The organism is Streptomyces sp. NPDC002742 (assembly GCF_042888885.1).
GTDB lineage: Bacteria > Actinomycetota > Actinomycetes > Streptomycetales > Streptomycetaceae > Streptomyces.
On sequence record NZ_JBIAQF010000001.1, the window covers coordinates 522,549 to 620,277 of the forward strand.

General features: G+C 69.8%; 83 protein-coding genes and 3 pseudogenes (1 of these 86 running past the window's edge). 42 read left to right on the forward strand and 44 right to left on the reverse strand.

Going from position 1 to position 97,729, the window contains the following annotated elements:
- Positions 1-624 carry the final stretch of a WD40 repeat domain-containing protein gene (locus ACFYW8_RS02290; protein ID WP_389066262.1) on the forward strand. It extends 1,011 nt beyond the left edge of the window, so only the last 624 of its 1,635 coding nucleotides appear in the window; its start codon lies off the left edge, out of view; the stop codon is at positions 622-624.
- A 110-nt stretch (positions 625-734) separates the two neighbouring features.
- On the opposite strand, the gene ACFYW8_RS02295 is transcribed toward ACFYW8_RS02290, so the two are convergent.
- Positions 735-1,394 carry a TetR/AcrR family transcriptional regulator gene (locus ACFYW8_RS02295; RefSeq protein WP_389066268.1) on the reverse strand — a complete coding sequence of 220 codons (660 nt, stop codon included), beginning with the start codon at positions 1,392-1,394 and terminating at the stop codon, positions 735-737.
- A 160-nt stretch (positions 1,395-1,554) separates the two neighbouring features.
- Here ACFYW8_RS02295 and ACFYW8_RS02300 point away from each other — a divergent pair, with 160 nt between their 5' ends.
- On the forward strand, positions 1,555-2,007 hold the full coding sequence (locus ACFYW8_RS02300) for an iron chaperone (RefSeq protein WP_389066273.1): 453 nt from the start codon (positions 1,555-1,557) through the stop codon (positions 2,005-2,007).
- A 325-nt stretch (positions 2,008-2,332) separates the two neighbouring features.
- Here the strand turns inward: ACFYW8_RS02300 and ACFYW8_RS02305 are convergent, their stop codons facing one another.
- A complete protein-coding gene (locus ACFYW8_RS02305; RefSeq protein WP_389066277.1) occupies positions 2,333-3,751 on the reverse strand; it encodes a DEAD/DEAH box helicase in 1,419 nt (472 codons plus the stop codon).
- Positions 3,752-4,095: 344 nt separating this feature from the next.
- Between ACFYW8_RS02305 and ACFYW8_RS02310 the strand changes: the two genes are divergently transcribed.
- Positions 4,096-5,754, forward strand: a complete 1,659-nt coding sequence (locus tag ACFYW8_RS02310; protein WP_389066281.1) for a sigma-70 family RNA polymerase sigma factor — start codon at positions 4,096-4,098, stop codon at positions 5,752-5,754.
- A 143-nt stretch (positions 5,755-5,897) separates the two neighbouring features.
- Here the strand turns inward: ACFYW8_RS02310 and ACFYW8_RS02315 are convergent, their stop codons facing one another.
- Positions 5,898-6,494 (reverse strand): TetR family transcriptional regulator, encoded by a 597-nt coding sequence (locus ACFYW8_RS02315; protein ID WP_389066284.1) that lies wholly within the window; start codon positions 6,492-6,494, stop codon positions 5,898-5,900.
- Positions 6,495-6,736: 242 nt separating this feature from the next.
- Here ACFYW8_RS02315 and ACFYW8_RS02320 point away from each other — a divergent pair, with 242 nt between their 5' ends.
- Positions 6,737-7,345, forward strand: coding sequence for an ATP-binding protein (locus ACFYW8_RS02320; RefSeq protein ID WP_365877380.1), 609 nt, complete (start codon positions 6,737-6,739; stop codon positions 7,343-7,345).
- Positions 7,346-7,595: 250 nt separating this feature from the next.
- On the opposite strand, the gene ACFYW8_RS02325 is transcribed toward ACFYW8_RS02320, so the two are convergent.
- Positions 7,596-8,411, reverse strand: coding sequence for an alpha/beta fold hydrolase (locus ACFYW8_RS02325; protein ID WP_389066291.1), 816 nt, complete (start codon positions 8,409-8,411; stop codon positions 7,596-7,598).
- Positions 8,412-8,674: 263 nt separating this feature from the next.
- Positions 8,675-9,640: an MHYT domain-containing protein gene (locus ACFYW8_RS02330; RefSeq protein ID WP_389066295.1), complete on the reverse strand. Its 966-nt coding sequence runs from the start codon at positions 9,638-9,640 to the stop codon at positions 8,675-8,677.
- Positions 9,641-9,957: 317 nt separating this feature from the next.
- Between ACFYW8_RS02330 and msrA the strand changes: the two genes are divergently transcribed.
- Positions 9,958-10,470, forward strand: a complete 513-nt coding sequence (msrA, locus tag ACFYW8_RS02335) for a peptide-methionine (S)-S-oxide reductase MsrA (RefSeq protein ID WP_389066299.1) — start codon at positions 9,958-9,960, stop codon at positions 10,468-10,470.
- A 180-nt stretch (positions 10,471-10,650) separates the two neighbouring features.
- Here msrA and ACFYW8_RS02340 read toward each other — a convergent pair whose 3' ends face one another.
- Positions 10,651-12,087: an MFS transporter gene (locus tag ACFYW8_RS02340; RefSeq protein ID WP_389066302.1), complete on the reverse strand. Its 1,437-nt coding sequence runs from the start codon at positions 12,085-12,087 to the stop codon at positions 10,651-10,653.
- A 171-nt stretch (positions 12,088-12,258) separates the two neighbouring features.
- On the opposite strand from ACFYW8_RS02340, the gene ACFYW8_RS02345 reads away from it, so the two are divergent.
- Entirely contained in the window at positions 12,259-13,269 is a 1,011-nt protein-coding gene (locus ACFYW8_RS02345) for an Lrp/AsnC family transcriptional regulator (RefSeq protein ID WP_389066306.1), read from the forward strand.
- Between the two features lie 135 nt (positions 13,270-13,404).
- On the opposite strand, the gene ACFYW8_RS02350 is transcribed toward ACFYW8_RS02345, so the two are convergent.
- Together ACFYW8_RS02350 and ACFYW8_RS02355 are read right to left on the reverse strand one after the other, a co-directional pair.
- Entirely contained in the window at positions 13,405-13,836 is a 432-nt protein-coding gene (locus ACFYW8_RS02350) for an SRPBCC family protein (RefSeq protein WP_389066310.1), read from the reverse strand.
- 53 nt (positions 13,837-13,889) lie between these two features.
- Positions 13,890-14,900: an aldo/keto reductase gene (locus ACFYW8_RS02355; RefSeq protein ID WP_389066315.1), complete on the reverse strand. Its 1,011-nt coding sequence runs from the start codon at positions 14,898-14,900 to the stop codon at positions 13,890-13,892.
- A gap of 139 nt (positions 14,901-15,039) precedes the next feature.
- Between ACFYW8_RS02355 and ACFYW8_RS02360 the strand changes: the two genes are divergently transcribed.
- Positions 15,040-15,939, forward strand: coding sequence for a LysR substrate-binding domain-containing protein (locus ACFYW8_RS02360; RefSeq protein ID WP_389066319.1), 900 nt, complete (start codon positions 15,040-15,042; stop codon positions 15,937-15,939).
- A 58-nt stretch (positions 15,940-15,997) separates the two neighbouring features.
- Here the strand turns inward: ACFYW8_RS02360 and ACFYW8_RS02365 are convergent, their stop codons facing one another.
- Positions 15,998-16,363: a nuclear transport factor 2 family protein gene (locus ACFYW8_RS02365; protein WP_365877362.1), complete on the reverse strand. Its 366-nt coding sequence runs from the start codon at positions 16,361-16,363 to the stop codon at positions 15,998-16,000.
- A gap of 255 nt (positions 16,364-16,618) precedes the next feature.
- On the opposite strand from ACFYW8_RS02365, the gene ACFYW8_RS02370 reads away from it, so the two are divergent.
- Positions 16,619-16,930 carry a WhiB family transcriptional regulator gene (locus ACFYW8_RS02370; RefSeq protein WP_355843212.1) on the forward strand — a complete coding sequence of 104 codons (312 nt, stop codon included), beginning with the start codon at positions 16,619-16,621 and terminating at the stop codon, positions 16,928-16,930.
- 264 nt (positions 16,931-17,194) lie between these two features.
- Entirely contained in the window at positions 17,195-17,374 is a 180-nt protein-coding gene (locus tag ACFYW8_RS02375) for a GNAT family N-acetyltransferase (RefSeq protein ID WP_389066325.1), read from the forward strand.
- Between the two features lie 95 nt (positions 17,375-17,469).
- On the opposite strand, the gene ACFYW8_RS02380 is transcribed toward ACFYW8_RS02375, so the two are convergent.
- Positions 17,470-17,637 carry a hypothetical protein gene (locus tag ACFYW8_RS02380; protein ID WP_389066328.1) on the reverse strand — a complete coding sequence of 56 codons (168 nt, stop codon included), beginning with the start codon at positions 17,635-17,637 and terminating at the stop codon, positions 17,470-17,472.
- Positions 17,638-18,021: 384 nt separating this feature from the next.
- Between ACFYW8_RS02380 and ACFYW8_RS02385 the strand changes: the two genes are divergently transcribed.
- From ACFYW8_RS02385 to ACFYW8_RS02395, 3 genes are all read left to right on the forward strand, one after another.
- Positions 18,022-19,608, forward strand: a complete 1,587-nt coding sequence (locus ACFYW8_RS02385) for a peptidoglycan-binding protein (protein WP_389066332.1) — start codon at positions 18,022-18,024, stop codon at positions 19,606-19,608.
- An 834-nt stretch (positions 19,609-20,442) separates the two neighbouring features.
- Entirely contained in the window at positions 20,443-22,365 is a 1,923-nt protein-coding gene (locus tag ACFYW8_RS02390) for a glycoside hydrolase family 5 protein (RefSeq protein WP_389066336.1), read from the forward strand.
- Positions 22,366-22,655: 290 nt separating this feature from the next.
- Positions 22,656-23,090 carry an ankyrin repeat domain-containing protein gene (locus ACFYW8_RS02395; protein ID WP_389066339.1) on the forward strand — a complete coding sequence of 145 codons (435 nt, stop codon included), beginning with the start codon at positions 22,656-22,658 and terminating at the stop codon, positions 23,088-23,090.
- 255 nt (positions 23,091-23,345) lie between these two features.
- On the opposite strand, the gene ACFYW8_RS02400 is transcribed toward ACFYW8_RS02395, so the two are convergent.
- The 3 genes from ACFYW8_RS02400 to ACFYW8_RS02410 form a co-directional block, all read right to left on the reverse strand.
- A complete protein-coding gene (locus ACFYW8_RS02400) occupies positions 23,346-23,945 on the reverse strand; it encodes a 1,4-alpha-glucan branching protein (protein ID WP_365877352.1) in 600 nt (199 codons plus the stop codon).
- A 197-nt stretch (positions 23,946-24,142) separates the two neighbouring features.
- Entirely contained in the window at positions 24,143-24,817 is a 675-nt protein-coding gene (locus ACFYW8_RS02405; protein ID WP_389066345.1) for an alpha/beta fold hydrolase, read from the reverse strand.
- Positions 24,818-25,167: 350 nt separating this feature from the next.
- The gene (locus ACFYW8_RS02410) at positions 25,168-26,715 is read right to left on the reverse strand and encodes an FUSC family protein (protein WP_389066349.1); all 1,548 of its coding nucleotides are present in this window, start codon (positions 26,713-26,715) and stop codon (positions 25,168-25,170) included.
- A gap of 172 nt (positions 26,716-26,887) precedes the next feature.
- Here ACFYW8_RS02410 and ACFYW8_RS02415 point away from each other — a divergent pair, with 172 nt between their 5' ends.
- From ACFYW8_RS02415 to ACFYW8_RS02430, 4 genes are all read left to right on the forward strand, one after another.
- Positions 26,888-27,391: a MarR family transcriptional regulator gene (locus ACFYW8_RS02415; protein ID WP_365877346.1), complete on the forward strand. Its 504-nt coding sequence runs from the start codon at positions 26,888-26,890 to the stop codon at positions 27,389-27,391.
- Positions 27,392-27,402: 11 nt separating this feature from the next.
- The gene (locus ACFYW8_RS02420) at positions 27,403-28,719 is read left to right on the forward strand and encodes an alpha-amylase family glycosyl hydrolase (RefSeq protein WP_389066353.1); all 1,317 of its coding nucleotides are present in this window, start codon (positions 27,403-27,405) and stop codon (positions 28,717-28,719) included.
- Between the two features lie 529 nt (positions 28,720-29,248).
- Positions 29,249-29,479: a DUF397 domain-containing protein gene (locus tag ACFYW8_RS02425; protein WP_365877342.1), complete on the forward strand. Its 231-nt coding sequence runs from the start codon at positions 29,249-29,251 to the stop codon at positions 29,477-29,479.
- 78 nt (positions 29,480-29,557) lie between these two features.
- Entirely contained in the window at positions 29,558-30,361 is an 804-nt protein-coding gene (locus ACFYW8_RS02430; protein ID WP_365877340.1) for an SAM-dependent methyltransferase, read from the forward strand.
- 54 nt (positions 30,362-30,415) lie between these two features.
- Here ACFYW8_RS02430 and ACFYW8_RS02435 read toward each other — a convergent pair whose 3' ends face one another.
- Positions 30,416-30,817, reverse strand: coding sequence for a nuclear transport factor 2 family protein (locus ACFYW8_RS02435; RefSeq protein ID WP_389066361.1), 402 nt, complete (start codon positions 30,815-30,817; stop codon positions 30,416-30,418).
- Positions 30,818-31,010: 193 nt separating this feature from the next.
- On the opposite strand from ACFYW8_RS02435, the gene ACFYW8_RS02440 reads away from it, so the two are divergent.
- Both ACFYW8_RS02440 and ACFYW8_RS02445 read left to right on the forward strand, forming a co-directional pair.
- Positions 31,011-31,613 (forward strand): helix-turn-helix domain-containing protein, encoded by a 603-nt coding sequence (locus tag ACFYW8_RS02440; protein WP_365877336.1) that lies wholly within the window; start codon positions 31,011-31,013, stop codon positions 31,611-31,613.
- Positions 31,614-31,895: 282 nt separating this feature from the next.
- Positions 31,896-32,990, forward strand: coding sequence for a patatin-like phospholipase family protein (locus tag ACFYW8_RS02445; protein ID WP_389066367.1), 1,095 nt, complete (start codon positions 31,896-31,898; stop codon positions 32,988-32,990).
- Positions 32,991-33,416: 426 nt separating this feature from the next.
- On the opposite strand, the gene ACFYW8_RS02450 is transcribed toward ACFYW8_RS02445, so the two are convergent.
- A complete protein-coding gene (locus ACFYW8_RS02450) occupies positions 33,417-33,767 on the reverse strand; it encodes a hypothetical protein (RefSeq protein WP_389066370.1) in 351 nt (116 codons plus the stop codon).
- 579 nt (positions 33,768-34,346) lie between these two features.
- On the opposite strand from ACFYW8_RS02450, the gene ACFYW8_RS02455 reads away from it, so the two are divergent.
- The 3 genes from ACFYW8_RS02455 to ACFYW8_RS02465 all read left to right on the forward strand — a co-directional run bounded on the left by ACFYW8_RS02455 (position 34,347) and on the right by ACFYW8_RS02465 (position 37,248).
- The gene (locus tag ACFYW8_RS02455) at positions 34,347-35,090 is read left to right on the forward strand and encodes a methyltransferase domain-containing protein (protein WP_365877330.1); all 744 of its coding nucleotides are present in this window, start codon (positions 34,347-34,349) and stop codon (positions 35,088-35,090) included.
- Positions 35,091-35,285: 195 nt separating this feature from the next.
- Positions 35,286-36,083 (forward strand): hypothetical protein, encoded by a 798-nt coding sequence (locus ACFYW8_RS02460; protein ID WP_389066377.1) that lies wholly within the window; start codon positions 35,286-35,288, stop codon positions 36,081-36,083.
- Positions 36,084-36,432: 349 nt separating this feature from the next.
- Positions 36,433-37,248: a spermidine synthase gene (locus ACFYW8_RS02465; RefSeq protein ID WP_389066381.1), complete on the forward strand. Its 816-nt coding sequence runs from the start codon at positions 36,433-36,435 to the stop codon at positions 37,246-37,248.
- A 269-nt stretch (positions 37,249-37,517) separates the two neighbouring features.
- Here the strand turns inward: ACFYW8_RS02465 and ACFYW8_RS02470 are convergent, their stop codons facing one another.
- The gene (locus ACFYW8_RS02470; RefSeq protein ID WP_389066385.1) at positions 37,518-38,429 is read right to left on the reverse strand and encodes an oxidoreductase; all 912 of its coding nucleotides are present in this window, start codon (positions 38,427-38,429) and stop codon (positions 37,518-37,520) included.
- A 396-nt stretch (positions 38,430-38,825) separates the two neighbouring features.
- Between ACFYW8_RS02470 and ACFYW8_RS02475 the strand changes: the two are divergent.
- Positions 38,826-39,132, forward strand: a pseudogene (locus ACFYW8_RS02475) (DUF6745 domain-containing protein); the annotation flags it as partial.
- A 191-nt stretch (positions 39,133-39,323) separates the two neighbouring features.
- Here the strand turns inward: ACFYW8_RS02475 and ACFYW8_RS02480 are convergent.
- Complete coding sequence (locus ACFYW8_RS02480; RefSeq protein WP_365877322.1) at positions 39,324-40,124, reverse strand: class I SAM-dependent methyltransferase; 801 nt, start codon at positions 40,122-40,124, stop codon at positions 39,324-39,326.
- Positions 40,125-40,501: 377 nt separating this feature from the next.
- Between ACFYW8_RS02480 and ACFYW8_RS02485 the strand changes: the two genes are divergently transcribed.
- Together ACFYW8_RS02485 and ACFYW8_RS02490 are read left to right on the forward strand one after the other, a co-directional pair.
- Positions 40,502-41,773: a phosphatase PAP2 family protein gene (locus ACFYW8_RS02485; protein WP_389066616.1), complete on the forward strand. Its 1,272-nt coding sequence runs from the start codon at positions 40,502-40,504 to the stop codon at positions 41,771-41,773.
- A 260-nt stretch (positions 41,774-42,033) separates the two neighbouring features.
- On the forward strand, positions 42,034-42,858 hold the full coding sequence (locus ACFYW8_RS02490) for an SDR family oxidoreductase (RefSeq protein ID WP_365877320.1): 825 nt from the start codon (positions 42,034-42,036) through the stop codon (positions 42,856-42,858).
- Positions 42,859-43,018: 160 nt separating this feature from the next.
- Here the strand turns inward: ACFYW8_RS02490 and ACFYW8_RS02495 are convergent, their stop codons facing one another.
- Positions 43,019-43,369, reverse strand: a complete 351-nt coding sequence (locus ACFYW8_RS02495; protein ID WP_389066394.1) for a PRC-barrel domain-containing protein — start codon at positions 43,367-43,369, stop codon at positions 43,019-43,021.
- A gap of 300 nt (positions 43,370-43,669) precedes the next feature.
- Between ACFYW8_RS02495 and ACFYW8_RS02500 the strand changes: the two genes are divergently transcribed.
- Positions 43,670-44,671, forward strand: coding sequence for a hypothetical protein (locus ACFYW8_RS02500; RefSeq protein ID WP_389066398.1), 1,002 nt, complete (start codon positions 43,670-43,672; stop codon positions 44,669-44,671).
- 46 nt (positions 44,672-44,717) lie between these two features.
- Here the strand turns inward: ACFYW8_RS02500 and ACFYW8_RS02505 are convergent, their stop codons facing one another.
- The 3 genes from ACFYW8_RS02505 to ACFYW8_RS02515 all read right to left on the reverse strand — a co-directional run bounded on the left by ACFYW8_RS02505 (position 44,718) and on the right by ACFYW8_RS02515 (position 48,274).
- A complete protein-coding gene (locus ACFYW8_RS02505) occupies positions 44,718-45,473 on the reverse strand; it encodes a tetratricopeptide repeat protein (protein ID WP_389066402.1) in 756 nt (251 codons plus the stop codon).
- 636 nt (positions 45,474-46,109) lie between these two features.
- Positions 46,110-46,901 carry a polysaccharide deacetylase family protein gene (locus ACFYW8_RS02510; protein WP_389066406.1) on the reverse strand — a complete coding sequence of 264 codons (792 nt, stop codon included), beginning with the start codon at positions 46,899-46,901 and terminating at the stop codon, positions 46,110-46,112.
- Positions 46,898-48,274 carry a glycosyltransferase gene (locus ACFYW8_RS02515; RefSeq protein ID WP_389066411.1) on the reverse strand — a complete coding sequence of 459 codons (1,377 nt, stop codon included), beginning with the start codon at positions 48,272-48,274 and terminating at the stop codon, positions 46,898-46,900. The genes ACFYW8_RS02510 and ACFYW8_RS02515 overlap by 4 nt, the downstream gene beginning before the upstream one ends.
- A 139-nt stretch (positions 48,275-48,413) precedes the next feature.
- Here ACFYW8_RS02515 and ACFYW8_RS02520 point away from each other — a divergent pair, with 139 nt between their 5' ends.
- Together ACFYW8_RS02520 and ACFYW8_RS02525 are read left to right on the forward strand one after the other, a co-directional pair.
- The gene (locus ACFYW8_RS02520; RefSeq protein ID WP_365877308.1) at positions 48,414-48,839 is read left to right on the forward strand and encodes a BlaI/MecI/CopY family transcriptional regulator; all 426 of its coding nucleotides are present in this window, start codon (positions 48,414-48,416) and stop codon (positions 48,837-48,839) included.
- A 4-nt stretch (positions 48,840-48,843) separates the two neighbouring features.
- On the forward strand, positions 48,844-49,812 hold the full coding sequence (locus tag ACFYW8_RS02525; RefSeq protein ID WP_389066416.1) for a M48 family metalloprotease: 969 nt from the start codon (positions 48,844-48,846) through the stop codon (positions 49,810-49,812).
- 176 nt (positions 49,813-49,988) lie between these two features.
- Here the strand turns inward: ACFYW8_RS02525 and ACFYW8_RS02530 are convergent.
- Positions 49,989-50,066: pseudogene (locus ACFYW8_RS02530) on the reverse strand (DNA-binding response regulator); the annotation flags it as partial.
- 712 nt (positions 50,067-50,778) lie between these two features.
- On the opposite strand from ACFYW8_RS02530, the gene ACFYW8_RS02535 reads away from it, so the two are divergent.
- From ACFYW8_RS02535 to ACFYW8_RS02555, 5 genes are all read left to right on the forward strand, one after another.
- Positions 50,779-51,795 carry a GlxA family transcriptional regulator gene (locus tag ACFYW8_RS02535; RefSeq protein ID WP_365877302.1) on the forward strand — a complete coding sequence of 339 codons (1,017 nt, stop codon included), beginning with the start codon at positions 50,779-50,781 and terminating at the stop codon, positions 51,793-51,795.
- Positions 51,792-53,690, forward strand: a complete 1,899-nt coding sequence (locus ACFYW8_RS02540; protein ID WP_389066420.1) for a thiamine pyrophosphate-binding protein — start codon at positions 51,792-51,794, stop codon at positions 53,688-53,690. The genes ACFYW8_RS02535 and ACFYW8_RS02540 overlap by 4 nt, the downstream gene beginning before the upstream one ends.
- Positions 53,662-54,315, forward strand: a complete 654-nt coding sequence (locus ACFYW8_RS02545; RefSeq protein ID WP_389066423.1) for an SRPBCC family protein — start codon at positions 53,662-53,664, stop codon at positions 54,313-54,315. The genes ACFYW8_RS02540 and ACFYW8_RS02545 overlap by 29 nt, the downstream gene beginning before the upstream one ends.
- Positions 54,312-55,337: a 3-oxoacyl-[acyl-carrier-protein] synthase III C-terminal domain-containing protein gene (locus ACFYW8_RS02550; protein ID WP_365877296.1), complete on the forward strand. Its 1,026-nt coding sequence runs from the start codon at positions 54,312-54,314 to the stop codon at positions 55,335-55,337. The genes ACFYW8_RS02545 and ACFYW8_RS02550 overlap by 4 nt, the downstream gene beginning before the upstream one ends.
- A 379-nt stretch (positions 55,338-55,716) precedes the next feature.
- Positions 55,717-56,931, forward strand: a complete 1,215-nt coding sequence (locus tag ACFYW8_RS02555; protein ID WP_389066430.1) for an MFS transporter — start codon at positions 55,717-55,719, stop codon at positions 56,929-56,931.
- 124 nt (positions 56,932-57,055) lie between these two features.
- Here the strand turns inward: ACFYW8_RS02555 and ACFYW8_RS02560 are convergent, their stop codons facing one another.
- Together ACFYW8_RS02560 and ACFYW8_RS02565 are read right to left on the reverse strand one after the other, a co-directional pair.
- The gene (locus ACFYW8_RS02560; RefSeq protein WP_389066433.1) at positions 57,056-58,327 is read right to left on the reverse strand and encodes a Rieske 2Fe-2S domain-containing protein; all 1,272 of its coding nucleotides are present in this window, start codon (positions 58,325-58,327) and stop codon (positions 57,056-57,058) included.
- Between the two features lie 654 nt (positions 58,328-58,981).
- Complete coding sequence (locus ACFYW8_RS02565) at positions 58,982-59,803, reverse strand: SAM-dependent methyltransferase (RefSeq protein ID WP_365877290.1); 822 nt, start codon at positions 59,801-59,803, stop codon at positions 58,982-58,984.
- A gap of 246 nt (positions 59,804-60,049) precedes the next feature.
- On the opposite strand from ACFYW8_RS02565, the gene ACFYW8_RS02570 reads away from it, so the two are divergent.
- Together ACFYW8_RS02570 and ACFYW8_RS02575 are read left to right on the forward strand one after the other, a co-directional pair.
- The gene (locus ACFYW8_RS02570; RefSeq protein WP_389066440.1) at positions 60,050-60,499 is read left to right on the forward strand and encodes an NUDIX domain-containing protein; all 450 of its coding nucleotides are present in this window, start codon (positions 60,050-60,052) and stop codon (positions 60,497-60,499) included.
- Positions 60,500-60,562: 63 nt separating this feature from the next.
- Positions 60,563-61,105 (forward strand): GNAT family N-acetyltransferase, encoded by a 543-nt coding sequence (locus ACFYW8_RS02575; protein ID WP_389066444.1) that lies wholly within the window; start codon positions 60,563-60,565, stop codon positions 61,103-61,105.
- An 8-nt stretch (positions 61,106-61,113) separates the two neighbouring features.
- Here ACFYW8_RS02575 and ACFYW8_RS02580 read toward each other — a convergent pair whose 3' ends face one another.
- Together ACFYW8_RS02580 and ACFYW8_RS02585 are read right to left on the reverse strand one after the other, a co-directional pair.
- A complete protein-coding gene (locus tag ACFYW8_RS02580) occupies positions 61,114-62,703 on the reverse strand; it encodes an alpha/beta fold hydrolase (protein WP_389066448.1) in 1,590 nt (529 codons plus the stop codon).
- Positions 62,700-64,052, reverse strand: a complete 1,353-nt coding sequence (locus tag ACFYW8_RS02585; protein ID WP_389066451.1) for an alpha/beta hydrolase — start codon at positions 64,050-64,052, stop codon at positions 62,700-62,702. The genes ACFYW8_RS02580 and ACFYW8_RS02585 overlap by 4 nt, the downstream gene beginning before the upstream one ends.
- A gap of 925 nt (positions 64,053-64,977) precedes the next feature.
- Here ACFYW8_RS02585 and ACFYW8_RS02590 point away from each other — a divergent pair.
- On the forward strand, positions 64,978-68,178 hold the full coding sequence (locus ACFYW8_RS02590) for a TIM-barrel domain-containing protein (RefSeq protein ID WP_389066456.1): 3,201 nt from the start codon (positions 64,978-64,980) through the stop codon (positions 68,176-68,178).
- A 129-nt stretch (positions 68,179-68,307) separates the two neighbouring features.
- On the opposite strand, the gene thpR is transcribed toward ACFYW8_RS02590, so the two are convergent.
- Both thpR and ACFYW8_RS02600 read right to left on the reverse strand, forming a co-directional pair.
- A complete protein-coding gene (gene thpR, locus ACFYW8_RS02595; RefSeq protein WP_389066621.1) occupies positions 68,308-68,916 on the reverse strand; it encodes an RNA 2',3'-cyclic phosphodiesterase in 609 nt (202 codons plus the stop codon).
- Positions 68,917-68,945: 29 nt separating this feature from the next.
- Positions 68,946-69,641 (reverse strand): VWA domain-containing protein, encoded by a 696-nt coding sequence (locus ACFYW8_RS02600; protein WP_389066624.1) that lies wholly within the window; start codon positions 69,639-69,641, stop codon positions 68,946-68,948.
- Between the two features lie 340 nt (positions 69,642-69,981).
- Between ACFYW8_RS02600 and ACFYW8_RS02605 the strand changes: the two genes are divergently transcribed.
- Positions 69,982-70,335 (forward strand): VOC family protein, encoded by a 354-nt coding sequence (locus tag ACFYW8_RS02605; RefSeq protein ID WP_389066458.1) that lies wholly within the window; start codon positions 69,982-69,984, stop codon positions 70,333-70,335.
- Between the two features lie 122 nt (positions 70,336-70,457).
- Here the strand turns inward: ACFYW8_RS02605 and ACFYW8_RS02610 are convergent, their stop codons facing one another.
- Entirely contained in the window at positions 70,458-71,681 is a 1,224-nt protein-coding gene (locus ACFYW8_RS02610) for a saccharopine dehydrogenase C-terminal domain-containing protein (protein ID WP_365877273.1), read from the reverse strand.
- Positions 71,682-71,810: 129 nt separating this feature from the next.
- Between ACFYW8_RS02610 and ACFYW8_RS02615 the strand changes: the two genes are divergently transcribed.
- Positions 71,811-72,554 carry a TetR/AcrR family transcriptional regulator C-terminal domain-containing protein gene (locus ACFYW8_RS02615; RefSeq protein WP_365877271.1) on the forward strand — a complete coding sequence of 248 codons (744 nt, stop codon included), beginning with the start codon at positions 71,811-71,813 and terminating at the stop codon, positions 72,552-72,554.
- Positions 72,555-72,678: 124 nt separating this feature from the next.
- Here ACFYW8_RS02615 and ACFYW8_RS02620 read toward each other — a convergent pair whose 3' ends face one another.
- Both ACFYW8_RS02620 and ACFYW8_RS02625 read right to left on the reverse strand, forming a co-directional pair.
- Positions 72,679-73,563 (reverse strand): NAD-dependent protein deacetylase, encoded by an 885-nt coding sequence (locus tag ACFYW8_RS02620; RefSeq protein WP_389066466.1) that lies wholly within the window; start codon positions 73,561-73,563, stop codon positions 72,679-72,681.
- Between the two features lie 334 nt (positions 73,564-73,897).
- Positions 73,898-76,675, reverse strand: coding sequence for a lectin (locus ACFYW8_RS02625; protein WP_389066469.1), 2,778 nt, complete (start codon positions 76,673-76,675; stop codon positions 73,898-73,900).
- Positions 76,676-77,239: 564 nt separating this feature from the next.
- On the opposite strand from ACFYW8_RS02625, the gene ACFYW8_RS02630 reads away from it, so the two are divergent.
- On the forward strand, positions 77,240-77,755 hold the full coding sequence (locus ACFYW8_RS02630) for a hypothetical protein (RefSeq protein WP_389066471.1): 516 nt from the start codon (positions 77,240-77,242) through the stop codon (positions 77,753-77,755).
- A gap of 251 nt (positions 77,756-78,006) precedes the next feature.
- Here the strand turns inward: ACFYW8_RS02630 and ACFYW8_RS02635 are convergent.
- The 5 genes and pseudogenes from ACFYW8_RS02635 to ACFYW8_RS02655 all read right to left on the reverse strand — a co-directional run.
- A pseudogene (locus tag ACFYW8_RS02635) lies at positions 78,007-78,285 on the reverse strand (hypothetical protein); the annotation flags it as partial.
- Entirely contained in the window at positions 78,236-79,915 is a 1,680-nt protein-coding gene (locus ACFYW8_RS02640; protein WP_389066475.1) for an LCP family protein, read from the reverse strand. The pseudogene ACFYW8_RS02635 and the gene ACFYW8_RS02640, both read right to left, overlap by 50 nt.
- A 330-nt stretch (positions 79,916-80,245) precedes the next feature.
- Positions 80,246-81,529, reverse strand: coding sequence for an RNA polymerase sigma factor (locus ACFYW8_RS02645; protein WP_389066479.1), 1,284 nt, complete (start codon positions 81,527-81,529; stop codon positions 80,246-80,248).
- Complete coding sequence (locus tag ACFYW8_RS02650; protein WP_365877257.1) at positions 81,526-81,888, reverse strand: YciI family protein; 363 nt, start codon at positions 81,886-81,888, stop codon at positions 81,526-81,528. Before ACFYW8_RS02650 ends, ACFYW8_RS02645 begins: the two co-directional genes overlap by 4 nt.
- A 441-nt stretch (positions 81,889-82,329) precedes the next feature.
- Positions 82,330-82,764, reverse strand: a complete 435-nt coding sequence (locus ACFYW8_RS02655) for a peptidoglycan-binding protein (RefSeq protein ID WP_389066485.1) — start codon at positions 82,762-82,764, stop codon at positions 82,330-82,332.
- A 352-nt stretch (positions 82,765-83,116) separates the two neighbouring features.
- Between ACFYW8_RS02655 and ACFYW8_RS02660 the strand changes: the two genes are divergently transcribed.
- Positions 83,117-83,872, forward strand: coding sequence for a helix-turn-helix domain-containing protein (locus ACFYW8_RS02660; protein ID WP_389066488.1), 756 nt, complete (start codon positions 83,117-83,119; stop codon positions 83,870-83,872).
- Positions 83,873-84,022: 150 nt separating this feature from the next.
- Here ACFYW8_RS02660 and ACFYW8_RS02665 read toward each other — a convergent pair whose 3' ends face one another.
- Together ACFYW8_RS02665 and ACFYW8_RS02670 are read right to left on the reverse strand one after the other, a co-directional pair.
- Positions 84,023-84,820 (reverse strand): maleylpyruvate isomerase family mycothiol-dependent enzyme, encoded by a 798-nt coding sequence (locus ACFYW8_RS02665; protein WP_389066492.1) that lies wholly within the window; start codon positions 84,818-84,820, stop codon positions 84,023-84,025.
- 69 nt (positions 84,821-84,889) lie between these two features.
- Entirely contained in the window at positions 84,890-86,398 is a 1,509-nt protein-coding gene (locus ACFYW8_RS02670) for an MFS transporter (protein ID WP_365877489.1), read from the reverse strand.
- A 167-nt stretch (positions 86,399-86,565) separates the two neighbouring features.
- Here ACFYW8_RS02670 and ACFYW8_RS02675 point away from each other — a divergent pair, with 167 nt between their 5' ends.
- Positions 86,566-86,973 carry a MarR family transcriptional regulator gene (locus ACFYW8_RS02675; protein WP_365877487.1) on the forward strand — a complete coding sequence of 136 codons (408 nt, stop codon included), beginning with the start codon at positions 86,566-86,568 and terminating at the stop codon, positions 86,971-86,973.
- Positions 86,974-87,251: 278 nt separating this feature from the next.
- On the opposite strand, the gene ACFYW8_RS02680 is transcribed toward ACFYW8_RS02675, so the two are convergent.
- Both ACFYW8_RS02680 and ACFYW8_RS02685 read right to left on the reverse strand, forming a co-directional pair.
- Positions 87,252-88,988: an MOSC domain-containing protein gene (locus tag ACFYW8_RS02680; protein ID WP_389066498.1), complete on the reverse strand. Its 1,737-nt coding sequence runs from the start codon at positions 88,986-88,988 to the stop codon at positions 87,252-87,254.
- Between the two features lie 100 nt (positions 88,989-89,088).
- The gene (locus ACFYW8_RS02685; protein ID WP_389066501.1) at positions 89,089-89,214 is read right to left on the reverse strand and encodes a hypothetical protein; all 126 of its coding nucleotides are present in this window, start codon (positions 89,212-89,214) and stop codon (positions 89,089-89,091) included.
- A 154-nt stretch (positions 89,215-89,368) separates the two neighbouring features.
- On the opposite strand from ACFYW8_RS02685, the gene ltaE reads away from it, so the two are divergent.
- Positions 89,369-90,496, forward strand: a complete 1,128-nt coding sequence (gene ltaE, locus ACFYW8_RS02690; protein WP_389066506.1) for a low-specificity L-threonine aldolase — start codon at positions 89,369-89,371, stop codon at positions 90,494-90,496.
- A gap of 174 nt (positions 90,497-90,670) precedes the next feature.
- Here the strand turns inward: ltaE and ACFYW8_RS02695 are convergent, their stop codons facing one another.
- From ACFYW8_RS02695 to ACFYW8_RS02710, 4 genes are all read right to left on the reverse strand, one after another.
- The gene (locus ACFYW8_RS02695) at positions 90,671-92,149 is read right to left on the reverse strand and encodes a glutamate--cysteine ligase (protein ID WP_389066510.1); all 1,479 of its coding nucleotides are present in this window, start codon (positions 92,147-92,149) and stop codon (positions 90,671-90,673) included.
- Positions 92,150-92,642: 493 nt separating this feature from the next.
- The gene (locus tag ACFYW8_RS02700) at positions 92,643-94,592 is read right to left on the reverse strand and encodes an SMI1/KNR4 family protein (protein ID WP_389066516.1); all 1,950 of its coding nucleotides are present in this window, start codon (positions 94,590-94,592) and stop codon (positions 92,643-92,645) included.
- The gene (locus tag ACFYW8_RS02705; protein ID WP_389066519.1) at positions 94,589-94,948 is read right to left on the reverse strand and encodes an SDR family NAD(P)-dependent oxidoreductase; all 360 of its coding nucleotides are present in this window, start codon (positions 94,946-94,948) and stop codon (positions 94,589-94,591) included. The genes ACFYW8_RS02700 and ACFYW8_RS02705 overlap by 4 nt, the downstream gene beginning before the upstream one ends.
- A gap of 406 nt (positions 94,949-95,354) precedes the next feature.
- Positions 95,355-96,728 (reverse strand): beta-1,3-glucanase family protein, encoded by a 1,374-nt coding sequence (locus ACFYW8_RS02710; RefSeq protein WP_389066524.1) that lies wholly within the window; start codon positions 96,726-96,728, stop codon positions 95,355-95,357.
- A 520-nt stretch (positions 96,729-97,248) separates the two neighbouring features.
- Here ACFYW8_RS02710 and ACFYW8_RS02715 point away from each other — a divergent pair.
- Positions 97,249-97,729 (forward strand): glycoside hydrolase family 19 protein (locus tag ACFYW8_RS02715; protein ID WP_389066527.1); only part of this gene is annotated, 481 nt, incomplete at its 3' end.

Here is a 97,729-nt window from a genome sequence, read left to right on the forward strand (position 1 = left end):
GCGTGGGACCCGGTCGACGGCGAGGAGCGGATCCCGTTCGAAGCCGGCCATGTGACGGGTTCCGTGTACGGACCCGACGACATGTGGCTCGCCTACGACGCGGCCACCGGCGATCTCGTCAACCCGTTCACCGGCGAACGCCTGCCGACGAAGCCTCTGGCACGGCAGGTGGGGCATCTGGCCCTCGCCGCCGACGGGTCGGTCCTCGCCATGGGGAACGCGCGCGGTCAACTCGGGCTCTGGGACCCGCGTACCGGCCGCCGGATCGCGGAGCTGCCAGACCACCGGCACGCGGTCAACCGGCTCGGCATGGCCGCGGACGGCTCCTGGATCGCGATCGGTGACGTGTACGGCATCAGGGTCCTGGAACTCCCCAGCGGGGACGAGCGATTCACGCTGCCGCAGAGAGGCACCGACTTCGTCACCACCGATGACTGGCTGGCCGTGCCCGACTTCGGACGGGTGCAGATCCGGTCCATCCGCACGGGCGACCTGCTGCGCACGCTCGAAGTCCACACGGACAACGTTCTCGAGTGCCACATGTCGCCCGACCGGAGGTACCTGCTGACGATGGACCGTGAAGGCACCCTCATCGTGTGGGACGCGGCCACCGTCGTCGCCTGACTTCGCGCGCGGGTGTGCGTCTGGGGGGCTGTGGGTCTGTCGCGGTCCGACTGGGGAGCCCGTCCCCACAGTCGGACCGGACAGGTCCTGTTCGTCGAGGTGCGCCAGGATCAGGTCGGGGTCCCTGGCGGTGCCCCGGCCCGCGCCGTCGCGGACTCGGAGGACAGGTCCGGCCGGGTCTGGCCGGTGGTTCCGTAGGCGGCCATGAACATGTCCAGGAGGCCGTCGATCACGTCCTCGTCGATGGGGCGGGTCGACAGCAGGCTGCGGTAGTACAGGGCGCCGCACAGCACCTCGGCGGCGAATTCCAGGTTCACCTCCGCGGCCAGTTCGCCGGTGCGCTGGGCGCGGGTGATCCGGTCGAGGGTGCTCTGCTCGACAGTGGCGAGGAAGCGTTCGTGCAGCGTCGCACGCAGCCCGGCATCCCCCTGAGCCTCGGCGATGACCGCGCGGTAGACGGGGCCGATCGGCGGGCTGGACAGGGCGAGACCCGAACGGAGGAACTGCTCGCGCAGATCCTCGCGGATGTGGCCCGTGTCGCGGTAGTCCAGGTCGCTGGTCCACACGCGACTGAGCGCGTCGAGCAGCAGCGCCGCCTTCGAGGGCCAGCGCCGGTAGATCGTGTGCTTTCCGACCCCGGCCCGGCGGCCGACGGCCTCGATGCTCAGGCCCGCGTACCCGACCTCCGCGGCCAGGTCGAGGGTCGCCTGCAGCAGCTCGTCGGTGCGCGGGGCGCCTCGGCGCCGTGGCGTGGCGGGCGGTTCGGTCATGAGGCCAGTTTATCGGCACGTGTCGTGCCGTTGACAACGCCGGGGTCGGGCGGAATATTCTTCCTCATCGGCACGACCCGTGCCGATGATGGAAATGTGGCGCGTCGCCATCCGCGGGCCCAAGATTCCGCGCATCGGATCCTCAAGGGAGAGCTCTGTCATGAGCGGTACGGAAACCGGCAAGCACGAGGGATTCACGGCCGAGGAGCGGGCCGCGATGAAGGACCATGCCCAGGAGCTGAAGAAGGAGGCCCGCCGCGGCTCGCGCGCGGAGAAGGCGGCCGAGGCGGAGCGGGACGTACTCGCGAAGATCGCCGAGATGCGGGACTCCGACCGGATCATGGCCGAGCGCGTCCATGCCGTCGTCACGGCCGGTGCTCCGATCCTCGCGCCGAAACTCTGGTACGGCATGCCCGCCTACGCGCTGGACGGGAAGGTCGTCTGCTTCTTCCAGAGCGCGGAGAAGTTCAAGGCGCGGTACGCGACGCTGGGGTTCAGTGATGCGGCGAAGCTGGACGAGGGCGCGATGTGGGCCACCGCGTTCGCCCTGACCGAGCTGACGGCCGAGGTGGAGGCGCGCATCGGCGCGCTCGTGAAGCAGGCGGTGAGCTGAGCCGGACGCCGCACACCGGATCGCGTCATGGCGTCATAGGGCAGGGCGCGCTCCGGTCCCTGGCGGTCCCCCGGACAGGCTCTCCCCGGGGGACCGCCAGACCCTGCCTTCGTTGGCCGGGCCTGGCCGACTTCGTCGACCAGGATCGGGAGGGGTGACGCGCACCGCGCCGATGACCGGAGCGACCGAACGAAGGGCCCGGGGTGCCATGCCCCGGGTCCTTGCGTACGACTTCGCGCTTCGTCACACCTGGGCGGCCGCCTCGGGGATGCCGCACGCGAGCGCCGCGGAACCCGACATGGGCCGAGGACGGTTCCGTCCGACGTCAGCGGCTCTTGCGTACCCGGGCCGCCGCACGGGCCTCGGCGGCCTTGCGGGCGTCCGCGGTCTTGCGCGACTCCTTGGCGGCGCGTCCCGGACGGGTGCCGATACCGCGGAAGGGCGCGTTGCCGGTGCTGGTCTTCGGCTCGGTCGGCGGGCGCTTGGCCCCGGTGATGGCGCTCAGCGCCGCCTCGCCCGAGCGCACCTGGGTGACGGTCGGCCGGATGCCGGCCTCGGACATCAGCCGGTTCACATCGCGCCGCTGATTGGGGGTGACCAGGGTGACCACGCTCCCGGACTCCCCGGCGCGCGCCGTACGCCCGCCCCGGTGCAGATAGTCCTTGGCGTCGGCGGGAGGATCGACGTTGACGACGAGGTCGAGCGAGTCGATGTGAATGCCCCGGGCGGCGACGTTGGTGGCCACCAGCACGTTGATCTCGTCGTTCTTGAACTGGGCGAGCGTGTGCATCCGCTGCGGCTGAGACTTCCCGCTGTGCAGGGCGGAGGCACGAATGCCGCTGGCCCGCAGATGACGGGTGAACTGGTCCACACCGGCCTTGGTGTCCAGGAACATCAGCACCCGGCCGTCCCGGGCGGCGATCTCGGTCGCCGTCGCGTACTTGTCGGCGCCGTGAATGTTCAGCACGTGGTGTTCCATCGTCGTCACCGAACCGGCCACCCGGTCGACCGAGGCGAGAACCGGGTCGTGAAGGTACGACTGCACGAGCTGGTCGACGTTGTGATCGAGCGTGGCCGAGAAGAGCAGCCGCTGGCCGTCGGCCGGGATCTGGCCGAGGAGTTCCGAGACCTGCGGCAGGAAGCCCAGGTCGCACATCTGGTCCGCCTCGTCCAGCACCGTGATCCGCACGTGGTTCAGAACGCAGTCCCGGCGTGACACCAGGTCGGTCAGCCGCCCCGGCGTCGCGATGAGCACCTCGACGCCGGTCCGCAGCAGAGCCTGCTGCCGGTTGATCGACAGGCCCCCCACCACCGTCGCCAGTCGCACGTTCAAGGTCTGCGCGTACGGTTCCAGCGCGTCGCTCACCTGCTGCGCGAGCTCCCGGGTCGGTACCAGGACCAGCGCCAGCGGTCGCTTGGACTCAGCTCGGCGGCCTGCCGTCCGGGCGAGCAGGGCCAGTCCGAAGGCCAGTGTCTTGCCGGAACCGGTCCGTGCCCGGCCGAGGACGTCGTGCCCGGCCAGCGCGTTGGGCAGCGTCGCGGCCTGGATGGGGAACGGCTCCGTCACCCCGAGGCCGGTCATCTTGTTCACCAGTACCGGCGGCAGGCCGAGCCCGTCGAACGACACGGCCGGAGGCAGACCCGTGGCAGGGGCCGGTGGTGCCGACACGTCGCCCTCCGCCGCTGACGTCGGCTGGTGCTCGCCAGCATCGGAGAGTCCAGGGGCCGGCGGCTTCGCGTTCATGGGGAACCTTCCTCAGTCTGACGCCCGGAACGCCCCGGGGCCCGTACCTCTTGGCACGGGCCCCGGCGACTTCGAAGCGTGCCCCCATTTTACCAGCGGGCACGCGGGCGCCCGTCGGTCCGGTGGCCGGCGCCCGCGGGGCCGGTGGCCGGGACGGGGAGGTCCGAGGGCCGGCACGGGCGGGTCCGGAGACGGACCCCTATGTGACCTGCTTCCTTGCGATCGGCGGGCAGGTGTGGCCAGTCTCTCCGCAACGAGTCTCCGAAGAACTGTTATCCGAGGTTCCGCGGGCGGTCTCCCAGGCAACGGCAGCATCGTTCGGAGTCGAGGACAGGGAAGTTTTCATGAGGAGACAGCACGCGGTGGAGCCGGCGGCACTGGTGACTGCCGCCCGAGCGGGCGACTCGGCGGCTCAGGAGGCCCTGGTCAGCGCGTTTCTCCCCTTGGTCTACAACATAGTCGGGCGTGCTCTGAACGGCTCCGTCGATGTCGACGACGTCGTGCAGAACACCATGCTCCGCGCCTTGGACGGCCTGGACGGCCTGCGCACGCCGGCGAGCTTCCGCTCCTGGCTCGTGGCGATCGCGATGAACCAGGTCCGGGCGCACTGGCGGGACCGGCGGTTCGCTCCGGGCGCCGTGGAGGAGGCGGAGGAACTCGCGGACCCCGGCGCCGACTTCGTGGACCTGACCATGGCGCGGCTCCAGCTTTCCGGCCAGCGTCGGGAGACCGCGCTGGCGACCCGCTGGCTCGAACCCGACGATCGTGGCGTGCTCTCTCTGTGGTGGCTGGAATGCGCCGGCGAACTGACCCGGACCGAGGTCGCCGAGGCCCTGGAACTGTCGCCTCAGCACACCGCGGTCCAAGTGCAGCGGATGAAGGCGCAGTTGGAGACGGCCCGCGTGGTGGTACGTGCCCTCGACGCGCGCCCGCCGTGCACGGAACTGCGTGGTGTCCTCGCCTCCTGGGACGGCCGGCCCTCGGCGCTGTGGCGCAAGCGAATAGCCCGGCACGCCCGCGACTGTGTCCGCTGCTCGGGCCTGTGGAGTGGACTGGTGCCCGCGGAGGGGCTGCTGGCCGGCCTGTCGCTGATCGCCGTGTCACCGGGACTGGTCGCGGCACTGCGGACCGCCCCCGGCGGGATGGCCGCCGCGGGCTCGGCAGCACGGACCGCGGTCGTCGCGGGCCATGCCGAAGACGCCCCGGCGGCGGCCGGGCATCGTGCTCCCCGCGGCAGAGCGGCCTCGCGCGGCGAGGCCCGTCGGCGCCGACGCTTCCGGCGTCGCGCCCTGGGAGGCGTGCTCATGGCGGTCAGCGTCGCGGGCGGCGGCCTCTGGTACCTCGGTACGGGGCCCGGAACGCGAACCGACGGGGCAGCCCCCTCGCGCACCGCGGGCGACCCGGTCATGGACCTCTCGGCACCCGGCGCCACCGGCACGTCAAGGCCGGTCACGGCATCGGCATCCGCGTCTCCGTCCTCGTCGGCGTCCGCGACGCGGACGGCCAAGGCGAGAGCCACCAAGGCCCCCCGCCCTGCCGAGGCGAGCGCGTCGGCCGCCGCATCCTCGGCGCCGCCGACCCGACGGGTGTCCGGCGCGCCCCAGGCGCAGTCGGCCCCCACGGCCACCGTGGCGCAGGTGGTGACGCTGGTGAACAAGGAGCGGGCGGCCGCCGGCTGCGGGCCTCTCACCGAGGACGCCCAGCTGGAGGACGCGGCCCGGGGCCACTCCGACGACATGGCCGCCCGCGCCTTCTTCGACCACACCAACCCCGACGGCGCCGGCCCGGGTGAGCGCATCACGGCCGCGGGCTACCGCTGGTCGACGTACGGCGAGAACATCGCCATGGGCCAGCAGACCCCACAGGCGGTGATGGACTCCTGGATGAACAGCCCGGGGCACCGCGCGAACATACTCAACTGTTCGTTCAAGAACATAGGGGTGGGTGTGCACAAGGGGTCGGGCGGCCCGTGGTGGACACAGGATTTCGGGGCGAAGCTGTGATTCCGGGTGGTTCATCCCGAGCGGGAAAGCCGCTGGTCACAGTGCTGCCGAAAAGTCTCAGGTCCAGGTATGCCCTCAGGTCCAGGTATGCCTCAGGTCCGGACATGCCTCACGGCCGGACGTGCCTCGGGTGCGGACACGCATCAGATGACGTGCCAGCCGGGTTCGAGGCGGTCGAGGAGAGCGCGGAAGGCCGCGTCGGCCCGGTCCCGGTCGCCCTCGGCAAGGGAAGCGACGAGCAGACCGAAGGTCGCGTCGACCAGGAGTGTCGCCTCGGTGCGGGCTCGGGCCTCGGTCATTCCGAGGCTGCGGAAGGCTGAGGTGAGAAGGCCGGTCCACTCGGTCAGCACATCGCGCATGACGGGCCCGTACCGATCGGAGTGGAGCAGGCTGGCGGTCATGATCTCGAGATAGAGGGGGAGCGCGGGTCGCAGGTCGGAGGCGCTGAACTGCTGCCAGACCCCCTCCATGAAGCGGCGGACGCCCGCCGGGTCCCGGGGGGACTCCGCCGCTTCGAGGACGCCCCGGGCTCGCATGAGTGGTCGCCGCTCGTCCAGGGCCAGCGCCTCGGCGACCATGCCTTCCTTGGTCCCGAAGTAGTACAGGAGCATGCGGTCGCTGGTGCCCAGCGCTCGGGCGAGAGGGCGCAGGGACAGATCGGCCAGGCCGTTGCGAATCAGGTACGCGCGGACCCGGTCGATCAGGTCGCGTCGTCTGGCCTGGTCGGGCGGCCGTGGCATGAGGGCTCCCCAGGGTGGCTGCGGTGTGGCTACGGGGTGGTGACGTGACACCGAACACGTCTCATATGTCTTGATAGGTACCCTTGGAAACGATATTTACCGTAACAAGTGCTACATGTATATTTGTTATCGTGACGGGCGTTACGCCAACGCGTGACCTGGCAGACGTTCGGACCGGTCGTCGACGGGTCCGCGCCGCTCCGGCCGTCCGGTCGCCAGCAGTGCAGAAGGGACTGATTCCCATGGCCCCGGGGGCCATCGACCTCCCGGCGATATCTCGCCGGGGGCGCTTTGCCCGGCTCTGCCGTCGGCCTGAGGGATCGGGGCGCGAGGACGCCGCGAAACGAGCTCAGGAGGAGGACGGGTCCGCCGAGGCCGCACCCACCTCGTGGCTCGCCCGCAACCGGGCACTCTGGTCGCGGGCGCTGCAACCCATCCGGCCGTTCGACGCGCCTCGCGCCCGTGTCACCCCCTGGGACGCCTCCTGGCCCCTGTCGCGGGAGCTGACGTCGGCCCGCCGGGCCCGCCGCCTGGTGACGGCGCAACTGGACGAGTGGAGCCTGGAAGACCTGGCCGACACCGCCGAGCTCCTGGTCAGCGAGCTGGTCACGAACGCCCTGTGCCATACGCGCGGCCCGCTGCGGCTCAACCTGTGCGTGCGTGGCGACCGCTTGCTGTGCGAGGTCGAGGACACGGAGCCGGCCTGCCCCGTGCGTCGCGAGGCCGACGCCGACGCGGAGGGCGGACGCGGTACCGAACTGCTCGACCTGCTCGCCGAAAGCTGGGGCAGCACGTGTACGCCCACCGGCAAGACCATGTGGTTCGAAATGCCGACACGGACTCCGTCGTAAGACCTGCCGCCTCCTTCGTGGTACCTGCCGCGCCCCTCCTGCTGTCATCCGCTCCGGCTCCGTCGCCCGAGGATCCCCCCGCCGCGCGGCGCGGACCACCATCCGGGACGCTCTGCCGCCCAAGTCGAGACGACGACGCGACGACAGGACGCGACGACAGGTATCCCCGTACGACGTCGAGGGGCGCCGAAGTCGACGACCATTTCTGTGGCCCCGCTCCGGCGAGCCCGGCGACGACCGGTCGGAGTGCTCAGGTACGTGGGGCCACCCGTTCGGCGAGGAAGTCGAGCAGTGCGGCATTGAAACGGGCCGGCTGTTCCGCACCGGGGAGGTGACCGGCTCCGTCGACGACGGTCAGGACCGCGTGCGGGACTAGTTCACGGATCGTCTCGGCGTCGGAGACCGGCGTGTACACGTCGTCGGCACCGACGACGATCAGCACGGGAGACCGTACGGCGCCGAGGGTGTCCCGATAGTCGGGACGTTCGGCCCGGCCGCGCAGGGCCGCCGCGGCACCGCGGGGGTCAGTGGCGCGCATCATGCGGAGGACGTGCTCTGCGACCTCCGGCATCGCGGTGACGTTGTAGTCGGCGAGCATCTTGCCGATGACCTCGTCGGCGTAGCCGCCCATGCCCTCCGTCAGGAGACGGTCGGCCAGTCGGTTGCGGAAGGCCTTGCCCTCCTCCGTCTCGGCCGGCGCGGAGGTGTCCGAGAGGACGAGGGCACTCACCCGGTGGGCATGGCCGCGCTGAAGTTCCATCGCGATCTGGCCGCCCATCGAGACGCCGCCCACCACCGCCTGCTCGATTCCCAGGTGATCGAGGAGCCCGACGAGGTCGTCGGCGAAGTCGGCGAGATACACGGTGCCGGCCTCCACCCCGCTTTCACCGTAGCCGCGGAGGTCCGGGGTGATGACACGGTGTCCGGCGGCGGCGAGCGCCTCGACCTGAGGGGCCCACAGGGTCCGGTTGAAGGGATGCCCGTGGATCAGAAGGACGGGCAGTCCGGCCGACGGGCCGGTGTCGTCGTAATGGAGCGTCGTGCCACGCAAGGCTATGGAAGTCATGCCCGGCACCCTAGCCTCAAGATCATCCCGAGGGGCCGGACTGCGTCACGGGTGCGCCACTACAGGGATCCGGTTCCGCCGTACTGTCTGTCAGGCACGTCAGGCGGACAGGCACGTCAGGCGGACGGGCGCGTCAGGCGGACGGGCACGTCAGGCACGCCAGGCCGGGCGCCGATCCGAAACCGTCCCCAGATGTGGCGATGGCCCGGCGGGAGCGCGAGGTCGAACGCGCCGGCCGGGCCATCGATTCACGACTGGCGGGACTACTCCGCCTCGTAGCGGGGCCCGTAGGAGTCACCGGCTCCCGCGCCGCTGTAGTTGGCGGCGCGTACATCGTCGGCCGGCTGCTGGGGTGCTGACGACCAACTGTCGGCCGACCGGCCACCGGGTGCCACCGGCGCCGGAGGATTCTCGACGCCCGGCACGCGCACCGGTATCCGGTTCCCGCGCGCCACCACCCTGGACTGTCCCTGGGGCGACTTGCTCCAGTCGCCGTCCCCGAGGATCAGGACCGGGTCGAACATGACGATGGCCGCGGCGAGGATCAGGAAGATGATCGGGCCCAGGAGCATGGGCAGCAGGAGCGAGGTGCCCTCACGCCCGCCGACGGCCTGTTGCATGTTGTTGTGGAGATGGACGCTCACGGCGGCCATGCCCGTGTAATGCATGCCGGTGACGGCCAGGCCCATGACGAGGCTGGCGCCGAGGGTGCGGAGGAAGCCCTGCACGGAGACGGCGGCCCACAGCGCGGCGGTCGCCGCGACGAGGGCGATGACCACGGACAGCGTCACGGTGAACGCGTTGTAGCCGAGGTCTCCGTTGAGTTGCATCGCGAACATGCCGAGGTAGTGCATCATCGCGACGCCGAGGCCGGTGATGCTGCCGCCCACGGTGAGGGCGGTCCGCGTGGCACCGCGGTGCCCGACGATGAACACGCCCGCTGAGACCACCACGATCGCAACGACCAGACTGAGCACGGTCAAGGGGACGTCGTAGGTTATGGGCGTCTCCGCCACGGAAAAGCCGGTCATGGCGATGAAGTGCATCGTCCAGATGCCGCAGCCGAGAGCGCTGGCTCCCAGCGCCAGCCAGCCCAGCCTCCAGCCGGGCTCGTGGTGCACCGTCCGCACCACACAGCGCAGCCCCAACGCCGAGCCCACACAGGCCATGACGTAGGCGGCCACCGGTGTGACCAGCCCGTAGCTGAAGCCGTCGATCGTGCCGTTCATCCGCTCCCTAACGCTTTTCTGCTGACATAGCAAGGACATTGAGCCCTTTTCTCGGTAGCGATAGCAAATTCTCAAGCCGATGTTGATTGAAACTTGCAAGATTGTTATCGGTGACGTGCGGGGTGTCCGTCCCGGCCGGCCGGGACGGGGTTCGAGCTCTCTCGCATCCCAGGGGCCGGACCGGGAATTTCGACGGGCCCGTCGGGCCTTGTGCAGTTCGGTGCCACGTGGCTGCGACGGTGGGGGAGACGGACCGCCGGGAGCGTGCGGCGGCGCCTGTGCGAGTCCGACGAAGACGAGGAAGAAGGGTGCGTGCGATGAGCCGGAACGAGGAGAAGGCGCTGCTGGCGGGCGGCTGCTTCTGGGGCGTGCAGGATCTGATCAGGACGTTCCCGGGCGTGCTGGACACGCGGGTGGGATACAGCGGTGGCGACGTGGCCAATGCGACGTACCGCAACCATGGGACGCATGCCGAGGCGATCGAGATCACGTTCGATCCCACGAAGACCGACTACCGGACGATCCTGGAGTACTTCTTCCAGATCCATGACCCGTCGACGAAGAACCGGCAGGGCAACGACATCGGTCTCAGCTACCGGTCCGCCATCTTCTATGTCGACGACGAGCAGAAGCGTGTCGCCGAGGAGACGATCGCGGATGTCGACGCCTCCGGGCTGTGGCCGGGGAAGGTCGTGACCGAGGTGGCGCCGGCCGGTCCCTTCTGGGAGGCGGAGCCGGAACACCAGGACTACCTGCAGCGCTACCCCGACGGCTACACCTGCCACTTCGTACGTCCGAACTGGCGCCTGCCGAGGCGCGCGCAGGCCTGAGCCGGGCCTGCCCCTGCGGGCCGCGCCGCCGATGTCGGCCGGGCCGTTCCCACGCTGTGGTGGCCCGGCCGTCCTCGACGGTTCCCCGCTGTCCTAGACGGTTCCCTGCTGTCCTCGATGGTTCCCTGCTCCCGGCTGTCCCGCCGTCCGCGGCCGACGGCGGTCAGCGGCCGACGGCGGTCAGCGGGCGGTGGGGCGTGCGGTCATGATCCGGGCGGCCACCGCCGTTGCGGCCAGGATCACAGCGGTGGCCCCCAGCGCGTGCTGGGCCGCGCCGCGCGCGTCGCCCGCGGCACCCAGATAGATGCCGCCGATGACCGCGACACCGAGCGTGCCGCCGAGTTGCTGTACGGCGTTGAGCAGACCTGCTGCCGAGCCGGTCTCCTGCGGGCCGACCCCGTCGAGCGCCGTACCGAAGAACGGCGGGGTGAACAGGCCGGTGCCCAGTCCGGCGACGGCGAGCGCGACGGGCAGCGCGGCCGGATAGTGGCCGGGGTCCGCACCGCGGTACGCGAGGACGGTGGCCGCCAGGCCGATCGCGAGGACGGCGATACCGGTGTGCATGACGCTCGTCCCGTATCGCGTGACCAGACGCGCGCCGGCCGCCCAGGAGCCGATCGCGAGACCGGCGGACCACGGCAGCAGGGTGAGTCCCGCGGTGAGCGGGCCGTCGTGGAGGCCGAGTTCGAGATGCAGGACGACGGTGATCATGACGCCGTTCATCACGGCGAAGAACAGGGTCGACGTGGCCAGCGCGGCGGGAAACTCCCGGCCGCGCAGCAGGGCCGGCTCGATCAGTGGGACGCGCCCGCGACGGCCGGCGCGGCGCTGCTGGACGACGAACACGCCCAGAACCACGGCTCCCGCGGCGGCGACGGCCCACCTCGTGGGCCCGGGGCTGCTGCCTGAGGCGAGCGGGCATACGACCAGAGCGGTACCGAGCATGGCGAGGACGGTCCCGGCCGGGTCGAGGCGGGGCCGTGTCGGCGCGCGGTCCTCGGTCAGGTATCGGGACGCGGCCAGGACCGCGGCGGCCGGCGGGAGATTGACGAGGAAGACCGCGCGCCACGAGGAGCCGAACAGGTCGGCATGGGTCAGGACGCCACCGAGAACCGGGCCGAGGACCGCGGACAGGCCCATGACCGGACCGATCATGCCGAGAGCCCGGGTGAGTTCGTCGCCCTTGTACATGGCGCGGATCAGCCCGAATGTCTGCGGGATGATCGCGGCCGCCGCCGCACCCTGTACGGCACGCAGGGCGATCAGTGTCGCCGCCCCCGGCGCGAGCGCGCAGGCCAGGGACGTGGCGGCGAACATCGTGACCCCGATGCGGAAGACCCGCCTGCGGCCGACGATGTCGCCGAGCCGGGCGCCGGTCAGCAGGCCGAGGGCGAACGCGAGGGTGTAGGCGGCGCTGAACCACGGGATCGTGCCCCGTGCTCCGCCGAGGTCGGCATGGATGACGGGGCCGGCGACCTGGACGATCGTGGCGTCGAGGAGGTTCATCGCCTCAGCGGTCAGTACCGCGGCGAGGGCGAGCTCGTGACGGCCGGAGTCGGGCGCGGCGAGGGCGGCGGACCGGCCGGGGCCGGCGGTGTGGTTCCTGGTGCGGGACATGGGTCTCCCCCCGGAGACTGCGCGGGTGTGTCGGTGGTGGCCGGGCCGCGGGCGAGGCGGTCGCCGCAAGGTGGGCGGCCGATGCCACCGTGCCGTCCGGACCTCGCGCAGTTCCATTTCCACAGTCGTCTTCGGCGATTACTTCCATCGTGGTGGGCTAATTTGATGGATGTGTTCGTACTGGATGAGCTGGACCGGGGTTTGATCCACGCCCTGCACGTTGACGCACGGGCGCCGTTCACCCTTGTCGCCGATGTCCTCGGCTCCTCGACGCAGACGGTGGTCCGCCGTTACCGTCGGCTGTACGCGCGGGCCGGGCTGCGCGTGGTCGCCCTGCCCACGCCGCGCAGTTCCGGCACGCACCAGTGGTTCGTACGGCTGACCGCCGCGACGCGCAGCGCGCACGACATCGCGGTGGCGCTCGCCCGACGCCCCGACACGTCCTGGGTACGACTGACCTCCGGAGGCACGGAGATCGTCGCGATCATCCACACCGCGCCCGCGGGTCCGGACGCGCACACGTTGCTGCTGCGTGACATCCCCCGGACCGCCGGGATCACCGCCGTGTCCGCGCACTACCTGCTGCACACCTACCTGGGCGGGCCGACAGCGTGGCGCGGCCGGGTCGACGCCCTGGACGCGCACCAGGAGGCGCGGCTGCGCTCCGCGACCGGCACGGCGCAGACGCCGAACGGCGAAGGCGCCTCCGGCCCCGCAGTCTCCGACAGCCCCGCGCACCTCCTGACGGACGCGGACCGTCTGCTGTTGTCCGCACTGCGTGAGGACGCGCGCCTCAGTTACGCGGAACTGGCCACCGCCACCGGTACCACCGCGTCCACCGCCGCCCGTCGGCTGGCCGAACTGCGGGCACTCGGCGCGCTGTTCTTCGACGTCGACATCGATCCGACGCTGCTGGGCGTGACGGTGTCCGCGCTGCTGTGGATGCAGGTGGCTCCCGCACACCTGGACACGGTGGCGACAGCGCTGGCCCGACATGACGAACTCGCGGTGGTCGCGGCTACGACCGGCCCGACGAACCTCGTCGCCCACGCGCTGTGCCGCGACGCTGAGGCCCTGCACCACTATCTGACGCGGCGGGTGGCATGGGACGCCGTCACGCGGATCGAGACGGCGCCGGTACTGCGCACCTACAAGGCGGCGGCGACGCTGCGCGCGGGCTGACCCCGTCCGCCGGAACGATGGGCGGACCGATGCACGTAGACGCCTGCCCGGGTCCGGCCCCGACCCGGACCCGGCCTGGATCCGAAACCGGACCCGACCCGGAACCGGAACCGGAACTGGACCCGGACCCTAGATCTAGATCGAGGCGGGCGACGGGGTGAGGGTGTCGAGCAGCGCCGTCAGGCCCTGCGTGTAGATGCCGTGGAACAAGGTGATGGCATCGTCGTCGCTGATGCCGTCGGGCGTGAAGGTGCCGGACCATTCCACACGGGCCGTGTCCTGGCGGGTCGTCTCGTGCACGCTGAGAGTGGAGCGGTAGCCGGTGACGGGAAACGGGGCCCGCAGGATCGAGTAGCTGTACGTACGGGCCTCGTTGTCGAACCCTTCGAGCCGCTCGACGATCACCTCGCCCTCCTCGTTCACGAGACGGCGCAGGCGTCCGCCGTCGCTCAGTTCGCTGGTGGGAATGTAGGGGAGCCAGTCGGGCAGCGAGTCGAAGCCGCCGATGAGCTGCCAGACGCGGTCGGGTGAAACGGCGATGTCGATGGATGCGGTGGTCGTGGCCACGGGATCTCCTGGGAGTGTGCGGGGTGACGAGGGCCGGGCGGCGGGGACGGGGGTCAGGCGGCGGGGACGGGGGCGTCGCGCGCTATCAGCCGCTCGTCCCGCAGGTCGGTCCAGAACGCCGCCGGGATCCGCTCGCCGAGTGCGGTGACGTCCTCGGCGATGCGACTGGGCCTGGTGGCGCCGGGGATCGCGGCAGCCGTCGCCGGATGGGCGAGGGAGAACTGCAGCGCGGCGGACTTGATACCGACTCCGTGCCGCTGGGCGACGGCCTTGATCCGCTCCACCCTGTCGACGATGTGCGCGGGCGCCTTCTGGTACTCGAAGTGGGTACCTCCGGCGAGGATGCCCGAGCTGTACGGGCCGCCGACCACGATGTCGACGTCCTGGGCGGCGGCGGCCGGCAGCAACCGCTGCAGGGCCCGGTCGTGGTCGAGAAGCGTGTAGCGGCCCGCGAGGAGGAACGCGTCGGGCTTCGGCTCGTCCAGGTCCAGGGTGAGCTCCAGGGGCTCCACGCGGTTGACGCCGAGGCCCCAGGCCTTGATCACCCCTTCCTCGCGCAGCCTCTGCAGCACTCGGAAGGCGCCGGTGCGCGCGCTCTCGAAGGAGGCCAGCCACTCGTCGCCGTAGAAGTCCTGCGCGACATCGTGCACCCACACGATGTCGAGGCGGTCCGTCCGCAGGCGCTCGAGGCTGTCCTCGATGGAGCGCAGGGTGGCATCGGCGGTGTAGTCGTTGACCATCCTGTTCGGGCGGCCGTGTTCGAACAGGCCACCCTTCTCGCCGAGGTCCCGGGCGGTCGGGTCCTCGATCTCGTCGAGGACGACGCGACCGACCTTCGTGCTGAGCACGAACTCCTCGCGCGGGTGGCGTGCCAGTACGTCGCCGAGCCGGATCTCGGACAGGCCGGCGCCGTAGAAGGGCGCGGTGTCGAAGTAGCGGATGCCCTGGTTCCAGGCGGCCTCGACGGTGGCCGCCGCCTCCTCGTCGGGGATGGCGCGGAACATGTTGCCCAGCGGTGCCGTGCCGAAGCCGAGCGTGCCGGGCAGGAGGGACTTGATACTCATGGAAGATCCTCAGGAAGGTGGTTCGGACGGATACATCACCGAATGCGCGATCCGTCGGGCTTGCCTGTCCGAGGCTAGGATCCCTACATGAGACTGTCCAAGACTTGCTCGGACATAGTTGAGTCCTCCGAGGTCCTACATGCTTGACCTGCGTCAACTTCGCTATTTCGTCGCCGTCGCCGAGGCCGAGCACGTCGGACGCGCCGCCGAGCGGCTGCACATCTCCCAGTCACCCCTCAGCCGGCAGATCGCCCAGCTCGAGAAGAACCTCGGGCTCACCCTCTTCGAACGCAGTCAGCAACGCATCCGGCTGACTTCCGACGGCAGGGTATTCCTGACCGAGGCGCAGGCCCTGCTGCGCCACGCCGACCGGCTGGAGAACCTCGGCCGGCGGCTCGGCCGAGGCGAGGAGGGCGGTCTGTGCATCGGGTACGTGGCCGATGCCATGCACACGGGTGTCCTCCCCTCGGCCCTGCGCACCCTGCGCGATCAGCGCCCAGGAATCCACGTGGCGCTGTACGACCAGGAGTCGGCCGAGCAGTTCGAGGGCCTGCGCCAGCGCAGCCTGGACATCGCGTTGGTGCGCACGCCGCCGCCCGAGAACGACCCGGACCTGGACGCGGCGGCGCTGCTGCGGGACCCGCTGCTGCTCGCGCTGCCCGAGAAGCATCCCCTCGCCGTGGCAGCGGAGTTGACGCCCGACGTCCTGGACGGGCAGCCCTGGATCGCGGTGGGCGACGCCCAGGATCCGGCATGGCGTGACACGTTCGTCGCGTCGTGTGTCGCATCCGGCTTCACGCCGGACATCCGCCTCGACGCGGCCGACCCCCTCACCGCGCTGGGCCTGGTCGCCTCCGGTCTTGGCCTCGCGCTCATTCAGAAGAGCATGGTGCGCGGCACGTCCGAAGGCGTCGCGGTACGTGAACTGCCCTGGTACGAAGGGTCCGTTCAGCTGTGGGCGGCCTGGCATCGAGTCGACCTGCGGCCCGTGGTGGCCGCGTTCCGTGAAACGGTGCTCGCGGACCGGGCCGCGACGTAAGGGGAGACGGCGGCCGGCGTACAGAAACAGAAGGTTCGGCAGGCCGCCACCGACGACCTCAGAGGTAGTCGTTCTGCTTGAGCTCGATCACCCAGGCACGGCGTTCGCGGATCTTCCCGTCGCGCATGCGGAACACCTCGGCCATCGACATGCGCATCATCTCTCCCGTGTCACGCCTAACCGTTCCGGTGAGTTCGGCCATGACCACGTCGTCCTCCTCGACCATGCGCACGACCTCCAGCTGGGGAGGCGGGACGAAGCCGGGGCCCTCGATGGCGGCGTCGTACGCCTCCTTTCCGGTCAGATGGAAGCCGCCGAAAACCGTCCACTCGATGTCATCGGTCAGGCAGCTGAGGATCTGTGCGTGATCGTTCTTGCGGAAGCCGTCCAGATAGCTCTCGACGGTCTGCTTGTTCCGGGACATGGCTCCTGCTCTCCGGTACGGGGAAGGGGGATGGGACGACTGCATCGCTCTCCGGGGGCCCTGAACCGGACCGTAAGCCGTTGAGGTACCTCCATAGCGCTGCTGCGTGCGGGAGGCAAGCGGCGCTCACTCGAAGGTGTGGTCTGTACGGCAGATAGAGTGACGGTCCTCGAAAGGCGTAGTGTCATATGCCTGTTGCCCAGGGCAGGCGGGCAACTCGCAGGCGGGGGCCAGGGGAGAGGACGGCATCACGAGATGACGAGCACCGACTGGAGCGACCGAGGATTGTGCCGTACGGCCGATCCTGACGACCTGTTCGTCGAGGGCGCCGCGCAGAACCGGGCCAAGATACTGTGCATCGGCTGCCCCGTACTCACCGAGTGCCTCGCCTATGCGCTGGACCACCGCATCGAGCACGGCGTATGGGGAGGCATGACCGAGCGCGAGCGCCGGGCCCTGCTGCGCCGCCGTCCGACGGTCACCTCCTGGCTGCATCTCCTCGAAACGGCACGCGTGGAACACGAGCGCACACACGACGCCACGGCTGTCGCACACCGGGCGAGCTGACCTTCCCGCACGTCCGCGCGCACGAGGCTCCGGCAAGTGCGGTCGCAGGACGGGTTTTTCGTGCCCCCGAGCCCGCTTTCCCGCGCCCCGGCCGGGCGGGTTCGGCGGACAGTGGACTCCCTCGCGTGGCCGGGTCCGGTTCAGTGAGCGGGCCCGATGACGTGAGAACCCGTCCTGCGACCGCACCGGGGGATCGCGCCCTGTCGGCCCGCTGAGCAGGGAAATCCGGTGGCTCCGGGTTGGATGTACCCGTAGCATTCGATCATGATCGAAGACGCCGGGAACGCCCCCGCCCTCGCGATCCTCGCCAAATCCGGCTTCGTGCACGAGGGCGTCAGTCGCGCCGCCTGTCTCCATCGCGGCCGACGCCACGACCTCGCCGTGTTCTCACTGCTGCGCCCCGAATGGGAGGCGCTGAACCGCCCGCGCGCCTGGGACGCCTGACCGGACAGGGAACGCCTGACCGGACAGGGTACGCGTATCCACTCCCGGCCCGACGGGACCACCACCCAGCCGGCCGGCGCGACACATCCGTAGCGTCAGGTGGACACGCTCTGGCTGTCCCGGTGCGAGGTGTTCACCGGCCTCAGGGACCATGCGGACCAGTGCGCGATCGCGATGGCCGCACGAGTCGGCGCTTCGACGTCGCCGTGAATGAAGCGGATAAAACTCTCAAAGGCTGCCAGGTGCGTGTCTTTACCGGCCACCGGCAGCAGTGAAATTCAGCCAGTTATGTGGTGCGACATTGTGCGCAGGGGCGTGAACTGTCACCGTCATGCGCGGAATGAATAGCCCGATCATGACTTTCGATGACCTCAACTCCGTTGCCATGTACGGGTGTTGACCCTCAAATCCGCCGACACGGCCAAAATGCCAATTTCTCCGCCATTTACCGGCTCCAGGCCTGGTGCGGGCGTGTGCCGAGCGGGCGACCCCTTCCATGAACGACAAATAAGAGCAATGCGCTCTTTCGTGCCGGTCAACCGGCCGACGGATATGCGCAGATCCATCGAAGGAGATGTTTCGCAGTCATGATGAAGAGTTCATTTCCTGTCCACGCTGACAGAACACGCATACGGCACGGCGGCGGCATGAGCGCGAGACCGGGGTGGAGGGTCCGGATCGGCGTCTTCGCCGCCACGACGGCGCTTCTCTCGGCGGGTACCCTGCTCGGTGCCAACCCGGCGTCGGCGGCGCCCGCCGCGATCAGACTGACCTCCTCGTCCTGCCCCGGTGTGATCCTGCGGGGCCAGGTGAGCGGCTGCGTCACGGAGCTGCAGAACCTGCTCAACGCCCACGGTGCCGGTCTGGTGGTTGACGGCAATTTCGGGGCGAACACGCTCTACGCGGTGCGCGAGTACCAGGCCTCCGTCGCGATCGCCGTGGACGGGGAGGTGGGCCCCCAGACCAAGAGCAAGCTGTACGCGACCGGGGGTTCGGCGCCCGCGCCGATCAGTCTCACGTCCTCGTCGTGCCCGGCGAACATCGTCCAGGGCGACAAGGGCGGATGCGTCACCGAACTGCAGCGGCTGCTTCGCCACTTCGGTTACGCGATCGACGTGGACGGCGATTTCGGGCCGGCGACGGACACCGCGGTCCGCAACTTCCAGTCCACGCACGGCCTGTCGGTCGACGGCCAGGTCGGCACGAACACCAAGAGGGAGCTCTACAACACCGACGAGTCGCCGTCGACGGCTCTGGACCTGCGATCGGCGTCGTGTCCGTCGAACATCGTGGAGGGGCAGAGCGGCGGTTGCGTCGCGACGCTGCAGGCCCTGCTCAACGGCAAGGGCCAACACCTGGACGTAGACGGCCAGTTCGGGCCCCTGACGCTGACGGCCGTGAAGTCGTTCCAGTCCGCGGCGGGTCTTTCCGTCGACGGCGAGGTCGGCCCGAACACCAAGACCGCCCTGTACTCGAACATCAGCACCGGCGGCGGCAGCGGCGCGCCGGCGCCGATCAATCTGAACTCCAGCTCGTGCCCGAGCAACATCGTGAAGGGCCAGAAGAGCGGCTGCGTCACCGAGCTGCAGAGCCTGCTCAACCACCACGGGGCCGATCTCGCCGTCGACGGCGACTTCGGGTCGATGACCGACAGCGCGGTGCGGGACTTCCAGGCCGAGAAGGGCCTGTCGGTCGACGGCCAGGTGGGCCCGAACACCAAGGCCGCCCTGTACGGCGCGGTCACCCCGCCGTCGTCGCCCCCGCCCGGCGGTGGGTACAGCAAGATCCTCGATGTGGCCGCGGCCGAGGTCGGCACGGTCGAGGGCAGCGCCCGGGCGAACAGCTACGGTTCGGCCGTGGGTCTGTCGCTGTCCACGAACAACTACGCCTGGTGCGCGACCTTCGTGAGCTGGGTGGCCAAGCAGACGGGCGCCACCTCCTACCGCAACACCTACGTCTCGGGTTGGGTCAACCAGGCCCGGGCCGGCAACTACCACCTCTCGGTGACGACCAACCCGCAGCCGGGCGACATCGTGGCCTTCGACTGGGACGGTGGCAACAACTACACCGGCGGCCATGAGCACATAGGCATCGTGAGGACGGTGAGCGGCGGTTCCAGCTTCACCACCGTCGAGGGCAACACGGGCAACCCCAACGGCGGTTCGGACGGCGTCTACGTCAAGACCCGCGGCAAGAACAGCGGATACGACGTGCTGTTCATCCGAGTCCGCTGACCGGTTCACCGGCCTGTCCCTGATCGGTTGCCCAGCTGAGAACGTTCGTCCAGCCGTCTCGTCGCGCGGCCGGAGTCCGGTCCGTGATGCCGGGTCCGTGATGCCGGGCCCGTGATGCCGGGCCCGTGATGTCTGGTCCGTGATGCCGGGTCCGTGGTGCCGGGTCCCGCCGTGAGACGGGCCTCGTCGGCGAGGCGGCAGGCCGTGATCCACCCGGTACCACCGGCTGGATCACGGCCTGCGGGCCTTCGCTGTGTCCGGAGGACGGGCCGCCCGGTCGGGCCGTGGCCGGCACCGGCCCGGGTGCCGACTCGGCGGACAGGAACACCGGTGTCACCGAGACCGGCGGGGCGACCACTCCTCCGTCGCGTTCCACCGGTACGGGTGTGCCGAACACGGTGGCCGCGAAGAGCGCGCCGTCGGACATGCCGACCTGCGGATGAGCGGGCGACCCCCCTTCCGCTCGGCCTGCCGACCACGGGCGGACTCGCCTTGCGTGCCGAGTGCCACGCCTGACCGGAACCGTCGCCGGGGCTCGGACTTCCCGCTAGGCTCGGGTCCATACCTGTGTTCGGCGGGAAGGGTGAAGCGCCCGTGGCGTAGCCGACGTTCCGGCCGCGAGCGCCTCGTTCATCGAGAACCTGTTCAAAGGGCGGCAGCGGCACGGTGCCCCGTCCGTCGAGGCGGTATCCGGGCTTTCGCGAACCGGCGGCCGCCGTGCGAACGGGAGTCGACTCGGCCCGCCACGCCGGAACGCACCCGTCGGCACCGCTGCCCGGGTGCCGACCGGCAGACACTCGCGGCCGTGTATCAACACCTACCCACAGAGGTCCGATGCCCACCCTCAGATTTGGCAAGTACCTGACATTGGCGGCCGCGGCGCTTCTGCTGCTGGCCACGGCCCGCGGGGCGGTCGCCGCCACCGCGGATCCTGTGGCCGGTGCGACGGCGGCTTCGGCCGCCGCCTCGGCGACCGGGACGTGGCAAGCGCCGTTGTCCACCCGCGGGCGGTACATCGTGGACGCCAACGGAAACCGATTCCGTCTGAAGTCGGCCAACTGGGACGGAGCGCAGGGCTCCTGGACGGGCAGCGGCAGCATCGACGACCCGGCCAACCACCACGCAGGCCAGGACTCCTACGGCATCCCCCTCGGCCTGGACCGCGCCTCCCTGCCCCAACTGCTCGGCGACTTCCACCGGCTGGGTATCAACAGTATCCGCCTGCCGTTCTCCAACGAGATGATCCGTACGACGACGCCGGTGCCGGACGTCGCCGTCACGGCCAATCCGGGGCTGCGGGGCAAGACACCGCTGCAGGTCTACGACGCCGTGGTCGCCGCCCTCACCCAGGACGGGTTCGCGGTCATCCTGAACAACCACACCAACACCTCTCGGTGGTGCTGCGGAGTCGACGGCAACGAACGCTGGAACAGCGGGCAGTCGACCCAGCAGTGGGCCGACGACTGGGTCTTCATGGCCCGCCGCTACGCCGGTGATCCGGGGGTGGTGGGCGCCGACCTGTACAACGAAGTACGCCGTGACGTACTGGACGACCCCAACTGGGGCCTGGGTGACGCCCACGACTGGTACGCGGCCGCCCAGCTCGCCGGGGACCGCATCCTGTCCGAGGCCAATCCGAACCTCCTCATCGTCATCGAGGGGATCAACTGGACCGGTCTGCCGGTCGACGGGCTGCCGCACGGCCGTCCCACCCTCACCCCCGCGCGCCTGCTCTCGCACACCCTCGTCGCCGCCCACAAGCTGGTGTACTCCGCCCACTTCTACGGATACACCGGTCCCAACCACAGCGGCGCCACCGGGATCGGTGAAACCCACGACGCCCGCTACCAGGACCTCACGCGCGACCAGCTCCACCAAGTCCTCGACGACGAGGCCTTCTTCGTCTCCTCGGAGGAGAACCAGCACTTCACCGCGCCCGTGTGGATCAGCGAGTTCGGCATCGGAGCCGGTGAGACGAACGCGGCGGCCCGTACCTGGTTCGGCAACATCACCGACTACTTCGCCGACCACGACGCGGACTTCGCCTACTGGCCGCTCGTCAGCTGGGAGGGCCACGACGACTGGTCCCTGCTGCGTTACGACACCTCGGGCAACCGGTACGGCATCCTCGATCAGTCCGACTGGCGCGGGAGCGCATGGAACCGGCTCATGACCGCCCCGACCCGCACCGGATCCGTCGCGGCGGTACCCAGCTGGCACATGCTCGCCACCGATCACGGCGACTATGTGCAGTCGCTCCGGGTGCGGGCGGGCGGCGACTGGAACTCGGGTGCGACCAAGGCCGTTTGCCCCGACGGGCAGCGACTGGTCGGGCTCGGTCACAGCGGCGTCCGCGCGCTGTGCACCGACGTCTCCACGGGTGACCTGCGCTCCGCGGGCGATACCCAGACTGCCGTCACCGACGAGCGCTACGTTCCCGCGGGCGGCGACTGGGCCTCCGGGTACACCAAGTTGCAGTGTCCGACGGGGAACTTCCTCATCGGCTACAGCCGTCGCGGCGGCCGGACGTCGGCGGGCCTGTGTGTTCCGGCCGGTCCCGTGTTGGCGGGCGCCGGGCGAACCGTGTGGTTCGACCGTTCCGACAACCGGCCCGCGAACGCGGCCGGCGGCGACTTCGCGAACGGCGACTACAAGGGCCAGTGCGCCGATGACGAGTACGCCGCCGGGATCGCCTTCACGACCCGCCTGGGCGCCGCCCAGGGCCCAGCCGCCCTCCTGTGCCGCAAGCTGAACTGATCATTGCTCGTCCGGCATCGACGCGGTCCGCACACAGGGCGAAAGGGTGCCCAGGACGTGCCGGGCCGTGAGTGCGTACGGCCGTCCGAAAGCCCTCGCCGCCGGGGACCCGGCTGACCAGACACCCCGCACACAGGTCATCCGGGCACCGGCGGCGGGGACGCCCGATTCCACACGCACCATGGTCACGGGCGCTGTCCTTGCGGCCGACCACCAAGCCGCGCGTCGCCACCACCGACGAGTGGATATGGCTCGCCTCGGCGTCTACCACGTCGCTAGCCTCACCACTCATGAACCAGCGCAAGCGGAAGAAGCTCTCCCGTCATCTCTTCGCGGCAACCGTGACAGGTGACGCCACTCGCGTGAAAATGGCTCTACGGGCCGGAGCCGACCCGGAGCGGGGAGACGGCGAGGGCACTACGCCTCTCTACGCGGCATCCGTGAACGGGGAAGCGGAGATAGCCCGCCTTCTCCTGGCGGCCGGCGCCTGCCCCGACACCGAGAGCGGTGGACTCGGTTCGGAGGGCACTCCGTTGTGCGCTGCCGCATGCTGGGGGCACACCGAAACCGTGCGCGAACTGTTGGAACACGGCGCAGACCCGAGCCTTCGTGAAGATCACGGTACGGGCCGGTCCCCCCTGGAGTGGGCGAACAGCGGCCCGCACGCCGAAACGGCCGAACTCCTCACCGCGGCGCGAGGTACCCCGCGCGGGGGAACGACGTAGATCACCGTTCCTCATCAGGACGCCACTCAGCTCGGTGGTTGTCGACACGAGTGTGACGGGATCGGGGTGAGGGCCCGAGACCGGGCAGGGATTCGGGCCCTCACGTGCCGCGCATCCGTCGGGGGCGTTTGCGCGATGACCTCTTCAACGAGCTTCGTGCCCGGGGGATACGATCCGCCCCTCGACGACGGTCGAACGCGTCAGTGGCGGCCATGTGAGGCACCCACCCCTGAACCTTCGGCCATGACGGGACAACTACCTCGTCCGTGCGGCTTCCTGCCGCGGCGCGAGGTCCGCGAGTACTCCCCGAACGGCCGTTCCGTCAGGCCAGACCCACCCGGCGACGAGGCGCCCGTACGACTTCGGTGTGACCTCCTCCGGCCGCAGGACGCGATTGACCTGAACATCGAGGGTGTCGTCAGGGCCACCACCGTGCACGGTGACGGTCGGGTCAGGGGTGTCGCTCCTGCGCTGCTGCTGCGGCACCGTCTCGCCGCGCATGAGCGCGCGCAACTGGGCCATGACCACCGGGTCGTGGACGCCGTCGTAGATCCACCGGGTGCCGAGCACCCCGTGCTCGGAGGTCCCGATCAAGGCCGCCTCGGGGACACCTTCCAGCACCGCGCCGCGGTAGCCCATCGGCACCAGATACGCCACCGGCTCTTGGGCGGCGGCGGCCACCACGACCATGAACTCGATCCCGACCGAGCCCTCGGGATCGTCCAGCCGGAACCCGCCGGACCTGACCAGCTCCGGCGCCTCCGCGCCACCCACGTACCAACTCTGCTTCGGCAGCCAGCCGGTGAGCAGTTCCAGTTTGGTGGGCGTCATGGTGGTGTGGTGGATGGTGGCCATGCGAGCTCCCTCACGCGTAGGTCCGGCCCGTCCCGCGACGGGATGTGATCGAACCTATAGGAAGCCGCCGCGCTTCCCGAGCGACAACAACTGGCCTACTGGGCCCGCCTGTTGTCCCGCCGAGCAGCACGAGGCCGCCGGCAGCCACGATCACGGGCCCTGTGGCGTCGAAGGGTATCGGCGGTCGAGGACGAGTTTCACGGCAGCCGCTCGACCAGCCGGTCGACGAGCGGGGTCGGGTGTGACAGCGCGGCCAGATGCCCACCGGGAATGGTCTCGGCCTCGATCCCGAGTCGGTCGTGGGCCACTCGGCGCTGGAAGTCCGCAGGGAAGAACCGGTCCTCGGCCCCGGCGAGCACACGCGTGGGCACGTCGGGCCATCGTTCGATGTCGCAGGGCTGGCCGAAGGCGATGTCGGCCTCGGGCCGCTCGTGATCCGCACCTCCGGCCGCGACGGCCGCCGGTACGTCGTGCAGGAAGTAGGTGTCCAGGTCGAATTCGGCGCCGTATCCGCCCGCTTCGGCCGCGGCGAGGCGGGCCGGCTCCGATCCGGTGTTGCCCCACCACTGTCCGGGCGTCTCGCCCGGCAGCGGCACCATCGCATTGACGAGCACCAGCAGTCCTACGGGAACCCGGGCGCAGACCATCGGCGCGGTGAAGCCGCCCATCGACTGGGCCACCAGCACGACGTCGTCGTGATCGCCGATCGCCGCGACCACGGCGTCCGTGTACTCGGGCAGCCCTGATGACTCGTCGGCGCCGGGCAGATCGACCGCGAGCGCCTCCTGCCCCCTGGCCTGCAACTCGGACACCACCCGATGCCAGTACCAGGCCGCACCCCCGGCCCCAGGAACCAAGACAAACACGCTCATCCTCGCCTCCGTCCGTTTCACCCTCACGACGTACAGACCGCCGACAGCGACGAAACTCATCGGTCGCGGTGACGACCTGGCACCGTCATCGGTCGGTACTCCAGTCGAACGGCAGGGCTTCGTCGACCACCGGCCCGTTTGCGTGTCACCGCTGCTCGGCGGCGCACGAGTCTGTCTGCCCCGGCCGTCTGCCGGTCCGACCGCCGTCCGCCAGTCGCCAGTCGCCGTCCGCCGTCCGTCAGCCGTCAGCCGTCAGCCGCCTGGCGGTCCGGCCGTCAGCCGTCAGTCGCCGTCCGCCAGCCGTCGGCCCGGATGGCGCGGTCCGTCCTGCGGCTGGACCGCTGTGCTCCTCACCGTTCAGTTGACCCCGGCTTTGGCCGTGCCGGCCGTGGGTGCGGCGGACAGGCCAACAGCGCGCCGAGCACGCATAGTTGGCTGTCGATCGAGTCGAGGGCGGCGAGGGCCGATCGATGCGGAGGTGTCGCTGCCCCAGTTGTTCGCACCTGTTCCGGCGGCCCCGCTTCCGTCGCGGTGGGCGGTGCCGCGCGGCGGCCGATCGCCCGGCGCAGGGTGAGTGCGTGCGCCGCGACGTGAGTACGCCGTCGGAGGACGAGCGGGTCGGTCGTGAGCGCGTCCGGTGCCTCTTCGACGGCGTCGGCGAGGTCGTCGACGGGATCACCGCAGCGCCGCAGCGCCGTCACGGACCGGAGCGCGAAGTGGTCCGGGTGCCGCCGAGCTGACAGTGCCCGGGGTGTGGGCACAGCGGCCAGGATCCGCATCGGAGCCGTTCCGACTCCCAACTGCTCGACGCGGTAGGCGAATCGAGCCTGCGCCAGGCGTACGGCCGGGCCGTCGCGCCAGTCGGCCTCCAGCAACTCGCCCAGCCCCGACAGCGCCGCCGCGGTGCGGGCCCGTATCACCGCCTCGGTGCGGACGGGCAGAATCAGCCAGGAGGCCGCCAGGCCGAGGACCGCACCGACCGCGATGCCCGCCAGCCGGGTGTGCAGGAGGTCTCCGGGGCTCTGCCCGAACCAGTCGTAGAGCAACGAGAGTACGGCGGTGACGCAGCCCGCCCAGTAGGCGTAGCTGAGTTCACGCAACCATGTGGCCGCGGCCAGCACGACGAAGATCACCACGACGGCGGTGTCCGACCGTGGTCCGAACTGTCCGGAGACAGCGGTGGCAGCCACCGTGCCGACGGCCGCGCCGAGCGTGCGCCAGGCCCCTTTGACCAGCACGTCGCCCCGGCCGCGCGCACCGCTGCACACCAGGAACGCCGTGAGCACCACCCATGCCCAGTGGTCCGGCCACAGATTCCGGCCGATCGCGAACGCGGCGGTCAACGCCGCCGCCATCTGCACGGCCATCCGGGTGCTTGCGGGCAGCCGGCGGCGCGGGGCGTGCGACGCCGTGGTCACCTTCGCGGAGGGCGGCCGCGGTACGAGACCGGTGAGCTGTGCCGTCCACGTCACCACGGTTCCCCAGACGACCGCGGCCAGGGCCGTCACCGCCGCCCAGGCCGTGTGCCCCTGCCCGCTCATCGGCACCGTCCCGGCGGGCACCACCAGGACCGCTGTCAGCGGCAGAACGACGAGCGTGCCGGCCCGGGTGGCGCGCGCTCCGAACCGGCGCACCCAGATCGTTCCCGCGACTCCCACGACGAACGCCGTGTCACCCGCAAGGGGGTGTTGCTGGATCAAGGTGCTCAGCTCCATGCCCGCCGCTGCCGCGCAGGGCAGCACGACGCAGGCCGACAGCCGATCGGCACGGTCGAAGAGCCGTTGCACGCGACCGAGCGCCGAGGCGATCACCACCGCTCGCACCACGCTGTCCACGCGCAGCCCCGCCTCGTGCTCGACGAGCAGCGCCCAGCCGTACGTGCCCAGCACGGTGGCCATGGTCACGGCCGTCGCACGCAGGTGCGTCCCTCTCGGATCGAAATGCAGCGCACGATGCGTCGACCTCGGAAAGCTACGCAAGACGTAGGACAAACGCCAAGGAAAACCCCTACAGAGAGCCATCTGGAGATTCACCCTCCAGTCATATCGTAAGTGATACCTTACCAATGTGATGGGAGAGCGAACAAAACACGAGGACGCGGAACGATCCGAGTCCGGGCGGCGGGACGGTCGGCCGTCCGCCGAGATCCGGCAGGGCGTCGTCCGGCTCGCCCGCAGATTGAGCGCGGAGCGCCCCGCCGACGGGCTCAGCCTCAACAAGAGCAGCGTCCTCGGCCACCTGCGGCGCAACGGACCCATGTCGGCCGGTGCGCTCGCCGCCGCCGACCATCAGCAGCCGCAGTCCCTGACGCGGGTGTTCGCCGACCTCGAACAGGAAGGCCTGATCAGCCGCACACGCGACACGCACGACGGACGGCAGCGCGTGGTGCAACTGACCGAAGCGGGCCGGGAGGCCCTCGCCCGTGACATGGCGCAGCGCGACGCATGGCTGGACATCGCTCTCGTCGACCTCACCGAGACGGAGCGTCAGGTCCTGCTGCTCGCCGCCCGCCTGATGAACCGCCTCGCCGACTCGTCGGCCACGGTGCCCGGCTCCACGAACCGACCCCACTGACGGAGGCTCCCGTGTCCTGGCCCGACCACGCCATCTGGTGGCACGTCCACCCCTTGAGTTTCCTTGGCGCGGAGCCGACAGCACTGCCCGCCGGTGCACCCGCGCGGCATCGCCTGCCGGTCCTCGTCGACTGGCTGGACCATCTGGTCGGGCTCGGCTGCAACGGCCTCGCCCTGGGGCCGGTCTTCGCGTCCGAGACCCACGGTTACGACACGACCGACCACTTCCGCATCGATCCCCGCCTGGGTACCGAGCAGGATCTGCGCGAACTGGTCGACCGTGCCGCGTCGCGCGGGGTCCGCGTCCTGCTCGACGGCGTCTTCAACCATGTCGGCAGATCCTTCACCCCCTTCGCCGATGTGGCGCGGCGCGGCACCGCCTCTCCGTACGCGGACTGGTTCGTCCCCGAGGGCGACGACTTCCGCGTCTTCGAGGGGCACCGTCATCTCGTCGCCCTGAACCACGGGTCTCCCGCGGTCGCCGAGCATGTCGTCGAGGTCCTGGACCACTGGCTGGAACGGGGCATCGCAGGCTGGCGGCTGGACGCCGCCTACGCGGTTCCCCGTCCCTTCTGGCGCGCTGTCACCGACCGGGTCAGGTCCCGCCACCCCGGTGTGTGGTTCAGCGGTGAGGTGATCCATGGCGACTACGCGGCGTACGTGATCGAGGGCGGACTGGACACCGTGACGCAGTACGAGCTGTGGAAGGCGGTCTGGAGCTCGCTCAACGACAGCAACCCGCACGAACTGGCCTGGGCGCTCGAACGCCACAACTCCATGATCGACACCTTTGCGCCACAGACGTTCGTCGGCAACCACGACGTCACTCGCGTCGCCAGCCGACTGGAGGAGCCCCGTCACCTGGCGCACGCGCTCACCGTGCTGTTCACCGTCGGGGGGACGCCGTCCGTCTACGCGGGAGACGAGCGTGGCCGGCAGGGCGTCAAGGAGGACCGCGCGGGCGGGGACGACGCCGTCCGCCCCGCGTTTCCCCTCTCCCCGTCGGATCTCGGCCCCGACGGGCTGGCCGTCCAGCGGCTTCATCAGACCCTGGTCGGCATACGTCGCCGCCACCCCTGGCTCGTACGTGCCCGGACCCGGATCCACTCCCTCGACAACACCGTCCTCAGCTACACCCTGGCCGCGCCCGACGCCGGCTCCACCCTCGCGGTCGCCCTCAACTTCGGCCCGGCTCCGGCCACAGCCGGTGTTCCGGCCGCGTCATGGGCACGAGTCGCGGGTGACGCCTCCGTCGATTCCGGCACGGGTTCCGTTTCGCTTCCACCGATGGGCTGGTTCATCGCCACGACATCGGGCAGCCGCAATTGACCATCGGCCGCCGTGCCCTCGATTCTCCGGACGTCGACCGGGACATGGACCAAGGATGGCGTACGCGGGCAGAGCCGTGGCGGGGAGTTCCGGTTGCCCGCGCTCCGGGGATCACCAGGCCTGTCCGTGAAGGGAGGGGCATGGCAGACTGCTCGGCGTCCAAGGGGTCGATGAGGCGTGAGACGTGAGCGCACCGCGGTCCGTTCCGACCGTTCCTCCCGTTCTTCGCGTTCCTCCCGTTCTTCGAGTGCCGGGTCGCGCGGTTCGGCCGCACCCGGAAGCCTCGGGCCTGTCACTCCCCTCCACCTGCCGATCCGGGTTTCGCGGACGTCGTCGGCACGGACACCCTCATCAGTGGCCGGCACGGCGTGAACCGCGAGAACTGCGAGAGCTGAGTGAACTGCGTGAACTGCGAGAACTGCGAGGAAGCCGCCCTGTACCGCGAGGTGTTCGACCGGATCCGTGCCCAAGCCGTGCCCGAACGACCTACCAGGAAGTCCCTGGGAGACGTCCGCAAGGAGGCAGAACGATGAAGCATGCCATGAACGCCGCCAACGAGCTGGGACCCCATGGGTGGCGCAAGCCCTGGAGCGCCGGCAGCAACGGCAGCTGCGTCGAAATGAAGAAGCTCGGCGGCGGCACCGTGGCGGTCAGGCAGTCGACGGACCCCGACGGTCCGGCCCTGATCTGTGCCTCCTCGGTCGTCGCCGAGTTCGTCGGCGCCGCCAAGGAAGGCCGCGCCGACTTCCTCATCACCTGACACTTGCCGCCCTGACGACGGTGTCCGGCCACAACCGAATCAACTCCTATGATCACGCCGTAGCGGCGGAGGGCTGAAGTGACAGACGCGGGAACAGGTGCCGGCCACATCAACACCGGCAAACCCCAGTCGGCGCGCATGTATGACTACTTCCTCGACGGCCAGGACAACTATCCCGCCGACTGGAAGGCTGCCGAACAGGTCATATCCTTCTTCCCCGCTGTCAAGGAAATGGCACGGACCAACCGGGACTTCATGCATCGTGCCGCCCGGCTGCTGGCACGGCGGGGCATCCGCCAGTTCCTCGACATCGGCACCGGGATTCCGACCGCGCCGAACCTCCACCAGATCGTGCAGGCCGTCACCCCCGCCGCCCGCGTGGCGTACGTCGACAACGACCCGATCGTCCTCAGGCACGCGGAAGCACTTCTGCACAGCACCCCGCAGGGACGTACCGCCTTCATCCAGGCCAACGTGCAGGAACCGGAGAAGATCCTGGCCGAGGCCAGAGACACCTTCGACTTCGATCAGCCGATCGCACTGTCCATGGTGGCCTTGCTGCACTTGGTGGGGGACGAGGACAACCCCTACGGCCTCGTGGCGGAACTCCTCGACTCCCTGGCCCCGGGAAGCCACTTGGCGCTCTCCCACGCGACGGGGGACTTCCACCCTCAAGCCTGGGCGCGAGTCGTCGAGGTCTACCGCAAGGGGGGAACAACGGCGCAAGTCCGGTCGCGCAGTGAATTCGCCAGGTTCTTCACGGGACTTGAGCTCCTCGACCCCGGCATCGAACTCGCCGCGCGCTGGCACCCCGAGGGAGAGCATCAGCACACCGAAGGTGAACAGATCCCCCTGTACGTGGGCGTCGCACGGAAGCCGTAGAGGGCGCGTCACGGTGGTGTTGCTCGACGCCTCGACGCCTCGACGGTCAAGGCATCAAGGCATCAAGGGCGTGCGGCGTGGCGATACCTTGCGATGGCTGATCCGCCAGCCGTCAGCAGTGAGTACGACAGTGTCCTGGTAGGCGACGGAACCGCACGAGCCGTCCGCCTTGATGCCCAAGCCCTTGGACCGGACCTGTACCCGGCCGTCAGCTGATGTCGTGACGACGACGTTGGTGACGTGATGCGCGACGGGGTTGGCGGAGCCCAGCGCCGATGCCGCGTCGCGGATGGCGGCCACCCCGAACAGTGGCTCCTGCCCGAAGTCGGTGAGGTCGTAGACGACATCCGAAGTGAACAACTCGTCGAACCGGTCGAGGCGGCCGTCGTCGACAACGTGGCCGTGCAGGGAGAGCAGTTCGGTGATGGCCAAGCGATCTTCAAGAGTGAGTGACACACGCGTCCTCTCCTGCCCGGCGCCGAGGCCGAGCCGAGCCCCATCCTGCCATTCACACGGCCCACAACAGGCGCCGGGAGTGACCAGCCGGTGGCTGGCCGACGGACGGTGCGGGTAAAGTGGACGCTTGGTATTCGGTTACCGAGGACCCATGAAGGCAGGACCGACAAGACCGATGCGGGAGCGAGCGAGCGTGCTCAGCGAGCCAGAGCCGGAGGCCCCGGTGGTCAGCCGATCCGCCCAGGCCGCCGCGACGCGGCGGCAGATCGTCGAGACGGCTCAGCGACTGTTCGCCGGCCGTGGCTACCAGGCGACCTCGTTGCAGGCCATCGCGAACGAAATGGGCCTCACCAAGGCCGCGGTCTATTACCACTTCCGAACCAAGGCGCAGATCCTCCAGGCCTCACTCGATCCGGCGGTGGAGGAAATGACCGTACTTCTGGACGAGTTGGCGGGCATGGCGTCACGCCAGGAGAAGCTGGACGCGTACGCGGTCGGCTGGGTCGACTTCCTGGTGCGCAACCGTGAACTCGGAACGATGCTCCTGCACGACCCCGAGATTCGGGCCGCCAGCGTCTACGCCGAGAACGACGGGCGAAGGCGCCGAGTGCTGCGGGTGCTGTTCGGCACCTCGCCCACGCCCGCGGAACGCATGGCCTATGTGATGTGCGTGTGGATGCTGGAAGGGCTCGGCGAGCTGTCCGACCTCTCGGACGACGACCTGAGGGCCACTCTTCTCCTGACCGTCCGCGGTCTCCTCGCCGCTCCGGGCGCCGCGGGGGCCCACGAGGCGTGAGCCGGCAAGTGTGCTGGCCGGTGACGCGGGCGTGAGCCGACGACGGTGATGGCCGGTGACCGGTGACGGCTGCGGCAGAGGTAGGGGCTTCGGGCCCACTCCACCGCTGGGCACCCTCTGCGGTCGTCGGGGCCTGCTCCTCCTCGGTGTGGCGCATATTTCACTAGCCATCGGCTGGCGAGTGGCTTTTCGTTGGTAAAGTAATGGCCGGACGCGTGAGATCGAGAAGCGGAGGGTGATGGTGGTCGTACTGGACACAGGGCCGTCATCAGCGGCGAAGTGATGATCCGGGGTGGGTGGCAGACGTCCGAGCCGCGCCGCCCCCACCCCCTGTGCGCGGACAACACCCCCGAGCAGTCTCCTGGAGCCCTGACCACGATGACGACGATCGCCACGACCCCTGCCGCGACGCCCGAGCCCGAGCAGCCGCACCCGGTCTGGCGCGTACTCACCGAGCGCGCGCGGGTCGGCAGCCGCCCCGGCGCTCGTACCGACGGGCACCGCGTCGCCCTGGCCATCGAGGGAGGCGGGATGCGCGGCATCATCGCCGGCGGGATGGCCCTGGCGCTCCACGAACTCGGCCTGACCAACAGCTTCGACGCCGTCTACGGCGCCTCCGCCGGTGCGGCCTCCGGCGCGTGGCTGCTGAGTACGAGCCCGCAGTCGCTGCGCTTCTGGGCGGTTCCCAAGTACGCCAGAACACTGATCCGGCGCTCGAACCCGCTGCGCGGGCGGCCGCTCGTGGACCTCCAGGCCTTCTACGAGGTGCTCTACCGCTACGGCGACCAGGACTGCGCACCGATGGACTTCGCCTCGATCCTCGCCAGCGACGTCGAGTACCATCCGCTGGCCACGGACGCCGAGACCGGGGAATCCACCGACCTGCGGCCCTTCATAGGCGACGCCGCGGAGCTGCGCCTCGCGCTGCGGGCCAGTGCCGCCCTGCCGCTCCTGGCGGGCGACCCGGTGACGCTGCGCGGGCGCCGGTTCTACGACGCGGGCGTCTCCGAATCCGTGCCGTACCGGACCGCGCTGGCTCAGGGCGCGACCCATGTCATGGTGCTGCGGTCGCGGCGCGCGATCGACGTCGCGCGCCCGTCGCGCTCCGCGCCGCTCATCGCCAGGACGGTGCTGCGCCGTGAACCCGTGGCCTTGCGCCAGGTGTTCCTCGACCGCGAAGTACGCCTGGCCGAAGACGACGCGTGTCTGACCGGCCACTCGGCCATCGTCTCGATCCGCCCCGCCTCCGACTCACCGCCGGTCGGCCGTCTGGCTCGCGAGGGCGACCTCCTCGAAACCGCCCTGGAAGCCGGGCGAGCCGCCGTGCACGACGCCTATGGCCACCTGTTCGGCGCGCGAACGCCCAGCGGCCACTGACCGAAACGCGGGCCTCCGCCGGGCGGAGTGGTGGCGTAGAGCAAACCGCTTACATCCAGCCGGTGTTCGAGGGTGGCATGGAGGTTGAGGGCGTGACGCGGAGCGCGCAGGGTACCCACGGATCGACGCCGGGCCGCAGCGTGCGCAAACCGGTGGGGTCGACCCGCTGTGGTGCAAAGGTCTGACCGGGGCTGCGCGGAGCGCGCAGCCCCGTAGTCGCCGGTCGTTGAAAGCCGTCAGCGTTCGCCCAAGTCGATGAAGCGACTTGCCCATGACCGGAACCGATCGTCGTGCTCTTTGCGCGCAGTCCAGAGCGCGTCCAGATCCTCCGGTGGCCCGAGCCCGAACTTCTGGTCCAGCCAGATGAGGTACTCACGGTGGCCCTCGCTGTACTCCTCGGCGTCCGACGGGTCAAGAAGCCAGTTGTCACCCCTCCGCCACAGGCTCACTGTCGACGGCGAGAAGCCGGAACAGCTCCGTAAGGCTTCGCGCGACCACGCGGAGGTCCCCTTCATCGCCGACGAGGACGACGGGCAATGCGGCGAGGTCGGCCCGATCGTCGCAACGCCACAAGGCGTAGTGGGAGCCGGTGTGGCCGGCCTGCGCGAAGGGGATGAACCGGCTGAGGAACTCGGGATGTTCCGACCAGGTGTCGAGAGCGGCGTCCCCACCGTATTCACACAGCTCGAAGCCCGCTGAGTAGTGGACCGGACCGATCCGGTCCTCGAACTCCTTGAGCAGGTTCAGTTCCGGGACGGGCGAGTACGCCTCGCGCATGCGGCCTCCATGCCTGATGGGTCACCCGCCGCATTGGCGGACGTCTCGCACGGTCGGCGATGCTATCGGCACGCGCCGACAGCCGAGTGCGCCGACAGTGACCGCGCGCTCGTGGCTGCGGCGACCACGATCATGGCCACGACCACACCACGGCCACTGCCGTCGGTGTCGGTGTCGGCGCCGGTGCCGATGGGGCGTCACCGAGCCAAGGCTCCCGCTCGGGGTCCATGTGCCGTCCGCCGAGCTTGTCGCACGGCGATCTGCGGTGCGACAGGAACGGTCGAGGCAGGGCGGCAGGGCAGGCGCGCTTGTCTGATATTATTGATCTTGAGCTGATCGGCGGAGGTCACGCCGGTTCGCGATGCGTTGGTGGTCCAAGGAAAGACGTCCCGCTTCCTGCGGGGAGATGCAGGTGCAAGGCCTGCCCAGCGCTCTGTGAAGACCCTGTCCCGTGATTCGCGGGGCGGGGTTCTTTGCTGTGCAGCCCCGGCAACAGGCTGAGGACTACGAGCAATTGGCCGAGTCCGGAGGTACGCGGAGCGGGATCCGGCGTGGCCGCTCTTTCGCATACTTATAGGCATGGCCATCTATGACACGCTCGGCACGACGTACGGCCGGACCCGGCAGCCGGACCCGCGGATCGCGGCGCAGATTCACGCCGCGCTCGGGGACGCCGCGGATGTGGTGAATGTAGGAGCGGGCACCGGTTCCTACGAGCCACCGCAGACGGTTCTCGCCGTCGAGCCCAGCCAGATCATGATCGCCCAACGTCCGCGCCGCTCCGCGCCCGCGGTGCGTGCCGTCGCCGAACATCTTCCGCTGCGCGACAACGCTGCCGACGCCGTCATGGCGCTGCTGACCGTCCATCACTGGACCGACCTGGCGGCCGGCATCGCCGAACTCCGCCGGGTCGCGCGCCGCCGCATCGTGATCCTGACCTGGGACCAGCAGATCCTCCGCGAGAAGTTCTGGCTCGTGCGCGAATACCTCCCCCAGGCCGCAGCCTTCGACGACAGCCGAGCCATCCCGATCGAACGGCTGGCCACACTGCTGGGCGGGGCTCACCAGGAGCCAGTCCATGTCCCGCACGACTGCACGGACGGGTTCGGCGCAGCGTACTGGCGCCGCCCGCACGCCTATCTCGATCCACAGGTGCGCGCCGGGATCTCCATGTTCGCCCAGGCCGGGGAGGACGCCCTCGCTCCCGGCCTGGCAACGCTGACCGACGACCTCGCGACCGGCCACTGGAACCATCGGCACGCTGATCTGCTCGCGTTCGACACGATCGACGTCGGCTATCGACTCTTGGTGACAGACGTTTGACCCGCGCCAGAAGCCGGGCGAGGAGTGGTGGGCCTACCGAGCGCGCGGTATGGGCCGCAAGTCGCATCTGACGCGCGCCGTCCGGGATATCTGGGGAGGCCGGTCGCCGCGCTCACGGCATCCCCTGTCCGTCCGGTCCGTCCCGCCGCTGCCTCGACCCGAGCGGTGTCAGACCTCCGTGCAATGCTGCGGCACATGTCTCTCGCTGATCTGACTCTTGACCAGTGGCGGTCGTTCGACCTGCCGGCTGCGCGTCGTGTCGCCCAGGAAGCCGCCGAGCTCGTGGGTGGTCGTGTGACCGCTGTCGAGACGGTCGAGCACCTGGGCGCCCCGCTGCATCGCGTCCAAGTCGAGCGGGGTGCCCAGGAATTCGCTCTGATACCGGGCGGTGCGGTGGCACTCGGATTCGACCTCGACTCCTGGCGGCCGACGCCGGAGCAGACCGCCGACTACGCGGAGAGCCTGGAGCAGGGTTTCGGGTTCGGTCCCGATCTGCGGTCCCACCTCGCGCAGATGCTCAGCCCCCGTCGAAGCGTCACCCTGGCCACGGTGTTGATGGCCGTGGAGGGCGAGAACCTGAGCGAGTCGCCCGCGGACATGCCGGCCGTGCTCGCGGCTCGCGGCTTGCGGATGCCCAGCTCCGACGAGTGGGAACACGCCTGCGGGGCCGGCGCGACCACCCTGTTCCGGTGGGGTGACGAGTGCCCCCTGGACCGCATCCCCTACGGGGACAGCTCTGGGCCGCAGAACCAGCTGAACGCCTTCGGCCTGCGCATCGCGTACGACACGTACAGCACGGAGCTGACGAGCGACGTCACCTCGGTCCACGGGGGCGACGGCGGCGAGTCGGTGTGCGGCGGCTACGGGCGCATGCTGTCGTGGCTGCCTCTGGCCACCGCCAACCGCAACCCTTACCTGGTCGAGTTCGTGTACGGCCCGGACGGCGCGGACCTCTGCGAGGATTTCACCACCCGCCCCGTGTTGACGCTCTGAGCGCGCGTCAGCCGTACGGGATGGGCGAACTCATGGACCATATGCACCAGGACATCAGCGAGGCCGCCCCGCACTCCTGACTCGGCAGTGCGCAGGGGCAGGCGGCCGTGCTGTCGATCTTGCAGATGGCAGGCCGGATCCGAGGGATGTCCGGACTCGATCCGGTGGCGTCCGGCCGTTCGAGCACCACGTCAGAGGCGCTCCGTGTGAAGATCCTCCAAAGCGTCGGGCCCGAGCCGGACGGTGCGGTGGCTGCGTGTTCCGCACCTTGACCCGGCCGGGGCAGTCGGCGCTGATGACTGTCCCTCGACCCGCGATGGTGGGACGAGGTTGGGGAGAAGGGCATCGGATGAGCGCACGTTTCGAGGAGATCGACTGGCGGCCGACGGCCATGGGCGACATCAGCCTGCGTCGTCGGCGCGATCCGCTGTCGGGCGAGGACGTGTACGAGGTGAAGCTCGGTGACGAGTACCTGATGTCGAGTCTCTTCACCACGGGCGAGGTCGAACTGGCCCGGCTCGGCCTGGCGGAGCTGTCCGAGGGCCCGCTCGACGTCGTCGTGGGCGGACTCGGTCTCGGGTACACGGCCAGGACGGCGCTGGACGATCCGCGAGTGCGCTCGCTCATCGTCGTCGACACCCTGGCCGAAGTGATCGACTGGCACCGGCGCGGGCTTGTGCCGCTGGGCACGGGACTGGCGTCGGACCCCCGATGCCGCCTCGTGCGCGGGGACTTCTTCGCGATGACGGCTGGGAGCGTGGCGGACAGACCGTCGTCCGCCGTCGGTGCGGGGGCGGATGCTTCGGAGCCGACGGGGGACAAGGCTGCCGACGGCGCTGGTGCGGCGCCGGGCGGTCTGGACCCCGAGAATCCTGGCCGCCGTTTCCACGCGATCCTGCTGGACGTCGACCATTCGCCGCGTCACGTGCTGCACCCCGACCATGCCGTGCTCTACACACGGGCCGGTCTGGAGGCTCTGGCCGAGCTGCTGTATCCCGGCGGCGTGTTCGCGCTGTGGTCGAACGACCCGCCGGACAAGGAGTTCAGCTCGGTGCTCGCGGAAGTCTTCGCGGAGACCGCCGCGCACGTGGTGGATTTCGACAACCCGCTTCAAGGGGGGACCGCGGCCAACACCGTCTACGTCGCCCGAAGGCGCGATGGCTGACAGCGCCAGGGCGGGATTGCGGCCACGCTGAACAGGACGGGGGGCCGGCCTTCGGCCGCGTCGGGCACGCCGAGCGGCGCTCCTGCCGCCGCCACGAGACCTTGAGTCATGGCCGTCCACGCGGACTCGCAGCGCGGCCGCGTCCCGGACTCGCCGGGCGAAGGCATCAGCTGCGCCCGCCCCACCGATACCGCGTGAGCCGTGTACCCAAGCCGCCGGATCACCGAACCGGGCGAACGGGACGACCGTGGCCGGCTCCCGTGGCCGCCTCAGACTCCACTTTCGTGGAGTGGCTGGAGGCGGGCCAGGTCGTCCTGCGAGAGCCGCAGCCCACCGGCGGCGACGTTCTCGATCAGGTGGTCGGGGTCGCGCGTGCCGGGGATGGCCAGCACATGTGGGCCACGGTGCAGTGTCCACGCCAGCCGGACCTGCGCGGGCGTCGCGCCGTGTGCGCGCGCGACGGCGAGCAGTTCGTCGTGGTGGGTGTCGCTTGCACTCGCCTCGCGCCGGTCGCCTGAGATCGCGAAGTACGGTACGAACGCGATGCCTTGCTCGCCGCAGCTGTCCAGCAAGCCGTTGTCATCCGCGAGTCGGTGGTCGAGTCCGTACCGGTTCTGCACGCAGACCACCGGCGCGATGGCCTGGGCTTCGGCTAGGTGCTCGGGCTTGACGTCGGAGATGCCCAGATGGCGGATGAGGCCGGCGTCGCGCAACTCGGCCAGGGCGCCGAAGTGTTCGGCGATGGAGTCCTGGTTCATCCTGCGGAGGTTGACGACATCGAGATGGTCGCGGCCGAGTTGGCGGAGGTTCTCCTCGACCTGCCCGCGCAGTTGCGCGGGCGTCGCCGGGGCCAGCCACTCACCCGATGGGCTCCGTCCCGGTCCGACCTTGGTGACGATCACCAGGTCATCGGGGTACGGGGCGAGCGCCCGGTTGATCAGCTCGTTGGCGGAGCGTAACGGGGAGAAGTAGAACGCGGCGGTGTCCATGTGGTTCACGCCGAGCTCGACCGCGCGGCGCAGCACCCTGACCGCGAGGTCGCGGTCGGTCGGGGCGCCATCGGCGCTATCGCCCATACCGTTCCCCGTCAGGCGCATCGTGCCGAAGCCGAGACGATCGACTTCCCGGTCACCGAGCTTCCAGGTGCCCGCGGCCGACGCGGTGGTCGTCTCCGAGATCAAGATTGAGGCCTTCCCTGCGATTTTTGAGCGTTCGTAAGGGTGTTGTGATCCTCGGCATGGGCGGGCGACGCTGACCGTCACCGACAAGGGCTACCGCAGTTCGCCGCCTCCGCCGACCTCGGAGTATGGGGTCGTCGGCACGACGAAATGAAGACATGGGCCGAGGGGGAAGAGTCACACGCAGTACTGGAACGCGTCGGCGTCGTGCCGCGTTGGAAGATATGTGAACGCCGTCGGCCTGAGCCTGCGGCCCCGGCCACGGCGCTCCGCCCGCCACCGCGCGACGGGGCCGCCCCGCGCGGAGGAGCGCCGTCGACGTGTCGGTGTGAGTCGACGACCGCTCGCGTCCGTCGACCGAGATGACGGACTCGCCGGTGCGGCAGGGCAGGCCCGCCGATCCGCGGTGAGGAGAACGCCGAACTGCGCCGCGTGATGCTGGAGTACTACGGCTACGACCGTTACCTGGACGAGTCGGGGGCGGTTCCCGTCCACCGTGACGAGACGGGAGTGCTGTGGCGGGTCGAACTGATCGGGGACGAGGACGTGGTGATGGTGGAGGTCGTCAATTCCACACCGGAGCCCGACGGCACGAGCCGTACGTACTGGCTGCGCGTCCCGCCGACGACCCGTACGGCCCGTGAGGGAGTGGCGTGGACGTTCGGGCCCCGTGGCTGAGACGTACGAGCCGTCTCGGCAGACGTGAGGACGACCGACGGCCTCCCACGATCCTGTCGTGGGGAGAAGTCCCTGCGCATCCACGGCACGTATGTCCGGGACCAGGTCACCGGCCGCCGGGTGGGGGAGTCTGTCCTCGGACCCGGTTTCGTGGTCGCCGCGACGTGCGCGTCGCGGCGCGCAACCGGCCGTTCGGCGATGCCGGTCGCTGTCCACGGCTCAGGGGCGCTGCCCCCAGGCCATCATGAGGCCGGGCCCGAGCTCGGCGAGCCGGGGTGAGTCCAGGTAGGCGAGTGCGTCGTCGATCGTGGCGGAGTCCACACGTCCGGATTCCTCCAGGGCGGGCCGCATCCGGATCCACGTCTCGGACCAGAATCGAGCCAGCGGACCACCCGCGACCAGTGGCGGGCAGAAGAGCTCGCCGGCGACGTTCTGGAGGCCTTCCTCTCTCAGGAAGTGCGGATATGCCGGGACGCCCGACGTGTCGGTGCCGATGGTCGACCGCAGTGCCTGCCACATGGCGTCCATGGTCCGCCGGTAGGACGACGAGGTGTCCAGGGCGTTCGGCACCTCCACGGCATCGCCGAGCACCAGCCAGCCGCCCGGGTTCAGCCAGCGCGCGAGACGCGAGACGAGCCGACGACGTTCGGGCAGGTGCATGAGAACGAACCTGGCATGAATCAGGTCGAAGGCGCCCAGGTCCAGGCTCTCGTCCCTCAGATCGGCGGTGACCACCCGCACCCGCGGCCCCGCGAGGTCGTCCAGGCCGCCGGTGTCCCGGTCCAGTGCGACCACCTCGGCGGCGCCCGCCTCCTCCAGCAGCCAGCGGACCACGGTCCCGGTTCCGGCCCCCACTTCCAGGCAGCGGTTGCCCGGCCCTGCGGACAGAGCGCGCAGACGACCTGTGGTGACAGGGTCGTAGACCAGCGCCGCCGCGTCGATGCGCTCGGCTTCCTGCGGGTGCTCCGGCTCGAACAGGTCCTGTCCGTAGTGGCCGCCGGAGGCTGGAGATCCGGTCATGATCGGACCTCCAGCCACGGTCCTCCTGTACCGCTCCTGCCTGTCCGCGCCACGTAAACTCCTCAGCATTGAAGATCGGGTTACGCCAGAGTGACAGCTTTCGGGCCGCACGGCAGATCCTTGATCACAGGATCGGCTTACCTTTGCACCGCCTGTGACCCTTGAAACCCGCCCGTAACGCTCATAGCATGATCGAACTCACGACGATTGCCCTGATCGTCCGTCCTTCACTAGAAGAACACGCCGTCTAGCGCGAAGGGTGAGCCACTTGACCAACATCTAACAAATCGGCCAAATAGTTGATATCTATAGCATCGCGAGTGTTTTCGCGAATAAACAATAGAATTGCGTTGGTTGCGCGACGTCAACCGCTGGCGATGCTCTGGGTCGCGGCGGGTGTCGTGACCTTCGCGTTCCTCGTCACGATGGAGATCGTCGCGCGCCACTACGGCCTGCCCGGGCCGATGACCAACCAGGCGCGCGAGGTGGTATTCGGCCCCGCCTCGGGTCCGCTGTTGTACGCCGGCCTGGCGTTGATGATGGTGGTGCTCACCTGGCGGCAACGCGCCATCGCCGTGGGTGTGGCGATCGGTATCGACGTCGTCTTCCTGCTGGTGCGGTGGGCGGTCGATGCCAGACTGACCTTCGGCAACGGCGCGCTGTGGGTGATTCTGGCCTATGCGTTCATCGCCGTCACGCGTCGCACCGGCCAGGAACGTGTCCTGCTGCTGAAGGGTGTCGGGCTGGGCCTGCTCCTGGTGGCCGGCCACAAGACGGGCGACACCTGGCTGCTCATCACGTCGAAGACCCGCCCGGCCGTCCTCGACGCGTATGTGGCGACAGCCGATCACGCGCTGGGCAACCCGTCATGGGTGGCAGGCCGGATCGTCGCGGCGACCGGCCCGATAGGCATGCACGCTCTCCATCTGGTCTACGGTCAGCTTCCGCTGGCGGCGGCCGTCTTCGCGCTGTACCAGCTGCGGAACGTGGCGGTCGAGCGCCGATTCCCGGGTCACCATCTGGTACGCACCTTTCTGGCCATCGGCTTGCTCGGGCCCGTCATCTATATGATCTTCCCGGTGGCCGGACCGGTCTTCGCCTACGGTGCCGAGGGCGGGCAGTGGGCGGCGGCCAACCTGTGGCCGCACACGCCGCCACCGATCCATGCCCCACACAAGATGCTGTTCGACCAGGTCACCCCTCGCAACTGCATGCCCAGTCTGCACACGGCCTGGGCCACCACGCTCTTCATCCATACCCGACAGGCCTCACGGCCTCTGCGGTTCGCGGGGATGTTCTGGCTGGTCGGCACACTCACCGCAACCCTGGGCTTCGGCTACCACTACGGCGCGGATCTCGTCGCCGGCGTGGTGTTCGCGCTCACGGTCGAGGCGGCGATGCGCTCGTTCGACCGCGGCTGGGACCGGTCGGGAATCCGGCTGGTCGGCTACGGTGCCACTGTTTTCCTCGTACTCCTGGTGTCGTACCGCTACCTGCCGTTGGAGATGGCCAGACATCCCTGGGCGTTCGGACCGAGCCTTCTTCTGGCGATGTCCACGGTGGTGTACGGCTACGTACGGACCACCAAGCAGTGGAATCCGGAGGCGGCGCCGGTGCAGCAACCGGAACCGCAACTCGTACAGGTGTGACCGGCGCCCGCCCACAACCCGTCGGGCGGCCTGGCCATACCGGCGGGAGTCGCCTTCGGTGCGCCTTGGACCGGCCCCCCGGAGGTCTTCTGGGCGGCGGGCGGAGGCTGGGGCCGGTCCCGGGGCCGGAGCCGGTGCCGGGCCGCGCCAGGGAAGCCCGGAGTTGCCTTGGAGCCCACTCGAAGGTGTTGGGTGGTGGAAGAGGCATCGCGCCGCGACGTGGTGACCGAGTGGACGACGGGTTTCATGAGGAGCACTCCATGACACAGAAGATCTGGTTCATCACCGGCGCCTCGCGCGGCTTCGGGCGTGAATGGGCGATCGCCGCACTGGAACGAGGCGACTCGGTGGCCGCCACGGCGCGTGACCTGTCCACCTTGGGGGATCTTCGCGAGACCTACGGAGAGCGGCTGCTGCCCCTGCAGCTCGACGTCACGGACCGCGACGCCGACTTCGCCGCCGTACGGCTGGCGCACGAACGGTTCGGACGGCTCGACGTTGTCGTCAACAACGCGGGCTACGGCCACTTCGGGATGGTCGAGGAACTCACCGAGGCGGAGGCCCGCGCGCAGCTGGAGACCAACCTGTTCGGGGCGCTGTGGGTCACTCAGGCGGCACTGCCGTTCCTGCGTGAACAGGGCAGCGGCCACATTCTGCAGGTTTCCTCCATCGGAGGTATCAGCGCTTTCCCGCTGGTCGGCATCTACCACGCCTCGAAATGGGCGCTCGAAGGAATGAGCCAGGCGTTGGCACAGGAGGTGGCGCCCTTCGGTATCAAGGTCACCCTGATCGAGCCCGGCGGGTTCGCCACCGACTGGGCCGGATCCTCGTCGAGCACATCCCAGCAGTTGCCCGCGTACGCCGACTTCCACAAGGAAGTACAGGAACAGCGGCGCAAGCGCGTCGGTACCCCGGGTGACCCGCGAGCGTCGGCCGCGGCGGTGCTGGAGATCGTGGACGCCGACGAGCCGCCCCTGCGCTGTTTCTTCGGGTCGGCGCCGCTGGGTATCGCCAAGGCCGACTACGAGCAGCGTCTGGCGTCATGGGAGAAGTGGCAGCCGGTGGCGGAGTTGGCCCAGGGCTGAGCGGCGGCCGGCCTCGGCCCTGAGCGAAGGACCGGGCCCTGTCCAGGACACGCGAAGGGGCGGCCGACGGGAGTGTCCGCGGTTGCCCCACCGGCCGCCCGTCAAGTTGCCCCACCGGCCGCCCGTCGGGTCGCCCCGCCGACCGCCCGGTGCCGGGAGGTCAGGCGCGGTGGCTCTGGTAGTAGCCGCCGACCTGCTGGTGGTAGTCGGCGTCGCCGACGTGCTTGGCACTGTCGAACGAGGGCGACTCCCTGACCTGTTCCTGGGTGAGCGCGACGTAGATCTTCCGCTCGGCCCGGTCGACCCTCTTCACGGTGCCGGCGGGCAGCAGGACATGCCTGCCGAAGATCCACACGCCGAGGTCGACGACGAGGAACGACGAGCCGACGTCGTCCGCGTGCTTGTCGACCTTCCCGATGGCGCCGTCGGTGGCCTCGACCTTGTACCCGATCAGATCGGTGCCCACGATGTGCCCGGAGGCCGGGTGGTAGCCCCAGATGTCGTCACTCATGACCGGCTCCCTCATCGAAATTCCGCGCTCTTCCTCGGCGGAACCGGGGAATCGCGCAGGCGTCATCCAGATTAGACGGCCCATTCGCGGAACGTCGCTCGCCTCGCCTTCCGGAAGTCGCCGTCACGCATTCGCGCCGAGGGAATTCGAAACCCGTATTCCCCGCCGCACGCCTCGGCGGAGGAACGGCAGGGCTCGGCATGGGCTCGCCATGGGCTCGGCAGGGACTCCGGTGACGAAGTCCCTGCCGAGGGATCCATGAGGAGCGTGCGCCGATCGGTGCCGGGTACGGTTCGCGCTGTGAGCGCGGACGTGGACGTGGAGGGGTGGGAGTCGGGGCACCAGGTCGCCTACGGCTGCGGGGCGTGGGAGCGGGCCTGTCACCAGGCACGCCTGCTGGTCGCCTGGCACGAGGAGTGCGATCGCGGCTTCGGCGCGCCGGTACCCCGGCGGTTCTACGCGGATCCCGGTCCGCGGGTGAAATGGCCGTGGGGGGCCGCCAGACACACCACGGTGGGCCTGCTGCTGTGGCGGACCGCCTTCGAGGCCGGGGTCCTCGTCGACGAGGTCGTCCTGGCCGACGCCCTGCGCCACTGCGTCCAGGGGGCCGACGCGTTGGACGCGGGTCCGCTGCCCGACGGTGCCCACGGAGCCGGCATCGGAGTCGGCAGCGCCGCGTCGGTGGCCGGGATCGGGCACGTACTGCGGGCCCATGCCGAGGCCGACCCTCCGCGGGCGCGCCCCAGCGGGGTGCGCCTGACACTCGGCTACCGTGTCAGGGAGTTGCGGGCGACGCCCGACTGGGAGCTCGGCGACTGGCCCGCGGCCCTTGCCCTGGCTCGGCAGGCCATGGGGCGGGCGGACGATCTGCGGGAGCAGGGCACATGGCAGCCCACCGACCAGGAACGTTCTGTCGCCGCACGGATCTGCCGGGACTTGGAACCACCGCCCGGCACGAGCGGCGCCCTCGGGCGCCCGGCAACGAGTTGGCTGGAGCGGGCATCGCGTCTGGCCGAGACCGCCGCCGTCCTGTCCAGCACGGCCGACGCACTGCCGAGGGATGCCCGGGGCAGCGCGGGCCCGCTGGCCCAGGTCCTCGGTGGCACGGCCGACGCGTGCGCCAGGTTGGCGGTCAGCACCGAGGAGATCGGTCGCCTGTGGGCGGCGGAGCCGCACGAACCCGCGGACCCGGCTTCCTGGGAACCGTCCCACGTACCGGGCGCACTGGTGACCCAGACCGAGGAGACGGAACACCTGGTGCGTGCGGTCGCCGTCTTCTCGTGGGTGCTGGTGTGCAGTTGATCGGTCGGAGAACGTCCAACGGGAGCTTCAGCAGGAAACGGGAGCTTCAGTAGAAGTCGTCACGGCGCTGTGCCGGGTTGACGGCATCACGCCGCTGCTGCTGCAGGCGGGCCGTCCTGACCGCGGTTATCTCCCTCAGGTGCGCCTGACTCTGGAGCATCATCATCGAGCCCAGTGAGTGGCGCTCGGTCCTCGGGTTGTCCACACAGGACTGGTACATCACAGCGGCTCGTTCGCTGTCCTGGTAGAGGGTGCGGTAGACCTCCGCCGCACGGTACTGGCCGTAGGGGTGGTTGCGTGCGGCCGCCGCCAGGAATTGCTCCAGGGCATGTTCTGCCGGGGCCCGGGTGAGAGGCAGCAGCCGCTCCAGGTACAGGTCGCCCAGGGCGAGCATCGCTTCGGGTTCGCCCAGTTCGGCCGAGGCGTGATACCAGCGGGCTGCCTCGTCCAACGACTGCACGATGCCCGCCTGGGGGCAACCCTGGTGGTAGAGCGAGGCGAGGTAGTAGGCCGCTCGCGGCGAGCCGCTGCTGCGCCGCAGCCGCGGTACCGCGCTCGCATACCGTCCCTGCGCGTAGTCGATGTGACCCAGCAGCTCGATCGCGGCACTGTGCCCGGTGGACGCCGCGGCTTCCAGGAAGTAGACGTCCGCACCGTGGTGCTGCGCGGTGTTCCAGCAGTGCAGGCCGATCTGGTAGTACTCCTCGGCGCTGGTCGGCTCGTGGCCGTCCACGGTGAAGTTGGTCCCCTGCCACTGCACCACGTCGCTGCCTTTCGCGTCTTGGCCTGCCTCGGCGGGCACGTGCCGCTCGTTCCTCCACAGCCTCGCGAGGAGGCCCGATCGGCGTCGAGGGTCACGCCAGTTGTTCCCGTACGTCGTCCCGGTGTCTCGGGGCCTCAACAGATGGTATGGCTTGTCTGTCGACACAATCGTAGGCTCGGTCCCCGGAAAGCCCAGTCGTCGTGCGACGCCGAACGCCACCGTGGCCCGTTTCCAGTGGCCGCGGCGGCGAGGCGACGGACACCGGCCGTCGCGGGGTCCGCTCCCCACGATCCCGTCCGGGGCGCCCGCAAAGTCCCCGCGTGCCAGCGGGTTTACAGCCTCGTAGCACTTCGCTCGTGCGCCACTGAGCACCGGGTTCACCGCGAGTGGAACACGCCGTCGGACCCGGTGCCGGCTGGCCGAAGACGCGCGGGTACCGAAGATCTACGTCGCGCTCGACAGGCCCGTGACGCAGGACTCCCACGCGCTCTTCGCCCAACCCCGGTGCCCCGCCGACGAGCCGGGCTCGGGTCCGGGGCGCCGGGCTTGGACCCGACCGGCCGGGCCTGGGGTCCGACCGGCCCGGGCATTCGGACAGGAGACGACGGGGTCATCGCCTACCGGGGACCAAGGTGACCTTTCGCAGGCCTCATCCGGGGACTTCGTGCGTCCGCGTCACAGGACTTCGTGTCGCGTCGCGGACGCGTACCGGTCGTCCGGGCCGGGGCCGGGGGATCCGTGGTCGCGGAGTGGACCGACCTCGTACCCTCGCTCCTCGCAGGTGTCGAGAACGCGGGGCAGAGCGCCCAGGGCGGACCGCCAGGCGCCGGGTGCGGAGGTGCAGTCCGAGTCGTGGAGCAATATGGTGCCTCCGCCGTACAGGTCGGTGACCACGGTGCGGTGGACCGACTCCGGTGTGGCCTTGGCGGTCCAGTCCTCGCCCCAGCAGGTCCACAGCACGGGCGTGAGTCCGAGTCGGCGGGCCGCCATATGGGCCGATCCCGACATGACGCCGTACGGGGGCCGGAAGAGCGTGGGCCGCCTGCCCGTGATCTCGGCGACGGTGTCGCGTGCGCGGGCGAGATCGGCGTAGGTCGCGCGTGGGCCGCGCAGCAGCAACGGGCGGTGCAACCAGCCGTGAACCCCGATCTCGTGGCCTGCCGCGGCGATCTCGCGGACCAGCTCCGGGGAGCGGTGTGCCTCGCTTCCGAGGAGGAAGAAGGTGGCCCGCACGCGCCGCACGGCGAGGAGTCGCAGGAACGACGGCGTCGACTTGGGGTCCGGTCCGTCGTCGAAGGTGAGAGCGACGTGATCCGCGCGCCCCTTCCCCGCGAGGCGTGGCATCACGCGGTTGCGCAAAGGACCGAAGGTGGAGACGACCGGAGCGCAGTGGGCGGTGGCCAGAACGGCCGGCAAGGCTGTCGCGGCGGCTGTGAGCAGGGATGTCCCGCTGAACGGTCTCGTCATGGCCGGTGCCCTTCCGGGCCGTGGCCGGAGACGAGGTCCAGGTCGAGACCATGGCTCAGTGTGTGCATCAGGGTGGTGCCCTCAAAGCTCGTGGCGACCCCGGTGGCGACGGCGCACGCCCACACGGCGCAGGCCACCGCGGTCGTGGCGGTGAGCCGTCGGGCCCGGGTGCGTCGCCGGGGGGCGGGTGGCGCGACGACGGGCGGCTGCCCGGAGCAAAGAACGCGGGCTATCTCCGCCGCCGGGCCACGGTCCGGGGAATCCGCGAACAACGCGAGCCCCTCCGTGCGCTGACGCAGGCCGAGCGGCCCGTCGACCAGGTCGTCGAGGACGCTCTTGAGCTGGGCCGGGTCGCGTATCCAGACCGCCACGCCGGCCTCGTCCAGGGCGTCGGCGTTGGTCAGGCCATGGCCGGGTATGCAGCCGTGGCTGGCCACGGGCAGCCCCGCGGAGAACGCCTCAAGGGTGGTCAGGCCGCCCGCGTTCTGGACGAGGACGTCGGCCGCGTGCATCAGGGCGGGCATGTCGTCGACCCAGCCGTGGACGTGCTCGATGCCGTCGGCTCGCAACTGTGCGGCCAGTGCTTCGTTACGGCCGCACACCACGACCGGGACGACGGCGCGGCAGTCGCGCAGCTCCTGGGCGACCTGCCGGACGGGACCGACGCCCCACGATCCGGCCACCAGCAGAGCCAGCGGGGCCGTGGCCGGCAGTCCGAACCTCGTCCGCGCCAGGCCGCGCCGCTCCGCGTCGCAGGGGTGGAACCGAGGATCGGCCAAGGGCCCGCAGACCCGCACGTCCTGTGCTCCCGCCGCCCGCGCCTGGGCGGCGGGTATGGCGTGGGCGGCGAGATGGACGTCCACGCCGGCCGCCACCCACAGGGGGTGCACGGAGAAGTCGGTCAGGTAGGTGAGGACGGGGATGCGCAGGCGTCCGTCGAGCCGAAGGTTCCCCAGGACGCGACTCGCTCCCGGGTAGGTGGAGACGACGGCGCCGGTGTCCGGGTGCAGGGCCTTCAGGAGGCGGTTCTCGGCGGACCTCAGCAGGGCGCGCGCGCCGCGGCCACCGCCTCCCGCGCGTTCGGTGCTGGAGTAGATCTTCTGGTAGAGCCAGGGCGCACGGACGAGCATCAAGTGGTAGGCGTCCCTGGCGGCCCGGCCGAGACGAGCGGGCAGAAGGTCCAGCAGGTCGAACCGGTCGACGACGAGTCCGTCCGACGTGAGGCGGCGCTCGAGCTCGGTGGCGGCACCGTCGTGCCCGGCGCCCACACTCGCCGAGATGACCGCGACGCGGCCCGGGCGTGCCGCCGCCACCCAGGTCGGCGGCACACCCGTGACCGCTGGTGCCGGGTGTGTTCGTCCGCGTTTGGCCATGGGCTTTCCTCTGCATAGTGGGAGGCCGCACAACTACAAGATGTAGTAGATCGTGGTTGGGACGGGAGCATACCTCCTACATCTAGTAGGAGGTCGCCGGGTATTCTTACTTGACGGCGCAGCGACGGAAGGGTGAACGGTGAACGACCTCAAGGGCGGGGGAGTCAATGGCTCGTCCGGCAGGCGCGCCCGCGGGGAACTCGAGGGTTCCGTGCTCGCCGCGCTCTGGTCGGCCGAGGGTCCGTTGACCGCCCGTCAGGTGCTTCAGCGGCTACCGGGCGGCCTGGCCTACACGACGGTCCTGACGATCCTGTCCCGGCTGTACGACAAGGGCATGCTCGTCCGGCACCGAGAGGGCCGCGGATACGCCTACGGTCCGGTTCGCGACGAGGCGTCGCACACGGCACAGCGCATGAGATCGCTGCTGGAAGAGGGCTCCGACCGAGAGGCGGTGCTGAGCCGCTTCGTCTCCGAACTGTCCGAACAGGACGAGCAGTTGCTGCACGATCTGCTGTCCGCCCACGAGGGTCACCACGGTGCCGGCACCGGAGACGGCAGGAAGTGAACCGGTGCTGATCAGCGTCTACGTTCCGCTCGTCGTCACAGCCGTACTGACCGTGCTCGCGCCACGGGTGGCCCACCTGCTCGCTCCTCGTCCCGCGGTCTGGGCCCTGGCCTGCGCGGCCTTGGTGACAACGGTCGGCTGGATGGGATCGATGGCCCTGCTCGCGTTCACCGCGGTCGCGCAGATCCCGCAGGTGGCCGCCGAGGGACGCTGGTCCGTACCCGCGCTGCGTGCCGAGGACCCGGTCCACCTGACCGTCGCGGTGGTCAGCGCCCTCATCCTGACGGGTGAAGTCGTCTCCCTGGGGCTGGCGCTGATACGGCGCACTCGCCACATCTTGTGGGCGCGGCGCGAGTGCGCCTGCATGCCCCACGAGAACGAGTTGTCCGTCATCGACGACGACAGGCCGCAGGCGTTCGCCCTCCCCGGTTCGCCCGGCCGGATCGTCGTCTCCCGTGGAATGCTCCAGTGCCTCGCCTCGGACGAACGTGAGGCACTGCTCGCACACGAAAGGGCCCATCTGCGCCACCGTCACCACCACTTCCAGACCCTGTGGCAGCTCACGGCCGCCGCCAACCCGATGTTGCGGCCACTCGCCGACGCCGGCGGCTTCGCCCTGGAACGCTGGGCCGACGAGGACGCGGCGGCCGTGGTCGGCGACCGCGGTGTGGTGGCACGGGCGGTGGGACGCGCGGCGCTCGCGTCCACCTCCCGCGCGACGACCACCGGGGCGCTCGCCGCCACCGGCGGTGCCGTTCCCCAGCGGGTGCGGGCCCTGCTGGCGCCGCCCCCGCCCCGCCGCGTGCTCCCCATCGCCGCCGGAGCCCTGCTGCTGCTCATGTGCTGTGCCGGTCTGGCCAATGCCGCGGCCGACAGTGACGACATGCTCGACGACGCCCAACGTGCGCAGTGCGCGGTGTCCGTGTCGCACTCGGGCGGACCGCGGTGTGAATGTCCCGGACACCGGCCGTAGTAGATCCCTTCGTCCTGCGTCCGCCCGTCCCTCGTCCAGGTCCCCGCATGGGGTTCGAGCCGGGATCCGTGGCTCCGCGGCGTGGTGATGCCCGGCAGCCGGAGCGCGGTGCCGGCCGAGGCATCGGCGAGCCGACGGCGCAGGCCCGCCATCGTGACGTCGAGGGTCTTCGTGGAGCCGAACCAGTTCTCGTCCCAGACCTCGGACTTGAGCGTCTCGCGGGACACGGCCTCTCCCACGTGCTGGGCCGGCACGACCGGCAGCTCGAACTCCTTTGGTCGCAGGGCGACTTCGCCGTCGAGGAGCAGGCAGTGGTGAGGACCATGCCGCGCAACTGACGCCGTGTCGCGCCGCGGACGGTGGCGATGGCGAACGTGTGGCGCCGTTCCGCCGGACCGAGGGCCGGCACGAGTCCGCCCGCCCCGGCTGCGAGGAGCGCGGCGAAGGCCGGCTCGATACGGGTGAGTCCGGCCAGGTCCACGGAGGTGAGGCTGGTTCCGACGGTGCCGCGGGTCTGGGTGAGGTTGCTGACGCCGGCGCCGGTGCCCAACTTCCTTTGCGGATCGGCAGCGACGGTCCTCTGACCGGTGCCGCCGGTGTCGCTCAGGAACGCGCAGACCGCGGCACTGCCGGTGGCCCCGGCCAGGTTGGAGGCGGGCGGGCCGGTCGCGTCAGCACGCTCCGGCCGTGCGACAACGTGAGCAGCGTCAGCCGCCACAGCGGCAGCGCCGGACCCAGCCGCAGCGGGGCGGGGCAGAGGAACGTGCAGTACGACACGGAGCTGCCCGGCGCCCGCGAGGCCTGACGAGCCGGCGGCCTGTGAGTTGTCTCACCCACCGCGGTCGGCTCGCGCGAGCAAACGGCCTGGCCAGCGGGCTCTCCCGCCCATACGGCGAAGGCCCGTTGGCCGGATGCGTCAGTAATCTGTCATTGCGGTCGGTGTGATGATCGATACAGGCTGTGACCGTGGCAGAGCGACGTGTTGTTGTGGTGGTGTACGCGGGCGCCATGGCGCTGGACATCACCGGACCGATTGAAGTGTTCGATGTCGCCAACCGGCTCCTTGCCCCGGCGGCCACCCCCTATCGGATCGACCTGGTCTCCGCCGACGCGCCACTGGTGCGTACGAGTTCAGGAGTGTGCGTCGGGGCCTTGCCGCTGGAGGCGGGGAACGGCCCCGTCGACACCCTTCTCGTGCCAGGTGGATGGAGTGTCGGAGAGGCGCTTCGGGACCGGGCGCTGGTGTCGTGGATCGGCGCGGCGGCGGCCCGGTCCCGCAGGGTCGCCTCCGTGTGCGGCGGATCTTTTCTGCTGGCCGAGGCGGGCCTTCTGGACGGCAGACGTGCCACCACGCACTGGGCGTACACCGAGGCGATGGCCTGCCGCTATCCGGCCGTGACGGTGGACGCCGAGCCGATCTTCGTCTGGGACGGCCCCTTCGTGACCTCGGCGGGCGTGTCGACCGGTATCGACATGGCGCTGGCCCTGGTGGAGGCCGATCACGGTGCGGCACTCGCGCTGGAGACGGCACGGTTTCTGGTGCTCTTCCTCAAGCGGCACGGAGGGCAGTCCCAGTTCAGCGCGATGCTCGACGCCCAGCTGGCCGACGATCCGCCGATCCGGACCGCGCAGGAGTGGATTCTGGAGAACCTGCACAACCCGTTACCCGTGGCCGAGATGGCCCAGCGCGCGAACATGAGCCTGCGCAATTTCGCCCGGGTCTTCAGGCGAGAGGTGGGCACGACCCCAGGCCAGTACGTCCAACGCACGCGGATCGCCCGCGCGCGGGAGCTGCTGGAGACCACTGATCTGTCGATCGGTCAAATAGCGGGCCGCTGCGGTTTCGGCGCTCCCGAGACCTTCTTCCGTTCCTTCGGACGAACCCTGGGACTCACCCCGAAGGAGTACCGGCACCGCTTTCAGGTCATCACGCCGTCCGGCCTCGTCGACCGGCGCCACGAGACGCACAGGAGCCACGCATGACCACTACCTCGGACGAACCCGAGGCAGGGACGGTACGCCTGGTCGACCATGTGGCCGGCGAACTCGCCAGGGCCGGTGTCACCCACGTGTTCGGCGTCGGCGGCGCGAACATCGAGGACCTCTATGACGCCGTTCACCGTGGCGGCACCGTCCGCGGCGTCGTCGCCAAACACGAGTTCTCGGCCGTCACGATGGCCGACGGCTACGCCCGGACCACCGGGCGTCTCGGCGTCGTCGCCGCCACCTCGGGCGGCGGTGCGATGAACCTGGTGCCGGGACTGGCGGAGGCGTACGCCTCCCGGGTGCCCGTGCTGGCCCTGGTCGGCCAGCCGCCGACCGGCCAGGACGGCAGGGGAGCGTTCCAGGACACCAGCGGCAAGGGGGATTCCTTCGACGCCCGGGAGGTCTTCGGGCCGATCTCCAGGTTCTGCGCCCGGGTCGAGGACGCGGACTCGCTCATGGAGCTGCTGCCGCGGGCGCTGGCGGCGGCACAGGCCGATCCGCGCGGGCCGGCGGTGCTGTTGCTCCCCAAGGACGTACAGCAGGCACGGATCCGGCTGCCCGGCCGCGCCCCGGCACCGGGCGAGCCGACGTCGCCACCGGCACCGGCATCGGATGGGCCGGCATCGGCACCGGATGGGCGGACATCGGCACCGGGCGGGCCGATACCGGCGCCCGCACACGAGTCGCCGAAACCGGAGTGGGCGGAACCGTCGATACCAGCTTCGGCGGAATCGACGGCACGGCTCGACGGCGCCGCTCTCGCAAACGTGTCGGACATCCTTCGTCGGGCGGACAGGATCCTCGTCATCGCCGGCGAGGGCGTCGCCGCCGCGGACGCGCGGACGGAGCTCGCCGAACTGGCCCGGAACCTCGGGGCATGGGTTGCGGTCACCCCGGACGCCAAGGACGTGTTCGACAACCGCGATCCCCGGTTCGCGGGCGTGGCCGGGGTGATGGGCCACGCCAACGTCGAGGACTGTCTGCGGCGGGCCGACGTATGCCTGCTCGTCGGCACCCGGTTGCCGCTCCTGGCGCGCGGCGGCCTCGAGCGGGCGCTGGCCGCCACCGAGGTCGTATGCCTGGACCCCGAACGGCCCTTCGTGTCCGCCGCGGCGCTGGGCGGGCACCTGCGGGACGCGCTGCGCGCGGTGACCGCTCGGCTTCCGAAACGCCCGCACGACTGCCCCGAGCATGCCGGTCCCCTTCCCACCGTCATGGCGGGCCCGGCCTCCTCGACCGCCCGGGAGCGAACCGTCCCCTACCCCCAGGCCGTCGCCGCGGTGGCGGCGGCGCTCCCTCAGGACGCGCACGTCTTCGTGGACGCCGGCAACGCGGGCGCCGCCGCGATCCATCTCCTCCCGGCACCCCGCCACGGCCGTTTCGTGGTGGCGCTCGGTATGGGGGGCATGGGCTACACCTTCGGTGCCGGCATCGGCGCCGCCCTCGCCACCGGGCGACGGACCTACGTACTCGCCGGTGACGGTTCCTTCTTCATGCACGGGATGGAAGTGCACACCGCCGTGGAGTACGCCGCACCCGTGACCTTCGTCATCTTCAACAACAACGCCCACGCCATGTGCGCGATGCGCGAGGAGTTCCTCCAGGGCGGCGTCCGCGTCGACGACCTGTTCGGCCGGACGGACATCGCCGCCGGGGTGGCCGCCGCCTTCCCGTCCCTCGACGTCACCGGTGCGGAGAACGCGACGCAGTTGCGCGACGCGCTGCTGCGAGGCAACACGGGCATCGGCCCGGCATTCGTCGCGCTGGACTGCGATCCACAGGAGGTCCCTCCGTTCGTCCCCTTCCAGCCTTTCACCGAAGCCACCGGCAGCCCCCGAAACGCCGACAGCAAGGAGAATTCAGATGAGCGACGAGTCGTCCACGTTGGCTGACATCCCCGGCCTGATGAGGATCGAGAACCCCGGCAGGGACGAGCTGACCGCCCACTGCATGGAGCTCACCCACGCCGTCTACCCCCATCACCAGGTCTACGGGCAGTACTGCACCATCCACGAGTACGTCGACTGCCCCCCGGAACTGGCCTACGACTACCTGCGCCAAGGCCACCACCTGGAGGAGTGGACCTGCAGCCTGCGGGACTTCACCCCCTCCGGAACACCCGGGCTGTGGGTCGGCCACGACCGGCTAGAGGACGACACCACGATCTACTGCGAGGTGGTCGCCAACCCCGAGGCGATGACCGTGGACTACCACTGCTCCTGGGACCAGGGCGACAAGCTGTGGATGATCTACCTGATGCGCGTCGTACCGGCCCGCCGGGTGCTCGACAAGCCGGGCTCGGTGATCACCTGGACCAACTGCCGCCATCCCTATTACGACAACAACCCGCACCCCGGCCTGGCTCCCCGCCCGGACCGGCCCTGGGTGGGCGACTACTGGGACCTCTTCTACGCGGGGCACACCGTGGAGATGAACAACCTCAAGGCGATCCTGGAACACCGCCACCGCAACGGACTTCCGGTCAGCGTGGCTCCGACGAGGGCGGTGGCACAGTGACCACGGTCAGCCTCACCGACGTCGCGAGCTACCTTCCCGGCGAACCGGTTCCCGCGGAGTTCTACACCGACTACCCCGGAGCGGAGGACAAGCTCCGCGGCCACCCCATGTTCAAGGTCCCCCCGGCACGGCACCACGTGGCCGCCGACGAGACCAACGCGGACATGGTCGAGCGCGCGGTGCAGCCCCTGATCGAACGGCACGGCAGGGACGCGATCCGGGGCGTCGACGTGCTTCTGGTGCACAGCCAGCTCCCGGACCTGCCGTTCGTCGGCGCCGGCACCGAGGTGGCACGCCGACTGGGGCTGAACCCGGAGTGGCTCATCGATGTGGCCAACGCCGGCTGCGCTTCCTTCGTGTACATGTTGAAGCTGGCCCGGCAGATCCTCAGTACCACCGACGCGAAGACCGCCCTGATCTGCAACGCGCAGAGCGCCGCGGGGCAGTGTTTCACCCAGTCCGAGGTGCGAAGGCTCGCGCAGGCCGCGATCCCGGGTGACGGCTGCGGCGTGGGATGGGTGACGACATCCGCCGGCGCCCCGGTGCTCGACGTCGAGACCCGGCACATCGGCGACTACGCCGGGGACATGACCGTGGCCCTCGACGACGGGCGCAAGTACTGGGAGCCGGGGACGTCACAGTTGCGGATCGGATTCACCGACGCCAGCGTCGCCAAGGTCCTGGCACGCGGCAACCGCCTCGTTCCCGAGGTGATCACGGACCTCTGCCGACGGCTCGGCGTGGCGACCGGCGACATCGACGTCCTCGTCACCAACCAGCCGAACCGCACCTTCCTGCGGAACTGGCGGGAGGCGCTGCAACTGCCCGCCGAGCGGCACCTGAACACTTTCGACCAGTACGGGAACCTCTTCGGAGCGGCGATCCCGGTCACCCTGGACCACGCGATCCGCTCGGGTCGGGTGAAGGACGGTGACCTGGTGGTACTGGGGGGATTCGCGCACGCCGGCGACTTCGCCGGCGGCGCCGCAGTCCGCTGGCACGGCGGGCGGGGCGAGTCCTGAACGAGGGCGCCCTCGGGTCTGAACGAGGCGCGCGCGGGGGCGAACTTTCACGGCGTGGGTAGGAGAGCGGGTCGCCTTCGTCCAGCGAAGCGTCGCACCCGCCGAGGACGGTGGCGTAGCCACAGCGGCTATCCTTCTCACCGGCCGGGGCCGACCGCCACAGCCTGGGGGAGGGTCCGCCCGATGCAGCGAGCAAGCCGCGGGTCGATCTTGGAATGTACGACCCTTCGGCATTGCTGCACTCGCCATGGGCGCGCCCTGTCCCGGGGGTGCTCCGGGAGAGGGTGCTCGGCACGACCGGACACGAGAACCGCCAACGATCTCGGTCCTGTCCGTTCCCTGCCCCTGGCCCGCTGTCTTCGAAAGGTTTTCCCGCACCATGCCCTTGGCTCTGCTGGCCCTGGCGGTCGTCGCGTTCGGTATCGGCACGACGGAGTTCGCCACGATGGGGCTGCTGCCCCAGATCGCGCACGGGATCGGCGTGTCCGTGCCGCACGCCGGCAACGTCGTATCCGCCTACGCGCTCGGTGTCGTCGTCGGCGCGCCGTTGCTGACAGGCATCGGTGCGCGTGTCCCGCACAAGCGCCTCCTGCTGCTCCTGACCGGGCTGTTCGTGGTCGGCAACATAGCGTCCGCGTTCGCCCCCGACTTCGGCACGCTCTTCGCAGCACGCTTCCTGGCAGGTCTGCCGCACGGCGCCCTGTTCGGCGTGGGCGCCGTCGTCGCCTCACGACTGGTCGCCCCGGAGAGAGCGGCACGTGCCGTATCGAAGATGTTCCTCGGTCTCACCATCGCCAACATCGTCGGTGTTCCGGCCTGCACGGCCCTCGGGCAGCAGCTGGGCTGGCGGTCCGCCTACGGCGCCGTCGCTGTCCTCGGCCTCGTCGCCCTGGCCGGAGTGGCAGCCTTCGTCCCGCACCAGCCTCGCGGGCAGCAGTCAGGCATCCGGCACGAACTGCGGGCCATGGGCAACAAGCAGGTCGCCATAGGCCTGGCCACGGCCGTCATCGGGTTCGGCGGATTCTTCGCCGTCTACAGCTATCTCGTGCCCATGCTCACGCACCTGACCGGAATCGCCGACACCTCGACCACCTGGGTCCTCGCGCTCTACGGCGTAGGCATGACGCTCGGAACCCTGCTCGCCGGACCGCTCACGGACCGCGCACTGCGCCCGACGATGTACTGGGGGCTCGTCCTGCTCGCCGCGGCGCTCACGACCTTCTACTTCACCGTCCACAGCACCGTGCCCGCCCTGGTCACGATCACGTTCATCGGTGCGATGGGATCCCTCATCACCACGCCGGTCCAGATGCTCCTCATGGCCAAGGCGAAGAACGCCCCGACGATGGCGGCGGCCTCCAACCACTCCGCCTTCAACCTGGCCAACGCCGGTGGAGCCTGGCTCGGCGGCCTGGTCATCTCGGCGGGCTGGGGCTGGGCCTCCCCCGACCTGGTCGGCGCGGCTCTCGCCCTGGCCGGTCTCGGCCTCGCCTTCACGGGCGGCCTCATGGAACGGGGGCACCGACGCTCCGAAGTGATCGTGCAGGCATCGCCCGCGGTCGAACCGGCGACGCGAGTCGGCACGGCGGACTGACGCGTCTTCCCCCGGCCGCCCTTCGACAGGGCGCTGGGACGGCTCGGACGAGGGCGCTGGGACGGCTCGGACGACGGGCCGGCGGGCCGTCCGGCGGGACTGCTCGGGCGAAAGGCCGACGGGCCTACTCGGACCTGATGACACCTTCCGTGGACGGGCCGGCGGACCGCATCGGCCCGGCGTGGTCCGTGACACCGACGTGTTGCGGCGGGGCGGTGAACCCGCAGGGCGCGCATCCGGATGCCCGCTCCGGGCTCAGCGGCACGCCATTGCCACGCAGCACGTCGCGGAGGTCCAGGATGAGCGGGAACACCTCGTGGTTGCGGTCCTCGCCCTGTTCGTCCCAGGCGCGCTGTTCGGCCTCGACCGCCGTGCGGTCCTGGGTGAAGACCCGCTCGGTGAAGCGGCGGATGAGCGGCCAGGCGAGGTGCAGCGCCCCGGGAACCGGCGGTTTCGCGATCGTCAGCAGACCGTAGGCGTGGTTGACGCGCTGCTCCGCGTCCTCCGGTACGTATGCGGCCCAGAGGGAGAACACCGGGAGGTCGGTGCCTTCCGGGACGTCCCGCAGGGTCTGGTACGGATACTCGGTGCGGATGGTGATGACGTCGGGCCTGTCCCGCCCGCCGATCCCCTCCGCGGACAGCAGGCCCGCGCCCCGGTCCTTGCGCCCTCCGGCGGGGACGAAGAGGTACCGGGCCTCGACGTGACGCGGGCCCGTCTCGTAACCGAGCAGCTCGGGCCGGATCCTGCCGAGCACGCTTCGGTGCAGGAACTGGTGGTTCATGTCGAGCAGGTTCTCGTGCATGAAGGAGTAGTGGCACCGCACCGTCCGGGAGAACGTCATGGTGCGATGGGCGGCCGAATGGTATTCGGGCAGCAACGGGAACGGCGCCGTCGCGGCCAGAGCCGGGTCTCCGGGAAACACGAACACCAGACCGTAGGCTTCTCGGACCGGGTAGGAACGTACCCCGCGCGGCGGGCGCACGCAGCCCTTGGGCAGGTAGGGGATCTGCGAGATGCGGCCGTCGCCGCGGTAGGCCCAGGCGTGGTAGCAGCAGCGCAGAATGTCGCCCTCCACCACACCCATGCTCAGTGGTACCTGACGGTGCGCGCAGCGGTCCTCCAACGCGTGGACCGTGCCGCTGCGCCCCCGGTACAGCGCGATCCGCTCGCCGGCGAACACGGCCGCGAACGTCCGGTTGCGCCGTACGCTCCGGGAGGTCGCCACCGGATACCAGTGGTCCGGGGAGATACCGGTCCGCCGCAGATCGGGTACCGGACCGGGCAGGTCACCGAGGCGGCCGTCCAGGCGATGGGGCGGATACGCCAGTGGGCCGGTCGCGGACGACGGGTCCTGCCGGTCTGTTCCGGAGCGGTCGGGTCGGGCCTCGGTCATGGCTGGGGTCCTTTGCGCTCGCGCGGGAGGTCGTGTCGTGCGGTCGGGGATACCGCCCACCCGGTTCACGGTGTCCCGCAACGGCTCCGACGCCACTGCCGGCGGCCGACGCCGACGCGGGTGACCCGCCGCCGACGCAGGGGCTCCACCTCCCTACGGTCGCCGGGGGCACCCCGGTCGTCAACCGCAGAGGCGCGTTGGTGGGGCCTCGGCCCGGCCCGCGCCGAGGCGGCCGGGTCCCGATGCCCCTCGTGAGATTGCCGTCGAGCCGTCGCCCCTCATGAGAGTCAGGCAATGCCGACTCCGGCCCCGGCCACCGGTGCGGACGGCATGGCTCGCTGGGCCGCTTCTCGTCTTTTCAGCATCGGTCCCGGTCACGGCAGTCCGTACGGCCCGGAGCGAGGGCTCGGCGGTGCCACCCGGCACCCGCGCCGTTCCACGCCGTTCCACATGTGCGGGCCGTCGGCGTTCATGCGACCGCTGCGGAGCATGCTGCTCCAGCATGTTGTCGCACCGCACGACATCCAGTACGAGGTGTTCGGTCCGGACCTGTGGCAGGCGGACCTCGACCGAGGTCGCGCCGTGTCGGCCGCGGCCCGGTCGATCAGGAACCCGCCCGCCTGCCCGGACGGACCGACGGGCGGGACTGATCGGTCACGGTTTGCGGGCCACTCCGCCGTAGCAGCCGGCCTCGGCGTCGGTGATGTCGGCCAGCGGCTGGTCCGGCTCCGGGTGCCAGCGATGCGTTACGGCCAGCCCCGGCGGCAGCAGGTCCAACCCGTCGAAGAAGCGGGCGATTCGAGTCCTGGACCGCAGCTGGATCGGGATGCGGGCACGGACGTACACGTCCTGGGTACGGGCCATGCCCACCGGGTCGAAGTCGGTGGTGCCGTGGCTGAGCGTCAGGAAGCTGCCGGACGGGAGCGCGTCGACGAGTTCCCGCACTATCTCGTACGCGCCGTGCTCGTCGGGCACGAAATGCATCAGGGCACACAGGCTCAGCGCGATCGGCTGGTCGAAGTCGAACGTCGTCCGGGTCTCGTCGGACTCGAGGATGGCCTTCGGTTCTCGCACGTCCGCCTGCACGTAGGCCACCCGGCCCTCGGGGGTACCTTGCAGCAGTGCCCGCGCGTGAGCCAGCACGATCGGATCGTTGTCGGCGTAGACCACCCGGCACTCCGGGGCCTGCGCCTGCGCGATCTGGTGCAGGTTGGGCTCGGTCGGCACGCCGGTGCCGATGTCGAGGAACTGCCGCACTCCGTGATCGCGGGCCAGCACGCGCACGGTCCGGTGCATGAACAGCCGGTTGGCGCGGGCGATGGTGCGGGCGTTCGGGGTGTGGCCGAGTACCTGCTCAGCCGCCTCGGCGTCCACCGGGTAGTGGTCCTTGCCGCCCAGGTAGTAGTCGTACATGCGGGCAGGGTGCGGCTTGCTGGTGTCGATGGGCGCCGGCCCTCGAGCTGACTCGGGTAACAACGTGTTCTCCTCGCTTGTGCATGACGGCCCTTGGCCCTGGATCCACAGCGGTTGTCGAGCCAGGAGAATACAGGTCGGCTTCGAACACGGGGACCTTTGGTTGCCGACTGGAGCTTCGCAGGGCGACTCCGCGAGCGTCAGGGCTCATTTCTCTGCACTGCGGACGCGTTGCACAGCAGGATGGCACTCGTTCCGAAGCTTGTTCAGCCCACCCGGCCCAGGCCGGCACCACGCACGGGAGGCAACATGGCCGACACCAGCCGCGGGTACGTCAGGGACCGGCGCGGATGCCGCCATTGGGGCCCGCACGGTGCCGCGGGGCTGCTCCTGCGCCAGGACGGCCGGTTCCTGCTCCAGCGCCGCTCCTGGAGAGTCCATCATCGCCGCACCTGGAGCATTCCGGGCGGAGCGTTGAAAGCCGGTGAAAGCCCGTGGGACGGCGCCCGGCGGGAGTTCGCGGAGGAACTCGGCGTCGTTCCGGCACTGCGTCACGTCCGCACTGTCGTGGACGACCACGGCGGTTGGGCCTACCACACCCTCGTCATGGACGTCATGGAGCCGTTCTCCCCGCACCGTGGCGACGGCGAGGGCGTCGCCTACCGGTGGTGCACCTCTGCCGAGACCGACTCGCTTCCCCTCCACCCCGGATTCGCCGCCACATGGCCGCAGTTGCTGAGGGACTTGGACGCGGTCTGACCGGGTGGAGCAATCGGCCCAGGTATCCTGCCTGGTCCTGAACAGGCCAGAGAGGTCCGCACCATGAACAGCAGCATGTCGTCCTTTCCCGAGCGGATCGAGCTCTCGGGGGAGGGGCTCGTCCTCCGAGACTGGACCGAGGCGGACCTGACGGCGATGCCGGATCTGTTCGACCACCCCGACATCGCGTACTGGACACCGCTCGTCTCACCGTTCGACGAGGCGGCCGCCCGCGCACGCCTGGAGCGGGACCGGCAGTTGCGGGCGCAGGGCACGGTCATGCTCCTCGCCATCACTGTCGACGGCGGCGCACCGCTCGGAGAGGTCATGCTGCGGCGCGCCCCTGAGGGCACGGAGCTCGGCTATGCGGTCGGCCCGGCGCACCGCGGCCAGGGGCTCGCCGCGCGGGCGGTCCGGGTGATGGCCAACTATGCCTTCGAGCAGCTGGGAGCGAGCCAGGTGATCCTGGAGCTGGAGGCCGAGAACGCCGCCAGCGTCGGCGTGGCCACCAAGGCGGGATTCGGACTGCTCGACGTGCCGCTGATCACAGGTGAGGAGAAGGGGCGGCCTTACGCCCTGCAGACGTGGGGTCTGAACCGCCCCTGATCCCACTCCTACGATCCGGTGTCGAACTCGGGCGGCCGCAGACCTGCCAGGCATCCCGTGTTCGGCGCGGTCGGGCGGTTGAAGAACGAGGTGGTGATCGCCTGGGCACACGGCGACTCGGCGAAGGCGACATGGGCGACGTACGGGACCGTGATCGTGGTGGACCGGCTCAACGTACGAGCCACGTAAGCACCGTTGCTCGGCGCGGTCTGGGCGTCGAACCCGCCTGACATGACGAGGGTCGGGATGTCGCTCCGCGTCACCTCGCGCACCGAGCGCGGTGCCGCCGGGACGTCCCAGGCGCGGCAGTCCGCGTGGAGGAAGGGGAGTTGGGGGGCGTTGGCGAGCACCGAGCGGGGGAACGTGGGGAACGCGCGCCGGCCGCCCCGGATCACATCGGCCTCGCTCTCGAACGGTGTCCATTCGCGGCAGAACACGCCGTAGGCGAGCCCGTGCGCGATCCTGCCCATGGCCTGGGGGCTGAGCTTGCCTCCCGCCCACTGCTCGGCGATGCGCTGCGGGTTGCCGTGGGCCAGCTCGTCGATGGACCGGGGCACTCCGGCCGCCACGTGGGTGGCGGAGGTCAGCCAGTTCACCAGGACTCCGCCGTCCAGTACGACCTTCACCGGGGCCGGTTGACCCGGCACGGTGACGGTGGTGGTGAGCGGTCGGGCTTCGAGCCGGCGGACGAGGCGTTCGAAGGTGTCCGACAGGTTCGGATAGCGGTTGTTGCAGGCGGGCTGCTCGGCGCAGGCCTCGAACAGGCCGTCGAAGCCCTGCCGCGCGGCGCTCCAGGTCACGGCCCCGCCTGCCAGGGACGGCGGCAGGACGCCGTCGATGCCGACCGACCGGATGCCCTTGGGATGGTCACGCATGTACTGGAGAGCCAGGTCGGTGCCGTAGGAGATGCCGAACACGTTCCACTGCTTGATGCCCAGCGCGACGCGCAGGTCGGCGTAGTCGGTGGCGCTCTCGATGCTGTCGTACGCGCTGATGTCGCCGCGGCTCGCCGACCGCTCCCGGCAGGCCCGCGTCGCCGCGACGTGCAGGCGACCGGTGGACGGCGCACCGTAGACGAGGCCGACGGCGCGTGCGTTGAACTCGTCGACGTTGGGACAGGTGAGCACCGGGTCGGCCGAGTAGGTCCCGCGCTGGGACATGAAGATCACGTCCCGGTCGCGGTTCAGGCCTCCGTCGATCGCCAGCTGGGCCTCGGAGACCGCGTCGTCGCCGGGGCCGCCGGCGAACCACACGATCGGATCGCGCGCCGGTCTGCTCGTGGCCGCCGATACGATCGCGACTCCGAGGGTGATCTTCCGTCCCTTGTGGCGTGAACGGTTCTCGGGCACGGTGAGCGTCCCGCAGCGGGCCCCTTCGAGAGCGGGGACCGGGTCCGCCGTCCGCGGGCAGGCGCCCGGCACGAAGCGGGCGTCGCCGACCGTCCGGGCGACCGAGCCCAGCGGCGCTGCGGCGGCACCCTCGGCCCGCGCGGGTGTCACGGCGAGACCGACGGCGAGGACTCCGGCCGTCGCTCCGGCCAGTGCGCCCGGGAACCGTCGCAGGCCGCGTCGGGGGTGGGGCGGGTGGATGGACATCATGAGTTCTCCGGATCGGGGGTGATGGTGAACGGCTTGGGCGCGAGTCCCGCCACGCAGGCGGTGTCGGGCGAGGCCGGACGGATGAGGAAAGAGGTCAGGACGCTTGCCGCGCAGGGCGACTGGGGGACCACCCAGTGGCCGATGCCGGGAATCCGCACGGCGGTCGAGCGGGGCAGGGTACGGCCCGTGTAGGGCCCCCAGCGGGCTCCGGTCTTCGCGTCGAACGTCCCGGAGAGGATGAGCGTCGGCACGTTGCTGACGGTCGCGATCCTCTGGACGGGGGTGCGGTCCGGGACATCCCAGACGCGGCACACGTCGTGCTCGAAGGGCAGCTGGGGTGCCTGTGCCAGGACCGGGTCGGGCCACCCGGGGAACGCCCTGCGCCCCGCCTTCAGCAGGTCGGACGGCGAATATCCCGGTACCCACTCGCTGCACGCCACCGACTGCGTCAGACCGTGCGCGAACTCGCCGATGACGGGATTCGCGCCGGCGGCGCGGGCCTGCGCGAAACGATCGGGGTGTCCGTGGGCGAGTTCGTCGAGGGCCGCGGGGACGTCGACGGCCGGGACGGCGTTGGCGACCAGCAGGTTCACCAGCGCGCCCCCGTCGAGGACGACCTTCACCGGGTCTCCGCCGCCCGGCGGCGGCGCTGTCACCGCCAGGGGGTGCGCCTCCAGCCGCCGTACCTGCTGGGTCAGCGTGCGCGGGAGATCGGGGTAACGGCCCTTGCAGCGCGGCTGGGCCGCGCACGCCGCGAAGATCGCGCCGATTCCTTCCCGGGCGCTGTCCCAGGTCCACGGCAGACTCACGATCTGCGGAGGTACGACGGAGTCGATCGCCACCGAACGAATCCCCTGGGGGTGACGCCGAAGGAAGGTGAGGGCCAGGTCGGTGCCGTAGGAGTACCCGTAGACGTCCCACCGGCGGATGCCCAGCGCTGTACGCAGATCGGCGAAGTCGGCGGCGTTCTCAGTGGTGTTGTAGGCACCCAGCTCGACTCCGTCGGCCGCCAGACGGTCTCTGCACTCCTTCGTCGCGCGCACCAGGAGGCGTCCGGTCGACGGCGCGTCGTAGCGCAGCCCCACGGCATCCGCGTAGAACCGGTCGATCTCCGGGCAGGCGAGGTTCGGCCGCGCATGCAGCGTTCCGCGCTGGGCCATGACGACGAGGTCGCGGTCCCGGTTCACACCGGCGCCGATCAGGAAGGGAATCTCCTCGATCGCGTCGCCTCCGGGACCCCCGGTCATGAACACCACCGGGTCCTTCGCCGGTGTCGCCGACGCGGCCGGAATGACGGCAACCGTCAGCCGGATGGTCCGCCCTCCCCGGTGGGCGCGGTTCTCGGGCACCGACAGAACACCGCATCGCCCGGGGACCGGCTCGGGCGTCCGTGGGCACGGGCCGGGCACGAACCGTGCCGCAGGCCCCGGCCGGGGGCCGGCGCCGAGTGCCGGCACGGCACCGCTCGGTGCCGTGCCGGCCGCGCCCAGGAAGGCCAGAGAGGCCGCGGCGATCGCCGTCGTGGTGCGCGCGCGCCGGGGCCGCCGTCGTGCGTACCGGTGGAGCGCCCACTTTCGTACGGTCCTGCCGCTCCCGCGAGCGGACGGCAGGCAGCCCGAACCGATGCCCTGTTCCGTCATGTGATCCCGCTCTCTGACGACCCCGGCACTCTCGACCGGGACGACGTCGCGTGGCTCGGCCCGCCACCGCGTGGCCGGGGCGGGCACTGCGTACGCCAGCCTCGGTCGGCGGGGAGACGTCCACCACTCGTGGGCTCCACTTGGGGCCTCGGCGTCACCCCGACGCCGGTCACCCCGCGGTGCCTCGCGGTCCCCGGGCCGCTCTCGCCCTCGGCCTCAAGACGCGCGGTCATCCCGGGCTTGAGCCCGAGGCGCTGAGCGGACGGCGTCCTGCTCCGTCCTGCTCGTACGGCACGGTGCGATGAAGGTCGTAGCGTGATTTCGCGGCCGGGAACTCCGTGGTCGGCCATATGGACACCGGGAGAGTGCACATGCTCTGATGCCAGGTGCTGATCTCTGTGGGCGGGGTCCGAGGCGGGTTTCATCCTGTACGCCGCGCTCCCGGAGAAGGCCGCAGTCCGAAGATTGCCCGCCAGAGGGAAGCCCGACTCCGTGTCTCAACCGGCATACGGGGAACGGTTCCCCGCAGCAAGCAGAACGGATGTTGCGCATGACGACTCGTCCGAAGAGGCGACGGCTGAGATCCTTACGGCAGCGGGCAAGCGTCGCCGTTGCCCTCGCCGTGGCTGCCGCCATGACATTGACAGGCGCTGACTCGGCGTCAGCCGGTGGTGCGCACGGCCCTCGAATCCCGACCTTGTCATCGGGGGACGCGCGCTTCGAGATCCTCTCGCCCACGTTGATCCGCACCGAATACGCGGGCGACCGGAAGTTCACCGACGAACCGACGTTCAACGCCGTCGGCCGCGAGGGGTTCGAGCCGGCCGCGTACAGTGCCGACACGTCCAACGGCTGGCTCACCATACGGACGAGCGCGATGAGCCTGCGCTACAAGACCGACTCCGGGCCGTTCAACGCGCAGAACCTCTCGGTGCAGTCGGCGGCGGGTCCCGCTCCCGTGACCGCCGCCCCCTGGCAGCGTCTGACCTGCACGCTCGGCGCACTGTGCGAGGCCGAGAGCGTACGCCTCAACGGGCTTTCCGTGGCCTCCGACCACGGCGGTCACACCGGGACAGGCTTCGTGGCCGGCTTCGAGGGCACAGGCGACTCGGCGTCCGCTGACATCGATGTCAATAGTGACGGGACGTATCAGTTCGATCTGCGGTACGCCAACTCCCGTGGCGGTGACGGCCAGACCCGGACCCGCACCCTGACGCTCTCCGTGGACGGCGGTGCGCCGCAGACGGTGTCCTTACCGGTCACGGCGAACTGGGACACGTGGAACGTCGTCACCGCCGGCGTCCGACTCGGCGCGGGTCACCACACGCTCGCCCTGACCCGGAGCGCCGCGGACTCCGGCAATGTCAATGTCGACAGCCTGGCGCTCGTCCGTCCCGGCGACGCGTACCCGCCCGTCTCCAGCACCGCGATCACGGACTGTCTGTACGGCGTGAGCTGCGAGGCGGAGGCCGGACGCATCGGCGGGACGGCGGTCGACGCGACCGATCACGAGGGATATGCCGGCAGCGGATTCGTGGGTGACCTCCACCAAGGATCGAGCCTGACGACCCATGTGGTCGGTGTGCCCGCCGACGGCGTCTACAGCCTCAGGGTGCGTTACGCCAACGGCGTCGGCGGCGACGGCCTCCACCAGAACCGCACCGCCACGGTATCCGCGGCCGGCACCGACAGCACCTTGTCGTTCGCCGCGACGAAGGACTGGGACGACTGGCAGACGGCCTCCGTGCCCGTGAGGCTCACAGCGGGCACGGACGACGTCACCCTCGGCTGCCCCGACACGGCTGCCTGTCACATCAACGCGGACACCGTCTCGGTGGCCGCTCCCGAGGCGCCCGCGCCCCAGCCGCACATCGCCCTCGGCGGATACCGGCGGGGCCTCGACGGCGTGACCGGCAACGAAGGCGCGCTCGTCACGACGCCCGGCCTGCTCAACCAGGACGGCTGGTATCTGCTGGACGACACGCCGTCAGCGCTGTACGACTCCACGGCGCACAAGGCAGTGCCCCGCCCCGACCACGGTGGCGCGCCCTACCAGGACGGTTACGTCTTCGGCTACGGACACGACTACAAGCAGGGGCTCGGCGATCTGGCGACGCTGACCGGACCGCCCGCACTGCTGCCTCAATGGGCCTACGGCGTCTGGTACTCGGAGTACATCGACCGCACCGCGGCGGACTACCAGAACGCCATCCTCCCGGCGTTCAAGTCCGAAGGCACCCCGCTGGACGTCCTGGTGACCGACACGGACTTCAAAGCCGTGAACAATTGGAGCGGTTGGGAGATGGATACCGCGAAGTTCCCCGACCCCAAGGGCTTCTTCGACTGGTCGGCATCCCAGGGCCTGCACAACACGCTCAATGTGCACCCCAGCATCCTCGCGTCCGACCCCCAGTTCGCCCAGGCGCAGGCCACGGCCAAGGGCAAGCTGACGAAGGGGGGTTGCGCCTCGGGCGCCAACGTCGAGAACAACTGCTACACCTTCGACTTCGGCGACCCGGACCAGCTCAAGGCGTACATGGACCTCCACCGGACCATGGACCAGCAAGGCAACGACTTCTGGTGGCTCGACTGGTGCTGCGACGCATCGCACTCGTCACTCCAGGGCGTGACCCCGGACGCGTGGATCAACCAGCAGTACGCCACCGCCGCCGCCGCGACCCCCGGCCGCGGATTCGTCCTCTCGCGTGCGTACGGCTCGTTGCAGGCGGCCGGGTACAGCGGCCAGCGGGGCCTGCCGACCGGGCCATGGGCGGACAAGCGCTCCACCGTCCACTTCACCGGCGACACCTCCTCGACCTGGGGCACATTGAAGCTGGAGGTCGGATACACCCCGGGGGAGTCCGCCGCGACCGGGATGGCGGCCATCACCCACGACATCGGGGGCCACAACGACACGACGGGGCTGGCCGGTTCGGAGAAGTACACCGAAGGCGGGCAGACACGAACGACCCACAAACTGCCCGACGACCTGTACGCCCGCTGGGTCCAGTTCGGTGCCTTCCAGCCCATCGACCGCCTGCACAGCAACCACAGCGACCGGCTGCCCTGGCAGTACGGCGCGGCGGCGCGGCAGTCGGCCGACAAGTTCCTCAATCTCCGCGAGAACCTGGTGCCCTACACCTACACGCTCGCCGAGGAGGCGAACCGCACCGGCGTGCCCATCGTCCGCCCCACCTACCTGGAGTACCCCGACGAGCCCCAGGCCTACGCCGCCGCGAACAGCGAGTACTTCTACGGCTCCGACATCCTGGTCGCACCCGTGACCACGCCGGGCACCTCGGCCACCACCTCGGTGTGGTTCCCGCCCGGCCGGTGGACCGACTACTTCACCGGTGAGACCTACACAGGCGGCGGCACCCGGGAGGTGACCACCGACCTGAACTCGATGCCGGTGTTCATCAAGGCGGGCGGAATCCTGCCCACCCGCACGCACAACGTGTCCAGCAACGACCGAAACCCCCTGACCGACGTCACACTCACCGTCGCCGCGGGTTCGTCCGGCTCGTTCCACCTCTACGAGGACAACGGCATGACCGACCACAGGAGCCGGAGCGCCACGACGACCATCCGATACAGGCAGAACGGTTCGCACCACACGGTGTCCATCGGTCCGATGAAGGGTTCGTTCCCCGGCCAGGTCAAGACCCGCCTGTGGACGCTCTCGATCCTGGGGACCCACGCACCCACCGAGGTCTCGGCGACCGGTATGCGGTTGTCCCCGCACGCCTACCACTGGGACAGCACCTCGAAGGTTCTGACCATCACGCTGCCACGCCACAGCGTGCACGCCCCGATCACCGTCACCTACCAGTAGGGAGCCACAAGTAGGGTCCACCCCCGGCCCAGGGCCGGGGGTCGTCCTTCTCGTGTGCCTGTGTGCCCTCGCGCTGCCGTTCCGGTGCGGCGCGAGGGCACACATCGGCATCGAAGAGCAGGGTGACGTTCAGGACCGAGTGGAGTTACCGATGCCGAGGGTCCAGGCCTCGATGTCACGGTAGTGGATCGGTCCGCTGCTACGGCCGAAGTTGCTGCCGACCAGGTGCAGACGTTCGGCGGGCCACCGGTGGCCGGTGAATTCGGCGATCCCTCGGGCGATTTCCGCTGCGGAGGATCGGTCTCCCCTGCGGGCGCGGGCCAACGTCAGATGGGGGCGAAGCGGTCGGTCCTCGAAGGTGACCCCGCAGTTCCTGACGGTGGTACGCACATCGGCGGCGAGCTCGTGCAGTGCGTCGAGCTCTCCGTCGATTCCGCTCCACAGCACGCGGTCGTCGAAGCTGCCGCTGCCGCGCAGTGCCAGGAAGGGTGGTTGGCGGTCCGCCGCGAGGTCCGCGAGAGGCGGTCCGAGAAGAGGAACTGTCGCAACCTGGATTTCTCCCAGGAACGCCAGGGTGATGTGCCAGTCCTCGATGCGGTTCCACCGCACATGAGGATGTGTTTCGTAGGCGGGGCGTAGCTCCCGGGCCAGTTCTTCTTTCGCGTGGTCAGGCGGCGCAAGAGCGATGAACACGCGAACGGTCGAGGGCTGCGTCTGATCGTTCACACCAGAATTCATACCGCACACGCCATGGGTGATGGCGTCCCTCACTGGAGGACCTGAGCGGTACGGGCGGACGAAAGCCACCTGGGAAACTCTTGCAGAAGCCGGCTGTAGAGCAGATCGTCAGGCACTGCGCGCGGATCACGGCCGGCGTGGAAGAAGCCCGCGTTGTCGACGATGCGATGTCTGGGTACGTCCAGATCGTCGAGCCTGCGGAGGAAGGCGAACTCGTTGTCGTCGGGGTCACCGAAACCGATGAACTGCCAGAACAGCGGCAGGCGGGCGGCTTTGCACAGATAGCGCTCCGCGGCGCGCTTGCTGGAGGGTCCACCATCGGTCTGGAAGATCACCAGGGCGGGGGAGCGGTTGCCGGATTCCGCGTAGTGGTGGATCACCTCGTCCATGGCCCAGTGGTAGTTCGTGCGACCCATGCGGCCGAGGTTCTCGTGGAGCTTGTCGATGCGGCCCCGGTGACCTCCGAGCTTGAGGTCGGTGGACCCGTCGACGTCGGTGGAGAAGAACACCACCGGTACCGTGCCGTTGTCATCGAGGTGCGCGGACAGGGAGAGGACCTGCTCACCAAGATGCTGCATGGTGCCGTCCTTGTAGTAGGGCCGCATCGACCCGGAGCGGTCCAGCACGAGATAGACCGCGGCGCGTACCCCCTCAAGACCGTGCGCGCGCACGCTGGACCCGGCGGTCTTGTAGAGGCTGACCAGGTCCGGGGCCTGCGACTGCATCTTGGACAGGCTGATGGCCGGAATACCGGCACCATCCTGAGCATCGACCACGTCCACCACTCCTTTGTCGGGCTACGGTCCTCATCTTGGCGGTCGTGACCATGCCGCGAGTCGAGTTCTGTCCGTCCGGAAGCGGAGGCTCGGCGTCAACGGCGTCAACGGCGTCAACGGCGTCATCGACGGCGAACCGGATCCGTGGGGGCCTCTACGCCGGAGGCCGGTCGTCCCCGCTGACGAAGTCCCCGGGCGGACTCGCGCCGACCGGAAAACGACGACAGCGCCGTTGGCGGCGATGGTGTGGTGCCACGGCGCCCGATCACGGTCCTGGCACCATAGCGGCATGGAACGTGTGCTTGGAATCGGTGGATACTTCATCCGGGCGGCCGACCCCGTGTCCCTGGGAGCGTGGTACCGCGATTGCCTGGGCCTGGACGCCGATGAGAACGGCGTGTGGCGTCAGGAAGCCGGGCCGACGGTGTTCGCGACGTTCGAGTCCGAGAGCGACTATTTCGGGTCCCGCGCCCAGCAGACCATGCTCAACTTCCGTGTCCGCGACCTGGACGCGATGCTCGCCCAGTTGCGCGCCAAGGGAGCGGAGGTGGCGCGGGAGACGCAGGACATGGAGGGTGTCGGCCGATTCGGCTGGGTCGTCGATCCCGAGGGCAACCGGGTCGAACTGTGGCAGCCCGCGTGACCGCTGCTCCACTGAGGCGAGCTCCTCTGAAGCGGTGATGTGAACAGCCCGGCCCGCTCACCGCTCACCCTCGCTCCGCCCCCGCACCGGCGGCTGTTCCCCGGCTTGGCCTGCGCCGGCCGTCAGCCCTCCTCGCGCAGGCCCCACGGGGAGCCGTACTCGGTGAGCAGGTCGAGGAAGGGGCGGGGCGGAAAGGCTTCCGGGCCGAGGACGCCGGCGGCCGACCAGGCTCCGCCCGCGACGAGTTCGAGGGCGATGACGGGGTTGACCGCGGTCTGCCACACCACCGCCTGGGATCCGTACTCGCGCATCGACCATTGATTGTCGACCACGTGGTAGAGGTAGACCTCGCGAGCCGAGCCGTCCTTGGTGCCCTTGACCCAGGTGCCCGCACAGGTCTTGCCGGTCATGCGGTCGCCCAGCGTCGCCGGGTCGGGCAGGCAGGCGGCGACCACGTCACGCGGAGAGACGGCCACGGGCCCGTTCTCCGAGGGGACCGTGACCTTCTGGGTCGCGTCCAGACCCAGCTCGTGGAGGGTCTTCAGCTTGTCGATGAAGTCGTCGCCGAGGCCGTACTTGAACGTCACCCGGCGGGCGTCGACCCAGCGGGGGATCAGCAGGACCTCCTCGTGCTCGACGTTGACACATTCCACCGGGCCGATGCCCTCGGGGAAGTCGAAGACCTCGGGTTCGCTGAAGGGTTCGGTGGTGAACCAGCCGCGATCCTTCTCGTAGACCACCGGCGGATTGAGGCATTCCTCGATGGTCGTCCAGATGCTGAAGGACGGGGCGAAGTCGTAGCCCTCGACCGTCAGGTTGGCGCCGTCACGGACGCCGATCTCCTCGATCTCGTCGAAGAGTTCGTCTGCCGCGTACCGGGCGAACACGTCCGACAGGCCCGGTTCCACACCCATGCCGACCAGGGCCAGCCGCCCGGAACGCTCCCACGGGCCGGCCTGCTCGAACTGCGCGTCGCCGAGCTTCACGCCGCATCGCTCGTAGGGGTGGGTGGCGTGCGGCGCGGACAGGGACATCGCCATGTCGAGATAGTGCGTGCCCGCCGCGAGGGCCGCGTTGAACAGCGGCATCACGAACCGCGGATCGGTCGCGTTGAGCAGGGCGTCACACTTCTCCTCCGTGAGCGCCCGACGGACCGCGTCCTCGTCGGAGGCGTCCAGGCGCCTCGCGCTGAAACGGCCCCCGTGTTCCTTGAGTGCCGCGACGGCCGCCTCGGCCCGCGCGAGGTCGTAGTCCGCGACGACCATGTGGGTCAGGAAGTCGCGACGGGCCGCGATCCGGGTGACGGCCGTGCCGACGCCCCCCGCGCCCACCAGAAGAACTCGCATGTCACACACCTTTCGTTGCCGGAGACGGACGCCTCCGGGGCTGGTCAGATGCAACGGGATGTCCTGGGTTAAGGTCAACGATGTTGGCATAAGGGCCGATGTGCGGCGCGGTTGGCAGGGAGGGTTGGCGTGGCGAAGCAGGTGGTGCCAGAGGCGGCACGGCGCAGGCGCCGGCCGACGAAGCGGGGCACGGTGCTGTCCGAGAAGCTGATCGTGCAGACGGCCTTGCGGATGCTACGGGAGCACGGCAGCGCCGGACTGACGGCACGCAGGCTCGGCGCGGTCCTCGGCGCCGACCCCAGCACCCTCTACCGGTACTTCGCCGGACTGGACGACCTGACCAGGGCCATCGGCGAGGAGCTGATCGGGCGGGCGCTGGACACCTGGAGAGCCTCCGGAGAATGGCGGTCCGACCTGCGGGCCCTCGGCCTGGCCATTCACGCCTCCTACCTCGCCCATCCCCAGGCGGCTGTGCTGACCGCCAGCCGGGTCACGGGCCGGCCCCGGGAGATCGCGGTGGACGAGACGATCCTCGGCATCCTGCGCACCGCGGGCTTCCCGGACGCGGACGCGGTCGTCGCCTACCACGCGTTCATCGACCTCACGCTGGCCTTCGCGGCCCTGGACGCCGGGTCGCTGGCGCTGACGGGTGAGGCCCGTGCGGCGGACGAGGAGATGTGGAACTCCACCTACGCCGAGCTGCCCGCCGACACCCACCCGCACATCGCGGCCACCGCGCGGCTCCTGGCCGGGCGGATGACGCACAGTGCCTACCCGGTCGTCCTCGACACACTGCTGAACAGCGCGGCGGAGCAGCTCGCCTGGGCACGCGCCCGGCGATATCCCCACAGCGCGAGCACGCAAGAGTCCTGAGGCGAACCGGACTCCGAGGGGCTTATGCCAACGGTGATGACATCGCCCCTCCCCGGCACGCTTCCCAGGTACTCACGGGCTCACTCCAGGGCAGTCCGGCGCCGGTGACGCACAGGCCCGCCGCTCAGTCGAGGGGGATGTCCAGCCGGTCGGCCACGGCGGTGAGGGCCGCTCCCAGCGGGAGCGCGATGCGCGTGAGGGCGTGCTGGTCGCCGCGGGTCGGGTCCCGGTTGACGATCAACACCGGCTTCCCGGCCTGGGCGGCCTGGCGGACGAACCGTAGCCCGGACATCACCGTCAGTGAGGAGCCCAGGACCAGCAGCGAGGTCGCCTCCCGGACCAGTCGGCGGCACTGCTCGACCCGCGACTGCGGAACGGCTTCGCCGAAGAACACCACGTCCGGTTTGAGGATGCCGCCGCAGACCGCGCAGGGGACCACGCGGAAGTCTCCGACCTGTTCATCGGTCAGGTCGGCGTCACCGTCCGGGTGGATCGCGGCGGCCACCGGCTCGAACCCTGGATTGGCCGTCTCCAGCTGCCGGGCGAGTTCGCGGCGCGGGCTGAACGCGCCGCAGGCAAGGCAGACGACCCGGTCCAGGCTCCCGTGGAGTTCCACGACCCCCTCGCTGCCGACTGCCTGGTGCAGACCGTCGACGTTCTGGGTGATCACCCCCGAGAGCAGGCCGTGCCGTCCGAACGCGGCCACGGCTCGGTGCCCGTCATTGGGGCGGGCGTGGCCGAAGGTTCGCCAGCCGAGGTGACTGCGCGCCCAGTACCGTCGACGGGCTTGGGCGCTTGCGGTGAAGTCCTGGTAGGTCATCGGGGTGTGCCGGCTCAAGGTCCCGCTCGGGCCTCGATAGTCAGGGATGCCCGATTCCGTGGAGATTCCCGCCCCGCTGAGCACAAGGACACCGCCAGTGCTCAGCGCGTCGGTGACCGGCTCCAGATCCGTGGTGCCGGGCGGCAGGTCCCCGGCAGGGGTCCAACTCAGAGTGGGGCGCATCCGCATATCCCCAGGGTACGGACACGACGACAGGTACGCGGGCCGCGCCGGTACCGGGCCGCATGGCGGACGCGGTGGATCTCCGGTCCGTCGGGGCTGTCCAGTACTCCCCGGCGGCGCACGACGACAGCCACGGCAGTCGGACTCCTCGGTGCTCGCCGGACGCCAGGGCAAAATCCCATCGCTCATGGCTCCTGCACGTCCCTGAGCTCCGATCCGGCTCCTCAAGGGCATCCCCGTCCCTGCCTGGCCCCCTTTCCACCCCTCCCGGCGAGGACCCCGCCGACGAAAGCCGGTCAAGGTCCACGCCGACAAGGCAGTGGGTGCTGGTGCCGGTGGCTCAGGTCGGCAGCCTCCAGTTCTGGGCGTTCGAGCCGTTGCAGCTGTAGAGCTGGAGTTGGGTCCCTGTCGTGGTGGTGGAGTTGGGGTCGTCCAGGCACAGCTTGGACTGGGGGTTGACGAGCGATCCGTTGGCCCCCGTGGTCCATTGCTGGGCGCCGCTGCCGTTGCAGGTCCACAGTTGGATCAGTGTGCCGTTGGTGGTTCCGCTGTGGTCGGCGTCCAGGCACTTGCCGAGAGTCCGGACCGTTCCGTCGCCGGCGATGATCCAGTCCTGGGCGTAGGTGCTGTTGCAGCTCCAGATCTGGACGTGGGTGCCGTCGGTGGTGGAGGAACTCGCGTCGTCCGCGCACAGGTTCGACGCCACCGCGGAGGTGATGGCACCGATCCGGGGCGAGGCCGGGGCCGTGGTGTCACCGGCGTAGGAGGGCGGTGCCGCGGACGCCGCTGTCGCCCAGGAGGTGTTGGCGCTGGTGCCGAGGGTGAAGTCCAGAGTGCCCCCGTCGGTGATCGCCGCGGTGGGAGCGAAAGCGTTGTTCCAGGCGGTGCCGTTCCATGCCGCGGACTGTACGTAGGGGGCGTTGTCGGCGGCGCCGTTGCCGTTGATCGTCAGTGTCCTGCCCGAAGGGAGTGTGACCGCGGCCTGTGTGAACAGGGGGGAGCCCAGGGCGAGGTCGGAGGTGCCGGGGGTCTCGGGGTACATGCCGAGTGCGGACCACACGTACCAGGCGCTCATCGCGCCGAGATCGTCGTTGCCGTCGGCCAGGCCGCCGGGGGTGTTCGCCCAGATCTGGTCCTGGATGGCCCGGACGGTGCCCTGGGTCTTGTAGGGCTGTCCGGTGTAGTCGTACTCCCAAGGCAGTTCGATGCTGGGTTCGTTGCCGACCCATGCGTAGCCCTTGTCACCGGTGTAGCTGCGCAGCACGGTGTCCAGGTAGTGGTTCATCGCTGTGTTGCCGCCCTTGGCGTGTGCCAGGCCGCCGATGTTGAACGGGACCATCCCGGTGTAGATCCAGGAGTCGGCTTCGACCATGTCGGTGCCGCTGGTGGGGTCGAAGCCACCGGTCCAGGAGCCGCCGGCGTTGCGCGGTTCGACGAAACCGGAGGCGGGGTTGAGTACGTTGCGCCAGCCCTGGGCGCGGTCGGCGTACGTCTTTTGGTGGCTGGTGTCGCCAAGTGCCCCGGCCAGTGCAGAGATCGCGAAGTCGGCGGTGTTGTACTCCAGCGTGGTGGCGACCGGGCCGTAGAAGTTGCAGCAGCCGTAGCTGCCGTCGTGCGGCATGTAACCGGGTGAGTTCAGGTAGTTGAGGCCCGGTCGGTCGTTGTTCGCCGTGCTCGCCTGTTTGATCATGTCGGCGAGGGCGGTCGTGGTGTCGAAGTCCTTGGCGCCGAAGGCGTAGTAGTCGGCGAGGATGGCGTCGGCCGGGTCGCCCACCATGACGTAGGACTCGCCGTTGTTCTCCGACCACTTGGGGAAGAGTCCGGTCTGGGCGTAGTCGTCGACCATCGACTGCGCGGTGTCCGAGGCGACCTGGGGGGCGAGCAGGCCTTCGAGTTGGGCCTGTGAGCGATAGATGTCCCAGCCGGAGTAGTTGGCGTACGCCGCCTTGTGGCCGGTGTCCACGGTGTGCGTTTTGCCGTCGAAGCCGAAGTACTGGCCGTTGGTGTCGCTGATGACGTTCGGGTGCAGCAGCGAGTGGTAGAGCGCGGTGTAGAAACTCTGCTGCTGTGCGGCTGTCCCGCCGGCGATCTGTATTTTGCCGAGTGCGCTGTTCCAGGCGTTCTGGGCGGCGGTGCGGGTCGCGTTGAAGTCCCAACCGGTGTTCTCCGTAGCCCGGTTGGCCGTCGCGTTGGCGATCGAGACGTAGGAGATGCCGACCTTGGCCTGCACCACCGGGTTGGTGGTGGTGTTGAAGGTGACGTAGCCGTTCGAGGCGGCGGCGTCCGGGGAGACGCTGCCCTTGGCGGCCTCCGGGGCTGTCGCGGTGGGGGTCTTGCCGTGGAGTACAGGCTTGTTGGGCTTCTCTGCGGCGTTCTTCGACACCGTGCCGGGACTTGAGGGGGTGGTGGCCGACGTCTTCGCGACCGAGGTGCCCTGCGAGGCGAACGGCTGGTCGAAGACCATGTCGAAGTACACGCTGTACGTGTTTCCCGCGCCGCAGAAGTGGCCGCTGGTGACCTGGCCGCTCACCTCGGTGTTCGAGACCTTCGTGAACTGCGTCGAGGTGGCGCCGTTCTGGCTTCCCGTGAGTTTGAAGATCAGGTTGGCCTGGCTGCTCGAGGGGAAGGTGAAGCGCGCCATGCCGCTGCGTGTCGTGGTGGTCAGTTCGGTGGTGACCTGGTTGTTGAGGGCGACCTTGTACGAGCCGGCGGACGCCGACTCGTTGGCGTGCGAGAACGCGTCCGTCGCACCGGTGTTCACGGTGCCGACCGTGGGCAGCACCGGTATGTCGCCGGCCGCACCGCAGCCGGGTCCGGCGATGTGGGTGAGGCTGAAGCCGGTGACGGACGAGTCGTTGTACTCGTATCCGCCCCCGTCGGGCCGCGACGGCGTGTCCGGGCTCCACTGCACCATGCCGAACGGCACGTCGGCTCCGGGGAAGTCGTCAGCCTGGTTCGACGTTCCGATGAACGGGTTGACCACGGTGGCCGGTGACGCGACGAACGCGGCCTTGCCTGCCGCCCAGGCAGGGGTGCACAGCCCGGCCGCGGCCAGTGCCGCAGCGGCGAGTAAGCCGATCGCGGCGGTTCCGGGGGGTCTCGACAGTCGTGTCAGCACGGGGTTTCTCCTCTACTCGTGGGCGGGAGACGGCTTGACAACGTTGTCTTCACGTGAGGGGCGTGGTGCTTGAGCCAGGGCGGAGCTTGACAACGTTGTCTCATCGTCGATATGGGGCGCCTGCGATGAGACGCATTGACGGGGTCCGGGGGCCCCGAGTGCCGGGGGGCGCAGACGAGAACTCTTCGTGAAGCTAGCTACGCGGCAGGGTCATGTCAATGAATCGCGCAAGCCTCGGCCCCGTTGGGTTCTTCCGGGAAGCGGCCGGGGGTCCATCGCCGGTGGGGGACCTCGTCCGCGGGCTGTCCGTTGTCTGGGCCTCCAGGGGCTGATCGTGTCCTCGAAAGCGGTGCGGATGACGAAGCGGATGCGGAAGCGGAGGTGGACGCGGACTCGGAGCGGGCGGCCCTGAGCCGTTCGTCGAGAGTGCGCTTGTCGGTCAGTAGTCGATGATCCAGCGCAAGGGCGGGACAACAAGGCCCTGGCTGTGCAACCATTCGCGTCCCGAGCATGTCTCTCATAGTGAAATCGTCGGTCCCCTTCACCAGAACATCTGGGGGCGTCATGCAAAATCATCCTTCCCGTGCGGCCATTGTCGCGGGTGTCCTTCTCACCGCCGTCGGCGCCACGGTCCCCGCTTCCGCGGCCACGCAGCCGAAGGCGGCTGCGAAGACTTCGCCGCCCGCGCGCGTCGTCAACGCCCGGTGGGCCGGGCACTGCACCTACGACCGGCTCGTCATCGATGTACGGGGCACCGCCCCGCCCGTCACCGTGAAGCCGGTCCAGACGCTTCGCTACGACCCCTCCGGGAAGAAGGTCCCACTCGCCGGGAAGTACTTCCTGGAGATCAGGCTCTCTCCCGCGGTGGCACACGACAGCGCGGGCAGGTCGGTCTACCAGGGTCCCCGACTGGTGAAGATCCAGTTGCCCAAGCTGAAGGGTCTCGCCCTGACCGGAGACTTCGAAGGCGTGGTCACCTTCGCGACCGCGTTCCAGACCAAGCCCACGTACAAGGTCTACAAGCTGCACAGCCCCGAGCGCGTGGTCCTGGACTTCAACCACGCCAATTCGTGCGGGTGAGTGTCGGCCGTCACCGAATCAATCGCCACCGAGCCCAGCCCTTCCAGGGCTGGGCTCGGTGGCGTGGGGCGAGCCCGAATCGCAGTGCCCGCAGGGGCAGTCGGCGTGTGCCGCGTCGCTGGGCGCGGCATCCATCCACCGGTACGGGACGGTGGCGGGCCGCCGGGAGCCGATGAGCCCGCCGAAACAGGGGACGGTGTAGGCGAGGCAGTAGTCGAGGCAGTACTGCCAGGGTGGGAACCCGAGCCGGCAAAGCTGGACCGGCCGAAGGCGTAGGCGACCGGGATCGTCGCCACGACCGCGAACCGGGTCGGGTCCATGGTGATCATGACACGGCGCCTGCGCCGAAACTCCACCCCCGGCGCGAGGGGCAGAGCGATCAGCGCGCTCACCTCGGCGGGGACGGCGTGCAACGCCGGCACGGGGATCAACGGGAACCGCCACCCCGCGCCGGCGTCGGACGCGACGTACTCGTCGGGCTCAGCCGACGCACACGTTCTTGTCGGCGTGTGACTGAGGGATGTCGACAGGGGGCTTGTCCGGGTCGGTGAGCGGCACTCCGGGCCCCTGGTAGTCGCGCCCGAGAGTGAGTGTCATGTCGCTGCCGGATCCCAGGTCCTTCGTACCGGGGTGGAGTGCCGAGGCGGTCAGGCCCATCATGGCGGCGAGGGCCCTGGCCTGGTCGGCCTGGTCGGGACCGTAGGTGAGGGTCGTGCGGTCCTGCTTCGCGCCGGAGGCGTTGCCGCCGTTGGTGGAGTGGGGGACGCCCTTGGTGTTCTGCAGCCACTGCAGGGTGGTCTGCGCCGCGCCCGGGGGACCACCGCCGTTGTAGACGACGACCCGGACCTGAGACGGGTCCGCCTTGGAGCCGCGGAGCTTGGCGTCGGCGGCTTTGGGCTTCTTGCCGACCTCGGTCAGCGAGACGTCGTTCTTGATCGCCGCGAAGAGCGCGGGCGCCCTGGTCTCGTCGACCACGACGGTCTTGTGGATCTTCCCCTCGGCCGGATTGTCGACGACGGGGAACGTCGTGAAGGTGATGTGCTCGGAATCGACCCGATTGAGGTCCTTGGCGAGGTCGGTGAGCTTCCCGACGCCGCCGATACCGGTGTCCACGGTGAGCGACTTGGTGGCCGCGTTCGCCAGTTTGAAGAGCTTCCGGGGATCGGAGAGGGTGTCACCGGACTTCATCTGACGGATCATCGAACCCAGGAACTGCTTCTGCAGGTCGATGCGGTCCAGGTCGCTGCCGTTCTTCAGCGAGTGACGCGTCCTGACGAACTGCAGGGCCTGTTCGCCCTGGACGGTGTGCGGGCCGCGGGACAGGTGCAGATGGGAGCCCTGGCCATTGGGGTCCGTGTCGTCGATGGCATGGGTGAGGCAGATCGGCACGCCGCCGACAGCCGTGGACAGGGTCTTCACGGCCTCGAAGTTGACCAGGATGAAGTGGTCGATCGGCAGGCCGGTGATCTTCGTGACGGTCCGCATGGTGCAGCCCGGGTCGCGGCCCTTCTGGCCGAGGCTCTCGTTGAAGCGCGGGCTGAACGTCGCTTTGGGCGTCCCCGAGATCGTCCTGGAGGAGCCGTCCTTCTGCTTGGTGGGGCAGTCCGGGATGCCGGTGACCATGTCGCGGGGGATGCTCATCGCCGTCGCGTTCGACCGGTCCTTCGCCACGTGGAAGAGGATCGTGGTGTCGGCGTGGCCGACGCTGCCCGCGTCCCCGTACTTCCCACCCAGGCCTATTCGGCTGTCGGTGCCGATGACCAGGATGTTCACCGCGTCCTTGCTGGTCGCGTTCTTGCTGCCCGCCGTGCCGACGTCCACCGTGCTGATGTTGCCGTCGAGGTGCCGGTACAGCAGGTAGGCCCCGGTGCTGCCCGCCAGCAGCACGAAACCCAGCGTCCCCGCGGTCCAGATCAGGGCCTTCCGCTTCTTGGACCGCTTGGCCTTCCGTGACTTCGCCGTCCCGTTACGGCGGTGGCCCTCGCGCGGCTCCGGGACGGGCCGCCGCTCCCCCTCGCGGCGCGCGCGACGACCTCCCTGCGGTGGCACCGTGGGGGCCGGGGCGTCGCCGGCGTCGCTCCGCGGCCGGTAGTCACCGGTCTCCGGGTCGAGGACCCACTGGTCCGCGGGGTCGATGTTCCTGCCGCCTTGCGTGTCCACGGTCCTCCGTCTGTGCCTGCGCCGCCCTCACGGCGTCCGGTCGTCCAGCCCCTGCCGGATCCGCCCGTGACCGAGCACGGGACACCTGTTCAGACATCCGATTACGGCTGATGGTTGTCCTCAAGTGACGTGCAACAGTTCGACAGTTCGGCTTTGTGAGGGGTTTTCCTTTTTTTGGGGGAGGAACCTCTGGTGACGGCGGAACAACACACGAGCTTCCGCTCAAGGTGTGCCGCCGGCTTGGCGACGGACGAAGGCGAGGCGTCCGACCTGCCGAAGCCCGATCCCGGCACCGCATCGGACGGGGAACGGCGGTCGAGAGCCTGGTACTTACGCTCGATGCGGGTGGGCGAGGCGTTCGGCCAGGAACTCGCGCTCGGCGTCGTTTCCGGTCAACTCCAGGGCCTGACGGTAGGCGATCGAGGACTCCTCCGGGCGGCCCAGCCGACGCAGCAGGTCCGCCTTGATCGCCGGTAGGTACTGGTATTTCGCAAGCCGCCCGTCCTTCTCCAACTCCGCAACCTCCGCCAGCGCCTGTGCCGGACCGGAGGCCATCGACACCGCCACCGTCCGGTTCAACGCCACCACCGGTGAGGGCCACACCGACAGCAACTCGTCGTACAGGGTCACGATCTGTGGCCAGTCGGTACGGTCGTAGGACGGCGCCTCGGCGTAGAGCGAGGCGATAGCAGCCTGAAGAACGTAGCGGCCCGGTCTGCCGCCGCGCAGCCCTTCCACGATCAGGTCGTGCGCCTCGGCCATCGCGGAGCGGTCCCAGAGCGATCGATCCTGGTTCTCCAGCCGCAGCAAGCGACCGTCGGTGTCGACCCGGGTGGCGCGCCGGGCGTCGGTGACCAGCAGCAGGGCGAGCAGCCCCCGCACCTCCCGCTCGTCGGGCATCAGCTCCCCCAGCGTCCGGGCCAGCCGCAGCGACTCGTCCACCAGGTCCGTACGCACCAGCGATGCTCCGGACGGCGCGGTGTGGCCGGCGGTGAACAGCAGATGGATCACGCCGAGCACCGCGCGCAGCCGATCCGGCAGCTCACTTGCTCCCGGGAGCCGGAAGGGGATCCGCGCAGCCGAGATCTTCTTCTTCGCCCGGGTCATCCGGGCGGCCATCGTCGGCTCCGAGACCAGAAGCGCCCGCGCGATGTCGGTGACCGCCACACCGCACACCAGCCGCAGTGTGAGTGCCAACTGGGCCTCCTGGGCCAACGCCGGATGGCAGCACATGAAGATCAGCCGCAATCGGTCGTCCGGCACCACGTCCTCCCGCGCCAGGCGTTCCGGATCGACAGCGGCCCGTTCGTCGTCAGGCTCCTCGACCTCTGTCTCCTCGGGCTCCACCAGCAGCGGGAGTTTTGAGCGGAAGGTCCGCTCGCGTCGCACCGCGTCCATCGCGCGGCGCTTGGCCGCGGTGGTGAGCCAGGCCGCCGGCCGGTTCGGGATCCCGTCGCGGGCCCAGCTCGCCAGGGCCGCGGCGTACGCCTCCTGCACGCACTCCTCGGCCAGGTCCAGGTCGCGCGCGACGCGCGCCGTCGCGGCGAGCACCAGGGCCCACCCGCGCCGGTGCGCGTCCGCGACCGCCGTCTCGACGTCGGACGGGGGAGTCATACCGTGGTGGACCCGTCCGCGATGAAACCGCCGTCGACGGGCCGCACCTCGACACCGCCACCCTGCTGGGTGGCGGGATTGGCGCGGGCGATCCTCAGAGCGGCGTCCAGGTCGGGCGCCTCGATGACGGCGAAGCCGGCGATGACCTCCTTGGCGTCGATGAAGGGGCCGTCCGTCACCACGTCGCCGTGGATCGAAGTCGCCGTGTCCGCGGCGGGTTGCAGTGCGAATGCCGCGACCAGGGACCCGGACTTCACCATGTCCTCGAAGTGGCGGTCATGGGCCTCCCGCGCCCCGGGGATGGCCTCGGCCTCGTCGGCGTGGGCCTTCGCGTAGATCAGGATCGCGTACTGAGCCATGGCGGCTGTCCTTTCATGGGGTTGTTGTTGCCTCACGCCTCTACGTCGAACGGTCGGCACGGATTCGACAGTTCCCCTCGAAAGTTCAAACCGGAGTTCGCGGAACGGTCGAGGCTGCCGGGCGGCGACGGGGCCGCGATCCCGTTCTTGCGATGCCTGTCCGAAGCCCACTCGGTGCACGAGTTGCGTCACCTGTCCGAGCGTCTCAGCCACTCGGTGCACGAGTCGGGACGGCGCTGCACGAGCGGGTGCGAGATTGTGCCCCGCGGCGGCTCGACCAGGAGCGCGGGCGGCCCGGCCCCGTCGGAGCGAAACGGGACCGGGCTACGGCTGAGAACCCTTGACCGGTGGCAGGCGGCCGGGCGGGGTCTCAAGAACTCCTACGCGATACGGAGCCGTCTAGGCATCCGTCAGTGCGCCGTCGTCCATCGTGGGAGGTGGTCAGCACCAGCCTCCTCCGAGGTAGGAGAACGCCTTCCAGGCGGCCTTGGTCTTGGTTCCGGCGACGCCGTCGATGCCGCCGGTGTCATAGCCGACGTAGACGAGGAAGCGCTGGAGGCCGCGGATGGTGTTGGGACCGACCACACCATCGACGGTTCCGGCGTTGAAACCGGCAGCGTTGAGGAAACCCTGCCAGGCTTTCCAGCTGTTGGAGCCGAGCTGCCCGTCGATCGCGCCGGGGCTGAATCCGGCGTCGCGAACGTAGCACTGGACGCTCTTGGCTTCGGAGGTGGTGAGGCCGAGATTGTTGACGGCTTGAATGGTGACGCTCTGGGTGCTCACCGCGGCTGCGGCGCCCGACTGGGGTGCCGCGAAGGCGGCGCTCGCGCCTGTCAGGCTCCCCACGGCGATCCCGACGACAGCGGTGGCACTCACGAGTGCCCTGGTTACAGCACGCATTGTCTCCTCTATCCTGTCGCGTTCGTTCGGTCGCGGTCATGTACCGACCGCGCTGCCCCAGCCTTGTCGGGGTGGACATCGAATGCTTGCACGAATGCGACCTGTGGCCCGGGGTGCCTGATATCGGCCAACGCTGCCTGATATCGGCCAAGTTCGGGACGATCAGGTCTCAGAACGCCCGGCACTTCTAGGGTTGCCGTGTCCGCGTTGACCGATGGGGGGTCGGCACGTGCACGAACTGCATTTACGGGCAGCTGCCTTGGACCTGCGCGATCGGGTTCTGGGGTACCGCGGCTTCCGCTTCTCCGTGACCGGGAGGCGGCGCAGGTTGCTGATCCCCGACGCCGTGGTGAAGGTGATGCTGGGCTTCGGCGACCCGGTGCGCGTACAGGACTGCGGTGACCCGACCCGCTACGTCAGCGGGGTCAGCCTCGCCAACGGGGCCCGCACGACGTCAGCGATCGGCGAGCACACCGGCCTCATCCACGGAGTGACCATTCTGCTCACTCCGCTCGCCGGCTACCGGCTGTTCGGGGTGCCCATGTCCGAGTGGGCCCAGCAGTGCGTGCCCCCCGAGGACCTGAGCTCCTCTCCCTGGGCCGACTTGCCCGCCCGACTGGCCCACGTCCCTGACTGGGCCCGCCGTTTCGCCCTGCTGGACCACGTCCTGCGTCGCGCGCTCGACACGGGTCCCGCCGTCAGCCCCGAGGTGGCCTGGGCCTGGTGTTGCATTCAGGGTACGAGCGGGAGGATCCGGGTCGAGGAACTCGCGGCGCGCACGGGCTGGAGCCGCCGACACCTGGAGCGCCGCTTCCGCTGCCAGATCGGGCTGACCCCGAAAGGGGCGGCGCAGGTGATGAGGCTGCAGGCGGCCCTGCGGGGCAAAGAGGCCGGTGCCACCTGGGCGGATGCGGCGGCCCAGGCCGGGTACCACGACCAGCCGCACTTCGACCGGGTGTTCAAGGGCATGACGGGCCGCACCCCCACCGCCTTCAGCGCCCACCGCTCCGGCGCGTCCTTGCGCGACGCGCAGGACTTCGTCCCGGGGCACGTGACGAGCGCGATGCTCGGGCACCCCGACTGAGCGCCATCGCAGTGCCCACGGCGGAGCGGAAGCGGACCGCCGTGGGCGTCGATGGGCACCGCAGCACGGCTTCGGCCTTGGCCGACACGCAGTCATCGTCCTCGACTCCCGTCGAGGCCAAGCGCCGTCGTGAGGACGAAACGGGGTGCTTCAGAAGGCGGAGTCGGCGAACCAGTGGGCCAGCAAGGGCTCGTCGCCTTCGTGGGTGAAGGCCCCCGCCGTGTGGGGGAGGCGGCCGTAGACGAGCAGGAGCAGGTCGGCCGCGGTTCCTCGGACGGTCGCGTCGGCGGTGTCCGTGGCGGGGCGGTTCGTGTCGAGTCCGAAGCCGTCGGGCCGCAGGCGGACGAGCCAGGCGTCGTCCGCGTCGGTCGTGTGGAAGCCGATGGTCCTGTCGGGTCCGCGCAGGTCGGCCACCTTGGGGGCGAAGGACGTGGCGTGGGGCAGATTGACGAGAAACTCCTCGATCCCGTCGGCCGCGACCGCTCGGTCGATCGCGGGTTCCAGGCCGAGTGCGAGTTCGGCGTCGGCCCGGTGGAGCACGGTCTCGAAGAGCATCCGGCGCGCCCAGAAGCGCGCGTGCTGGTCGGCTCCCCATGCCCACATCGGCAGGTTCGGGTCGGTGGTCGCGAATGCCTCGGCGGCCACGGTCGCACTCTCGTCCAGCCACTCGGCGTATCCGCTCTCCTGGTCCGGGAGCCGCAGATCCACTTCACGTGTGCGCGGTGGTTCCTGGACGCGCGCCCGCAGGAGTGCCGAGAACCAGCGCTGGACGCTGCCGGTGTGCTTGACCAGGTCGGCCAGGGTCCAGCCGGGGCAGGTGGGCACCGGTGTGGTCAGGTCGGAGTTCTTGACCGCGGCGACGAACCGGGCGGTCTCCGCCGCGACCGCCGCGGGGTGGTCGACCGGGTCGTGGCCGCGGGCGTGGCCGGCGTGGTCCGGGGTCGTCATGGATGAGCTGCCTTTCGGAGAAGGTGCGGGGAGTCCTGGCGCGCGCCGGGCACCGGCGGCCGCCGGCGATCAGGCGATCTCGGCCCGGGGTTCGGCTTCGGCGAGCGGTGAGGTCCCGGAATCCGTGACCTTCCTCGGTACGGTCGTACGAGGCGCGTGCACCGCTTTGATCCCGAACAGGGCGACGACCACAACCAGCAGGAACGCTACTCCCGCGATCACGAAACTCAACGTGAACTGGCTTTCCCGCGGCAGTGCCGGCATCCCCTGCGGCAGGGGAATGGTCCTGGACGCCAGCAGCGAGGTGATCACCGCGCTCGCGATGGCACTTCCGACCGAGCGGGAGATGGAGTTGATGCCGTTGGCGATGCCGGTCTGGTGGGCCGGGACACTGGCGACGATGAGCGCGGGCATGGAGGCGTAGCCGAAACTGATCGCCAGGCCGATGACCATGCCCGCGCCGATCACCGAGGCGGTGGTGTCGTGCGCGGCGCTCAGCCAGGTGAAGCCGAGCACGCCGAAGCAGCCACCGGCGGCCAATGTGCCGCGTGCGCCGAGCCGGCGCACCAGTACACCGCCGAGCTGGGCGCCCACGAGCGACACGAGGGTGGTCGGCAGCAGGTACACGACGGAGGCTCGGAGTACGGAGGCGCCGAAGCCGTAGCCGGTGATTTCCTCAGGCATCTGGACGAGGTACGAGACACCGATGAACTGGGCGAACATCGCGAAGCCCAGCAGCAGCCCGGCGAGGTTGGTGAAGAGGACCGGACGGTGGGCGAACATCTTCATGTCCACCATCGGTTCCTTGACCCGGCGCTCGGTGATGACCCAGCCGACCGCCATCGCGACCGCGCCGGCGAAGGACGCGAGCGTGCGGCCGGACGTCCATCCCCAGGCGTGCCCTTGCGAGATGGGCACCAGGAGCAGCACCAGCAGCACCGCCAGATTGACCGCGCCCAGCCAGTCCGTACGCCCTCCGGTCTTCGCGCGGGACGCGGGGACCGCCAGCAGCACGCCTGCCAGGGCCGCCACCGCGAGCACCACGGCGAGCCAGAAGACCCGGTGGTAGTCGGGGGAGGGGCCCCGGGTCAGCAGCCCCGCACCGACCAGTGCGAGCCCACTGCCGAACGCGAGAGTGCCACTGACCAGGGCCATGGCGCCGTGCAGCTTCTCCGGCCTGATCTCCTCGCGCAGGATGGAGAGGGCGAGCGGAAAGATCGCGGTTGCCGCTCCCTGCATCACCCTGCCGACGATCAGCCAGGTCAGTGACGTGGTGGTGGCGGCGAGCACCGATCCCGCGATCATCACGAGCAGCACGCCCACGAGGGTCGGCTTCTTGCCGTGCTGGTCGCCGAACCGGCCCAGCAAGGGGGTGAAGACGGCGGCCGACAGAAGCGTGGCCGTGGTCACCCAGCTGACGTTCGCCGTCGTGGTGGTGAGGTCGTTCTGGATGATCCCCAGGATCGGGACGACCAGGGTCTGCATCATCGAGACGACCATGGCGGCAAGCCCGAGCACCAGGACGACCGCGGTGTCGCCGCCATGTCGCCGGGTGACCGTGTGCTGTTGATGGGACACGGAGAGTCGTTCCTGTCTTGAGAGCTGAAGGAAGTACTTGAGAACGTCGATGCTTGAGAACGTCAAGCAATAGCGTGACCGTAGCCATCAATATTTGAGATCGTCAAGTTTCCTGGCGTAGGCTGACGAGCGTGACTGGTACTCCCCGCAGCGACCCGGCCCAGCTCATGGAGCTGCTCTCGGTCTCCCTGGCCGCCTACTACGGCGACTTCACGGCCGCCGCCGCGAGCGAGAACCTCACCGCCAGCCAGGGCAAGACACTCAATGTGCTGCGCCGGGGACCTGCCTCCATGAGCTCGTTGGCCACCACGCTGACCTGCGACGCCTCCAACATGACCGGGATCATCGACCGGCTGGAGAAGCGCGCCTTGGTTCGTCGCGAGCCGAGGCCCTCCGATCGCCGGGTGAAGGACGTCGTCCTGACGGCGGAGGGGGAGCGGGTCATCGACGTGATCCGCGGGAAGATGCACACCACCCAAGCGGGCCTGAACAGACTCGACGAGCGGGAGCGGGACACCCTGTACGCCCTGCTGGAGCGCGCCTTCACCGCCCAGGACACTGCCGCCCGGCCCTGAGACGGGCCGCGGGCGGGCGGGGCGGGGGCCGTCGGATCCTCGCCGCGACTCCCGTCGGCGCACGGTCGGACGGTGCCGCGTCTCGGCGCGGCGCCGGACTTGGCGGGCCTTGACCGTCGAACACCGATTCCTCATGCGGTCCGTCCAACCGCGACAGCGTGGGGCGTGCGGAGCCCGATCCCGTCGCAGGGTTACCTGCGCTCAGCGGTTCGGTCAGACCCGGCGCATGGGAGACGGCGCCCCGTGGGCGCTGGACGATGACCGGGACCGGGCTGCCGTCACATGTCGAGGACGAGATCGGTGCCGGGACGGGCACAGCAGATCAGCGCCTCCCCCGCGGCGGGAGCGTCGAGCGGGGGCGAGGTGTAAGAGATCTCGCCGGACAGGAGAGGCGTGACGCAGGTGTGGCACACCCCGGTGCGGCAGCTCCAGCGGACGGGAACGTCGCATGCCTCGGCGAGTTCGAGCAGACTGTTTCGCCCGTCCGGGAACGGTGTGGAGATACCGCTGCGGGCGAAGGTCACCACCGGACCGGTGCCGGGCGGGCCGGGCGGTCGGTGCGGCCGCGGACCGCTCTGTCCGGTGAGGCCGGGGGTGATGGAGGGCAGCGCACCGAAGAGCTCGGAACGGACGGCGCCAGGATCGACCCCGGCGGAGGTGAGCGCATCCTTGACGGCGGTCATGAACGAGGCCGGCCCGCAGACGTAGGCGGTCGCGTCCGCCGGGATACCGAGAGCGATCAAGGAGTCCTTGGTGAGGCGCCCTGGCCGGGCCTGGGCGCGGCTGTACTCGCCGGGCCGGGCGGCGCTGTAGAACACGTACTCACAGGAGTGCGGCAGCGCGGTGAGCAGGGCGCGTGCCTCTGCGGCCAGGGGGTGTTCCCGCGGGCCGCGGGCGCCGTGGATCCACCAGACCTCGCGGCCGCTGGACGAGGCCGCAAGCTCGTGCAGCATGGCCAGCACCGGAGTCAGGCCGATGCCGGCGGAGATGAGAAGAACCGGGCCGGTGCCCTCCTGGAGGACGAAGTCGCCTCGGGGTGCCGCGGCATCGAGCAGCGCACCCGGCTGCACCTTCGTGGTCAGATACGCGCTGACTGTGCCGTGCGGTTCGTGTTTGACGCTGATCCGGTAACGGCCGGCGTCGGGGGCCGAGGACAGCGAGTAGCTGCGCACCGGGGCGGGTTGTCCGGCTCCGGGCACGCGCAGTGTCAGGTACTGGCCCGCGCGGGCGGGAGGGAGACGGGACCCGTCCGGGGCGACCAGGTGGATGGAGGAGACCGTCGCGCTCTCGGGAATCACGTCAGCTACGCGCAGAGCCCTGAAACCGTCCCATGCCGACGCCGCGCCGCCCGCGGCAGCAGTTCCCGGGTCCCCTGCCGCCCTGAGCAGTTCACGGAACGAACCCTGCCAACCGGGGCTCAGAGCGGGGATGCTCACCGCCAGGCGCAGTTTCTCGGGGTCCCGGTCAGGGAGGTAGAGCAGTGCGTCGGTGTCGGCCACACTCAGCGTGCCCGGCCCGGACCCGGTCTTGACGATCTCGTCGCCTGACTGGACGTGCCCTTCCCGCAGGACCCTCATGTAGAAGCCGGGGCGGTGGTGGCTGACCAGCAGAGCGGGCAGCCGGGGTTCACCGAGGCGCATACCCACGCGGTAGCAGGTGACCCGCGGCTGGGTCACCTCGAACTCGGCCTCGCCGATGCGGTACCGGTCACCGATGCACACCTCGGTGTCCGAAAGGCCGTCGACGGTGAGGTTCTCCCCGAACTGACCGTGGCCGAGGTCGTCGCGGCCGAAGTGCTGTCTCCAGTGCCGGTACGACTCGATCTGGTAGACCAGCACGGCGCGCTGCTCACCGCCGTGGCCGGCCGTGTCCCCCTGCCCGTCGCCGTCGATGTTGAGGCGCCGCACCATCACAGGTCCGTTCACCGGGTACTTCCACACGCCCGTGAAGACGGTCCGGCCCTGCCAGGGCACGTTCTTCGGCATACCGACATTCACCGAAAGCAACGACGGCATCTGGTCCTCCCTCGCGCGGTACCTCTCGTACGGATACGGCGGCAGTGGTCGAGTCCGTTGATCACGGGGCGCTCCGTCGAGGCAGAGGTAGAGGTCGAGGTCAGGTCGGGTAGGGTCGGGTCAGGTCGAGGTTGCGGTCCGCTCGCTGAGAGACGACGTGCTGCCCGGGTTCCAGACTCCGCCGCACACCGTCGAGGTGCACCTCGAACTCGTCCGGTTCCGGCATGGCCGCCACTGCGGAAACCAGAGCGGCATCACGTCATACGGGTGAAACCGGGCGGCGCCGCCCGGTCATGGCCCCAACGGGCCGGCCGAGGCCGTCGGAGCAGCCTCGGCCACCCCGACGGTCGGGGCCACTCCCGGCGTGGCAGAGTATGCGTGTGCCGACCACTGATCCCGCCCGTACCTCCGATGTCGCCGATGCCTCACCTGCAGTGCGTGCGAGCGATGCCTCCCCCGAGGAGTCCGGTCACCTCGTCGATCTGCGCAGTGACACCGTCACCCGGCCAGGCGACGCGATGCGCCGGGCGATGGCCGAGGCCGAGGTGGGAGACGACGTTTTCGGTGATGATCCCACCGTCAACGCGCTGCAGGAGCGGATCGCCGGACTGCTCGGATTCGAGTCCGCGATGTTCGTCTCCTCGGGGACACAGAGCAATCTGTGCGCCCTGCTGACCCACTGTGGCCGCGGGGACGAGTACATCGCCGGCCAGATGGCCCACATGTACCGTTGGGAGGGCGGTGGCGCCGCCGTACTCGGAGGCATTCAGCCCCAGCCGCTGGCGCATCGGGCCGACGGGACGATGGACCCGCTGGACATCGCGGCGGCCGTGAAGCCGGACGACCCGCACTTCGCACGCACACGGCTGCTCTGCCTGGAGAACACCATCGGTGGCCGGGCCGTGTCGATGGACTACCTGAAGACGGCCACCCGGATCGCCCGCGACCACGGACTCGCCACGCACCTTGACGGGGCGCGGCTGTTCAACGCGGCGGTGGCCGCCGGGGGCGACCCGTACGGTCAGGCACGGCGGATCGCCGGTCACTTCGACAGTGTCTCCGTCTGCTTCAGCAAGGGCCTGGGCGCGCCGGTCGGCTCGGTGCTCGTGGGATCAGCTGAGTTCGTGGCCGGTGCACGGCGCTGGCGCAAGGTCCTGGGCGGCGGGATGCGGCAGGCGGGCGTGCTGGCGGCCGCGGCACTCTACGCGCTCGACCACCATGTGACGCGGCTCGCGGACGACCATGCGCACGCCGCGCTGTTCGCCGAGGGACTGCGGGACGTGGAGGGACTGACCGTGGAACCGAGCGGGACCAACATGGTCTTCGCGAGGTCCGCTCCCGGCATCGAGGCCGACGAGGTGCGCGACCGGCTGGCACGTCGTGGCGTGCTGTGTGCGGGATACCCGGGCCTGCTGCGCTTCGTGTTCCACCTGGACGTCACGCGCGCCGACACGGAACGCGCGGTGCGGATCGTTCGCGAGACTGTGGCCGAGACAGCGAAACGCTGAGCCTGCGGGGCCGTGGGCCCTCCTGCTGCCCCACCCTCGAATCCCCGGCCGCGGACGGTGTTCGTACCCGCTCGGACCGACGCTCGGCGACACGGCCGTGGTGCTCGGTGAGCTGCCGCGTCAGGAGGGTGGGCCGGGCGCGGTGGTCGAGCACGGGCGCGTGGCAGGTCCTCGTCAGTCCACCGGCCACGTGTGGACTGGCGCGTTGAGGTGCATGTAGTCCATGTACTGCCGCGTCATGCGCCGCAGAGCCTCGTGACGGCCGCAGTGCTCGGACGCTTCGAAGCGGTGCAGCATCTCCTTCTGCCAGACCGCGCCGTTGCGCGCGGTGACGCACCGCTGCTCGATGATGCCGAGCAACGGTTCCCGCCACGCCGCGTCCATGCCCGAGTGCTCCAGTCCTGCGTGCGCCAGCGGCAGCAGGCGTCGCAGGACGAGTTCCGGCACCGGAACCTCGCCCGTTCCGGGCCAGTACAGGAGGGCGTCGATGCCGTGGCGTGCCGCAGTGTGCAGGTTGTCCTCGGCGGCCGAGAAGGACATTCGTGACCACACCGGCCGGTCCTCCTCCACCAGGGCGCGGGTGAGGCCGTAGTAGAAGGCGCCGTTGGCGAGGGTGTCGGCGACCGTCGGGCCCGCGGGCAGCACGCGGTTCTCCACTCGCAGGTGCGGTCTGCCCTGGGCGACGGCGTAGACCGGACGGTTCCATCGGTAGATCGTGCCGTTGTGCAGGGTGAGTTCGGACAGGTCCGGTGTGTCTCCGCGGTCCAGCGTCTGCGTGGGGTCCTGGTCCTCGCACAGGGGCAGCAGCGCCGGAAAGTAGCGGAGGTTCTCCTCGAAGAGATCGAAGACGCTGGTGATCCACCGCTCCCCGAACCAGACCCGGGGCCGTACTCCCTGCGCCTTGATCTCCTGCGGGCGGGTGTCCGTCGCCTGCTCGAAGAGCGGGATGCGGGTCTCGTGCGCCAGCTCCTTGCCGAACAGGAAGGGCGAGTTGGCCGCCAGCGCGACCTGGACTCCGGCGATCGCCTGCGCCGCGTTCCAGTAGTCGGCGAACTCCTCCGGTGACACCTGGAGATGGAACTGCGTGCTCGTGCACGCGGCCTCCGGCGTGATGGTGTCCGCGTAGGTCCGCAGCCGGTCGACTCCGTCCACCTCGATGAGCAGGTCCTCGCCGCGCGCCGCGAAGACCTGCTCGTTGATCAGGTGGTACCGGGCGTTCTCCGACAGGGCCTTCGGACCGATGTCCGCCTCCCGCAGGGTGGGCAGGATGCCGATCATGATCAGATGGACGCCGACCGTCCTGGCGCGTTCGTCCGCGTGGTTCAGCGCCGCGCGGATCTCCTCCTCCCAGGCGTCCGGGCCACCCGCGGTCAGCCGCCGGGGCGGAACGTTGATCTCCAGGTTGAACCGGCCCAGCTCGGTGTCCCAGGCGGGATCCGCGATCGCCTCGAGCACGTCGGCGTTCCGCATCGTCGGCTCGGCGTCGGCGTCGGTCAGGTTCAGCTCGATCTCCAGGCCGACCTGAGGGCGTTTCGCCTCGAAGCGCGACTCGCGCAGCATCTGTGCGAAGGCGTCGAGACAGTCCTGCATCTTGATCCGGTACCGGCGGCGGTCCTCGCGGGTGAAGACCAGCGGCGGAACGTCGCGTCCCATCGGCCCTCCCGGGTGGCCCCACGGAAACCTTTCCCCTCCAGCGTCGCACCACCTGGCGGGTCTGACCATGCGGGACGGGGCGGCCCTACGCGGCGGCCGGGACCGGCGATCTGGTTCGCGCCTCGGCTGTCCAGAGCCCGTCCATAGCCGGTCCACGGCCTGTCCACGGCGCTCGGGGCCGCAGGCAATCAGGAGACCGCAGCGTGGCGGTAGCAATTCCCAGGGGTGATGTCTGTTCACGGCGGTCGCATGCGGTCGACGACGTCCTGGGCCGCCGAGGCTTCACTGCCTCCGCCCCGGCCGACGGCAGACCGCGGCCCCCGCGTGAGCCGGACACCCTGGATCCGGTCGGCGCAGGGGGCTGTCACTTCGAGCAGGAGGCCGTGCACCGTTCGAGACCGACGACGGCGAGAACCGGACCGCGATCCAGCGTGCGCTGCGCGGATCACTCCAGCCCGACCGACGACGTGAATGGGCACGCCCTGACCTGTCCTTACCTGCTCGACGGCCCGTCCTCTCCCGTCCGTATGTCGTCCTCCGGTTGCGCCTCGTCCCGACCCGTCCGGATCACCACGTACGTCTCACCGTTCCTCGGCGGCCGCGTCCACGAACGGGTGGCGAACGTGTGCAGCCGCCCGTTCACGATGGCATGACGCGGCAGATGGACACCGAACTCCCCGGCCACCGCATCGAGCAGCGACCGTTCCACCTCGGCCTCGTCCTCAAGGTCGTCGAAATACCGGCTCGGATCCAGCGCGCGCGGTATCTCCCCGCTCTGCCGGATCTCGCCATCCGCGTACGTGAACGCGTACTGCTCGGCACCGTCTCGCGCCACCGAAAGGTGGAAGAAGGGACTCCCGCGCCGAGTCCTCAGGCCGCTCCACACCACCACCGCGCGAGTGCCCTCGCCGGCGGCCGCGGCCGGGGAGACGAACCGCCGCCGGTCGAACGGGGCGGGATCGCCGTCGAAGGCGAAGCTCCAACCGGTGCCGGCCCGGCCTACCGCCATGAGGGCCCTGTCGTCGTAGGACGAGACCTCCCGCTGGTTGCGCCGTGACCTGCGGTACGCCTCCCAGAAGGTCATCGGTCCGTTCAGCTTGGTGTCGTCCCCGTCCGCGAGACGCCCGGGCAGCTCCTGCGGCTCCACCCCCTCCACGAGGACGAACCGGAAACACGTCCGGTTGTCGCCCGGGTCCGGCTCCGCGAGCCATGCCAGGCCTTCCGGGTCGAGCCCGGCCGTCGGCCTCGGTGCCTCACCTGTCTGCCCGCCCCTCGGCGTGGACAGCAGCTCCCGGCCCCGCTCCGGGGTCAGCAGCGGCCCGAGCACCGAGTCGGCCACCCACCCGAGCGGCGCCAGATGGTCCGGCCCCAGCGGCTCCCACAGGGGCAGAGCGTCCATGAGTGTCCGCCACGCCCCGTCGGCCTCTCCCCAACGAGCCAGCTCCCGGGCCCGCTCGACCGCCTCCCCGAACGGTCCGTCCACCGTGTACCGGTACGCGCCGTCCCTCACCTGATCCAGGATCGCGTAGGCCAGCGACACCACGTCTTCGCCGGCGCCCCGCAGATGGAACGTCAGCGTGGAGTCGTCCTGGGACGACCGCGCGTGCTCGGCGACCAGTGGCGGCAGCAGCTCGGGAGCGTACCGAGGGTCCGTCACCAGGCCCTCGAAGTACACCATGTAGGTCTCTCCGAGCAGTCGACGTATCTGATCGCCCAGCCCGGCCGCCCGAGGCCTGCCGTACTCCTTGGCCTCGTCCAGTGCCTTCACGGCCCGCTCCCAGCCGCCGCTCAGCACCGCCGGCCTGGCCTCCTCCACCAGGGTGTCCAGTCTTCGTGTCGTGTCGTTGGCGAACTCCGGCTCCCCGTCGCCCTGCCCCGCCCGGAGCCTGTGGAACTCCCGGTGCATGTCCCGCATGAACTCAAGGAAGTTCGCGTACCGCTCGGGCGGCGCGGCCCGCCAGCTCGCCCACGTGTACACGGCCCACTCACCGTCCTCGTCCACGTCCTCGGGATCCATCAGAACGTGCGTGATGTCCGACTCGATGTCGAGCTGCAGCGCGCGCCGCCACATGCCCGCCTCCCGTCGCGCCTCGGGCCCGGCGTCCTCGTCCAGGAACTCCTCGTACATGTCCGCGAGTCCCGACTCGTCGTTGTGCCAGCGCGCGTTCTCGGTCCCCGCCAGGAGCCAAACGAACTCGCCCGCATGCCGCCATCCGTCGGTGACCTTGAGGAATTCCCGGTACGACGGGGGCATCCGTAAGCCGAGACGTTCCTCCATGGCTGCGATGCGCTCCTCGGACGCGGGCGGGAACCCCAGCCACCGTGCTCGTCGCGCGGTCTCGTCGTCCTCGTCCTGCGTCTCGCCGTCCGGAAGGGAATCCGCCCACTCCCCGCTCCATCTGAGAAGGAGGGACTGCCAGTCGATTGCCGTGGTGCCAGTCATGAGTCCGATGCTGCCACCCGGCACTGACAGTGCTCCGCTGCCTGTGGGCCATGGGTCCGAACGCTCACCGCGGCGGTTCCGTCCCCGCCTGCTCGCTCACCGGGCAGTTCTGTGATGAAGCGCTCCAGGCGTTCGACGTCCCGGGCGTCGAACACGGCCGTGCTCAGCGGGTTCAGTTCGTCCGCGGCCCGCTGGAGGCGTCCGGCGTCGCGTGCGACGAGAACCAGCTCGCCGCCGGCCGCACCCACCTGCCGCGCGGTCTCCAGACCGATACCCGCGCTGCCTCCCACCACCACGACCGTCTGTCCTGCGAAACCTCCACGTGCTCCACCGGCATCTCCATCGGTCCCAGTCACCGGGGGTCACCGCGGTCCGTCTCGTAGTCGCGTTCCAACTGGTCTTCAACGATCCGGACTGCGGTTTCCCGATCGATCACGTGCGCGGCATCGCGCACGGCCTCACACGGAGACCGGTCCCGCTTCAGCGCGTTCGTCGGCCAAGGCGCAAAGCCGGTGTTCGACGCTCAGACAGGTGGCGGGGTCAGGGGGCCGATGCTGCTGTGTGACGCGCGGCATCGGCCGTCCCCGCTTCGACACGCATGGCTTGGTGCGACCGGCACGCCCCGACCTCTTCGCCGCCGTGCTGCGGGCGGGCAAGGACGTGCCGGACCCGTCGGGGATCCTCGATTCCGGTGCTGTGACCGATCCCCTTCGCTGACACGGGGGTGTCAAACCGCTAGGTCTCCCGCGGTCCGGGACGCGGCTACCAGCCGACGGCGACCAGCAGCCACTGCGGGTTGCCGTGGGAGATGAAGGAGGACTGTCCCGCGACGTCGTCGTAGGGGAAACCGTAGGCCAGGTGGTTGATGGCGTTGTCGTGCCAGAACTTGGCGTAGTAGTTCGCGGGCGCCGCCTTGTAGTACTGGGCCGGGTCGCCTTGTTGGGACGCCGGCAGGGTGGCCACATGGCGGTTGAGGGCGGCGCACATGTCGGGGTTGCCCGCCAGAGCCGCCGCGCAGCCGAAGATGTCGGAGGTGGCCGCGCTGACGCCCACGGACTGGGCGTAGGCGGTGAAGTAGTTCGCGTTGGCGCCGCCCGCCCGGAAGCTCGGGTCGCTGCCGGGAGCGATGATCCGGTAGGGGGCCTGGCTCTGGGCCAGCACCTTGAACTGGTCGGGAACGGCGGCGGTGAACCTCTGGAAGGTGGTCGCGCGGTCCTCGGCGAAGGTCGCCCGGTCCTCACCGACCTCGGCGTCGTACCCGTCCTTGGTGTGCAGGCGCATGGCCAGTTTGAGGCCGAAGGCGTCGACCCTGGTGGTGTTGCCGTTGAAGACGTTGTTGCCGACGGTGAACTCGATGAAGTCGTAGTAGGGACCGTTCGGCGAACCGAGGTAGAAGTACATGCGGCCCGCGGAGTTCGCCGGCATGTCGAGGTACGGCTGCTCGGCTATGGAGTGCACCTGTCCGTTGAAGCTCCAGTACACCTGGCTGTCGGGGTACTTGCCGTTGGTGCGGTTGAGGATCTTCACTTCGACGGCGTTGTTCGCGGCGGGTATGTCGCTGGTCGTGCCCCAGAAGGCGTCCGGCGGAGTGGTGCTTCCCGGCCCGTACACCTGGAACTCCCACAGGGAGTAGCCGTAGGGGGTGGCTCGCGCCGTTCCGAGGACGCGCACGTATCGGGCACTGCCGGAGACGCCGATGTTCTGGGTGCCACCGGTGCCGGCCGTCGTGGAGAACGCCGTGGCCCAGGTGTTCGCGTCCGTGGAGGTCTGGATCTGGAAGGCCGTGGCGTAGGCGGCCTCCCAGTTCAGGGTGACGCGGGTGAGCTGCTGGACGGAACCGAGGTCGACACGCAGCCATTGCGGGTCGGAGAACGCCGAGGACCACCGGGTCCCGGTATTGCCGTCGACCGCGGCCCCTGCCGGGAAGGAGCCGTTCTCGACCGACGACGCCGTGGCGGGCCGTCCCTGGGAGAGCAGTTGGTCGGCGGCTTGCGCGGGTGACGGGGTCAGGAGGGCGACGCAGGCGGCGAGCAGGACGACGACCAGGCCGAGAGCCGTACGGGCCCGTACGGTCATGCCTGCCCGTGCGGTGATGCCTGATGGTCCATGGGGAGGGGCGCTGGTCAAGGACTGCATGCGGAGTCTCCTCGTGCCGGGTCGGCGTGTGTGGGGGCGGAGCAACAGCAGACGGAGAGCGCTCTCTCCGGGTTGTATCCCCGCATGTTCCAGACGTCAACAACTGAAGCCAAAATGAAGGGAGTTCGGGTGTCCGGCGCAGTCGGGCACCACCGCGTGCCTCCTGGGCCGCGTCCGATCGTCCGACGCCTTCGGGTCCCGACGGTTCGATCGGCACGTGTCGTGCCACGCATTCAAGACTTGGCCTCTTCGGCCGGCGCGCGATCCGATGGGCGTACGGGCCGAGACGGACGAGACGGAGGTTCGCGGGCGGCTGGAGTCCGTGGAGCGAGACGATTTCCTGCCACCGTCTCCCGGCGCTGACTGGTCTACACCCTTGACTGGTACAGACCAAAGCGATTGAGTGTGGCCCACACCCCCCACCGCGGCCGCCCGGACTCCGTGGCGTCGGCCCCCACCGACGTACGCGCACGGCTCTGCCTGCCCCCGGCGCGGCCTTGCTCCCCGAAGGACTGATCCTGTGTCACAACGCCGCGCGGCTCACCTCCTGGCCGCGATTCTGATCGGAACCTCCGCACCGGCGCTGCTGCCGGCCGCGAGCGCGTCCGCCGCGTCCTGTTCGAGCTACCCGAGTTGGGTGGCAGGCAGGTCCTACGTCACCGGCAACATCGTCCGGTACACCGACGGCAAGACCTACATAGCCGAGCACGACAACCCGGGCTACGACCCCACGATCAGCACCTGGTTCTGGGACCCCTACGCCTGCGACGGCGGCTCGACCAACCCCTCCGACGGATTCGCCGTCTCCGAGGCGCAGTTCAACCAGATGTTCCCGAACCGGAACTCGTTCTACACGTACAACGGCCTCAAAGCCGCCCTGAGTTCATACCCCGCCTTCGCCAACAGCGGCAGTGACACGGTCAGGAAGCAGGAGGCCGCGGCGTTCCTCGCGAACGTCAACCACGAGACCGGCGGACTGGTCTACGTCGTCGAGCAGAACA

Excerpts from the sequence above, each read along its gene's own strand:
- ACFYW8_RS02295 (WP_389066268.1), bottom strand. The coding sequence starts at position 1,394 with ATGACCGAACCGCCCGCCACGCCACGGCGCCGAGGCGCCCCGCGCACC.
- ACFYW8_RS02300 (WP_389066273.1), top strand. The coding sequence starts at position 1,555 with ATGAGCGGTACGGAAACCGGCAAGCACGAGGGATTCACGGCCGAGGAG.
- ACFYW8_RS02305 (WP_389066277.1), bottom strand. The coding sequence starts at position 3,751 with ATGAACGCGAAGCCGCCGGCCCCTGGACTCTCCGATGCTGGCGAGCAC.
- ACFYW8_RS02310 (WP_389066281.1), top strand. The coding sequence starts at position 4,096 with ATGAGGAGACAGCACGCGGTGGAGCCGGCGGCACTGGTGACTGCCGCC.
- ACFYW8_RS02315 (WP_389066284.1), bottom strand. The coding sequence starts at position 6,494 with ATGCCACGGCCGCCCGACCAGGCCAGACGACGCGACCTGATCGACCGG.
- ACFYW8_RS02320 (WP_365877380.1), top strand. The coding sequence starts at position 6,737 with ATGGCCCCGGGGGCCATCGACCTCCCGGCGATATCTCGCCGGGGGCGC.
- ACFYW8_RS02325 (WP_389066291.1), bottom strand. The coding sequence starts at position 8,411 with ATGACTTCCATAGCCTTGCGTGGCACGACGCTCCATTACGACGACACC.
- ACFYW8_RS02330 (WP_389066295.1), bottom strand. The coding sequence starts at position 9,640 with ATGAACGGCACGATCGACGGCTTCAGCTACGGGCTGGTCACACCGGTG.
- msrA (WP_389066299.1), top strand. The coding sequence starts at position 9,958 with ATGAGCCGGAACGAGGAGAAGGCGCTGCTGGCGGGCGGCTGCTTCTGG.
- ACFYW8_RS02340 (WP_389066302.1), bottom strand. The coding sequence starts at position 12,087 with ATGTCCCGCACCAGGAACCACACCGCCGGCCCCGGCCGGTCCGCCGCC.
- ACFYW8_RS02355 (WP_389066315.1), bottom strand. The coding sequence starts at position 14,900 with ATGAGTATCAAGTCCCTCCTGCCCGGCACGCTCGGCTTCGGCACGGCA.
- ACFYW8_RS02360 (WP_389066319.1), top strand. The coding sequence starts at position 15,040 with ATGCTTGACCTGCGTCAACTTCGCTATTTCGTCGCCGTCGCCGAGGCC.
- ACFYW8_RS02365 (WP_365877362.1), bottom strand. The coding sequence starts at position 16,363 with ATGTCCCGGAACAAGCAGACCGTCGAGAGCTATCTGGACGGCTTCCGC.
- ACFYW8_RS02370 (WP_355843212.1), top strand. The coding sequence starts at position 16,619 with ATGACGAGCACCGACTGGAGCGACCGAGGATTGTGCCGTACGGCCGAT.
- ACFYW8_RS02375 (WP_389066325.1), top strand. The coding sequence starts at position 17,195 with ATGATCGAAGACGCCGGGAACGCCCCCGCCCTCGCGATCCTCGCCAAA.
- ACFYW8_RS02385 (WP_389066332.1), top strand. The coding sequence starts at position 18,022 with ATGAGCGCGAGACCGGGGTGGAGGGTCCGGATCGGCGTCTTCGCCGCC.
- ACFYW8_RS02390 (WP_389066336.1), top strand. The coding sequence starts at position 20,443 with ATGCCCACCCTCAGATTTGGCAAGTACCTGACATTGGCGGCCGCGGCG.
- ACFYW8_RS02395 (WP_389066339.1), top strand. The coding sequence starts at position 22,656 with ATGAACCAGCGCAAGCGGAAGAAGCTCTCCCGTCATCTCTTCGCGGCA.
- ACFYW8_RS02400 (WP_365877352.1), bottom strand. The coding sequence starts at position 23,945 with ATGGCCACCATCCACCACACCACCATGACGCCCACCAAACTGGAACTG.
- ACFYW8_RS02405 (WP_389066345.1), bottom strand. The coding sequence starts at position 24,817 with ATGAGCGTGTTTGTCTTGGTTCCTGGGGCCGGGGGTGCGGCCTGGTAC.
- ACFYW8_RS02410 (WP_389066349.1), bottom strand. The coding sequence starts at position 26,715 with ATGGCCACCGTGCTGGGCACGTACGGCTGGGCGCTGCTCGTCGAGCAC.
- ACFYW8_RS02415 (WP_365877346.1), top strand. The coding sequence starts at position 26,888 with ATGGGAGAGCGAACAAAACACGAGGACGCGGAACGATCCGAGTCCGGG.
- ACFYW8_RS02425 (WP_365877342.1), top strand. The coding sequence starts at position 29,249 with ATGAAGCATGCCATGAACGCCGCCAACGAGCTGGGACCCCATGGGTGG.
- ACFYW8_RS02445 (WP_389066367.1), top strand. The coding sequence starts at position 31,896 with ATGATCCGGGGTGGGTGGCAGACGTCCGAGCCGCGCCGCCCCCACCCC.
- ACFYW8_RS02450 (WP_389066370.1), bottom strand. The coding sequence starts at position 33,767 with ATGCGCGAGGCGTACTCGCCCGTCCCGGAACTGAACCTGCTCAAGGAG.
- ACFYW8_RS02455 (WP_365877330.1), top strand. The coding sequence starts at position 34,347 with ATGGCCATCTATGACACGCTCGGCACGACGTACGGCCGGACCCGGCAG.
- ACFYW8_RS02460 (WP_389066377.1), top strand. The coding sequence starts at position 35,286 with ATGTCTCTCGCTGATCTGACTCTTGACCAGTGGCGGTCGTTCGACCTG.
- ACFYW8_RS02465 (WP_389066381.1), top strand. The coding sequence starts at position 36,433 with ATGAGCGCACGTTTCGAGGAGATCGACTGGCGGCCGACGGCCATGGGC.
- ACFYW8_RS02480 (WP_365877322.1), bottom strand. The coding sequence starts at position 40,124 with ATGACCGGATCTCCAGCCTCCGGCGGCCACTACGGACAGGACCTGTTC.
- ACFYW8_RS02485 (WP_389066616.1), top strand. The coding sequence starts at position 40,502 with ATGCTCTGGGTCGCGGCGGGTGTCGTGACCTTCGCGTTCCTCGTCACG.
- ACFYW8_RS02490 (WP_365877320.1), top strand. The coding sequence starts at position 42,034 with ATGACACAGAAGATCTGGTTCATCACCGGCGCCTCGCGCGGCTTCGGG.
- ACFYW8_RS02495 (WP_389066394.1), bottom strand. The coding sequence starts at position 43,369 with ATGAGTGACGACATCTGGGGCTACCACCCGGCCTCCGGGCACATCGTG.
- ACFYW8_RS02510 (WP_389066406.1), bottom strand. The coding sequence starts at position 46,901 with ATGACGAGACCGTTCAGCGGGACATCCCTGCTCACAGCCGCCGCGACA.
- ACFYW8_RS02515 (WP_389066411.1), bottom strand. The coding sequence starts at position 48,274 with ATGGCCAAACGCGGACGAACACACCCGGCACCAGCGGTCACGGGTGTG.
- ACFYW8_RS02540 (WP_389066420.1), top strand. The coding sequence starts at position 51,792 with ATGACCACTACCTCGGACGAACCCGAGGCAGGGACGGTACGCCTGGTC.
- ACFYW8_RS02545 (WP_389066423.1), top strand. The coding sequence starts at position 53,662 with ATGAGCGACGAGTCGTCCACGTTGGCTGACATCCCCGGCCTGATGAGG.
- ACFYW8_RS02555 (WP_389066430.1), top strand. The coding sequence starts at position 55,717 with ATGCCCTTGGCTCTGCTGGCCCTGGCGGTCGTCGCGTTCGGTATCGGC.
- ACFYW8_RS02560 (WP_389066433.1), bottom strand. The coding sequence starts at position 58,327 with ATGACCGAGGCCCGACCCGACCGCTCCGGAACAGACCGGCAGGACCCG.
- ACFYW8_RS02570 (WP_389066440.1), top strand. The coding sequence starts at position 60,050 with ATGGCCGACACCAGCCGCGGGTACGTCAGGGACCGGCGCGGATGCCGC.
- ACFYW8_RS02575 (WP_389066444.1), top strand. The coding sequence starts at position 60,563 with ATGAACAGCAGCATGTCGTCCTTTCCCGAGCGGATCGAGCTCTCGGGG.
- ACFYW8_RS02580 (WP_389066448.1), bottom strand. The coding sequence starts at position 62,703 with ATGATGTCCATCCACCCGCCCCACCCCCGACGCGGCCTGCGACGGTTC.
- ACFYW8_RS02590 (WP_389066456.1), top strand. The coding sequence starts at position 64,978 with ATGACATTGACAGGCGCTGACTCGGCGTCAGCCGGTGGTGCGCACGGC.
- thpR (WP_389066621.1), bottom strand. The coding sequence starts at position 68,916 with ATGAATTCTGGTGTGAACGATCAGACGCAGCCCTCGACCGTTCGCGTG.
- ACFYW8_RS02600 (WP_389066624.1), bottom strand. The coding sequence starts at position 69,641 with ATGCAGTCGCAGGCCCCGGACCTGGTCAGCCTCTACAAGACCGCCGGG.
- ACFYW8_RS02605 (WP_389066458.1), top strand. The coding sequence starts at position 69,982 with ATGGAACGTGTGCTTGGAATCGGTGGATACTTCATCCGGGCGGCCGAC.
- ACFYW8_RS02610 (WP_365877273.1), bottom strand. The coding sequence starts at position 71,681 with ATGCGAGTTCTTCTGGTGGGCGCGGGGGGCGTCGGCACGGCCGTCACC.
- ACFYW8_RS02620 (WP_389066466.1), bottom strand. The coding sequence starts at position 73,563 with ATGCGGATGCGCCCCACTCTGAGTTGGACCCCTGCCGGGGACCTGCCG.
- ACFYW8_RS02630 (WP_389066471.1), top strand. The coding sequence starts at position 77,240 with ATGCAAAATCATCCTTCCCGTGCGGCCATTGTCGCGGGTGTCCTTCTC.
- ACFYW8_RS02645 (WP_389066479.1), bottom strand. The coding sequence starts at position 81,529 with ATGACTCCCCCGTCCGACGTCGAGACGGCGGTCGCGGACGCGCACCGG.
- ACFYW8_RS02650 (WP_365877257.1), bottom strand. The coding sequence starts at position 81,888 with ATGGCTCAGTACGCGATCCTGATCTACGCGAAGGCCCACGCCGACGAG.
- ACFYW8_RS02665 (WP_389066492.1), bottom strand. The coding sequence starts at position 84,820 with ATGACGACCCCGGACCACGCCGGCCACGCCCGCGGCCACGACCCGGTC.
- ACFYW8_RS02675 (WP_365877487.1), top strand. The coding sequence starts at position 86,566 with ATGGAGCTGCTCTCGGTCTCCCTGGCCGCCTACTACGGCGACTTCACG.
- ACFYW8_RS02680 (WP_389066498.1), bottom strand. The coding sequence starts at position 88,988 with ATGCCGTCGTTGCTTTCGGTGAATGTCGGTATGCCGAAGAACGTGCCC.
- ACFYW8_RS02685 (WP_389066501.1), bottom strand. The coding sequence starts at position 89,214 with ATGCCGGAACCGGACGAGTTCGAGGTGCACCTCGACGGTGTGCGGCGG.
- ACFYW8_RS02695 (WP_389066510.1), bottom strand. The coding sequence starts at position 92,149 with ATGGGACGCGACGTTCCGCCGCTGGTCTTCACCCGCGAGGACCGCCGC.
- ACFYW8_RS02700 (WP_389066516.1), bottom strand. The coding sequence starts at position 94,592 with ATGACTGGCACCACGGCAATCGACTGGCAGTCCCTCCTTCTCAGATGG.
- ACFYW8_RS02710 (WP_389066524.1), bottom strand. The coding sequence starts at position 96,728 with ATGCAGTCCTTGACCAGCGCCCCTCCCCATGGACCATCAGGCATCACC.